General features: G+C 63.0%; 116 protein-coding genes and 3 pseudogenes (1 of these 119 cut by a window edge). 66 read left to right on the forward strand and 53 right to left on the reverse strand.

Annotation, left to right across the window (positions count from 1 at the left end; all coding sequences use genetic code 11):
* Positions 1–72: 72 nt before the first annotated feature.
* The 6 genes from FHR21_RS13185 to FHR21_RS13210 form a co-directional block, all read right to left on the reverse strand.
* Positions 73–282 carry a hypothetical protein gene (locus tag FHR21_RS13185; protein WP_184099065.1) on the reverse strand — a complete coding sequence of 70 codons (210 nt, stop codon included), beginning with the start codon at positions 280–282 and terminating at the stop codon, positions 73–75.
* A gap of 21 nt (positions 283–303) precedes the next feature.
* Positions 304–798, reverse strand: coding sequence for a hemerythrin domain-containing protein (locus FHR21_RS13190; protein ID WP_184099067.1), 495 nt, complete (start codon positions 796–798; stop codon positions 304–306).
* A 201-nt stretch (positions 799–999) separates the two neighbouring features.
* Positions 1,000–1,737 carry an RNA polymerase sigma factor gene (locus tag FHR21_RS13195; RefSeq protein WP_221235169.1) on the reverse strand — a complete coding sequence of 246 codons (738 nt, stop codon included), beginning with the start codon at positions 1,735–1,737 and terminating at the stop codon, positions 1,000–1,002.
* Between the two features lie 2 nt (positions 1,738–1,739).
* Entirely contained in the window at positions 1,740–2,453 is a 714-nt protein-coding gene (gene folE / locus FHR21_RS13200) for a GTP cyclohydrolase I (protein WP_338113154.1), read from the reverse strand.
* An 89-nt stretch (positions 2,454–2,542) separates the two neighbouring features.
* Positions 2,543–2,962, reverse strand: a complete 420-nt coding sequence (locus tag FHR21_RS21065) for a DUF2231 domain-containing protein (RefSeq protein ID WP_276569274.1) — start codon at positions 2,960–2,962, stop codon at positions 2,543–2,545.
* A 4-nt stretch (positions 2,963–2,966) separates the two neighbouring features.
* Positions 2,967–3,305 (reverse strand): hypothetical protein, encoded by a 339-nt coding sequence (locus tag FHR21_RS13210; protein WP_184099071.1) that lies wholly within the window; start codon positions 3,303–3,305, stop codon positions 2,967–2,969.
* Between the two features lie 270 nt (positions 3,306–3,575).
* Between FHR21_RS13210 and FHR21_RS13215 the strand changes: the two genes are divergently transcribed.
* Together FHR21_RS13215 and FHR21_RS13220 are read left to right on the forward strand one after the other, a co-directional pair.
* Positions 3,576–4,052, forward strand: a complete 477-nt coding sequence (locus FHR21_RS13215) for a nuclear transport factor 2 family protein (RefSeq protein ID WP_184099073.1) — start codon at positions 3,576–3,578, stop codon at positions 4,050–4,052.
* Complete coding sequence (locus tag FHR21_RS13220) at positions 4,053–4,655, forward strand: LmrA/YxaF family transcription factor (protein WP_184099075.1); 603 nt, start codon at positions 4,053–4,055, stop codon at positions 4,653–4,655.
* Between the two features lie 131 nt (positions 4,656–4,786).
* Here the strand turns inward: FHR21_RS13220 and FHR21_RS13225 are convergent, their stop codons facing one another.
* Together FHR21_RS13225 and FHR21_RS13230 are read right to left on the reverse strand one after the other, a co-directional pair.
* The gene (locus tag FHR21_RS13225) at positions 4,787–5,389 is read right to left on the reverse strand and encodes a DNA-3-methyladenine glycosylase I (protein WP_184099077.1); all 603 of its coding nucleotides are present in this window, start codon (positions 5,387–5,389) and stop codon (positions 4,787–4,789) included.
* A 367-nt stretch (positions 5,390–5,756) separates the two neighbouring features.
* Positions 5,757–6,155 carry a MerR family transcriptional regulator gene (locus tag FHR21_RS13230; protein ID WP_184099079.1) on the reverse strand — a complete coding sequence of 133 codons (399 nt, stop codon included), beginning with the start codon at positions 6,153–6,155 and terminating at the stop codon, positions 5,757–5,759.
* A 67-nt stretch (positions 6,156–6,222) separates the two neighbouring features.
* On the opposite strand from FHR21_RS13230, the gene FHR21_RS13235 reads away from it, so the two are divergent.
* The 25 genes from FHR21_RS13235 (at position 6,223) to FHR21_RS13355 (ending at position 26,492) form a co-directional block, all read left to right on the forward strand.
* Entirely contained in the window at positions 6,223–6,843 is a 621-nt protein-coding gene (locus tag FHR21_RS13235) for a cation efflux transmembrane domain-containing protein (protein ID WP_184099081.1), read from the forward strand.
* Positions 6,836–7,198, forward strand: a complete 363-nt coding sequence (locus FHR21_RS13240; RefSeq protein ID WP_184099083.1) for a DUF3703 domain-containing protein — start codon at positions 6,836–6,838, stop codon at positions 7,196–7,198. The genes FHR21_RS13235 and FHR21_RS13240 overlap by 8 nt, the downstream gene beginning before the upstream one ends.
* 41 nt (positions 7,199–7,239) lie before the next feature.
* On the forward strand, positions 7,240–9,237 hold the full coding sequence (locus tag FHR21_RS13245) for a TonB-dependent receptor plug domain-containing protein (RefSeq protein ID WP_338113155.1): 1,998 nt from the start codon (positions 7,240–7,242) through the stop codon (positions 9,235–9,237).
* Between the two features lie 334 nt (positions 9,238–9,571).
* Positions 9,572–10,540 carry a DUF7146 domain-containing protein gene (locus FHR21_RS13250; protein ID WP_184099085.1) on the forward strand — a complete coding sequence of 323 codons (969 nt, stop codon included), beginning with the start codon at positions 9,572–9,574 and terminating at the stop codon, positions 10,538–10,540.
* Complete coding sequence (locus FHR21_RS13255) at positions 10,521–11,057, forward strand: hypothetical protein (protein WP_184099087.1); 537 nt, start codon at positions 10,521–10,523, stop codon at positions 11,055–11,057. The genes FHR21_RS13250 and FHR21_RS13255 overlap by 20 nt, the downstream gene beginning before the upstream one ends.
* 71 nt (positions 11,058–11,128) lie before the next feature.
* Positions 11,129–11,476: a DUF2958 domain-containing protein gene (locus tag FHR21_RS13260; RefSeq protein ID WP_184099089.1), complete on the forward strand. Its 348-nt coding sequence runs from the start codon at positions 11,129–11,131 to the stop codon at positions 11,474–11,476.
* A 102-nt stretch (positions 11,477–11,578) separates the two neighbouring features.
* Positions 11,579–12,130 carry a hypothetical protein gene (locus FHR21_RS13265; RefSeq protein ID WP_184099091.1) on the forward strand — a complete coding sequence of 184 codons (552 nt, stop codon included), beginning with the start codon at positions 11,579–11,581 and terminating at the stop codon, positions 12,128–12,130.
* A gap of 336 nt (positions 12,131–12,466) precedes the next feature.
* Positions 12,467–13,978 (forward strand): hypothetical protein, encoded by a 1,512-nt coding sequence (locus FHR21_RS13270; RefSeq protein ID WP_184099093.1) that lies wholly within the window; start codon positions 12,467–12,469, stop codon positions 13,976–13,978.
* Between the two features lie 3 nt (positions 13,979–13,981).
* Complete coding sequence (locus FHR21_RS13275; protein WP_184099095.1) at positions 13,982–14,956, forward strand: M28 family peptidase; 975 nt, start codon at positions 13,982–13,984, stop codon at positions 14,954–14,956.
* A 259-nt stretch (positions 14,957–15,215) separates the two neighbouring features.
* Positions 15,216–16,808 (forward strand): PRTRC system ParB family protein, encoded by a 1,593-nt coding sequence (locus FHR21_RS13280; protein WP_184099097.1) that lies wholly within the window; start codon positions 15,216–15,218, stop codon positions 16,806–16,808.
* Positions 16,809–16,845: 37 nt separating this feature from the next.
* Positions 16,846–17,271, forward strand: a complete 426-nt coding sequence (locus FHR21_RS13285; RefSeq protein ID WP_184099099.1) for a PRTRC system protein E — start codon at positions 16,846–16,848, stop codon at positions 17,269–17,271.
* A gap of 39 nt (positions 17,272–17,310) precedes the next feature.
* A complete protein-coding gene (locus FHR21_RS13290) occupies positions 17,311–17,517 on the forward strand; it encodes a PRTRC system protein C (protein ID WP_184099101.1) in 207 nt (68 codons plus the stop codon).
* Positions 17,518–17,587: 70 nt separating this feature from the next.
* Positions 17,588–18,685, forward strand: a complete 1,098-nt coding sequence (locus tag FHR21_RS13295; RefSeq protein WP_246427219.1) for a hypothetical protein — start codon at positions 17,588–17,590, stop codon at positions 18,683–18,685.
* Positions 18,686–18,692: 7 nt separating this feature from the next.
* Positions 18,693–19,511: a PRTRC system protein B gene (locus tag FHR21_RS13300; RefSeq protein WP_184099103.1), complete on the forward strand. Its 819-nt coding sequence runs from the start codon at positions 18,693–18,695 to the stop codon at positions 19,509–19,511.
* Positions 19,508–20,263 (forward strand): PRTRC system protein A, encoded by a 756-nt coding sequence (locus FHR21_RS13305; RefSeq protein WP_184099104.1) that lies wholly within the window; start codon positions 19,508–19,510, stop codon positions 20,261–20,263. Before FHR21_RS13300 ends, FHR21_RS13305 begins: the two co-directional genes overlap by 4 nt.
* Entirely contained in the window at positions 20,158–20,916 is a 759-nt protein-coding gene (locus FHR21_RS13310; RefSeq protein ID WP_184099106.1) for a PRTRC system ThiF family protein, read from the forward strand. The genes FHR21_RS13305 and FHR21_RS13310 overlap by 106 nt, the downstream gene beginning before the upstream one ends.
* A gap of 61 nt (positions 20,917–20,977) precedes the next feature.
* Entirely contained in the window at positions 20,978–21,244 is a 267-nt protein-coding gene (locus tag FHR21_RS13315; RefSeq protein ID WP_184099108.1) for an antitoxin, read from the forward strand.
* A 2-nt stretch (positions 21,245–21,246) separates the two neighbouring features.
* Positions 21,247–21,648, forward strand: coding sequence for a type II toxin-antitoxin system VapC family toxin (locus FHR21_RS13320; protein WP_184099366.1), 402 nt, complete (start codon positions 21,247–21,249; stop codon positions 21,646–21,648).
* A gap of 389 nt (positions 21,649–22,037) precedes the next feature.
* Positions 22,038–22,829, forward strand: coding sequence for an N-6 DNA methylase (locus FHR21_RS13325; protein WP_184099110.1), 792 nt, complete (start codon positions 22,038–22,040; stop codon positions 22,827–22,829).
* 76 nt (positions 22,830–22,905) lie between these two features.
* Positions 22,906–23,163 (forward strand): type II toxin-antitoxin system Phd/YefM family antitoxin, encoded by a 258-nt coding sequence (locus tag FHR21_RS13330; RefSeq protein WP_184099112.1) that lies wholly within the window; start codon positions 22,906–22,908, stop codon positions 23,161–23,163.
* Positions 23,164–23,166: 3 nt separating this feature from the next.
* Positions 23,167–23,574: a type II toxin-antitoxin system VapC family toxin gene (locus FHR21_RS13335; protein ID WP_184099114.1), complete on the forward strand. Its 408-nt coding sequence runs from the start codon at positions 23,167–23,169 to the stop codon at positions 23,572–23,574.
* A 22-nt stretch (positions 23,575–23,596) separates the two neighbouring features.
* Positions 23,597–23,749: a hypothetical protein gene (locus FHR21_RS13340; RefSeq protein WP_184099116.1), complete on the forward strand. Its 153-nt coding sequence runs from the start codon at positions 23,597–23,599 to the stop codon at positions 23,747–23,749.
* 721 nt (positions 23,750–24,470) lie between these two features.
* A complete protein-coding gene (locus FHR21_RS13345) occupies positions 24,471–25,022 on the forward strand; it encodes a DUF736 family protein (protein WP_184099118.1) in 552 nt (183 codons plus the stop codon).
* A gap of 205 nt (positions 25,023–25,227) precedes the next feature.
* Positions 25,228–26,238: an SLOG family protein gene (locus FHR21_RS13350; RefSeq protein ID WP_184099368.1), complete on the forward strand. Its 1,011-nt coding sequence runs from the start codon at positions 25,228–25,230 to the stop codon at positions 26,236–26,238.
* Positions 26,239–26,288: 50 nt separating this feature from the next.
* Positions 26,289–26,492 (forward strand): hypothetical protein, encoded by a 204-nt coding sequence (locus FHR21_RS13355; protein WP_184099120.1) that lies wholly within the window; start codon positions 26,289–26,291, stop codon positions 26,490–26,492.
* 196 nt (positions 26,493–26,688) lie between these two features.
* Here FHR21_RS13355 and FHR21_RS13360 read toward each other — a convergent pair whose 3' ends face one another.
* The gene (locus FHR21_RS13360; protein ID WP_184099122.1) at positions 26,689–26,925 is read right to left on the reverse strand and encodes a hypothetical protein; all 237 of its coding nucleotides are present in this window, start codon (positions 26,923–26,925) and stop codon (positions 26,689–26,691) included.
* 387 nt (positions 26,926–27,312) lie between these two features.
* Between FHR21_RS13360 and FHR21_RS13365 the strand changes: the two genes are divergently transcribed.
* Genes FHR21_RS13365 through FHR21_RS13375 form a run of 3 tightly spaced genes read left to right on the forward strand, consistent with a single transcriptional unit; the run spans position 27,313 to position 30,181 of the window.
* Positions 27,313–27,642 (forward strand): HigA family addiction module antitoxin, encoded by a 330-nt coding sequence (locus FHR21_RS13365; RefSeq protein ID WP_184099124.1) that lies wholly within the window; start codon positions 27,313–27,315, stop codon positions 27,640–27,642.
* An 11-nt stretch (positions 27,643–27,653) separates the two neighbouring features.
* Positions 27,654–29,270, forward strand: coding sequence for an Eco57I restriction-modification methylase domain-containing protein (locus FHR21_RS13370; RefSeq protein ID WP_184099126.1), 1,617 nt, complete (start codon positions 27,654–27,656; stop codon positions 29,268–29,270).
* A complete protein-coding gene (locus tag FHR21_RS13375; RefSeq protein WP_221235171.1) occupies positions 29,267–30,181 on the forward strand; it encodes a XamI family restriction endonuclease in 915 nt (304 codons plus the stop codon). Before FHR21_RS13370 ends, FHR21_RS13375 begins: the two co-directional genes overlap by 4 nt.
* A 23-nt stretch (positions 30,182–30,204) precedes the next feature.
* On the opposite strand, the gene FHR21_RS13380 is transcribed toward FHR21_RS13375, so the two are convergent.
* Genes FHR21_RS13380 through FHR21_RS13395 form a run of 4 tightly spaced genes read right to left on the reverse strand, consistent with a single transcriptional unit; the run spans position 30,205 to position 33,881 of the window.
* A complete protein-coding gene (locus FHR21_RS13380) occupies positions 30,205–31,134 on the reverse strand; it encodes a nucleotidyltransferase and HEPN domain-containing protein (RefSeq protein ID WP_184099372.1) in 930 nt (309 codons plus the stop codon).
* A 51-nt stretch (positions 31,135–31,185) separates the two neighbouring features.
* Positions 31,186–31,425, reverse strand: coding sequence for a sigma-70 region 4 domain-containing protein (locus FHR21_RS13385; protein ID WP_221235172.1), 240 nt, complete (start codon positions 31,423–31,425; stop codon positions 31,186–31,188).
* A gap of 55 nt (positions 31,426–31,480) precedes the next feature.
* On the reverse strand, positions 31,481–32,704 hold the full coding sequence (locus FHR21_RS13390) for a site-specific integrase (protein ID WP_184099130.1): 1,224 nt from the start codon (positions 32,702–32,704) through the stop codon (positions 31,481–31,483).
* Positions 32,697–33,881: a tyrosine-type recombinase/integrase gene (locus FHR21_RS13395; protein ID WP_184099132.1), complete on the reverse strand. Its 1,185-nt coding sequence runs from the start codon at positions 33,879–33,881 to the stop codon at positions 32,697–32,699. The genes FHR21_RS13390 and FHR21_RS13395 overlap by 8 nt, the downstream gene beginning before the upstream one ends.
* Positions 33,882–34,418: 537 nt before the next feature.
* Here FHR21_RS13395 and FHR21_RS13400 point away from each other — a divergent pair.
* From FHR21_RS13400 to FHR21_RS21180, 4 genes are read left to right on the forward strand one after another with little or no spacing between them, the layout of a single operon-like run.
* The gene (locus FHR21_RS13400; protein WP_184099134.1) at positions 34,419–34,742 is read left to right on the forward strand and encodes a hypothetical protein; all 324 of its coding nucleotides are present in this window, start codon (positions 34,419–34,421) and stop codon (positions 34,740–34,742) included.
* Positions 34,739–36,769 carry a type IV secretion system DNA-binding domain-containing protein gene (locus FHR21_RS13405; RefSeq protein WP_184099136.1) on the forward strand — a complete coding sequence of 677 codons (2,031 nt, stop codon included), beginning with the start codon at positions 34,739–34,741 and terminating at the stop codon, positions 36,767–36,769. The genes FHR21_RS13400 and FHR21_RS13405 overlap by 4 nt, the downstream gene beginning before the upstream one ends.
* Complete coding sequence (gene mobF / locus FHR21_RS13410) at positions 36,766–39,720, forward strand: MobF family relaxase (protein WP_184099138.1); 2,955 nt, start codon at positions 36,766–36,768, stop codon at positions 39,718–39,720. The genes FHR21_RS13405 and mobF overlap by 4 nt, the downstream gene beginning before the upstream one ends.
* The gene (locus tag FHR21_RS21180) at positions 39,717–40,778 is read left to right on the forward strand and encodes a restriction endonuclease (RefSeq protein WP_338113156.1); all 1,062 of its coding nucleotides are present in this window, start codon (positions 39,717–39,719) and stop codon (positions 40,776–40,778) included. The genes mobF and FHR21_RS21180 overlap by 4 nt, the downstream gene beginning before the upstream one ends.
* Before the next feature lie 24 nt (positions 40,779–40,802).
* Here the strand turns inward: FHR21_RS21180 and FHR21_RS13425 are convergent, their stop codons facing one another.
* The 5 genes from FHR21_RS13425 to FHR21_RS13445 form a co-directional block, all read right to left on the reverse strand.
* Complete coding sequence (locus FHR21_RS13425; RefSeq protein ID WP_184099140.1) at positions 40,803–41,564, reverse strand: DNA -binding domain-containing protein; 762 nt, start codon at positions 41,562–41,564, stop codon at positions 40,803–40,805.
* Positions 41,565–41,784: 220 nt separating this feature from the next.
* Positions 41,785–42,627 carry a JAB domain-containing protein gene (locus FHR21_RS13430; protein WP_184099142.1) on the reverse strand — a complete coding sequence of 281 codons (843 nt, stop codon included), beginning with the start codon at positions 42,625–42,627 and terminating at the stop codon, positions 41,785–41,787.
* Positions 42,628–42,719: 92 nt separating this feature from the next.
* Positions 42,720–43,193, reverse strand: a complete 474-nt coding sequence (locus FHR21_RS13435) for a hypothetical protein (protein WP_184099144.1) — start codon at positions 43,191–43,193, stop codon at positions 42,720–42,722.
* A 38-nt stretch (positions 43,194–43,231) separates the two neighbouring features.
* Entirely contained in the window at positions 43,232–43,564 is a 333-nt protein-coding gene (locus tag FHR21_RS13440; RefSeq protein WP_184099146.1) for a hypothetical protein, read from the reverse strand.
* Positions 43,565–43,623: 59 nt separating this feature from the next.
* The gene (locus FHR21_RS13445) at positions 43,624–44,238 is read right to left on the reverse strand and encodes a sigma factor-like helix-turn-helix DNA-binding protein (RefSeq protein WP_246427221.1); all 615 of its coding nucleotides are present in this window, start codon (positions 44,236–44,238) and stop codon (positions 43,624–43,626) included.
* A 257-nt stretch (positions 44,239–44,495) separates the two neighbouring features.
* Here FHR21_RS13445 and FHR21_RS13450 point away from each other — a divergent pair, with 257 nt between their 5' ends.
* The 8 genes from FHR21_RS13450 (at position 44,496) to FHR21_RS13475 (ending at position 50,297) form a co-directional block, all read left to right on the forward strand.
* Positions 44,496–45,239 (forward strand): LuxR family transcriptional regulator, encoded by a 744-nt coding sequence (locus tag FHR21_RS13450; RefSeq protein WP_184099148.1) that lies wholly within the window; start codon positions 44,496–44,498, stop codon positions 45,237–45,239.
* A 15-nt stretch (positions 45,240–45,254) separates the two neighbouring features.
* On the forward strand, positions 45,255–45,932 hold the full coding sequence (locus tag FHR21_RS13455) for an acyl-homoserine-lactone synthase (RefSeq protein ID WP_420825286.1): 678 nt from the start codon (positions 45,255–45,257) through the stop codon (positions 45,930–45,932).
* Positions 45,933–45,942: 10 nt separating this feature from the next.
* A complete protein-coding gene (locus FHR21_RS13460) occupies positions 45,943–46,857 on the forward strand; it encodes a phytanoyl-CoA dioxygenase family protein (RefSeq protein ID WP_420825287.1) in 915 nt (304 codons plus the stop codon).
* Between the two features lie 14 nt (positions 46,858–46,871).
* On the forward strand, positions 46,872–47,477 hold the full coding sequence (locus FHR21_RS13465; RefSeq protein ID WP_184099150.1) for a GntR family transcriptional regulator: 606 nt from the start codon (positions 46,872–46,874) through the stop codon (positions 47,475–47,477).
* Positions 47,478–47,571: 94 nt separating this feature from the next.
* Positions 47,572–47,694, forward strand: coding sequence for a hypothetical protein (locus tag FHR21_RS21070; RefSeq protein WP_276569275.1), 123 nt, complete (start codon positions 47,572–47,574; stop codon positions 47,692–47,694).
* Positions 47,695–47,765: 71 nt separating this feature from the next.
* The gene (locus FHR21_RS21075; RefSeq protein WP_276569276.1) at positions 47,766–47,888 is read left to right on the forward strand and encodes a hypothetical protein; all 123 of its coding nucleotides are present in this window, start codon (positions 47,766–47,768) and stop codon (positions 47,886–47,888) included.
* Positions 47,889–47,937: 49 nt separating this feature from the next.
* Complete coding sequence (locus FHR21_RS13470; RefSeq protein ID WP_184099152.1) at positions 47,938–48,597, forward strand: lasso peptide biosynthesis B2 protein; 660 nt, start codon at positions 47,938–47,940, stop codon at positions 48,595–48,597.
* The gene (locus FHR21_RS13475) at positions 48,594–50,297 is read left to right on the forward strand and encodes an asparagine synthase-related protein (RefSeq protein WP_184099154.1); all 1,704 of its coding nucleotides are present in this window, start codon (positions 48,594–48,596) and stop codon (positions 50,295–50,297) included. The genes FHR21_RS13470 and FHR21_RS13475 overlap by 4 nt, the downstream gene beginning before the upstream one ends.
* On the opposite strand, the gene FHR21_RS13480 is transcribed toward FHR21_RS13475, so the two are convergent.
* The 4 genes from FHR21_RS13480 to FHR21_RS13495 form a co-directional block, all read right to left on the reverse strand.
* Complete coding sequence (locus FHR21_RS13480; protein ID WP_184099156.1) at positions 50,198–52,186, reverse strand: Atxe2 family lasso peptide isopeptidase; 1,989 nt, start codon at positions 52,184–52,186, stop codon at positions 50,198–50,200. The two genes, FHR21_RS13475 and FHR21_RS13480, sit on opposite strands and share 100 nt — an antisense overlap.
* Positions 52,180–55,131, reverse strand: a complete 2,952-nt coding sequence (locus tag FHR21_RS13485; RefSeq protein WP_184099158.1) for a TonB-dependent receptor — start codon at positions 55,129–55,131, stop codon at positions 52,180–52,182. Before FHR21_RS13485 ends, FHR21_RS13480 begins: the two co-directional genes overlap by 7 nt.
* Positions 55,132–55,205: 74 nt before the next feature.
* Positions 55,206–56,156 (reverse strand): FecR family protein, encoded by a 951-nt coding sequence (locus FHR21_RS13490; RefSeq protein ID WP_184099160.1) that lies wholly within the window; start codon positions 56,154–56,156, stop codon positions 55,206–55,208.
* Entirely contained in the window at positions 56,156–56,851 is a 696-nt protein-coding gene (locus FHR21_RS13495; RefSeq protein ID WP_184099162.1) for a sigma-70 family RNA polymerase sigma factor, read from the reverse strand. Before FHR21_RS13495 ends, FHR21_RS13490 begins: the two co-directional genes overlap by 1 nt.
* Before the next feature lie 319 nt (positions 56,852–57,170).
* Here FHR21_RS13495 and FHR21_RS13500 point away from each other — a divergent pair, with 319 nt between their 5' ends.
* The 3 genes from FHR21_RS13500 (at position 57,171) to FHR21_RS13510 (ending at position 58,969) form a co-directional block, all read left to right on the forward strand.
* Positions 57,171–57,416, forward strand: a complete 246-nt coding sequence (locus FHR21_RS13500; RefSeq protein WP_184099163.1) for a sigma factor-like helix-turn-helix DNA-binding protein — start codon at positions 57,171–57,173, stop codon at positions 57,414–57,416.
* 101 nt (positions 57,417–57,517) lie between these two features.
* Entirely contained in the window at positions 57,518–58,441 is a 924-nt protein-coding gene (locus FHR21_RS13505) for a HEPN domain-containing protein (RefSeq protein WP_184099164.1), read from the forward strand.
* A 78-nt stretch (positions 58,442–58,519) separates the two neighbouring features.
* Positions 58,520–58,969, forward strand: coding sequence for a Ros/MucR family transcriptional regulator (locus FHR21_RS13510; RefSeq protein WP_184099166.1), 450 nt, complete (start codon positions 58,520–58,522; stop codon positions 58,967–58,969).
* Between the two features lie 37 nt (positions 58,970–59,006).
* Here the strand turns inward: FHR21_RS13510 and FHR21_RS13515 are convergent, their stop codons facing one another.
* Positions 59,007–59,681, reverse strand: coding sequence for a nucleotidyl transferase AbiEii/AbiGii toxin family protein (locus FHR21_RS13515; protein ID WP_184099168.1), 675 nt, complete (start codon positions 59,679–59,681; stop codon positions 59,007–59,009).
* Positions 59,682–59,921 (reverse strand): hypothetical protein, encoded by a 240-nt coding sequence (locus FHR21_RS13520; protein WP_246427222.1) that lies wholly within the window; start codon positions 59,919–59,921, stop codon positions 59,682–59,684. It abuts the gene before it with no gap.
* A 249-nt stretch (positions 59,922–60,170) separates the two neighbouring features.
* Between FHR21_RS13520 and FHR21_RS13525 the strand changes: the two genes are divergently transcribed.
* Together FHR21_RS13525 and FHR21_RS13530 are read left to right on the forward strand one after the other, a co-directional pair.
* The gene (locus FHR21_RS13525) at positions 60,171–60,569 is read left to right on the forward strand and encodes a MarR family winged helix-turn-helix transcriptional regulator (protein ID WP_184099170.1); all 399 of its coding nucleotides are present in this window, start codon (positions 60,171–60,173) and stop codon (positions 60,567–60,569) included.
* Positions 60,570–60,639: 70 nt separating this feature from the next.
* Positions 60,640–61,158: a hypothetical protein gene (locus FHR21_RS13530; RefSeq protein WP_246427223.1), complete on the forward strand. Its 519-nt coding sequence runs from the start codon at positions 60,640–60,642 to the stop codon at positions 61,156–61,158.
* On the opposite strand, the gene FHR21_RS13535 is transcribed toward FHR21_RS13530, so the two are convergent.
* The gene (locus FHR21_RS13535) at positions 61,155–64,892 is read right to left on the reverse strand and encodes a conjugal transfer protein TraG N-terminal domain-containing protein (RefSeq protein ID WP_184099172.1); all 3,738 of its coding nucleotides are present in this window, start codon (positions 64,890–64,892) and stop codon (positions 61,155–61,157) included. The two genes, FHR21_RS13530 and FHR21_RS13535, sit on opposite strands and share 4 nt — an antisense overlap.
* 2 nt (positions 64,893–64,894) lie before the next feature.
* On the reverse strand, positions 64,895–66,319 hold the full coding sequence (locus FHR21_RS13540; RefSeq protein ID WP_184099174.1) for a conjugal transfer protein TraH: 1,425 nt from the start codon (positions 66,317–66,319) through the stop codon (positions 64,895–64,897).
* Positions 66,320–66,663: 344 nt separating this feature from the next.
* On the opposite strand from FHR21_RS13540, the gene FHR21_RS13545 reads away from it, so the two are divergent.
* Together FHR21_RS13545 and vapC are read left to right on the forward strand one after the other, a co-directional pair.
* Entirely contained in the window at positions 66,664–66,858 is a 195-nt protein-coding gene (locus FHR21_RS13545) for a type II toxin-antitoxin system VapB family antitoxin (protein WP_184099176.1), read from the forward strand.
* The gene (vapC, locus tag FHR21_RS13550) at positions 66,855–67,256 is read left to right on the forward strand and encodes a type II toxin-antitoxin system VapC family toxin (RefSeq protein ID WP_184099178.1); all 402 of its coding nucleotides are present in this window, start codon (positions 66,855–66,857) and stop codon (positions 67,254–67,256) included. Before FHR21_RS13545 ends, vapC begins: the two co-directional genes overlap by 4 nt.
* A gap of 106 nt (positions 67,257–67,362) precedes the next feature.
* On the opposite strand, the gene FHR21_RS13555 is transcribed toward vapC, so the two are convergent.
* Positions 67,363–67,824, reverse strand: coding sequence for a hypothetical protein (locus FHR21_RS13555; protein ID WP_420825288.1), 462 nt, complete (start codon positions 67,822–67,824; stop codon positions 67,363–67,365).
* A gap of 187 nt (positions 67,825–68,011) precedes the next feature.
* Here FHR21_RS13555 and FHR21_RS13560 point away from each other — a divergent pair, with 187 nt between their 5' ends.
* Together FHR21_RS13560 and FHR21_RS13565 are read left to right on the forward strand one after the other, a co-directional pair.
* The gene (locus FHR21_RS13560) at positions 68,012–68,263 is read left to right on the forward strand and encodes an AbrB/MazE/SpoVT family DNA-binding domain-containing protein (RefSeq protein ID WP_184099180.1); all 252 of its coding nucleotides are present in this window, start codon (positions 68,012–68,014) and stop codon (positions 68,261–68,263) included.
* The gene (locus FHR21_RS13565; RefSeq protein WP_184099182.1) at positions 68,260–68,658 is read left to right on the forward strand and encodes a PIN domain-containing protein; all 399 of its coding nucleotides are present in this window, start codon (positions 68,260–68,262) and stop codon (positions 68,656–68,658) included. The genes FHR21_RS13560 and FHR21_RS13565 overlap by 4 nt, the downstream gene beginning before the upstream one ends.
* 47 nt (positions 68,659–68,705) lie before the next feature.
* On the opposite strand, the gene FHR21_RS13570 is transcribed toward FHR21_RS13565, so the two are convergent.
* From FHR21_RS13570 to FHR21_RS13595, 6 genes are all read right to left on the reverse strand, one after another.
* Positions 68,706–69,590 (reverse strand): conjugal transfer protein TraF, encoded by an 885-nt coding sequence (locus tag FHR21_RS13570; RefSeq protein ID WP_184099184.1) that lies wholly within the window; start codon positions 69,588–69,590, stop codon positions 68,706–68,708.
* Positions 69,590–70,189 carry a S26 family signal peptidase gene (locus FHR21_RS13575; RefSeq protein ID WP_184099186.1) on the reverse strand — a complete coding sequence of 200 codons (600 nt, stop codon included), beginning with the start codon at positions 70,187–70,189 and terminating at the stop codon, positions 69,590–69,592. Before FHR21_RS13575 ends, FHR21_RS13570 begins: the two co-directional genes overlap by 1 nt.
* Complete coding sequence (locus tag FHR21_RS13580; RefSeq protein ID WP_420825289.1) at positions 70,161–71,063, reverse strand: type-F conjugative transfer system pilin assembly protein TrbC; 903 nt, start codon at positions 71,061–71,063, stop codon at positions 70,161–70,163. Before FHR21_RS13580 ends, FHR21_RS13575 begins: the two co-directional genes overlap by 29 nt.
* The gene (gene traN / locus FHR21_RS13585; protein ID WP_184099188.1) at positions 71,035–72,150 is read right to left on the reverse strand and encodes a conjugal transfer protein TraN; all 1,116 of its coding nucleotides are present in this window, start codon (positions 72,148–72,150) and stop codon (positions 71,035–71,037) included. Before traN ends, FHR21_RS13580 begins: the two co-directional genes overlap by 29 nt.
* Positions 72,147–74,090, reverse strand: coding sequence for a hypothetical protein (locus tag FHR21_RS13590; protein ID WP_184099190.1), 1,944 nt, complete (start codon positions 74,088–74,090; stop codon positions 72,147–72,149). The genes traN and FHR21_RS13590 overlap by 4 nt, the downstream gene beginning before the upstream one ends.
* 342 nt (positions 74,091–74,432) lie before the next feature.
* Positions 74,433–75,518 carry a TraU family protein gene (locus tag FHR21_RS13595; protein ID WP_184099192.1) on the reverse strand — a complete coding sequence of 362 codons (1,086 nt, stop codon included), beginning with the start codon at positions 75,516–75,518 and terminating at the stop codon, positions 74,433–74,435.
* 284 nt (positions 75,519–75,802) lie between these two features.
* Here FHR21_RS13595 and FHR21_RS13600 point away from each other — a divergent pair, with 284 nt between their 5' ends.
* On the forward strand, positions 75,803–76,267 hold the full coding sequence (locus FHR21_RS13600; RefSeq protein ID WP_184099194.1) for an SRPBCC domain-containing protein: 465 nt from the start codon (positions 75,803–75,805) through the stop codon (positions 76,265–76,267).
* A gap of 207 nt (positions 76,268–76,474) precedes the next feature.
* On the opposite strand, the gene FHR21_RS13605 is transcribed toward FHR21_RS13600, so the two are convergent.
* From FHR21_RS13605 to FHR21_RS13640, 8 genes and pseudogenes are all read right to left on the reverse strand, one after another.
* Entirely contained in the window at positions 76,475–77,125 is a 651-nt protein-coding gene (locus FHR21_RS13605; RefSeq protein WP_420825290.1) for a conjugal transfer protein TraW, read from the reverse strand.
* A complete protein-coding gene (locus FHR21_RS13610; RefSeq protein ID WP_184099196.1) occupies positions 77,122–77,352 on the reverse strand; it encodes a hypothetical protein in 231 nt (76 codons plus the stop codon). Before FHR21_RS13610 ends, FHR21_RS13605 begins: the two co-directional genes overlap by 4 nt.
* Entirely contained in the window at positions 77,349–77,678 is a 330-nt protein-coding gene (locus FHR21_RS13615) for a hypothetical protein (RefSeq protein WP_338113157.1), read from the reverse strand. Before FHR21_RS13615 ends, FHR21_RS13610 begins: the two co-directional genes overlap by 4 nt.
* On the reverse strand, positions 77,675–80,209 hold the full coding sequence (locus FHR21_RS13620) for a TraC family protein (RefSeq protein ID WP_184099198.1): 2,535 nt from the start codon (positions 80,207–80,209) through the stop codon (positions 77,675–77,677). The genes FHR21_RS13615 and FHR21_RS13620 overlap by 4 nt, the downstream gene beginning before the upstream one ends.
* The gene (locus FHR21_RS13625) at positions 80,206–80,754 is read right to left on the reverse strand and encodes a TraV family lipoprotein (RefSeq protein WP_246427225.1); all 549 of its coding nucleotides are present in this window, start codon (positions 80,752–80,754) and stop codon (positions 80,206–80,208) included. Before FHR21_RS13625 ends, FHR21_RS13620 begins: the two co-directional genes overlap by 4 nt.
* Before the next feature lie 494 nt (positions 80,755–81,248).
* The gene (locus FHR21_RS13630) at positions 81,249–81,833 is read right to left on the reverse strand and encodes a DNA methyltransferase (protein WP_221235173.1); all 585 of its coding nucleotides are present in this window, start codon (positions 81,831–81,833) and stop codon (positions 81,249–81,251) included.
* A 144-nt stretch (positions 81,834–81,977) separates the two neighbouring features.
* Positions 81,978–82,300, reverse strand: a pseudogene (locus FHR21_RS13635) (TrbI/VirB10 family protein); the annotation flags it as partial.
* 17 nt (positions 82,301–82,317) lie between these two features.
* Positions 82,318–83,069: pseudogene (locus tag FHR21_RS13640) on the reverse strand (IS5 family transposase).
* Between the two features lie 189 nt (positions 83,070–83,258).
* Here FHR21_RS13640 and FHR21_RS20895 point away from each other — a divergent pair.
* A pseudogene (locus FHR21_RS20895) lies at positions 83,259–83,351 on the forward strand (antirestriction protein ArdC); the annotation flags it as partial.
* 136 nt (positions 83,352–83,487) lie between these two features.
* Here FHR21_RS20895 and FHR21_RS13650 read toward each other — a convergent pair.
* Positions 83,488–84,918, reverse strand: a complete 1,431-nt coding sequence (locus FHR21_RS13650) for an MFS transporter (protein WP_184099202.1) — start codon at positions 84,916–84,918, stop codon at positions 83,488–83,490.
* A 687-nt stretch (positions 84,919–85,605) separates the two neighbouring features.
* Between FHR21_RS13650 and FHR21_RS13655 the strand changes: the two genes are divergently transcribed.
* From FHR21_RS13655 to FHR21_RS13690, 8 genes are all read left to right on the forward strand, one after another.
* Entirely contained in the window at positions 85,606–86,964 is a 1,359-nt protein-coding gene (locus FHR21_RS13655; RefSeq protein WP_221235174.1) for an amidohydrolase family protein, read from the forward strand.
* Between the two features lie 168 nt (positions 86,965–87,132).
* Positions 87,133–88,026, forward strand: coding sequence for an SDR family NAD(P)-dependent oxidoreductase (locus FHR21_RS13660; protein ID WP_221235175.1), 894 nt, complete (start codon positions 87,133–87,135; stop codon positions 88,024–88,026).
* A 12-nt stretch (positions 88,027–88,038) separates the two neighbouring features.
* Entirely contained in the window at positions 88,039–88,518 is a 480-nt protein-coding gene (locus FHR21_RS13665; protein WP_184099206.1) for a nuclear transport factor 2 family protein, read from the forward strand.
* A gap of 41 nt (positions 88,519–88,559) precedes the next feature.
* The gene (locus FHR21_RS13670) at positions 88,560–89,399 is read left to right on the forward strand and encodes an alpha/beta fold hydrolase (protein ID WP_184099208.1); all 840 of its coding nucleotides are present in this window, start codon (positions 88,560–88,562) and stop codon (positions 89,397–89,399) included.
* On the forward strand, positions 89,396–90,751 hold the full coding sequence (locus FHR21_RS13675; RefSeq protein ID WP_184099210.1) for an MmgE/PrpD family protein: 1,356 nt from the start codon (positions 89,396–89,398) through the stop codon (positions 90,749–90,751). The genes FHR21_RS13670 and FHR21_RS13675 overlap by 4 nt, the downstream gene beginning before the upstream one ends.
* 21 nt (positions 90,752–90,772) lie before the next feature.
* On the forward strand, positions 90,773–92,332 hold the full coding sequence (locus tag FHR21_RS13680; protein WP_338113163.1) for a class I adenylate-forming enzyme family protein: 1,560 nt from the start codon (positions 90,773–90,775) through the stop codon (positions 92,330–92,332).
* 71 nt (positions 92,333–92,403) lie between these two features.
* A complete protein-coding gene (locus tag FHR21_RS13685; protein ID WP_184099215.1) occupies positions 92,404–93,798 on the forward strand; it encodes an MFS transporter in 1,395 nt (464 codons plus the stop codon).
* Between the two features lie 46 nt (positions 93,799–93,844).
* The gene (locus FHR21_RS13690; protein ID WP_184099217.1) at positions 93,845–94,645 is read left to right on the forward strand and encodes a crotonase/enoyl-CoA hydratase family protein; all 801 of its coding nucleotides are present in this window, start codon (positions 93,845–93,847) and stop codon (positions 94,643–94,645) included.
* A 69-nt stretch (positions 94,646–94,714) separates the two neighbouring features.
* Here FHR21_RS13690 and FHR21_RS13695 read toward each other — a convergent pair whose 3' ends face one another.
* The 9 genes from FHR21_RS13695 to FHR21_RS13735 all read right to left on the reverse strand — a co-directional run bounded on the left by FHR21_RS13695 (position 94,715) and on the right by FHR21_RS13735 (position 105,066).
* A complete protein-coding gene (locus FHR21_RS13695; RefSeq protein ID WP_184099219.1) occupies positions 94,715–95,518 on the reverse strand; it encodes an SDR family NAD(P)-dependent oxidoreductase in 804 nt (267 codons plus the stop codon).
* A 139-nt stretch (positions 95,519–95,657) separates the two neighbouring features.
* A complete protein-coding gene (locus FHR21_RS13700) occupies positions 95,658–96,470 on the reverse strand; it encodes an SDR family NAD(P)-dependent oxidoreductase (RefSeq protein ID WP_338113158.1) in 813 nt (270 codons plus the stop codon).
* Positions 96,467–97,771: an acyl-CoA dehydrogenase family protein gene (locus tag FHR21_RS13705; protein ID WP_184099221.1), complete on the reverse strand. Its 1,305-nt coding sequence runs from the start codon at positions 97,769–97,771 to the stop codon at positions 96,467–96,469. Before FHR21_RS13705 ends, FHR21_RS13700 begins: the two co-directional genes overlap by 4 nt.
* Before the next feature lie 31 nt (positions 97,772–97,802).
* On the reverse strand, positions 97,803–98,837 hold the full coding sequence (locus tag FHR21_RS13710; protein ID WP_184099223.1) for a phosphotransferase family protein: 1,035 nt from the start codon (positions 98,835–98,837) through the stop codon (positions 97,803–97,805).
* Between the two features lie 133 nt (positions 98,838–98,970).
* Positions 98,971–100,431 (reverse strand): aldehyde dehydrogenase family protein, encoded by a 1,461-nt coding sequence (locus FHR21_RS13715; RefSeq protein ID WP_184099225.1) that lies wholly within the window; start codon positions 100,429–100,431, stop codon positions 98,971–98,973.
* A gap of 39 nt (positions 100,432–100,470) precedes the next feature.
* Complete coding sequence (locus FHR21_RS13720) at positions 100,471–101,265, reverse strand: SDR family oxidoreductase (RefSeq protein WP_184099227.1); 795 nt, start codon at positions 101,263–101,265, stop codon at positions 100,471–100,473.
* Positions 101,265–103,484 (reverse strand): CoA transferase, encoded by a 2,220-nt coding sequence (locus tag FHR21_RS13725; RefSeq protein ID WP_184099229.1) that lies wholly within the window; start codon positions 103,482–103,484, stop codon positions 101,265–101,267. Before FHR21_RS13725 ends, FHR21_RS13720 begins: the two co-directional genes overlap by 1 nt.
* Positions 103,469–104,287: an enoyl-CoA hydratase-related protein gene (locus FHR21_RS13730; protein ID WP_184099231.1), complete on the reverse strand. Its 819-nt coding sequence runs from the start codon at positions 104,285–104,287 to the stop codon at positions 103,469–103,471. Before FHR21_RS13730 ends, FHR21_RS13725 begins: the two co-directional genes overlap by 16 nt.
* Positions 104,284–105,066: an enoyl-CoA hydratase-related protein gene (locus FHR21_RS13735; protein WP_221235176.1), complete on the reverse strand. Its 783-nt coding sequence runs from the start codon at positions 105,064–105,066 to the stop codon at positions 104,284–104,286. The genes FHR21_RS13730 and FHR21_RS13735 overlap by 4 nt, the downstream gene beginning before the upstream one ends.
* Before the next feature lie 187 nt (positions 105,067–105,253).
* Between FHR21_RS13735 and FHR21_RS13740 the strand changes: the two genes are divergently transcribed.
* Positions 105,254–106,273 carry an NADPH:quinone oxidoreductase family protein gene (locus FHR21_RS13740; RefSeq protein WP_221235177.1) on the forward strand — a complete coding sequence of 340 codons (1,020 nt, stop codon included), beginning with the start codon at positions 105,254–105,256 and terminating at the stop codon, positions 106,271–106,273.
* A 22-nt stretch (positions 106,274–106,295) separates the two neighbouring features.
* Here the strand turns inward: FHR21_RS13740 and FHR21_RS13745 are convergent, their stop codons facing one another.
* Positions 106,296–107,486 (reverse strand): thiolase family protein, encoded by a 1,191-nt coding sequence (locus FHR21_RS13745; RefSeq protein WP_184099233.1) that lies wholly within the window; start codon positions 107,484–107,486, stop codon positions 106,296–106,298.
* A gap of 74 nt (positions 107,487–107,560) precedes the next feature.
* Here FHR21_RS13745 and FHR21_RS21080 point away from each other — a divergent pair, with 74 nt between their 5' ends.
* Genes FHR21_RS21080 through FHR21_RS13760 form a run of 4 tightly spaced genes read left to right on the forward strand, consistent with a single transcriptional unit; the run spans position 107,561 to position 109,811 of the window.
* Positions 107,561–107,686: a hypothetical protein gene (locus FHR21_RS21080; protein ID WP_276569278.1), complete on the forward strand. Its 126-nt coding sequence runs from the start codon at positions 107,561–107,563 to the stop codon at positions 107,684–107,686.
* A 20-nt stretch (positions 107,687–107,706) separates the two neighbouring features.
* Positions 107,707–108,144 carry a Zn-ribbon domain-containing OB-fold protein gene (locus tag FHR21_RS13750; RefSeq protein ID WP_184099236.1) on the forward strand — a complete coding sequence of 146 codons (438 nt, stop codon included), beginning with the start codon at positions 107,707–107,709 and terminating at the stop codon, positions 108,142–108,144.
* A gap of 60 nt (positions 108,145–108,204) precedes the next feature.
* Positions 108,205–109,002 carry an enoyl-CoA hydratase/isomerase family protein gene (locus FHR21_RS13755; RefSeq protein ID WP_184099238.1) on the forward strand — a complete coding sequence of 266 codons (798 nt, stop codon included), beginning with the start codon at positions 108,205–108,207 and terminating at the stop codon, positions 109,000–109,002.
* A gap of 20 nt (positions 109,003–109,022) precedes the next feature.
* The gene (locus FHR21_RS13760; protein ID WP_246427226.1) at positions 109,023–109,811 is read left to right on the forward strand and encodes an enoyl-CoA hydratase-related protein; all 789 of its coding nucleotides are present in this window, start codon (positions 109,023–109,025) and stop codon (positions 109,809–109,811) included.
* A 165-nt stretch (positions 109,812–109,976) separates the two neighbouring features.
* Here FHR21_RS13760 and FHR21_RS13765 read toward each other — a convergent pair whose 3' ends face one another.
* A protein-coding gene (locus tag FHR21_RS13765) for a LysR family transcriptional regulator (RefSeq protein ID WP_184099242.1) crosses the window boundary here: on the reverse strand, positions 109,977–110,635 show its 3' portion. Its footprint extends 265 nt past the window's final position; the window shows 659 of its 924 coding nt (coding positions 266–924); its start codon lies off the right edge, out of view; its stop codon occupies positions 109,977–109,979.

Below are 110,635 nucleotides of genomic sequence, written 5' to 3' on the forward strand. Positions count from 1 at the left end.
CGCTCCTCGGGGCTTCGCCCCTCGTCCCGACAGACACACCGCCGCCATTCTCATCCTGATTGTCGGCAATTCTCACCCTGATTGTCGCGCAGCAGGCGCTGGCACCGTCTTGATGATCGCCAGCAGCCGCACCTCGGCACGATCCCGTCCGGCACGTGCGCAGGCGCGCGCAATGCGATTCTCGACCGCGGTCAGATTGGCACGGAAGGTTGCCAGCGGATCCGCCCCGAACCGGGCGATATCTTCCGGCGAAAGCGCGATGTCGTCAGACAATGTCGCCATAGGGTGTCTCGCCCTGCGCTCTCACGCAGCGTCTGCCATGAAGCGAGGGAACAGGACATCGTTCTCGATATGGATATGCTCGACCAGATCGTCGGCAAATTTGGTGAGCCCGGCATAGAGCCCGCGCCATGTCGAGCATCCGTCTTCGGGGATGGTCAGGTCGTTGGTGAGCGACCGGATCGCGTCCAGATGCGCGCCATGCTCCTGATGCTCAGCCATCATTTTGGTGATGGGGAAGAGCAGTGGCATCTGGGCGCCTTTGTTCATCTGGGGAAAGAGGACGATCTCTTCCTTCTGCATATGCAGAGTGAGTTCGCCGAGCATCTGTTGCAACAGGGCGGCGAGACCCGCAGGGACTGCCGGATGTTCCTTGTGCACCGCCTCGACGCGCCGGGCCTGCTCGATGAGTTCGGGGAGTTCCTTGCTGTGCACGCGATGGAAGCGTGTCACGATGGCGTCCGTCAGCGTTCCGGTGTCCAGGCCATCCGGTTCGGCAAGAAGCTCGTCCGGCGTCATGATCGTCTCCTTATCTCCCGAGTCGAACCCGAGTCCGGCCCATAACCGGTATTTTCTATACCACTTTTATTGGCACCCTGATTGCGGGGGCGCAAAAATTTCCCGGCTCCCTGTTCCGCTCCTTGCTCGACCGGTGGGCATCGGCGAGTAACTCCGATCCCGCGAACGACCGCTCTGTTGGCGGAATCGTCCGACGCGGCTTCATTCCTCGCCGCAGAGGCCCTCTGCCCGGCCGCGCGCCATGACGTTCGAGACGATACGATCGCAGCGCTCGCCCGCGAAGCTGAAGACATCGCCGATCGCGATATCGATCTCCTGCGCAAGACCTTCGCGTAGTAACGCGCGCGCGCGGAAATATCGCGTCCGCACGGTGACGGCAGGAATGTCCAGGGCTTCGGCCACCTCGTCGACGCTCATCTCTTCGACCGCGCGCAGCATGAAAACACTGCGGAAGATTTCGGGCAGCAGATCGATACGTGTCTCGATGAGGGTGCGGATCTCCGACCGAGCGGCCGATTGCTCCGGGCCACGATTCGGGGCCTCGGTGAGCGCCGACCGGGTATCGTTATCGGTCGACATCATGGCTGCCTCCAGAGGGATGATTTGGGCGCTCTTGCGACGCAACCGTCCGAGCGCTTCGTTTACCGTAATGCGAACCAGCCAGGTGGACAGTTTACTTTCGGCGCGAAAGCCGGAAAGCGCCCGCCAGGCTTGCATCCAGGCTTGCTGCACGACGTCCTCGGCCTCTTCATCGCTTCGGACCATGCCGCGTGCCGTCCGAAATAGGAGCTGGTTATAGCGCCGCATGATCGCCTCAAAGGCTGCGCCTCCTCCTCGCGTCGCGATGCCGACCAGTTGGGCATCGGGAATATCCCCGGCGAATGGCGGCCGAACCGAATATTCGGAGTGTTGCATTTCTTCTTCCCGTTGGAGCACCATAACTACGCTCCATTCCTCAGTTCGAGAAAATCGCGCCGCAGGGCCTCGTCTTTCAGGAAGGCGCCCCGCATGATCGAACTGGTCATAACCGGCTGCTCATCCTTGACCCCGCGCCAGCGCATGCAAAAATGGTCTGCCTCCATCACGATCGCCAATCCATCGGGCCTGATGCGCCGTTCGAGTTCATCTGCCAGCATGGTGACGGCTTCCTCCTGAATCTGCGGCCGGCTCATGATCCAGTCGCAGAGACGCGCATATTTCGACAGCCCGATCAGGTTTGCGTCCGTGTTCGGCAGGATGCCGATCCACAGCTTTCCCATGATCGGACACAGATGATGCGAACACGCGCTGCGGAAGCGGATCGGGCCAACGATCATCAATTCGTTGAGCCGCGAAACGTTGGGAAAGCTGGTGACGGGCGGGGCGGCGCGATATCGCCCGGCAAACACTTCGTCGATGAACATCTTTGCCACGCGGCGAGCGGTGCCCGCGCTATTGTGATCGTTGTCCGTATCGATCACCAGAGCACCCAGCACCTCCTTCATCCGGTGTTCGACCTCCGAACGCAGTTCATCCAACTCGCCATCGTCGATGAGATCGGCGATGTTGTCGTTGGCCCGGAACATCCGCCCCGCCTTCCTGAGGCGCGCGCGGATCCGGTCCGATGCTGACTCCTCATTGAAGGGAGAGGCTGGTGCGGGCAGCGTATTCAACACGGTCAAACTCCTCATCGGCGCCCGAGGAGCAGCCAACATATTGTCAGGGATTGATGCCGGCCGAGACGCCGGTCGTTGAAGCATATTCGTCATTCGGGCGCGTCCCGGCCGACGCCGTGGCCGTAGACGAGCCGCCCCCCGAACCACCCGCCGACAACAAGGGCGACGCTCCCCCCGGCATCGAGCATCAGCGATGCCGTGTCCGGTGCGAGCGCCTGCCAATGGTCGAGCCGCAAGAACAACCGGGCGGTGAAGAATGTGAACGCAGTCAGCATCCCGCCCATATGAAGCCAGGCGTCCGTCATCGGCGCTCCTTCGGGCACACGCGGCAGTTCGATCATACCGGCAAGCATGGCGATGGGCGCCATTGCGCAACCGACGGCGAGCAACCCTCCCGACCAGCCCCAGGCTGCCTCACCCAGCCAGAGGCCGGTCACATCGGCGGCGACCGCGAGCGACCAGCCAGCGACCGGAAAGTGCACAAGCGCGGGGTGTAATGGGTGCCGCATCGCGTCAGAGCACCTGGGACAGTATGGTCAGGAACCCGGTCACGGCGGCGCCTGCATGAACCACGACGATGCCCTTGGGCGGCAGGCGCTTGCGCACATGAAACGACGCGAGAAAAAATCCGCCAAGCGCAGCAATCGCCAATATTCCAAAGCCGACCACGACGGGTTGGGAACCGGCCCCCTGGGCCAGCGCCACGATCAGCAGGACGAGCCCCAATGCGCCGAGACCGGCATGGAGGAGTGAGACTGTCCAGGGAGCGAACTTGTCGCGCAACACATGCGCGGCAAGGAAAAGACCTCCGAGGGCAGCGATTGCGAAGACGGTAACTGCGTAGACGATCATATCGGTTCCCTTCCGGTTGAGGCACCTCGTGGTCGAAAGCTGAGGAAACCCTCGAAACTGTGCCCCGTCAGACCATTGGATGCGACCATCCGGTCCTGCGTTCCCCGACACGGAAAGTCCGGGTGGAATGGTGCCTCGACGGAAACCGCGCCCGCGGCCTGCCACGGAGTCGATGCGCCTGGTCGAACGATGGCGACAGCCGCCTTGCTCACCCGATGAAACGGCGATATTGTATCAATCGGTACAGAGTTTAATGATGGGTCAAATCACATGCAATCTTCTGAATCCCGTCCGCCACATCCTCCGTTCACGGCCGAGTCCGCAGCGCTGAAAGTACGGTTAGCCGAAGACGCGTGGAACAGTCGGAACCCGGAGAAAGTGTCGCTCGGATATGCCGAGGACAGCAAATGGCGGAACCGTGCGGAGTTCGTGACCGGGCGGTCTCAGATCGTCGCCTTTCTGACGCGCAAATGGGCGAAAGAACTGGATTACAGACTTATCAAGAGCGTCTGGGCTTTTGGCGACGATCGGATTGCTGTGCGATATGCCTATGAATGGCATGACGACAGCGGCAACTGGTTCCGGTCCTATGGCAACGAAAACTGGGAGTTCGATGGCGACGGCCTTATGAAATCGCGCCATGCCTGTATCAACGATCTGCCGATCGACGAATCGGAGCGCAAGTTCCACTGGCCGCTCGGTCGGCGACCGGATGGCCATCCCGGCCTGACCGAACTGGGGCTCTAGGTGCCGCGTTTCATCGCCGAAAAAGCCGACATCATACCCGTGCTCGCGGATGTGTTCCGCGAACACGGCTATGAAGGGGCGACGCTTTCACGCATCCACGAACGCACGGGGCTCGGCCGCGGCAGCCTCTACCACTTCTTTCCGGGCGGAAAGGAAGAGATGGCCGCCAGCGTGCTCACCGATATCGACGCGTGGTTTGCGCAGTATGTTTTCGAACCACTCCGCCGGGAAGACGGCACCGGCAAATCCATCGACCAGATGTTGGATGCAGTCACACGCTATTTCGGATCGGGCAACCGGATCTGCCTGGTCGGAGCTTTCGCATTGACCGACGCGCGTGACCGCTTCGGCACGGCGGTCGCCCAGTATTTTACCCGCTGGATCGACGCTTTGTCGGCGGCGTTGCGCCGGATGGGCGCCTCAGGCTCCATTGCAATCGCCGTCTCCGAGGACATCGTGACGGCTATACAGGGCGCTATCGTGGTGTCGCGCTCGCTTGATGATCCGGCCGTGTTCGAGCGCACGATGAGCCGTCTACGGGCTAAATTCCCGCTGGTCGCGCACGATGATGCTTTGACGTCGTCCGAACGGACCGCGATTTGAATGTTTCGGCCCCCCGGTTTTCCCGGGAGCCGGTTCACCCATATGAACGACCGGCAGGTATCAACGAGTCTCACTGATCCTGCGAATGACGGCTATGTTGGCGCGAATGGCGCAATGCAGGATATTGGCTTTCAACCCAGCGGCGGTTGAAATTCGGCCCGCGCTTTTTCCGCCTGCATGCGGATCGCGCAGCCTTTAGCGTGGTCGTTGATCAGTCCCATCGCCTGCATGAAGGCATGGACCGTGGTGGGGCCCACGAATTTCCAGCCACGCTTCTTGAGATCCTTTGACATCGCGGTCGACGCAGGTGAGGTGGAGGCGAGATAGGGGATATCGCCTTCGGGCTCGAAGCTCCAGACATAGGCTGCGAGCGAGCCTCTCTCACCCACCAGTTCCTGTGCGCGGCGCGCATTGTTGATAACCGCTTCGATCTTGCCACGGTGACGGACGATCCCGGCATCCTGCAACAGCCGCTCGACATTCGTTTCGTCGAAATCGGCGACGCGAACGAAATCGAAGCCGCGAAATGCTGCACGGAAATTTTCACGTTTGGTGAGAATCGTGCGCCAACTGAGGCCTGCCTGAAAGCCTTCGAGACTCAACTTCTCGAACAAGCGCCGATCGTCGGAGACCGGGAAGCCCCATTCATCGTCATGATAGGCGACATAATCTTCCGACGCCGCGCACCAGCTGCACCGGATCACGCCATCGGGCGCCGAATAAAGCCCCACCATATTCCATTCCCTGCCATACAGAAGGCGGCCCGGCGCGATGGTACAGGGAAGCCCATCGGCTTCTCCCTCAAGGCACCTATTCGTCCGTCGGACTATCCTGCCTTGCGCCTCAACGCCAGCGCCTGCCATGAACGGCTTCCCGCGCGCGCTTTCAGATGGCCGAAGAAGCACCAACAAGACCGCGGTAATCATCCACGCGATCTGAACCTACGGCATCTTTGGTCAAACTGATTTCCACCTGTGAACGTCCATTATGCCGGCGGCTCCGGTCAACTTGTCCGCTGAGTTCAACGTCGGCTCAGCGGACCGTTGATTCCGAAGAGGCCAGTTCGAATTCTCGTGAGAGCGGCCACCTTTTTCGATTGGCTCAGCCACGCCTCGCGCGGTTCAGGGTCTCGATAATCCGGCAGTCGCCGATCCGTTCACCGAGGCAGGATCGCAGCATCTGGCCCAGTTCCTCGCGCAGCAAGGTCAGATCCGCGATCTTGCGGTCGATCTCCCCGAGTTGCTCCTGCACCAGCCGATCGACATTCTCGCAGGGTTTGTCGTCATGATCCGACAGCGCGAGCAGTTGCCGAACCTGAGCCATGCCGAAACCGAGTTCGCGCGCTCGCCGCACGAAGGTAAGCGCAGCGAGATGATCGTCTGAATATTCGCGGTAGTTGCTGTCGGTACGATCGGCGGCGGGTAGGATGCCCTCGCGCTCGTAGTAGCGGATCGTTTCCGCCTTCGTGCCGGTGGCTCTTGCCAGTTCGCCGATACGCATCGCTTGACCTTGTAGTTGCTACAAGGTGCATATCTCCTCGCGACTCGAACGTTGCAAGGAGAGCGGCATGGGTAAATCCTGCTGCCAGCCCCCCGAACCGGACCAGACCTCCCACAATGATCCGGGTTGGCGTCTGATCCTGTGGATCGCCCTGATTGCCAATGCGGCGATGTTCCTGGTCGAAATCGTTGCGGGCCTCGCGGCCGATTCCCGCGCGCTTCAGGCGGATGCGCTCGATTTCTTCGGCGACGCCGCCAACTATGCGATCAGCCTCGGCGTCGCCGGAATGGCATTGGCGTGGCGCGCAAAAGCCGCGTTGTTCAAGGCCGCGACCATGCTGACCTTCGGCCTGTGGGTGATCGGTTACACGGTCTACGGTCTCGCTGCCGGTTCCAACCCCGAGCCGCAAACGATGAGTCTGATCGGCACGCTGGCCTTGCTGGTCAACCTTGCCGTCGCGCTGCTTCTGTTCCGCTACCGTGAAGGCGATGCAAACATGCGCTCGGTATGGATTTGTTCGCGCAACGACGCGATCGGAAACCTTACCGTTCTCGCCGCCGCGCGTGGCGTGTTCGGGACCAGGAAGGCGTGGCCCGACCTGTTGGTCGCCAGCATCATGGCAGGCCTGGCGATCTGGGGCAGCGCCGAAGTGTTTGCCCAGGCGCGCCGGGAACTGGCCCATGGGTGACGATAAGGCATCGGCCGTTCTCACCTTCCTTACCGCCGAGTATCACGCGTTCGAAAGCGCGGCGCGTGCCGGACACATCGAGCAGGCGTGGCGTCATCTGGAGCGCGCCCACATCGTCGCCCAAGCAAGACTCTGGCCGCATTGCCGCTCCCACTGGAAGATGCTGATATTCGCGATCGGTCTGCGGGACTGGCGCGAGGCTGGCGGCCAAATGGTCCGGCTCCTGTTGGCTCCGGCCGGCAATCTTACTGGCCGGCTCCCTGTCGGAAACAGTGGCCGCGCAAATATCAGCGCGTTCGCCCGCGCGGAAATCCCACCAGATTTGCTGGCGTTCGTTGATCCAGGCTCCCATTGAGCCGCTCGTAAATTCCGGTTTCACCAACAGAAAGTCGCTCCGTGATCCTTCGCTACCGCGCGTCCCTCTTTCTTGGCGCTCTCTACGCGTTGCCCATCGCGCACCCTGCATCGGCGCAGGATGCGCAAGGGTACGACACCCCCTCCACCGCTGAGACGGATGCCCACGAGGAAGCGGGTGAAGAGGACGAGATTATCATCGTCCAGGGCACTCGGCTTGGCCGCCGGCTCCAGGACGAGCCAATGCGCGTCGAGGTGATTGCCGGCGAAGAGATCGAGGAAAAGGCGATCATGCGGCCGGGCAACATCGCGATGCTCGTCAATGAGACGGGCGGCGTACGGGTGCAGGTGACTTCGCCCGCCTTGGGCTCTGCGAACATCCGTATCCAAGGACTCGAGGGGCGCTACACCCAACTTCTTGCCGATAATCTGCCGCTCTACGGCGGACAGGCCGGATCGCTCGGCCTGTTGCAGATTCCTCCGACCGACCTCGCGCAGGTCGAAGTTATCAAGGGGTCGGTGTCGGCACTCTACGGTGCCTCGGCGCTCGGCGGCGTGATCAATCTGATCTCCAAGCGGCCGGGAGACGAGTTCGAGGCCGAGCTCCTCGCCAATGCCACGACGCGTAACGGTCAGGACCTGACTGCCTATGCAGCAGGGCCGGTCAGTGCGAATGCCGGCGTATCGCTGACCGCCGGGGCACATCGACAAAGCGGACAGGATCTCGACGGCGATGGCTGGTACGACATGCCCGCATACGACCGCCTTAGCGTGCGTCCCCGCTTCCAATGGAACGGCGCCGACGGCTCTTCCATCTATCTTACGCTCGGCGCGATGACCGAAGACCGCGCCGGTGGAACGCTGCCTGGGCGAACCGCGCCCGATGGCACAGTGTTCGCCCAATTGCAGGACACCGACCGCTATGACGCGGGACTGGTCGCGGAAACGCCGATCGACGGGTTGGGGACTCTCAACCTGCGCGCCTCGGCAATGCGTCAGGATCACCTGCATCGCTACGGAGCGGTGGTGGAGGATGATCGTCATACCAACCTGTTTGCGGAGGCTTCTCTGGCAGGTGCCAGCGGCGCGACCTCATGGGTCGGCGGCGTGGCGTTCCAGTCGGACGGGTTTCGATCGGACACATTCCCGGCGTTCGACTACACCTACGACGTCCCCGGCATCTTTGCGCAGATCGAGCATGAAACAACCTCCGACCTGACGCTCGCTGTCAGTTCGCGCATCGATTTTCACGACGCATTCGGCACACAACTCAGCCCGCGCATCTCCGCTCTCTACCGGCCCGACAACTGGACGATCCGCGGATCGTTCGGCGGCGGCTTCTTTGCGCCGACGCCGTTCGTGGACGATATCGAGGCCGCCGGACTGTCGCGGCTCGAGCCGCTGGGCGATCTGGAAGCGGAAACCGCCAGAACCGCCTCGCTGGATATCGGCTACGCCGAGGGTCCGTGGGAGGCCAACGTCACGCTGTTCGGCGCGAACATCAACAACGCGACCCGCCTGGACGAGATCGGGCCTGACCGAGTCCAGCTCGTCAACATCGACGGCACCACGCGGGTGCGCGGCTCCGAACTGCTCCTCCGCTTCAAGCAGGACGGATTCACGGTGACCGGGAGCTATGTCTTCGTCGATGCCAGCGAACCTGATCCTTCGGGCCTGGGCCGCAGGCAAGTGCCGCTGAGCCCGAAGCACACGGCCGGGCTCGTCGGAATGTGGGAAGAACACGGCAAGGGCCGGATCGGCATCGAAGCCTACTATACGGGCGGCCAGGCTCTCGATGACAATCCTTACCGCAGCCGCTCGCGCCCTTACCTTCACCTCGGTATCCTGGGCGAGATCGTCCTTGGCAATGTGAGCCTGTTCGCCAACGCCGAAAACCTTCTGAACGTGCGCCAGACGCATCACGATCCGCTGCTGCTTCCGCAGCGTGCCGCGAGCGGGCGGTGGACTGTCGATGCATGGGCGCCGCTCGAAGGGTTCATCCTGAACGGTGGAGTGCGTCTGCGGTTCGGAGGGCACTGATCCTATCGCTATCAATGACTTTCAGGTGCCTGCACCCGATGGCCATTCCCTCGCTTTCTGCGCGATTGGCGGATAGCGCGAAAATGGCCAATCGCCGTCTTTGGCTGGCATGAACGTAGGGCAGCTTTCGGTGAGCTAATCGCAGCCGGGAATGGCGGCTCTGTTGGCGAAGACGGCTAAAAGGATCGCCTTCTCGTCGCTGTTTAAAGATGTCTCATCTCAGACTTTGCCATGTGCATTATCCCTGCCCAACTGATGGCCTCGCCATCCTCAAAACCTCGGATGGAGCGGAGGGGGAGGGATTATGGGAACGCAAGCAAGCATGGAGGCTGCGATGTCGTTTCCACTCCAAATCAATCGAAATCTTTCCCTCGGAGCAGCCGGCGCCGACCTGGTCCGGCAACTCGGGGGCGTCTGGCACGGCGCGTCCGGCATGTGCCGCTGTCCCGCACACGACGACCGATCGCCGAGCCTCTCGGTTCGCGTCGGCCATACCAGCCTCCTCTTCAAATGCTTCGCCGGCTGCGAGACACTCGACGTACTCCGCGCAATCCGCCGCTTCAGCCCCGCCGCTCTCGAAGCCGTCGGGACCGGCGAGCCCGTAAACACGGATCTTGACGATTGGCTTCATGGGCGCGCGCGCGACTTGTGGAGCAACGGCCGCCCCTTGAACGGCACGCTCGCAGAACGTTACTTGCGGAACCGCGGCATTGACATCATTCCACCCGGACTTCGCTTCTGTTCGCGTACGCCGCTTGGGAGAGGCGCATCGGCGACCTTCAGGCCTGCCCTCCTTGCCGCCGTAACGGATGATTCCGGATTGCTCGCCGTTCAGCGCACCTTCCTCGACGAACATGCCCGCCGCGCTCGCGATCTCGACAATCCGCGGCGGATGCTGGCTCGCCCCAAGGCGGGCGCGGTGCGCCTGGCCGCGGCAACCGATGAGCTCGGCATCGCCGAGGGCATCGAGACGGCGATCTCGGCGTTGATCCTGCTCGGCATTCCCATCTGGGCGGCGCTGGGAAACGAACGCTTTCCCCATCTGGCAATTCCGCGCTCCGTCAGGCGCCTCGTCCTGCTCCCCGATAACGATCCCGCCGGACACCTCGCCCTTTCCCGCGCCCACGAGGCGCTGGCCGGCGACGGGCGCCTGATCGAGACGATTTGGCCGTGGCGCAGCCTCAACGACTGGAACGACGTGCTCCGACTGGAGGGGAGGGAGACCGGGTTCCGGTGTAGCGAGCAGTCTGACGGTCAGGCTGATCCGCATCAGGAGCACCATCATGCAGACCCAACCTCTTGAGCCGGGACGGCTCTATCTCAGTCTCTTCCATGGGCGGAAATCGATCGACGAGCAACTCGACGATTGGGGTTTCGACGGGCCGACGATCGGGCCGCTCGAATATGTCCAGGTCACTTACATGGGTTCCTTCAGATTCTCGTGCGGGCCCGCGGTGATGGACTACTTCTTCCCCGAAGCCATGGCCGACTGGCGGAGGCACGGATTCTCGAATGCCAATGGGCCGCTCTGCGACTGGCAGTTCGATATCGCAGAAGACCTCATCCACTATCGGGACGCCTATTACGGCGACTGGTCGGTGTTCCTTGCCGGTCCCGAGCCCGATCACGGCGCAAACGCCGACGTTAGGCTCGCGTCTGCGTCATCCATCACCGCTCCCTCCGCAAACGGCGATCACGGCCCGGTCGAACGCGGGGATCCCATGTCGCTGCGACATCTTCGAGCGCTCGCTGCCAATGCGCTTCCCTTTCGGCTGCCGCCGATCGTCCCGATTAGCTGCGGCGCCATGCGAGTCGACTGAAGGGGAGAGGGGCCGGGGAAGATGCCGGTCGGGATTGGCTCGGACCGGCCATCTACCATCTGGAGACTATCATGGACCTCATTCCGGACGACATCCGCAAAGTGTTGCTTGCCAATACCGACCGCCTCTCGGCCGACAGCAGCTACGATCCGGTTCCGGTCGTCAAGCTCTTCACGCCCGACGCCGACGCGACCTGGCTGATGACGCGGGCCGAGCCTTATGGCGGCGACCTTATGCTCTATGGCCTCAGCGATCTCGGGCTCGGCTGCCCGGAGTTCGGGCCGACGCTCCTTTCCGAGCTCACCGAATATCGCGGCGTCCTCGGCCTCCCCGTCGAGCGCGACCCGTTCTTCGTGCCGCGACAGCCCATTGGCCAGTATATCCGCCAAGCGATCGCCGCCGGCTACATCCAGACCTGACCCTCGCCAATCGGAAGCCAGCGCCGTGGGGCCCGTGCGCCCGTCGTGCCGCACCGGCCCCACAGCATCCGTGCGCCATCAGAAATTCAAGGAATCCCGAACATGAAAACCCACGCAATGCTGCGCGGCCTCCGGGTCACGCTCACCAAGACGGAGTTGCAAGCCCTGTTGAACCTGACGCGATACGGCGCCGGGCAGATCGCGAGCAACAGCAGCTTCAATTATCTGCCCAAGCGCCAGGAAGGCGTCGCCGACGACGTCATCAACGGACTCGAGCTCGGGTTGGCTTCGCTCCGCGCCAAGCAAGCCGAAGCGAGGTTCAGGCGCGAGCAACCGAAACGCGAGGCCGAGCAGCGTGCCGCCCGCACGCATCACGCCGAAATCGACGGCTACTATGTTATCGGTTTTCTCGGCGACTGGACTGACATCTCCGAAGATCCCGACCAACGTCAGTGGGCCGATCTCCTACATGAGGACACGGTTCCGCGCGAGCAAGGCGAGGTTCGACGCGGCGTCTGGCGGATATTCCTCAGCCGAGGCAGTTCCGCCTCCGACGACCTCGACGTCCTGCCCAGCGATTGCACCGAGACCGCCGAACGCGAGGAAATCGAGGAGCTGGCACGGCGGATCATCGCCCGACACGGCAAGCAATAATCAACACGACAACGCGCGGCCCCGCGCCGGGCTTTTTTGTTTCGGAAGACCCATCCGCATCGACAAAGCGACCTATCCTCCATGCTTGGAGGGAAGGGGGATTTGAGGCGGCGGGCCGTGGGGATTTTGGCCTGCCGCCAGTCCGGCCGCAGACCCCGACCCTCGCGCCCGCATCTCACCTCAAATGCGGAGACACCATCATGGCAGCACAAGCTCCGACCTAACCCCAGCATGAGCCGGGTGCCGCGCGCTGCGCCGCCTCCCGGCTGATCCCCCCATCCTCACCATCAATCCAGCCCGCGCCGACGTTGCGCGCGGCTGCGTGGAGTCACGTCCATGGCACAGTTCCAAATCTCCATCCCGCATCCGGACGGCGAATGGCGTCCGATCACCAACGAATTCGTTTATGCGCCGAGCGGCGACCAGCAATATCTCTGGCCGACCTTCGAAGACGCCGAGGCCGCGCGGCAGCGGCTTCTTGTCCGCGCGCCCCTCGCCCAGATGCGCATCACGCTTGCCGGCGCCGACATTGGCGACCTCGATTGGGAAACCCGCGAGAAGCTGCGGTTCGCCGACGGCACTTACACGCCGACGCCCTGGCATGATGAGCCCTGGTATCAAGCAAAGCATACTGAGCATTTCTGCCATGTCTCGACTGAACAGGCGGGCAAGATCGCTTTCACCGAGAATGCCGCCAAGGGTCAGGTCGACCGGCAACTCGTAATGTCGCCCGGCCGCTATCTCCACCGCCACTTCTCCGAGCATCTCGATAATAATGCGATCGAGGGCTGGTGTGCACGGCTTTCGGTGCAACTCCAGGAGCATGCACTGAAGATCACGCAGGATGCCGATGAGATCGAAGACGTCTATGTCGGCGGTCCGTCGAGTTGCATGGCTCATGATGCGAGCGACTTCGAAAGCTGCTGTCATCCGGTGCGGGTCTATGCCGGCCCCGATACCGCGGTCGCCTATATCGGGTCGCGCGAGGATGCCTCGGCGCGCAGCGTCGTCTGGCCCGAGCGCAAAATCTATACGAGCATCTACGGCGACGTCTCGCGCCTGCGGTTGCTTCTCGAAGAGGCCGGCTACAAGGAAGGCGGTCTCAACGGGGCTCGGGTCCGGCGCATCGAGGACGGCAACGACCTCGTCGTCCCCTATATCGATGCCGGGGACTATCTCGGCGATGACGGCCAATATCTGATCATCGGTCGTGGCAGCATCTGTTCCGATAATACCAACGGACTGTCGCGCGTCACTTGGTATTGCTCGCGCTGCGAGAATGATGACGAGAGCCATGAAACGGTCTATTTCGTGGGCGGTGGCGAAGAAGAGTGGTGTTCCCACTGCCATCAGGATCACACGATCTTCTGCGAGTATAACGAGCGGAGCTACAGCGAAGACGAGACTTTCGTCACCGTTTATTCCCATGGCTCCGAATATACAGTGCTCGAAGACGACGCCTGCAACTTCGGTGCCGTCTTTCTCGATGATCGCGGCGAATGGTGGAAGCGCGATTGTTGCCGTCAGTGCGACGCCAGCGGCGACTGGTTCCACCGCGACGATCTCACTGAATATGAAGGTGAATGGCTGTCGGACGAGCATCTCCCCGAGCCCTTCGACGATGATGATCCCGAACTCGCCAACGCGCATGTCCTCGCCCGGCGGCGGCATCTCGAGGCGATCGCCGCGGTGCAGAATGACGGTCCCGCTGAGGGGCCGATGCCGGCGCGCTTCGCACTGCCGGACGGCGACGAGCCCGAGTTCGCTCGCGAGGCCGAGAATGCCCTTCCCACCCTTGCGATGATCCCGCCGACCCCGGCGGTGACCACCGCACAGCCGGGGGCTTGACCGATGACCTGTGATGTTGCGGGCCGCACCGGCCTTCTCGAAATTCTATCTTGGGCGCGGCCCCACGACAGCAGCGTCGAAATCGCCTTCTGCCGGGAATTCCTCGACAAGATTCCCGGCATGATGAGCGACCCTTTCGGCAACCGCATGCTCACGATCGGCGATGACCCGCGTATCGCCTGGAGCTGCCATGTCGACACCGTCGCCAGGCGCGGCGGGTATCAGGAGGTCACGATCGACAGGGACGGCATCGCCCACCTCGCGAAGGGCAAAGCCGGAATGTCGCTTGGCGCCGACGACGGGGTCGGCGTCTGGATCATGCTCAACATGATCGCGGCGCAGCGCCCCGGCCTCTACCTCTTCCACCGCGGCGAGGAACAGGGCTGCCTCGGCTCGAGCTGGCTCCAGAAGCATAATGTCGCGGTGCTCGAAAATATCGACGCGGCGATCGCCTTCGATCGCGCCGGCTACTCCGACGTCATCACGCATCAGAGCTTCGGGCGAACCTGTTCGGATGCCTTCGCCCAAAGCCTCGCGTTCGCGCTGAATCGGCTCGACCATGATTTTCGGTACGAGCCCGACGACACCGGCGTCTTCACCGACACCAATGAATATGCGGGGATCGTTCCCGAATGTACCAACCTGTCGGTCGGATATCACAACCAGCATGGGCCGCGCGAAACGCTTGACATCGCGCATTGCGAGAAGCTGCTCGCCGCGATGCTGAAGCTCGATGCGTCGACACTCGTGATCGAGCGCGACCCCTCGATCCACGAAGACGATCGCTGGGGCTCGTTCGGCGGCCCTCGCAGTTACCGGAGCTACCACGACGAATATACCGATGCCGTGTCCGAATATCCGCACCTCGCCGCGCGCATCCTGGAAGAGCTCGGGTTCCCGCTGGACGATTTCCGAATGGCCATGTGGGAAGAGGATATGCACGGCGACGGTCCCTATCGCCCTCTCATGCTGTCCTGATCCGCCACGCGAACGGGGCGCTTCACTCCCGACCCGTTCGCCCACCGACATTCCAACCGGCTGCTCCGCCTGGTCCGCTCCGCGCGAATCCTGTGCGCGCTTTGCGCCCGTCCACTCAGCCCATCCGAACGTGGCCGACCCTCCCACAAAACTCCGGGTCACGGGAGGGAAGGGGGAGGGGTGAGGTGAGCAGGCGGCTCGGGGACGGCGGGTGCACGTCCGCGAAGACCAGCCTGCGGCCTTCACAAGGAGACGAACCATGGACGAAACCCAATCCATCTATCCGAGCTCGCTGCCGCTGAACATGATCGTGCAGGGCGATAATCCGCGCCGCTATTTCGACAAGAGCAAACACGACGAACTCGTCGTCTCGTTCGGCATCCGCGGCATCCTTCAGCCGATCCTGCTTCGTCCGAAGGGCGATGTCTTCGCCATCGTTGCCGGTGAACGCCGGTGGCGGGCCGCTCTCGAAGCCTTCAGTCCCGAAACGCATGTGCCCGTTTTCATCCGCGAGATGACCGATCAGGAAGCATGGGACGCCGCGATCGACGAGAATGACAAGCGCGACGACGCCTCCGAGACCGAACAGGCCGATGCGGCCGTCCGGACCCTCATGGCATGCCGGAACGACCGCGCCGAAGCCGCGCGCCGTCTCGGCTGGTCCCGTGACAAGTTCGATCGCCGCATGGCGCTCGCCGAGCTTTCCGATGCCGTCAAGACCGCGCTCGATGAACGCCGCATCAAGGTCGGGCACGCCGAACTCCTCGCCGCCGTTCCCGGCGACAAGCAGGACACGGCCCTCGAGACGATCCTCGGTAATGGCCTCGACGTGAACAAGACGCGCGAGGCGCTCATGCGCGTCACGCAGAATCTCGGCAGCGCCTGCTTCGACAAGGGCGAATGCACGACCTGCCCGTTCAACTCGGCAACCCAGCGCGCCCTGTTCGAGACCCATGTCGACGACGGGCACTGCACGAACCGCGAATGCTTCGAGCTCAAGACCGATGCGCATGAAACGGCCGGGCGCGAAGAACAGAAACGCATCGCGGCCGCGGCGAACGCCGCTGCTCATCCCGCTGCCGATGATGCCGAAAGCGACGATGATACCGCCCGCGAAACGGAGCTTTCGCTTGCCGAGGCGCCCCCCGGCGAACCTGCGGTGCCTGCGACCTCGGCCAAGTCGACGAGCACGTCGTCCCGTACACAGAAAGCGGCCGTCACCGCCGAATCGATCGCCCGCCGCACCAAGGATCTTCGCGAGGAATCGTGGCGAACCGCAGTGGCCCGCGCGCTCGCGCGCAATACCGAAAATGCACAGATTGCGATCCTCGTCGCGGCGATGTCCGGCACGCTGTCGCAGATCAAGGCCGACACGCTGACTTCGCGCGCCGGCCTGCTGGTCGGTGACGGCTTTGCGGACCTCGACTACAGCGCCAGGATCGCGGAAATTCGCGCGCTGCCGACGCCGCGGGCCGCAAACGTGCTCGCCGTCGTCGGCGCGGCATACGCCAAGGACGCGCAAAGCTTCAGCCACGTCGCCGACCTCGCGCGCGCGTTCGACATCGATCTGCGCTGCACATGGCAGGTCGATCAGGCGTTCCTTGAGCAGTTCACCAAGGATGAGCTCCGGCTCATCGCCCAGGAATGCGGCCTCGTCGCGCACATGGGCGAGAAAGGGTTCGCCAGGCTGCTCGGCTCGAAAAAGCCCGACCTCGTTGCGGGCATGCTCAATCGAACCGGCTTCGATTGGGCGGGACGCTTGCCGAGCGCGATGACGCTCGACGGCGCCTACGGCCCGCCTCCCGACGCGGCTCCGATCGCCGAAGCCCCGGCCGCAGGCATCGCCGCCTGATCCCTTTCCCCGAAATTCCAGATGAAGGATTTGCGCCATGCTGATTGAAACTCTGCTCCCGCTGCTCGCGGACTATTCGCTCACACTCGATCTCGTAGCTGCGCCTGACGGCACCGTCACCCTGACCGTCATTCCCCGCAAAGCCGAGGGGGCGACTGCCAAGCTCGAAACAGGCGAGACGCAGCCGATCTCGATCATCGCGGCCGCCCCCGAGATCGATGCCGAACTCGCCAAGGGGGCCGATGGCGCTCTCGGGCAGCTCATCGCGGCGCGAAAGACACTCGCCGAGCAACTCGCCGCGCAGCGCCAGGCAGCCGAAGACGCACGGACCGCCGCGGCTGAGGCGGCGAAGGTCAAGGCCGCTGCGGCGAAAAATACTGTGCCCGCCAGCCCCGCGAAGACGCCGGCGAAGGACGGCCCGCCCGCCGACGCGAAGGCCGACAAACCGGCGACGCTCTTCTGACGGCTTCGCCCGATCCTCTCATCAGCCCGGAGAAATCCCATGCAGATCCATCACCTCACCCGCACCTATCGCTACGACGGTATCGACCTGCCGATCCCGCCGCATCTCGCCGACGACCCGGAAGCCCTGCGCGCCTATCATGCCACCCTCTATCCCGCGATCCTCAACGCCGAGATGGTCGATGCCGGCGTCACGGGCGGCTTCCACGCCACCGAATATCGCCGCGCGGTCGGTACTAAGGGCTGACCGATGCCGCGCCGCAAGCCAGCGATCGTTCCGCCCGCGCCCCGCATGACCCTCAGTCAATGGATCGAGCATGATGATGGCAACGCATCCCGCCTCGCCCGGCCTGCCTGCAACGAACAGGCCGAGGCGCTCCACGCGCAAATCGCCTGCGTCCCGCGTGACTCCGGAAACGGTGCCGCCGACGCGCTACCGCCGCCGCCCGGTATCGGGCTCGCGCCCCTCGGCTGACCTTGCCGGGCGAACGGTCGCCTTGTCGAGCGATATCCCCGCCACCTTCGATCAGCCGCTGGCCGCGCACCACAAGCTGATCGGCGGTTGGGCAATCTCGCGTGACACGGTTGCAGGAAAATGCACCCGCCCCGAAGCCCGGCGGCGTATCGAAGGCATCTTCGAAGCCGCCATCATCGAGATCCTGCGTTCGATCGAACTCGTCGACTTCCGGCTCGCCGTTCTCCACGGCGAAGGTGTCGGCCCGCCCGCGATCGCGGTCATCTGTGACAGCATGGGTCAACTCGACCTTGGTTGGATCGAGACGAGCGATGCCCCGATTCCCTGGCGGGCCGCCGCATATCACGCACTCGAGCAGGCCCTCGCCATTGCCCTCCCGGTATTCGGCTACGACGACCTCTTCGAAGACATCTCGATGTATTATTGGGAAGGCGAGACCGACGACGAGGCCGCGCGGGAATGCCTGATTTCGCATCACGGTGTCGATCCTGACGAACTCGACGAGATGTCGCTGCCGTCGACGATGAACGCGCGCCGGCCCGAATGGATGATCGGCGCGAACGCCGCTCCGACAGCCAGGCTTCCGAAGCGCCTTCGCGAAAAACTGGTCAGGCTCGCGAAAGCGCACCGAGCGCTTCGGGAGCTCGGCTGCGAGGGCAACGCCTGGCACTTCGATCGAGACATGATCTCCGACTATCTTCCCGGCACCGACGAATGCGCGACCCTGCCGCCGCTGACGCTCGTACCCTTCGAGCAGTTCGCGCGCGAGCTCGACGATGTCGGGCGTCACGGCATGGAGATGGGCTTCATGGACGTCGCCGGGATTTGCCCGCTGCCGGATGCCAGCCGGATCGACGACTGGCTCGCGAGCCTTCGCCTCGGCGCTGAACTCCTGATCGCCGCGCAGGAACTGATCCGGCTCGACCCTACCAGATTGTGAGGTTTCCATGTCCAACCACAGTAGCGTCTTCGAGACGACCGCTGGCGGTATGGCGCTGACCAGCGCCATTCTCCTTTACCGCACCGAACGGGCCTACGGAGCCGAGTCCTACGGGGCCGCCCGCGATGCCGCGGCGTTCGCCAGCATCCATGCCGTCGAACAGGATGCCGATGGCCGGCCCGTGATCGCCGCGGGGACCCCGCTATCGCGCGCGCACCTGCGGCAATGGGCCGAAGCGCTCGGGCGGACAGTCGTTCCTGAAATCCTTCCCGCCAACATACTGGTGGCTCACCCGGATATCCTCGCCTGGTGGGTTCCGGCACAGGTGCGCCCGGCTTACTTCGCCCTGTCGACGCCGCCCAAGGGTCTCGAAATTCTCTCGGCCCGCACGATCGTGCCGGTTCCCTATCCCGCGCACCTCTTCGTTGCGACCCGATCGGGCCTCGGCGTCTATGCGCTGCCGGTGAACCGGCGCCCGATGGCCGATACGCGGCTGCTGCACTCCCCGATCCTCAACGTCTTCGTCGAGGGACAGCTTTGCTGGGGCAACATCCCGCGGCCGCGCGCACTTGCCGTGGCGTCGATCCCCGACTTCGAGCGCGCGGTGTTCGACAGCTGGTCAACCCACCCCAATCCCGGTCAGGAATTCACCGTTACCGGAAGAGGTGGCCTCGTCAGGCTTTGGGACGACCTTGCCGCGCGCCGTGCGCGCCGCTTTCCTGTCAGACGCCTCAAATCATTCGATCCCGGCATTCGGCGGCAAGGGCGGAGAACCTCCGCCGAGCCGATGACGTTCGGCAAGCTCATCGAAAGGACAATGCGATGATCGATCTCGCCGATGATCCGACAGCAGCCGCGCTGCTTGCTGTCGTTCCCTGCCATCCGGTCCCGGTGAGCGGAACGTCGCCAGCGCTCGATGCGCTGCGCGCTGCCCGCGCGGGCCACGGCCTCGCTGTTGGCCATGATGGCGTCATGCTCATCCTGCGCCGGCCTTGGCTCGCCGTCGATGTCCCGGTGACGATGCCGATCGCCGTCGATCTTCCCTATGGCAGCATCGGCGAGCCAGGGGCAGTCCTGCGCTGCGGGCTCATCCCCGGCGACTATTTCGGCGATATCCTCGAGCACTTCCGCGCCGCGCTGCCCAATGAAGAGGCTGCGTTCATACTCTGGAATGAAGAAACCGGCGCGTTCGCGCTGCACTTCCCCGTTATCGACGAGGCGACGCCCTCGCGGCTCGTTTACCGCACGCCGGTCCTCGATCATGGCTGGCATGTCGTCTGCGATATCCATAGCCACGGCTCGGGCGCCGCCTTCTTCAGCGCCACCGACGATGCCGACGACGCGCACGTGACGAAGATATCGCTCGTCATCGGTCGGCTCGGCCACCCGGAGGGTCCGCTGATGGCCTCGCGCCTCTGCGCCGGCGGCCTGTTCCTGCCCTTGCCGCGCAGTCCATTCTCGGGAGATATCCAATGCAGACCGATCCCAATCCTCGACACTATCTTCCCGGCACCCTCAACGATCGCTCGATCAGGATACTGCTCGTCGGTTGTGGAGGCAACGGCGCCCAGATGCTGATGGGGCTCGCCTCGCTCGACACCGCGCTCCGCGCGATCTCATCGCGGTCGCTCGACGTCGCGGTAGTCGACGACGATATCGTCACCGAGGCGAACCTCGGCCGTCAGCCCTTCTACCGCTGCGATATCGGCAATTCGAAGGCGCGCACGCTCACCGAGCGGATCAACCTCGCGCACGGGCTCGGCTGGAAAGCGGTTCATGGCCGCGCTCCGGAAGCGATCAGCCTTGAAGGCGCTGATATCCTCGTCAGCTGCGTCGATACGGCCTCAACCCGCCGCGCCCTCGGGGCGGCGCTGGGCGAAGCGCGGTACAAGCCTGCCTACTGGATGGATCTCGGGAACCGCGCGAGCGACGGGCAATATCTCATCGGCTGCCCGGCTCCCGGTGCGGGCAAGGATCATGGCCGCCTTCCGACCGTCCTCGAATATTTTCCCGAACTCGCCGACGATGGCATCCCCGACGACGACGCGCCATCCTGCTCGGTCGCCGAGGCACTCGAGCGCCAGTCACTGTTTATCAACCGAATCGTCGCGAGCCACGCGCTTGCGCTGCTGTTCGATCTTCTCGGGCGCGGCTCGATCGGTCATGCTGGCGCCTTCATCAATCTCGCCAGCGGTCAGGTAGTGCCGATTCCGCTGCCACGCGGCGATTGATGAGGACATTGATCGCGCTGCCGATTTGGCATATGCAATGGCATATACAAGGAGGCCCGTGATGCCCCAGCCATCGTCCCCAGCCGGCGCCAAGGAGGCGAGGCTGTTTCGCAACAACCGCAGCCAGGCGGTTCGTATCCCCGTCGAGTTCGAGCTCCCCGGAGAAAAAGTGCTGATTCACCGCGAGGGCAATCGCCTGGTGATCGAACCGGTGCCGAGCAGGAAACTGCTCGATATCCTTCGCGGTCTTAAACCACTCGGAGCCGAGGATGCCTTCCCGGACGATATCGATACCGGCCTGCTCCCACTGAAGGACGTCGAACTGTGACGATGGCCCGTTACATGCTCGACACCAACATCGTCGCGGATCTGGTTCGAAATCCGCAAGGTGTCGTCTTCGAGCGGATTGCCGAGGTCGGAGGCGATTCCGTCTGCATCAGCATCATCACCGCCGCCGAACTGCGCTACGACTGCGCCAAGCGCGGCTCGTCGAAGCTGCTCAGCCAGGTTGAGGCGATCATGGAAGGTCTCGACATCCTGCCGTTCGATGTCCCCGCCGACGGCGAATATGGCGGCATCCGCGCCGAACTCGAAGCCGCCGACAAACCGATAGGCCCCAACGATCTCCTGATCGCCGCACATGCCTATGCGCTCGGTTGCATCCTGGTCACGGCGAACGTCGCCGAGTTCACCCGCATCCGCGGCCTCCAAGTCGAGAACTGGCTCGTCTGACTGCCTGACTGAAAAGGGCGTCCGCGCGGAGGTCTGATCCCCGGCGCGACCCACCCATCCACTTGCCATCGGTCAGGCTCATCCGGCCGCGCTGCCGCGCGGCGCCGTCCCGCGATGGGCCGCCCCCGGTTCATTGTCCGCACCGGCGATCCGCTCCAGCCGTTCCGCCCCCATCGTGCCGTGATCGCCTGGTCGAAGACACCCTCACGCCGATCAACCTCCTGAAATACGCTCGCCCCGAAGGAGGGGAGAGGGGCGCGAGAATGGGATCGGTTCGATCCGCTTCGGCGGCGACCGCTCGGCATCACCTCAACGCCGGTCGCCGCGCACCCCACATTCCTCCTGAATGAGGAGGCTTTCGCGCGCGTCCGCCACCCGGGACATGCACGATGACCCCTCACCACGAACACATCCGGACGATCTGCAAGCTGCTGCGCTCCTGCACCTATCGCTACGACCTCCACGCCCTGTTCTCCGATTGCATGGAGGCCGCCGCCATCGCGATGTCCAACGCCATCGACCTTGCCAATCGGGACGCCCGCGAGAAGCGCTATCTCGATATCGTCGGCCGCTACGAGCGCGATGTCGTTGATGTCTTCACTAAGGTTCTCGCTGAAATCGTCCTCGCGCTCGAGGCGGGGCCCGGCGACGTGCTGGGCGTGGCGTTCGCGGAGCTCGGACTCGGTAACGCGGCCCGCGGGCAGTTCTTTACCCCATACCCCATATGTCAGCTCATGGCAGGCACCCTCGGCGCAGCCGACCAGCTTGCCGGGATCATCGAAAAGAGCGGCTTCGTGCGCGCGCTCGAACCGGCCTGCGGCGCGGGCGCGATGATCATCGCGCTGGCTGAAATCATGCGCGCGCAGGACCTCAATTATCAGCAGCAACTCCACGTCACCGCCATCGACATCGATCCCCGCGCCGTCCACATGGCTTATATCCAGTTCACGCTGATGCACATTCCCGCGGTGGTGATCGTCGGGAACTCGCTCTCCATGGAGATGCGCGAGCATTGGTATACGCCCGCGCATATTCTGGGTGGATGGTCCGCGAAGCTTGCGCGCCGCGATGCCGAGGAGACCGCCCGCCAATTGATCGATCCCGCGCCGGGACGGGATGCGCCTGTGGCAGCGCCATGGCCGGACGATGGGACGGAGCCGCGCCAGTTGCGCCTCTTCTGACCGTCCGTCGGTTCGCTTGAAACGCCCGCATGAACTGACTATATATCTGACTAGTTTTTACGAAAGGTCCAACCCGATGAATATCTGGCCCGTTCAGGACGCCAAGGCGCGTTTCAGCGAGTTGCTCGCCACCTGCTTGCGCGACGGGCCGCAACTCGTCACGCGGCGCGGTAGCGAGGCCGCCGTCCTCATCCCGATGAGCGAATGGCGCCGCCTCCAGAAATCCGCTACGCCGATGTTGAAAGAGCTTCTCCTGTCCGATGAGGCACGTGCCGACTTGCAGATCCCGGCGCGCGGGCGTTTGCGGCGCCGTCCGTCAGCGGATATTTCCTGACCCATGTTCCTCCTCGACACTAACATCGTCTCGGAATTGCGTCGGCAGCGTCCCCACGGTGCTGTGCTCGCGTGGCTCGAGAATATGGCGGATCAGGACCTGCACCTCAGCGCGGTGACCCTCGCCGAGATTCAGGCCGGGATCGAAATTACGCGCGAGCGGGATGCGGACAAGGCGGCCGAGATCGAGGGCTGGCTCGATCAGGTCTCGAGCACATACAACATCCTCGCTGCCGACGCCGTGATATTCCGGCAATGGGCAAAGCTCATGCACCGCCAGCAGGAGCATCTGATCGAGGACGCGCTGATCGCCGCCACTGCCCTGGTTCACGGCCTGACCATCGTGACGCGCAATGTCGCTGATTTCGAGGGCTTCGGTGTCGGCTTGCTCAATCCGTTTTCACCTGTTTGATCAATATCCGGCGAAGGCTTTGATGTGGCAACGGATCTACGTCGTCGTCGCCATGCAACTGCTCGTGTTCGTGCGCATTCATTTCGCGACGTTCCGGATGGCTCTGCGCGAGTGGCCGGTCGCGGTTGCGGGCAAACAGGGTTCCCACGTTCTTGATCCTGAATTCCCGGGTTAGACCCGGGCGCGGACAGAGGCGGGGAGAGGCGCGCGCGCCGTGGGAGGTGCGGATGCCCGCTGCGCGGGCACCGGGCTCTATCTCCGCTTCGCTCCGACCAAGCCCCTTCGGGTCTTGGCGGCTTCGCCGTAACGATCCCTTCCGCCGGGCAGGCTGCACCTGCCCGTGTGCAGGCGGTCCTGTGGACCGCGCGTTTTTCTTTGAGGCGGGCCGCGTCGGGGACGCCGCGGCCCGCATCGCCTCCCGACAAGGGTCGATCATCGCACACAGAGCCGCCTTCGCCAGTATCGCTGGCATGCCGGAGCTGGAGCGGGGGCACGAAGGCTGCCTCCGCAAGCTTCGCTAGGTGAAAATCGGCCCGCCGACGGGATCGTCATGACCCAAATGGGTCGGCAGGCCGATTTTCACCAAGCTCCGCATAGCGCAGCGAAACGTCCTTCGTGCCCCCGCTCCACCCCCGCCACTGGCGCTCCAGGCGAAGGCGGCTCCGTGCGCGATGAACGACGAGCCCAGCCGCGTCGTCCGGCGATCAGGATGGCAGATTGCCCTTCGGGCAATGCGTTTCCCGTGAGCCGCTGACGCGGCCGTGTCGGCTCAGGCTCACCATGCACGATGAAAAACTGTCAAGAAAACAATGGGCTACAAGTAATTTAGGGAAGGGGGTAAAGTATTTGTGCAGTCGGGGATTGGCCCCGAAGGCGCATTGTTTGGAGTAAGTGACATGGCGAATGGCAATCAGATCACCGTTGGCGGGTTCAAAGACACCGGCGGCCTCGTTACAGGCTGGGTCAGCACCGCGCAGATCAACGCCCAATATGTCGAATTGCGCCCCGTCGAGCGTCGCAGCGAGCGGAGCCCTTCCTACGAGGCATGGGCGCGCGGCAGAGAAGGCAATCTCTATCATCTGGGAACGCTGTGGCCGCGCCAGATGCGGCGCGATGGTTCGTGGTTTCATGGCGGTTTCATCACCGATCGCGGCAAGGGTGTCTCGATGGACGTCGCTGTCTTTGGCGACTTCGCGGTCGGCGCTGACATGGTATCGAAGGAAGATGGCGACGATTATGTCTCCGGTCGCGCCCAATCGTCGGGCGGCAGCGATCAGCGGCAGGGCAATGGCGGCTTTTCGGGCGGTAGCACCGCAGGACCGAACGGCGAATATGTCGGCGATCACGGCGGCGGCGCGAACGGCTTTCAGGACTATTCTGGCGGCATGACGGGCGGCGCCCCGATGAACGGCGGCGATAAGGAACTGGACGATGACGTCCCGTTCTAAGCCGTGAAGCAAGGCGGGTCAGGGGGGCGCTGGAACGCTCCCCCGACCCTAAGCCGTCAACCCGTTCAACGGAGTAGCACCCATGACCAAGTTTGCAGCCTTCCGCTCGGTTAGCAGCTTTGCCGAGCTTCCGAAACTTCTGGCGGCGCTTGTCGCCACCCGTCCCGACGATGGCGACGAGCGTTTCAGCCCCGAAATCGAGCATATGCAGGACGATGACGGCGCGGAGCGGTTCACGCGCGGCGACCTTAGCGGCCACTATGCCGAGACGCTGGAGGCCGACCCGTTCGAGGCTTCTTTCGGCGACCCGCTTCCGCTGACCATCATCGAACCCGGCGAGGAACCGGACGAGCATTATATGCCAACGCCGTTCGAGGCGCAGGCCGAATGCGGCGGCATCATCGCCACCATCTTCGACCTGTTCACCGATACGCGGCTCGACCCGCTCGCCCCCGAAATCGCATGGGGTTTCGTCAACAGCTTCCATTTCGTCGCGGGCAAACTCGCGAACCGCGAGGATGGACTGGAGCGGGTCATTCTCGACATGGCGCGGCGGATGGACGCGAGCGAGGTATTCAATAGCGAACTCGAACAGAAACAGCTTGAATGTCAGTCGGTCGCCGAGCAGCGCGCCGCCATCGAGGCGATGCGCGACTATGCGGCGGCGATGTATCGGGCCTGTTCGGGTCGCGCATGGACACCGGCCAAGGGATCGAAAGCCTCGCACGTCACCAGCGCCAGCCAGATCGCCGCGCTCGACTTCCTGCGCGCTCGCGCCGAAAAGCGTCGCGACCGCTACGACCCGCAGGGGCCGACCGTGGTCATTTCGGGGCCACCCGACTGGCACGACTGGCAAATCATCTATGACCAGCTTTCGGCCATCAGGGCGCGCATCCCGAACATGGTGCTCGTGTCCATCGGGGGGCGTAAGGGGGTTCCCGCCATCGCCGCCGCATGGGCTGCGCGGGAGCAAGTCCCCTGCGTCGTTTTCGGCCTCTATGGGCGGGGCAAGTCGGCGGCGTTCGACCGCAACCGGCAGGTGAACAAGACCCAGCCCGTCGAGGCCGTCATCTGCGAAGGGTCGGGCATCCAGTCGCACCTTTACGACCTGTTCAACCCGCAGGACGGGGGACGGCGCGTCCCGACACACGTCATCATGCGCGCCGATCAGGCACCTTGTCCCCCGCTTCCCAAGTCGCGGCGTCTTGCCGCGTGATCCCCTGCGGCTCGCCCATGCGGCGGGCCGCTTCCATCGGGATAATTATCATGGTCAGAGGCTACGGCAGTTGCATCGAATCCGGCGGCATGGAACTCGACGACGAACGATTTGAGGCACCTTGCCCGTCATGCGGCGAACTCGCGCGGCACCACTATTTCCAGCAACTCGACGGTGGCTCTATCAACGCCTATCGCACCATCGACTACGATCATTGCGGCCACAGCAGCGGTTACGACTTCTTTCCCGACTGATTAGCGACATTGCAGCAATTCCATGAAGGGTCGGCGCGGCAATCCCGCGCGCGGCCTCTTTTCGTGCGCTTCGCGCACGGCGGGGGAAACCCGAACGGTTTTCCCCACGCCGCTCCTTTTGTCGGGCCTGGCGGCCCTCCAACGTCGCTCCCCTTTCCGCTAAGGAAGGCGGTGGCTCAGGGCGCGGGCGTCGCGCTCAGGACGGAGGTCGCAGCGCCTTGAGAGCCGTCAGCGCGGCGTTCCCGCCAACACGCAGGACCTGCCCCAGCACATCGCGAAAATCGCGCTCCGTGAGGTCCTCGATCGGCATATCCGCGACGATGCGCGCATATCGCGCTCGCACCTGCGCCCGCGCCGCTTCGATTTCCTCACCGACCTTTTTTTGGCGCTCGACCAAGTCGGCTAACCGGTCGCGTTCCGATTTTTTCGGCATGACCATTTCTCCTGAATATGGTCTGCCCGCCTGCCCGAGAGCCTTGCGCGTCCATCGGCGCGATGCAACCCCACCCACATCAGAATCATGGCCCCGCCCGCCTTTGCTATGCGGACGGCACAGCGAGCAAGTCGCTGCGGGGGGCGAACGCACGCCCTGCGGGCGATCAATGCACCCTACGCACCCGTGCTGCTCATAAATGGTGTTATTTCAACAGCTTGTTCGCGTTTTGACCAAGCTGTCAGGACACATTCTGAATCAATTCTTCCAAGAGATCAAGCTTTTCGTATTGCCTCTTGACTGTGGAACAAAAGTAGAACAAAACATGTCTTGTAATCTGTGGCGTTACAGGGCACATTGAACATGAGAGAAGCTTTTGGGGGTTTCATGGCTAAGGACGGCTTGTCAGAACCGGCGGGACATCCCGGCGGCTTTGTGAAGAGCCAGATCGTCGACGGCCTAGGCTTGTCGGTTACTGATGCGGCTCAAGCGTTGGGGGTGACGCGCCCCGCGCTTTCGAAGTTTCTCAATCAACGCGCTGACCTTTCCTCAGAGATGGCTCTGAGAATTGAGAAGGCTTTTGGCGTGTCAATGGATGCCCTGATGCGGATGCAGAATGCGTTCGACATTGCCGAGGCCCGAAAGCGCGAACGGGAGATAAAAGTTCGCCCCTTTCGGCCTCGCAAACCGGCAATGGCTGGCAAACCAGTAAACTAAGGGGCCGAAACATGACGAAGCATATCGTTCAGTTCGATAATGAAAACGAACTGGCCTCAGCGGCAATAGCATTGGGCGCGCTCAATGCGGGCGGGGAGTTGTCCGGCGCTGAAATGCAACTCGCCGATGCGGCCGTTTCGCGTAAGGTGTCAAAGGCACAGGCATCGCATTTGCGCGATGCGATCCTGAATGGGGAAGACCCGTTGGGCGACAGTTTTTCGTTGCTTCGGTCCCCCGAACTTCGCCGCGAAAATGGAGCCACCTACACACCTGCGCCAATTGTGCAGACAATGATTCAGTGGGCTATGTCTAACTGCACTCCAGCGCGTGTCATCGATCCGGGTGTTGGCTCGGCCAGATTCCTTGCAGCCGCAGGGGCCGCATTTCCCAAGGCTGAGCTCGTCGGCATAGATGTTGATCCTCTTGCTACGTTGATGGCTCGGGCTAATCTTGCCGTTTCTGGCATGGGGGAACGGTCCCGCGTCATTTTGGGCGACTTTCGGGATTTTGATGAAAAGATTGCGGGAAAAACGCTCTACATCGGCAATCCGCCTTATGTTCGGCATCACCAAATTGAAGCCAAATGGAAAAGCTGGCTCGCCGACAAAGCCGGCGAGTTGAGGTTATCCGCAAGCAAATTGGCAGGTTTGCACGTCTATTTCTTTCTTGCGACGGCGGCCAATGCGAAGCCGAATGATGTGGGTGCTTTCATCACTGCGGCGGAATGGCTCGACGTAAACTACGGGTCGCTTGTTCGTTCGCTCGTGCTTGGCGACCTTGGCGGCAAAAGCGTCACCGTTATTGAACCGACCGCCCAGCCCTTTCCTGATGCGGCCACCACGGCTGCCATCACGACCTTTGAGGTTGGCGCGTCACCGACCTCAGTCAATTTTCGTCGCGTCGACAGCCTCGTTAAACTTGGAGATATTGCTAAGGGACGCAAAGTGCATCGAGATCGGTTGGCAACTGAAAGCCGCTGGTCGCACCTTACGCGCGTGTCCGAACGCCCCCCCGAAGGCTTCGTAGAACTGGGAGAAATCTGCCGGGTCCACCGCGGGACGGTAACGGGAGCAAATGGGGTCTGGATTGCGGGTCAGCATAGCATGGGACTGCCTGATTCAGTGCTCTTCCCAACTGTAACGCGGGCTCGCGAAGTGCTCGATGCGGATGGCCTGCTTACCGACGCAGGGAAATTGCGGCAGGTTATCGATTTACCCGCTGACCTTGATGAACTCGATACCGTAGAGCGCAATGCTGTGCTGAAATTTTTGAAGGTCGCGCGTGAGATGGGTGCGAATGCTGGCTACGTCGCTCAGAATAGGAAAGCTTGGTGGTCCGTAGGTCTTCGCGCTGCCGCCCCGATCATCTCGACTTATATGGCGAGACGCCCTCCGGGGTTTGTGATCAATAAGGCTGACGCTCGGCACATCAACGTCGCACATGGTCTTTATCCGCGCGACACTATGAATGAGACGGTGAAAAAAGCACTAGTCGCATATCTCCAAGTCAATGTATCTCAGCGTTCGGGGCGCACTTATGCTGGTGGGCTTACAAAATTTGAACCACGAGAAATGGAGAGGCTGATTGTTCCTAGCCCCTCCATGTTGGCAAACGGGGTAACAGCGTGATCGATCCGCCAGTTTGGGAAGATGCCCAACTCGAGAGTGATTTACACGAAGCCAAGACTGCATTCTCCAAGGAACGGCTTGAAGAGCCGCTTGAAGATTATCTTGACGCGTTCGACGAGTATCAAAGTTATGTCGAAGAGATACTTGAAGCTACCGTTGATCTCTCTCAGATCGAACAAGTCGCGCTGGACGTTCTCGGCGACGCACGTTTGCTTGAAGCGTTTCGCTATTTAGCGGGGCCACCGATTTCGCAGGATGATTTGAAGGTTCTGGCAGAGGCTAGTTCACTTACGCTGGCGTCACTGCAAGCGTCCCCCGAACTCGTCCAGCGCCTGATAGCGGTTGTGCGTCAAGTGTTAGACCGACGACGTTTCGCTTGGGTGGTTGAAGAGCGCGAGCCCACCGAGGCAGAACGAAACGCGGCAGTTATGGCTTCTGCGGCGCTTATGGCGGCCAGTCGCGCGCAAACGAAGCGCCGGACCTTGGGCAAGGAGACGCAGGAAGGACTTGTTAAACAGGCACTTCGAGACCTTGGGTTTGTCGAAGTTCCATCGCGAAAAATCCCCAATATCTCCTTGGCGCCAGAGCCGGGTCAGTTTTGTGGCGAGAGTATGCTGGGCAATCGTAAGGCCGACATTGTACTCCGCCTTTGGGATCATCGGGCTATGCCGATCGAGTGTAAAGTTTCCAATTCGTCGACAAATTCGGTCAAGCGATTGAACAATGATGCGGCGGTGAAGGCAACGAGTTGGAAAACCGATTTCGGCCTTCGACAAGTTGTGCCCAGCGCCGTATTAAGTGGCGTTTACAAACTCCACAATTTGAAGGATGCGCAAGAGCGTGGGCTGACAATCTTCTGGGCGCATAATCTTCAGGCGCTGACCGATTGGATCATCCAAACGAAGAATTAATACGGTACGATTTACCTGAACTTTTAGCCCGCATCGGCGGCCGTTCTTTCGAGCATCTCAATACGTTCCAAACACACCGCTTCGACGATGCGCGCCAATTCTTCGACGCGCTCGCCAAGCCATGCGAGTTCGTCGGCGTCGATCCGATAGTGCTTCGAGTATCGGGCCTTCACATAGGCGTCTTTCAGCTTCTCGAAGCGCGCCCGGTCGGCGCGCCCCTCTCGCGGCCATGCGTCGATCAGGCGCGGGTCGATCCGTTCGGCCTGCGTCCGCAGGAACGTCAAATTATGAACGTGCGGCGTGTAGAAGGTGCAGACCAATAGCGCGCAATGGTAGAATCGTTCGGAGGCCTGATGCAGTTGAAATGCTGCGTTATTGAGCCAGCCTTCGCTCAACGCGCTGCGATAATGATGCAGGAATTGTAAACCGGTGGGAAACCACTCGTCGAAATATTCCCGTGCCATGTCGAGCGCGGCATGGGGTGTCTTGGGTTTCGGCTCGGAAAATTCGCTGTCGTCGGACTGGTAGAGACCGATGCCGTCGCGGGCTACGTCCATGAAGAAATAACGGCCTTCGGCAAGGCCGTTGTTCACTTCGCCGACGCTATGGACGATGAAATTCACCGGCGTCCGCAGCGTCTTGGTCACCGATAGTTCGCGGATCAGCCGGTCATCGAGCTTCGACCAATATTCGATGCGATCGGTCAGCCGCTGATCGCTGACGACGATGAGCAGATCATAATCGGACTGGTAGCCCTTGGCGGTATGAGGTTCATCGACCCAGCCGCCGCGCGCATAGCTGCCGTAGAGGATGATCTTGGTAATCCGGCCCTTCTTCTTCCAGCCTTGGGTCGCGAGCGCCAGAGCATCCTCGAACTCCTCGAAGATGATTTGCACGACGCGTTCCAATTCGCGCTGCTTATGCGGGGGAAGATGGTCGAGGCCTGTTCGCATGTCGCCGTCACCCTGTAGGGGCGCTTGCCGAATGGCAAGCGCCAACCACAGTCATCGCCGCCAGAATTGCCACCGGCGCGGACGCCCCACCAGCAAGATTCTGGTCATTAGACGAGCGATGGCCTTCTCCACGCGCTTGGCGCTGATGCCATGTCGTTCGGCCAGTTCCTCATAGCTCGCATTGTCGAACCGAACCGCGAGGAATATATCGCGGCCGGGGGGCTTTGCGCGCGCGATGACGTCTTCTATCTGGCGCATTAGCGCGTCGGGCTGTTTTTCGATCAGGTTCATCAAATCTTCTCCTGTTGAATCGTCATCGCCCTCCATTGGGCGGACGACAGGCGGGTTATCGGACGGACGGAACGGAAAGCGGGCCATTTTCGTGCCTTTCTTGCAGATGCTGATAGGTGTTTCGCGGGTGGGCGTGGTGGCTCGCCCAAATCCAAGCCCCGATTTTCTCAGCCGCAGCGAGTAGCGCGGCGTCGGCGAGGTGGGCGTAGCGGGCCGTCATCTGCACCCGCCGATGACCGAGCAGCCGCGAGGTCGAGAACAGCGTCTCGCCCGACATGACCGCGTGGCTGGCGAAACTATGGCGCAGGTCATGGATACGCAGCGCCGATGGCAATCCCGCCTCCCGCCGGATCGAGAGCCACGCGGCGCGAACGGTCTCCGTATGCTGCCGCCTCGCGAGCGGGAACACCGGCGCTGAGGGCGCGCGGGACGGGGAGCGGGCGCGGTGGGATTTCAGGAAGCGGCGGACGGGGACGCCGAGCGGCACGTCGCGCGGCCCGGTCTTGCTGTCGCGCAGCCGCAGCCGATCCGGCAGCACGTCGCGCCATTCCAGATCGACCGCTTCGCCGACCCGGCAACCGGTGAGGGTGAGGAAGCGCAGCAGCGCCGCCGCCGTGCAGCCGGTCGCCATGCGGGCATCCAGCACCACGCCGAGCCGTCCCATCTGGCGCTCGCTCAGAAAGGTGCCGACGACCTTGCGCCGGTTCATCCTGACACCCGTTACCGGGTTCAGCCAACCATCGGGCAGATGGCCCCACGCCTTCGCCGCGCCGAGCATCTGGCCGAGGATGCCGAGGGCGCGATTGGCCCCGCCGGGACGGCGGGCGCTATACCCCTCGAACCAGCGCATCACGTCCGGGCGGGTAATCGTGTCGAGCCGCTTGCCGCCGAAGGCGGGCAGCAATTCGCAGCGGACATAGGTCTGATAGGTTTTGAGCCCCGCCGCCTTGTAGAGCGCGGCCCATCGTCGCTCATGTTCCGTCTGGAATATCTCGAACAGGGGAGCGGTCGACAGCGTGGGCGGCGGCGCGGCATCGGCGGACAGCAGAGCGGCGGCGATTTGCCGCGCGTCCTTTACCGGGATGGCCGGGAATGCGCCGAGCGAATGCCGCACGGGCTTTCCGTTCACCCGCGCGCGCATGATCCAGCTTCGCGCACCGCATGGCTGGACGCGCAGGGCAAGCCCCGGCTGGCGCAGATCGCGCAGGGCATATTCGCGCGGCTCGGGCTTCGCTCGCGCGCAGAGGGAGTCCGTCAGGGACAGGCGCAGGTTAGGCATGACGCGCCTCCCCGGCCTTGCCGCGCAGGGCGCGGTCGATGATGCCCGATACCCGGGTTGCCGACCTTGCCAGCGCGGCGGTCGAGAGGTGGGCATAACCAAGGGTGCTGTCCAGATCGTGATGACCGAGCAATTGCCCGACGAGCCGCAGGTCGATCCCGTTCGACACCGCGACCGACGCGAAATGATGGCGTAGGTCATGGACCCGCAGCGACCCTAAATCGGCCGCCGTGCGGATCGCGGTCCAAGCCCGGTCAAGGTTCCTGACAGGACCGGCCCCGTTCGGAGCGGGAAACACCAGCGGCCCGGTCGCCGCTGTCTTGCGAGCATCGAGGATCGCCCGCGCGGGGGCGTTGAGCCAGATCGTGCGCGGTCCGGTCTTGGAGTCTTCCAGCGCCGCGCGCGGTCCCGCGATGCGGTCCCATTCCAGCCCCAATATCTCGCTCCGGCGCGCACCGGTTAGCAGCAGCAGGCGCAGCGCGTCACAGGCATCGGGAAAACGGGCTTGCACGGCGTCGAGCGTCGCCCACAGCCGTTTGACCGTCGCGGCGGGAAGCAACTGCCCTCGGTGTCCGCGCTGCTTCTTGCGAAGCCCTCGGCAGGGGTTCGAGCCGGGTTCGCGCAGGCCGTGATCCTCGGCATAGAGCATCAACCCCGACAGGGTGGAAAGCGCCATGCGCGCGGCGGTGCTTTGCGCCGACACGTCGAGGTGCCAGCGCGTCACCTCTTCGGGGGTAATATCGCGCACCCGTCGCCGTCCCAAGGCGGGGAGGATATGCGTATCGGCAGCGGCGCGCATGATGCCGAGGGTCGAAGGCTTCCACCGCCCCTTTGTTCCCGACGCGAGGAAGCGCGGCAGCATGTCCGCAACGCGCGTGTCGCATCCGAACAGCGGCGCGGAGGAGGTAGGGGCGGACAGGGTGGGCGAGGAAGCAGGGTGCATCCCGGCCATCCGCCGAGCCGCATCGAGCGGGATCAGCGCGGCGCTGCCGAGGGTGCGGCGCGTGGTCCGTCCGCTGGTCCTTTCGAGCAGCACCCACGAGCGCGCGCCGGAGGCGCGAAGGCGCAGGGCAAGCCCCGGCGTCTTCGCGTCATGCAGCAGGCGCTCGCCCGTCGCGGGCAGGTCGTAGGACGCAATATCGATGGCGGCGAGGTTAATCGGTTTAACGCGTGGCATGGCGTCATCACTCCATAAATCCCGGCCCCGTGGGGCCGGAGGGAGCGCGTCTTGGGGTTGTTCCCCAGGACACGCGGGGATTTATGAGCGGGACGGGTTTGGAAGGGTGCTCGACCGGCCTTCGGCCGATCATCGCCGATCTTTCGGGGTGGAAATTTCCCTATCCAGATCAGCTATTTGTTGCCCGCCGGGAAGCGATTCGGTGCGCGCACTCGCAAGCTCATGCGGTGGCCGGACTCACTCCCGATGGTCGTAATTTGTAATGCACCCTACGCACGGGTGCTGCGGAGAGTATTCGCAAGCTATATCAATGTATTATGCCCGTATTTCTCCCATTTGGGGGTGGCGCCAAATGTCCGACATGACAGACAAATGCGTCGGCACTTGTCGGACACGATCCCTAAGCCACTGATCGGCCTCGTCATCTTTTGTCTGACACGTCAGACGCAAGAGACCGTTGGAATATCGTCGATTTCCGGCTATAGTCGGCCTGCTTCATGACCCCGTGCTCAAAGGCTCCAACCAGGAGCTTTTTGCATGGCGCGCTTTTCTCTGCGTCTCGACGATGCCCTCTACGACCGCTTGCTGATAGCGGCCGACGCGGCGGACACGACTCCATCGGCCTATGTCCGGGACCTGCTCGAACGTCTCGACGGCGCCGACCCGTTCGGCTTCCATGCCCACATCAACGAACTCCATTCGACCGTCATCCAAATGCTCGCGATCCTCGCGACCGATGTCGGTCGCCGCGATCCTGAAAGCCTGGCCAAGGGGATGGAGGACACTCGCCGCCTGCTCCTCGAGCGGGGGCTGATCACGCCCGAAGACCTTCCCGGTGCGGGGGGAGGGACGGGCGCATGAGCATCTTCCGCAACGATACGCTCGGGAGCTGGACACGCGGTGGCCAGGCGATCGTCCACAATGTCCGCATGACCACCCAGGTCTTCTATCAGACCTGTCTCGCAGGGCTCGCGATCTGGGTGATCGGCGCCGTCTGGTACGCCTTCGAGAAGTCGACCGAATATCAGCGCTTCGTCCTGACGAAGCTGGTCGAAGCCACCTTCAAGGCCGATGCCGCTCCGGGAACCAACGACCCCGTTCTCTTCCGCACGCCGGCGGGTAAGGAATATTGGACCTCGGCCGACTGGCTGCTGGAATCCGCGATCGCAAAAGAGGCGCTGAAGAAACTTGAAGGCGACCTCCTTACCGGCGCCGTGCTCGCCGGCCTGTTCGCCCTCGCGGCGCTCGTCATCGCCTGGTTCGCTTTCACCCGAACGGGGAGGGGGCTCGGGTCCAACGAATATCTGCGCGGCGCGCGCTTCGGCACACTGCGGCAGGTCCGCCGGGCGCTGCGGGGCGAGCGCAAAGGGAGCTTCGCGATCGGCGGGATCAACGTGCCGCATGCGTTCGAACCGGAACATGTCCTGATCTGCGGCGCTCCCGGCACGGGCAAGACCAACATGACCGTCAAGATGCTCGACGGCATCCGCGCCGAGGGCAAGCGGGCGATCGTCTATGATACCGCCGGCACCTTCGTCGAGAAGTTCTACCGCAAGGGTAAGGACATCCTCCTCAACCCCCTCGACGAGCGCACCGCGGTCTGGTCGCCGTGGGTCGATGTGCCGCGCGACTATCATTACGACCAGATCGCGGAATCGACGATCCCCGACAAGCATGGCGACCCCTTCTGGCCGAAAGCGGCGCGCGGCACGCTGGTCGCCGTGCTGCGCAAGCTGGCGGCGCAGGGGCGGACCTATGTGTCGGTCCTGCTCCACACCGTGCTGCGCTCCCCGCTCAAGGATCTCGCCGCTTTCGCCGCAGGGACCGATGCGGCCGCGTTCATCAGCCCCGAAGGCGAACGCACCTCGGCGGGCATCCAGGCTGAACTTGCGTCGGTCATGCGCAGCTTCGCCTATCTCGACGATACCGAGGATGGGCTTTCGATCCGCGACTGGGTGACGACGGAAGGGGACGACAGCTGGCTCTTCATCACCGTGAAGGCCGACCAGCTTCCCTCGCTTCGCCCCCTCATCACCGTATGGCTCGATATCGCGATCAGCGCCATCATGAGCCTCGCTCCCGATCGCGAACGGCGTCTCTATTGCGTCATCGACGAGCTCCCCTCGCTGCAGAAACTGCCGTCGCTGTCCGACTTCCTCGCCCGCGCGCGCAAATATGGTGGCTGCGGCATATTGGGGTTCCAGAGCTACCCGCAACTCGAAGCGACATACGGCATCCAGGATGCCGCGGCGATCACCGGCTATTGCTCGACCTGGGTGGCGCTCCGCGCCAACGACACCCCCACGGCGAAGCATGTCAGCGAGAATCTCGGCCAGGTCGAACAGGTCGAGGCGAACGAGGGCATGAGCTATGGCGTCAACGACATGCGCGACGGGGTCAATCTCTCTCGCGTCCAGGTGACGCGGCCGCTCGTCATGCACACCGAGGTCACCAATCTCGCGAACCTGTCGGGCTATTTGCGGTTCGGCCGCGACCTGCCGGTGATCCGCTTTGCGGACAGATATAATGAAGTGCTGTCGATCTGCGACGCCTTCATCGAGCGCAAGGAGACACCATTCCGATTTGAGCCGCCGCCCGCTTTGCCGTCTCCACCCGCAACAGTTCCAGCGAAGGCGACAGCCCCCCGCAAACGGACGAGGAAGCAGATGCCGGACCGCTCGAATCCAGAACTGCCTCTCGAACCGACTGCCGCGCCGACACCGGATCCGTCGAGCTGGGATCGTGACGGCGAGGTTCGGCAGCCGTCCGAAGGCGACACGCCCGAACGCCCGCCTGCGTCGTTCGAGATTGTGGTCCCGCCATGGAACCATGTTCTGCGCCAGCACGGCCGTCCCGGCGGGCGCCGCAAACCCGCGAAGCCGGCATGATTCATCCGACGCGGCTTTACGGTAAACCCGGTAATATCGCAGGCTATTATGGGGTCGGCGACTATTATACGAAGGATGGCGACCAGGAGCCAAGCGAGTGGGGCGGCAAACTCGCCGCCGATCTCGGGCTCGATGGCCCTGTCGACACCAAGGTCTTCGAGACCCTGCTTGCCGGCAAAGTGGGCGATCAGCAGCTTGGCCGCCACCGCAAGGACGGCCAGATCCACCATCACCCCGGCTGGGACTTTCCGGTCAATGCGCCCAAGTCCGTGTCCATCATGGCGCTGGTCGGAGGAGACGAGCGCATCATCGCCGCACACGAGCGCGCGGTCGGGACCGCGATCGGCTGGCTCGAGGATCATGCCCAGACGCGCCGCCGTATCGACGGCAAGGTAACCTATGAGACAACCGGGCGGCTTGCCTATGCGCGCTTCACCGAATTCTCGTCGCGCGCGCTCGATCCCCACCTCCACACCCATATCGTCATACTCAACATGACCAATCGCGAGGGCGAGAGGCACATGGTGAGCCTCGAATCGCTGGCGATGTATGCCGAATATATGACGGCGGGGCAGATTTACCGAAACGACCTCGCGCATCGTCTTCGCGAGCTTGGTTATGACATCGACTATGATCCACGCAGTGGGCTGTTCGAGATCAGGGGCGTCCCGAAGGCGCTCATCGCCGACATGTCGCAGCGCGCCGAACAGATCGATACGCATGCGAGGGAACATGGGCGCGAGGGGCAGGCGGCCCGCAAGGGTTCCTTCTATGCGACGCGGCCAGCCAAGCAGACCATCGACCTCGAAAGCCTTCGCGATCAGTGGGCGACGCGCATGCGGCCCTATGCGCAGGACCTCGAAGCCCTGCGGGCAACGAGCGACGAGCGCGGCGTGAAGGCGATCGATACCGAACCCGCCGCCGCGCGCCGCGCGACGCTATTCGGTCTCCGCCAATCCGAAGCCCGGGAGGCGGTCAATAATTTGGGGCGGCTCGTGCGAACCGGGCTCGCGTCGCATGTCGGCGAGGTTCGATTGAGCGATGTGCTTCCGCTGCTTCGCGAGCATGAGGCACGATGGAAACTGCTCAGGACCACCGAGCCGACGGGTGACCAGATCCTGACGCGGGGTCGGACCTCGCGCAAAACGGCACGGCTCGAAATTGCCTTGTCGACCCAACTGTCGCTGAGCCTGGACGACACCGTGCCGCTCGCGGGTCGCGACCGCATCCTCGCGGTCCTCGACGGATCGATCCTGAATGGGGATCAGCGCGATGTGCTGGCCCATCTCGCGCAGTCGAACGATCGCGCTGTCGGTGTCGACGGGGTTGCGGGCTCGGGCAAGTCCACGCTCGTCAAAGTGCTGAAGGATGCGGCCGAGCCCGGCTGGACCTTCATCGGCCTGGCTCCCACCTCGACCGCCGCCGGGAAGCTCGGCCATGATGCCGGGATCGAGTCCCGGACAGTCGCGATGCTCCTCGCCACCGGCGGACGCGACATTACCGACCGCCATGTCCTCGTCGTCGACGAGGCGGGGCAGCTTGGCAACCGGCAGGCACTGCGGCTGCTTCAGGTCAGCCACGATACCGGCGCTCGCATCCTCTTTCTCGGCGACGACAAGCAGACCGGCGCGATCGAGCAGGGCAAGGCTTTCTGGCTGATGCAGCAGCTCGGGCTTCCGACGAGCGCCCTCAGCCAGGCCATTCGCCAGGAAACCGGCATGATGAAGGCGGCGGTCGCGGCGGCGCGGGTCGGTGATTATGCCCGCTCGCTGCGCCATCTCGGTGCCGTCACCAGCGGAGGCGACAGCAAGGAACTGGCCAGGAGTCTCGTCGCCGACTGGACCCGTTTGGACCCGGAGAGCCGGTCGAAAACAAATATCCTCGTTCTCGACAATGAAACCCGCCAGCTTGTCAACCTGATGGTCCGCGAGGTGCTGCAGAAGGAGGGCAGGGTCGCGCCCGAGGAGACGCCACTCGAATTGCTCCGGCCTGCCGGAATGACCGACCAGGAAAAGCGGCTCGCGCGCTTTTATTCGGGCGGGCAGGTGGTGATCTTTTCGCGCGACGATGCGGGCCTCGGTATCTCGCGCGGCGCGGAATATCGCGTCGAGGGCGTCGAGAAGGACGCGCGCGGGCGGCAGCTCGTTCGGCTGGTCGATGAAAATGGCCGCACGATCCTCTGGAATCCGCGTGTCGGGCGGGCCGCGCAGGTCAATGTGTTCGTCGCTGACAAGCGTAACCTTGCCGCGGGCGATCGCATCCAATGGCGCCTTGCGGCGAAGGATCTCGATCTCAAGAACGCGGAACGGGGGACGATTGAAAATCTCGACGGCACGCGTGCGACGATCCGCTGGGACCGCAAGAGCGACCCGCAGGTCGTCGACCTCGCGAAACACAAGACATGGGATCATGGCTATGCCGAGACCGTCTATTCGTCGCAGTCGAAGACCTATGACCGCGTTTATGTGCTGGCGCCGCTGAATTCCGGGTTGGTCAACGGCCAGAATTACTACACGGCGATCACGCGCGCGCGGTTCGGCGTGAAGCTCTGGACCCAGAATGGCGAGAAACTCGCCGAGAAGCTCGAGGCGCATTCCGGTGAGAAGACCTCGGCGCTCGAGGGGCTGGGCCGCCTATGGCGCGATAGCATCCGGGCTCGCGGAGAACGACATGGCGATCTGCTTGGGCAGGCGCGTGAGGACATGCTGCGGCAGCGCGCCGAACGGGCCGAGCGGCGGGCCGCGCGCGAGCGGGACTGGGAGCAGGTCTTGCGCCCTACGAGCCTCGCCGAGCGCCTGGCGGGCCGCGCGCACCAGGCCGCTCATCGGTTCGATGATTATCTGCGCGGCGTGCTTGCCGATGGCCCGCCTATTGCGCCCGAGCGGGCGCCCGACCGAACGCCCGAGCCAGCGCGAGACCACGCCCCCTCCCATAAAGGACATGATCGATGAAAGACACGATATGGATCGCGGCCGCGGCGGTCGCGGTCGCCATTCTCGTTTTCGGGCTGGCGAAACGATGGCGTGGGAAGGCGACGCATCGCTGGCGACGGCGGCAGGCGCTCGCGATGTGCGACCAACTCCAGGGGGACGACCGCGATCAGCCGCGGGGGCTCATCTATGCCCGGCGTCGCGCCATGGACGCGCTGGCTTTCGAGGAACTGGTCATCGAGGCGTTCGAGTGGCGCGGGAACCGGGTGGTTCGGAGCCGGCGATACAGCGGCGACGGCGGCGTAGACGGCGAAGTGATCATCGGTGGAAAGCGCGTTCTGCTCCAGATGAAACGCTATCGCAGAGCCATTCGACCCGAGCATGTCCGTGCCTTTGTCGATCTTTGCGCCAGACGGCGGGCGCGGGGATTGTTCATCCATGCAGGTCGCACCGGTGAGGCGAGCCGGGCGGCGGTCGATGCATCGCAGCATGTGGACATTGTGTCGGGCGACCGGCTGATCGACTTGCTGACGGGAAGGCCCTGTGCGGGAGCGAAAATGCCCGACCGGACCAGAAGGCCGAAGCGAGGCTCTGCGTATCTCCTGCTCCTCGTTATCGCCATTTCGCTCGCGTTCTTCGGGGGCGATGGAAAAGCTTGGGCGAAATCGGGAAGTTCCTTGCACGAGGCAAAGGTCTCGGCCTGCATTCGAAAAGCTGCACATGGGAAGCTGTGGCTCGAACGCACGCTTTGGGCGCTGCGCGATCAGGAAGGCGGGTGGATCGGCGCGGCGGTTGCCAACACCAATGGCACACATGATCTCGGGCCGCTGCAGGTGAACAGCTGGTGGGTGCCCAGGATCGCTGGGCTCGTGAAACGGCCAGAGACCCATGTGCGATACTGGCTCCAGAATGACGCCTGTTTCAATGTCGAGGCCGCGCGCTGGATATTCCTGTCCGGTCTTGCCGCCACGGGCGATTATTGGAAGGCTATCGGCGTTTATCATAGTCCAACGGCCTGGCGGCAGGCGCGCTATGCGAAGGCTGTCGCGTTTCATTTGCGGCGCCGTTTTGGTCGATAGACGGTGGTTCGTGCAATCGGCATATCACCGGAACCATGGCCCGCTGAATGGGTCCGCGAGATAGCGCTGCGCGGTCTTGACGAGGCGTTGAACGCGCGACCGATAGGACGCGTTTTCTACCCGCCAGCGGCAGGGTGTCACTGTCTTCCCAAAAAGTCCTTGCGCAATCATCTTCTGAGACGCTCCGGCTGCAAGAGCATCCGCCGTTCGCAACTCGAGTATCCAGCGCGCCGCGCGCGTTTCTCGTGGATGAAGCGATGCCGGCATTTCGCCGTGCTCCGCCAGGGCAACCAATTGCCGCAATGCTGCGATTTTCGGAACCGCGGAATTCAGGCCGCTGATCTCGTGCTCGAGAATGGCGGACCTTCCAAGCAACGTCCCATCACGGTGCATCAATCTTATCAGCCAGCGACCGTCCGAAAAGAGCCAATGTTCGGCATGCGCTTCGTCGATCGCAACGGACAAATAGTCCGCGAGTGCAAGGATATCGACAGTGTCTCCTGGAGCATTCTTCTGGCTTCCCGCCCGTGTGCGGAGCACCTTCGGATCGGTAGCCGGGGTCCAGATTGGACGGGCCTCAGGGGCGGTTGTCGACGGGTCTATCCACGTGAGCAGGCCGACGCGGGTCGGAGCATGGGCCGGGAGACGATCCCGGATTGCCCAAAGGCGGCGATATCTGGTTGTTCGTCGCAGCCATTCCCAGGCGAAGGCGCGGCGATCGCAGTGCATCAGCGCGGAATATTCGTCGGCCACCTGCCAATCGGCCTCAGGTGGATCGCGGTTCATGCAATATAGCCGGAATATAGTCGGAATATTTGCATGAAGCGTCGCCCCGGTCCTTCCGCATTGCCGTCAAATTCAGAAAATCGTTCGGCGCGTCTGGCCGAATGACGCCGCATCCTTTCGCGAGGCTCGAAAGTGCCGGTGCGGGGGTGGGCGACGATGGGATTGGGGGGCTGACGATCGCCCGGCGCCTTCATGCGGTGCCGGGGGCAGGGTTAGCCGATTATTCGGCACCTTCCGCGAAATAGGCGCGCAGTCGGTGCGCGACCTCGCGCTCGATCGTGACGATGCTCCGCCTCCCATCGAACAGGTCGGGGGTCCGCCGCAGGATGCCCGCGTCGCACAGCTTCTGCGCGAGCCGCAGAGCGCTGGTCATCGGGATGCCGGAGGCGATGCACATGGGGTAGAGATAGAGGGATTTGCCTTCGCACTCGTGGATAAACAGGTCGAGCAGCATGTCCCACGCTGGTTCGATGAAAAGCTCCGGTGCCCCGACAAGTTGCCGGCGAAGGAAGCGCCTGCGCTGCGCCGTGCGCGCATTGGCCACGATGCGTTCCGTTCGATCACGCCGATCCGAGCTGGTTTCCGGACTCCGCAGGATGAACGAGAACAGACCGCTGCGACGCGGTTTAGCGCCATCCATGACGCGATTGGTGTCACTTGCGGTCACCACGATATGATCAACCAGGCGGATGTCGAGCGAGCGGGCAATCTCCTCAAGGCGCCGCGTCGCGCCAATGTCCTCGTCACTGGGATTGGGATCGCCGCTCGGATGATTGTGCACAAGAATGATCGCGGCTGCATTGTGCTCGAGCGCCCGACGAAAAATGACCCGAGGGTAGAGTGCCAGATAGGACAGGGTGCCGCTTTGCAGATGCTCATCCGCAATGAGGTGCCGCGACGCATCCAGGAATAGAATGCGAAGATGTTCATCGGCGAGCGAGCCCATTGAGGCGATGAGGTATTCGCGAAGATTTGCGTCGGCGGGGTCGATCCGCCTCGAATGCAGCTTGGCTCGCATCGATTCGACCATGGCGTGCCGCGCGCTTTGAAGCAGTTCGATCACCGATCGGCGGTCGCCGAGAATGCGGCGAAGCGCCTCGGGGGTCTGGACCCAAATTCGGTCCAGGCTTCGAAACTCGCCGAGGAGCGCGCCAGCTAATTCTTCGCTGTCGTTCGGGGAAATCGCTGCGATGAGATGTGCCAGGACGGATCGTTGCCGGTCGTACGAAGCCGCCGGTGGTGTCGCCAGGTTGCGAGTAGAAGGAGGGGCGGAACGAGCCAGGAGGCCGCCACCTGCATGATCATGTACGCTGCAGGATCCATCTGGAGATTGAAGACGCGGCTGAAATGGGCCAGCAACGGCAGAATATGGAGCACCGCGGCCATCATCGGCCAGAAGCGATGGGCGAAAAGGGCGAGCAGCAAGGTCGCTGATGCGCCGAATCCATCGATGAGCAAATGCCCGAAGTCGAGAACGGCATATTCGGGCGCAACGAACCTGTGCAGCAGAAAGTCGGCGCCGACCATTGTCGATGCAATCCCCGCCATCACCCGTTCCGGGCCGCCACCACGCCAGGCGGCGTAGCCGAGAGCCGCGAGCAAGAGCAGGGCGAAAATGGCGACACGCATTCCGCTCCTGTTTCACGCGCGCGACTCCCGGTCAAATTCTAAGCTGCCACGGCGTGCAGCCGATAGACGGCCGAGCGTTGTGGACATTCCTCATGCAGATCATATCCGGCTGTCTCCCGGCCGATCGCCACGAGCTCTCCATGGACACGCAGGACGTCACCACCTGCATCGATCAGCGCCATCTGGGCTTTGGCGAGGCGCTGGATCGTGGCTTGTCCCTTCGCGGCCGGCACGCCCTCGGTGTCGCGCCGTGCCGTCACGACGCTCGCCATGAGGGAGGAAACGGCGATCAGCGCGTCGTCGATGCGAATCTCGGCCGACGGTACTTGCTGCTGCAATTGCACGGCGAGTGATGTGAGTTGTTCAGACATGACTTCTCCTTTGCCGGGGCGCAGGCCCCGACCCTTGGTGCTTCGAGAGTTGAGGGAGTTCAGCCGGAGATGAGCCGCGTCAGCGCCTCGGCAATACCCAGCCCGCCAAGCAGGGAGATCACCACCACCATAAGCATTGCTGCGGTGATCATGAACCTTGCCGTCAGAACATGGTCGTGCCTCCAGATCGTCCCGGACGACAGGCTTCCGCCCAATAATCCAGCCATCAATTTCTGTCTGTCGTGGACATCGAGATATTGAGGTGGATCATCGTCCGGGAAATCGGATGGCGCAAAGGAAGGCTGGATGGGAAGCTCCACCGGATCGTATGCGATCCGATCGCATATGCTTTTCAGCTGTGCATAGCGGATGGCGGCGTCGTCTCGATTGGCGGCTGCGAGGATTTTTCGCGCGGCCGCGATCCGCTGATCGACAGTATATCTGGAGATCCCGAGTTCGCGTGCAATCTGTTTCGACGTCTTGCGCTCAAGCACAAGGTCGAGACAGGCACGCTGCTTCTCGGTCAATAGCGCCCATTGCCTTTGATCAGCCGCGCCAGGATTCCGCGCCCCTTCCATGGAGAGGCAGTTTCGTGACATTCGATCGCAAGACAAGAAATAATTGCCTTCCAGATTCCTCTTCGAGACTGGTTCCCGAACAAATGTTTCCTGCATGGACGGATCAAGCCCTCTATGCCTGCTGAAGGCTCTGGCCCGGAAACAATCCCCAATCTGGTTCTAACTTGCGAATATGTTTGAAATATATTTGCCCATAAATAGCCTCTCTCCTCGTTCCGGCGCTGCCGATTGACCAACGGTGGGCGTCACAGCCGGGCCGCAGCCTGCTTGAGAGGGTTGCCGCCCGGCATCGAACGGGGGTCATGTCGTGCGGTCAGGCTTGAGGACGCCGCCGACGTTGGCAATGGGTCGGAATGCCTACGATCGAAGCCGCGAGGCAGCTCGAGCGCGACGTCATGGCCGTCGATACCGAGGACGCGCTGATCGATATTCTTCAGGAAATATGCGCAAGGCTGGGCTGTGCCTGGTTCGCGCTGAGCCATCATATCGACTTTCTCGGCGCCCCTGACAGGGGCGTTCGGGTTCATAATTATCCGGAAGGCTTTGCGCACTGGTTCGATCAGAATCGTCTTGGCATCTCGGATCCCGTCCATCGATACAGCCATCGAAAGGCGGCAGGGTTTCTTTGGCGAGATATGATCATGGCCCATCGGCCGCGACCCGAAGATACCGAGGTACTGGAACGCGCGCGATGTCACGGAATTAGCGACGGGCTGACGATACCGGTGCATCTGCCCGGGGAGGCACACGGTTCCGTATCGTTCGCGTGGACGGATCCCGATACCATGCCTCTCGAATCTCTCGCATTCGCGCAAAGCATCGGAGCCTTCGTCTTCGAGGCCGCGCGGCGGCTCGCCGATCCGGTATTGCCGGAGGATCGTCCACGCCTTACCGACCGGCAGATCGAGTGCTTGATGTGGGCGGCCCGCGGCAAATCCAATTCGGTGATCGCCCAGCTTCTCGATCTCAGCGAGGACACCGTGCGGGAGCATTTGCGCAATGCACGCGCGGCCTATGATGCGCCGACCCGAATAGTGCTCGCCATTCGCGCCTTGTTCGACAGCACGATCTGCTTCGGAGATGTCGCCAGGCGCTGACCCCCCCTTTGTGTTATGGCGCCGCCGCCTTTCCCGGTTCAATTGGCTTGTCTCTTGTCAACAAGGAGACAGTCCATGCTTCTCACCGTAGGACAGAATAGCCGCGATCGCGAACATGTCGCGCTTCGCTCGATGTTCGCTGCTCGCAAGCGCGTCTTTGTCGATCTTCTGAAATGGGACCTTCCGGTTCTGGCGGGTCAATATGAAGTCGATCATTTCGACGACGTCCACGCAACCTATCTGATTGTCACCGACGATGCGGGCGAACATCTCGCCTCGGCGCGCCTGTTGCCGACCACGCGGCCGGCCCTTCTCGACAGTCTTTTTCCGTTTCTCGTCGCCGGGCCAGTACCGCAGGGCGAGCGGATCGCCGAGATCACGCGCTTTTGCCTGTCGCGCGATGCAAGCGCTCGGGAACGACGCGTCGCCCGAGACACGCTGTTGGTCGGACTCGTCGAGCATGCCCTTGCCAACGGGGTCGATACATACACGGGCGTCGCTGAACTTTCCTGGTTTCGCCAGATCCAGACTTTCGGATGGCGCTGCCGACAGCTTGGCGAAGCGTGTGAACATGATGGCCGGCTCCTCGTCGGGCTTCGGATCGATATCGATAACCGAACCGCCGCGCTGCTCGCGTCCGCCGGCATCCGCGCCGCTTCGAATGCGGTGCCCGCGGCGGCACAAGCTGCCTGAGCAGGGGGATATGATCATGATCGACCTAACTAGCGACGTCCTCCAATTTGAGGCCACAACCACTACCGATGGGCTGATGGATGACGGCTACACCATCATCCACAGCGCCGTGTCTCGCGAATTGCTCGAGGCGATCGACGCGGAACTCGACGAGCGATTTAGAAGCACGCCCTTTTGTGAAGGCGGCTTTTACGGGGAAAGGACGAAGCGCTTCGGCAGATTGCTGATCCGGTCGGATCACGTCGCACAGCTCGTCATGCATCCGACTATAAGGGCGCTCGCGGAAACAGCGCTCGGGCCATGGTGCGATCGAATTCAGCTCAACCTCACGCAGGCAATCGAGCTTCATCCCGGCGCATTGCCGCAATTCCCGCACCGCGACCAGGACATGTGGGCTGGGGACATCGGACAGCGCGAATATCTGATCAATGCCATGTGGCCGTTGACGTCGTTCACTGAGGAAAATGGGGCCACGCTGCTCTGGCCCGGAAGCCATGGACGGCGAGCTTTGACCGACGCCGGCGAAGGTCCGATGATCGTCGCGGAAGCCGAACCCGGCGATGCGATCGTCTTTCTGGGTTCCACGCTCCACGGCGCCGGCGGCAACGACAGCGCGGATGTGAGACGCGGGATCATCGTCAGCTATAGCCTCGGATGGCTCAAGCCATATGAAAACCAGTGGCTGGCCTATCCGCCGCATATCGCGCGCGGGTTCCCTCGCGAGTTGTCTGAACTGATCGGTTACGCGCAGCACCGGCCTAACCTCGGAAACTTCGAGGGACGATGTCCTTCAGTCCTCTTCGACGGCGACCCGGATGCAGCCTTGGCCGCAGTCGATGCTCTCCGTCCCGACCAAGCGGAGATGCTTGCCGACTATGTTGCCGCTCAGCGGCCGGCGAGCACGGCGGAAGGCAGAAGGTCATGAGTCCCGGGGCCACGATGGAGCGCGTCTATCTCGAGCTCAAGGCACGTATTATTGGCGGCGCTTATCCTCCCGGCACGCGCCTCGATCCATTCCATCTAGCGAAGCGGCTGGCTGTGAGCCCGACGCCTGTTCGCGAGGCGCTCCATCGTTTGTCGGGCGAGCGCATCGTCGACAGCTGGCACCAGGAGGGCTTTAGGCAGCCGATCTTCGCCGAGGCGGATCTTTGCGATCTCTATCACTTAGGAAGCGGACTCATAGGACTTGCGCTTCGCGATCCAGCGCTCCAGCTTTCGAAACCGGGCGCATCGCTCGCGGTGATAGAGATCGAAGATTATCCGGGCCGAGTCGCGAGGCTGTTTCGCGCGATCGCTCTTCTCAACGGAAATCGCGAACTTGGCTACGCAATCATCAATGTGGTCGAGCGAAGCGAGTTCTTCCGAACCGCTGAGGTACGTACTGACCCGATGGCCGGGGAGCTTCTCGCATCGATGGAGGCAGCCTTTCGGAATGCAGACTGGGACGAGCTGCGTCGGAAAAGCGGTCTTTTCCATCGAAGAAGGGTCGCGCACGCTGGAAGGGTCGCTGCCGAATTGCGACCGCGTTCGCAGACAATCGAATGATATTTTACCGATCCGGAAAGTACATAAACTCTATTTTTTCAAGAGGCGTAGCTTCTTCGGTGCCGCAATTCCGCGGTATTTGGAGAAAACGATCATGGATCGCGAAACCAACGAACTGATCGAACTCGGCAGCGTCACGACCGACACCGCCGGCGACGATCCGCTGGGCATCGAAGGTGCCGGCAAGTTCAAGGTCACCGGGCTCACCCAGGACTGACCATGGCGCCGGGGGTCGGGTCAGCCGGCCCCCGGTTTCGAGGACTCCCTGATCGCGGAAAGGAAGAGACGATGAAACGCGAACCCAAGGATCTCGTCGAGCTCGGCTCGGTCAGCAACGACACCGCCGGCGACGACGGCCTGCCGATCGAGTCGGGCGGCCGCATGCTGCGCCCCGGCCTCACCGAAGACTGAAGGCGTTCGGGAACCCGGCCCGAACCGGGTTCCTGCGCGTCCGTTCGGCATGACGACTGGCTGGCAGCTTTCGGCGGGAACAGGATTTTGCGAAGTCGGCACCGACCTCGTCTTTCTCGATCTCGCGCGTGACAAATATCTGGCCCTTGGGGGAGCGGATCGCGCAGCGTTCGACAGGTTCCGGCGGCGCGAAGTCAATGACTCCGATGCGATCGGCCGCCTCGTGAGCACGGGGCTTATCGCCCGTTCCGATCAGCCGACGGAGATCGCGCCGACAAGGGTCGACGTTCCGTCGGCCGACCTCGTTCATCTCGGCGAGGGCCGACTCGACCCGCGCATGGCGATCTCGGCAGCGTTCGCGCTTCGTTGGGCGCGCCGGGCGATGCGGCCCGACCGGATCGCCGCTACCGTCGCGGAGCTGGCTGCGAAGAAGCGGGTGCTGGGCGTGCCGGGGGCGGAGGATGCGGCGACGCGGCACGCCGCAGCCTACGCCGCGTGCCGCTGGCTCAATCCGATCCCGCCGCGCTGCCTCATCGATGCGCTGGCCCTCGACCGGATATTGCTTGGTCGCGGTCTCGCGGTGAGCCTCGTCTTCGGCGTGCGAACCTCGCCATTCAACGCCCATTGCTGGCTACAGACGCCGGAGACGATCCTGACGGGATCCGCTGCCGAAGCGCGAAACTTCACGCCGATTCTGGTCGTCGGATGAGGCGCGGCGTCCTGGCCTTTCTCGGTGCTCCCGAACAGGCCACCAAGGTCGCACTGGCGGCCGAGAGATGCGGCCTGACTGCAGTGGCGGTGGAGCCGGATCTCATCATTTGGGCGGGCGAAGCGCTCGATGCACGGCGGCTGCCGGGCGGCGCTCTGGTGCTCGGAGACATTTTCTCGCGGAGCGGTGCGACGGTACAGGAGCCGAGCGACGGGTGGGGCAGCTTCATTGCCATTGCGCGCTGGGGAGATACCGTCTCGGTCGAGCGAGCAGCATTAACCGGGATGCCAATTTACTGGACCCCGCATTCGGGCGGCATCCTCTGCGCGAGCCATCTCGACCTGATCGCCGATTTGCTGCCCGGTCAGGCGATCGACTGGGACTTCATCGGCCAGGCGCTCGTCTACAGCAACTTGCGCACCGATCGCACCGGGCTTGGTTCGATCCGCGAATTGCTCGGCGGCTGCCGCCTTGCCTTTGACGGAAGACGTGCCGAGGTCGAATGCCTCTGGTCCCCTTGGCCGCATGTCGCGGCGCGCAATGACGAGGGTGTATCGGAACTCGCGTGCATGCTGGAGCGGCGGATCGATGCTTGCATCCGGGCGTGGAGCCAGGGCCGGGACGGGATTGTTCTCGAACTCTCCGGCGGCCTCGACTCCTCGATCGTGGCGGCGTCGCTTGCCGGCACGGGCGCCGGTTTCTCGGCGATCAATTTCGTGACGCCGGGCGCCGATGGCGATGAACGGCACTTTGCGTGCGCGGTCGCCGCGCGCTGCGGGACGGAGCTGGTCGAGGCGATGAATGATGAAGGTCGGATCGATCTTCTCGCGCCGCCCGTTCATCTTCATCCGCGCCCCGCCGCCTATGGCGTCCTCGGCGGTATCGATGCGGCCTTTGCCGATGCCGTGGCTGGCGGAGACCGTCCGATCATCGGCGGGATCGGCGGCGACAATGTCTTTGGCTTCGACAGCTCGATCGGACCGGCCGTCGACGCCTTCGCGGAATTTGGCTTCTCGCGGCGCACCATCCACGCCCTTCGCGATGTGGCGCGTGCCGGCGGGGCGACGATCTGGGAGGCGGCTCGCTTACTGTATCGTGCGCAGAGGGCTGGGCCCCGACAAGCTTGGCCGCGCGAGACCAGCTTCTGTGATGCGGTCGCGATGCCCACAATGCCGTTCGAACACCCCTGGGATGCAGGCGCCGCTGAGGCTTCCCGTGCCAAGCGGAAGCATGTCGAAGCGATCCGCCGCATCCTCGACTTCGCCGACCGGCCCGACCGCTGGTACGGCCGCGACGTCATCGCACCGCTGCTGTCGCAGCCCGTCGTTGAACTCTGCCTCTCGATCCCGAGCTGGTCCTGGTTTGCGGGAGGCCGAGACCGCGCGATCGCGCGCGCGGCCTTTGCGAAGCGGCTGCCGGCGGAAGTCGTCTGGCGCCGCGACAAGGGGCGGCTTGAATCGCTCTGCACCGCCGCCTTCCTGCGTCAGCGCGCCGGTCTCCGCGAACTGCTGCTCGGCGGTCGGCTGGCGGAGCGGGGATTGCTCAATCGCGCTGCGATCGCGGCCTACATCGACGCCGCCGATGTCGTCGATAACTTCGACTATTTCCGGCTGCTCGAGATCGCCGATGTCGAGCGCTGGGTGCGCGCGGTTGAGACTTCCTCCTTCTTCGGTCCCAGCTCCGACCAGCGTCGATGCTGATCTGCCTTCACGGGATCGGAATCGATCTCGCCCTTCAACCAGAAGCGAAACCAGTCGAGGTTGCGCTGATAGGCGGCAAACTTTTGTCGAGGTTCGACCTTGATATGGGGGGCGAAGGGAAAGATGTGGAGTTCGGCAAGGCGTGCCGTCGCGAGCTTGCTGAACAACTCGAGCGACAGCCGTGCCTCATGCTCGGGCAGCTGCATCAGCAGCGGGGCGTGGATGCTCTGCGTATCGAGCGCCGCCGAAATGCGCTTCCATCCCTCGGGCGATTCCTCCGGCGACCCGATCTTCCAGACCTGGTGCACATTGTCGGTGAAGGTGTCGCGACCCGGACGCGCATTGAACCAGTAATAGCTGGGCTCAAGCTGGACCGAGGCGATCGACGCGGCCTTGAGGAGGCTGCTGTGTCGGAGCGTCCACATCGTCACTTCGCTGCCGAAGCTGAGTCCGCCCATGCCAACACGCGCTGGATCGATGAGCTCGCGCTTCGCGAGAAGGTCGATCGCTCCGCGGACGGCTTCCTGGCCTTGCGCATAGCGCGCTTCGCCGGTCTCGGCATTCGGCATCGCATTGATGCAGAGCGCCGCGATGCCGTTCGCCGCCAGCGCGCGCAGCGGCCACTCGTCGCCGACGCCGCCGCGCAGCCACCCGTTGCAGCGATAATAGGTGATGAAGAGCGGCAGCCGCCCGGGGATCTTCGGGCGTATGAGCACGCCCGACGCACGGCTGCCGCTCACCTGCCATGCGATGGTTTCGGCAAGGAGCCCTTCGCGGTCAGGATCGGGATTGGGGGAAGCGATGATCGTCATACGACCGTCGCGGTCGATGCGGACGAGTCGCGGCGGAATGTCGGCAGCGGCTTCGACGCAGAAGACGTTCCCCATCGTCTCGGAACAAGGGAGGTAATAGGCGCGGCCGCCCGAGAGCTGGCCAGGAGAGGCTGCTAGTGGCAGCAATTTGCCGTCGCGCGCCGACCAGACATATAGAGATTGGCGGAAGTCGCTGTCGTGGAGTGCGACAATCGCCTTGCCGTCGCCCTTCCGGATCCACCACGACAGGCGAGCGGCATTCGGGTCACAGCCCTCGCCCGGCTCGCAGACCCCTCGTGCCTTCAGGGCTGCGCCAATCGGCGCCGGGAGATCGGCGACTTTCAGGAGGGCAGGGCGTGGCGGTGCGAGCAGGACCTTGTCCGCGTCACTCACGCTGCCGGCGTTCGATACCCCCGCGATGCGGATATGAAAATTCCGCGGTTGCGACGCGAGAAGAGGTGCGCGGTCGAACCAGTCGCCGATGAACCGCTGCGAGGCGGGCCGGCCATTGATGAGAGCGCCGTGATAGAGAGGTTGGGCGAGGTCGGTGCTGCCGTCGACGAGGATCCCGGTCTCGCGTTCCCGGTCTTCGGCGCGCGCGATCGCGTCGCGCGACGGCCCCTCCTGTATGACCAAGGCGCCGTCGGCACGGAACGCGAAGGCCTCGACATCGCCGTCGCTATCTGCGAGCAGTTGAAACCCCGAGCCGTTGACCGGGCTCGCCCAAAGCGCGATCCGGCCATCGACGAGCCCCCGGACGACAAGCGTATGGCTGTCGGGTGACCATTGGGCCTCGCCGGGGACGATGCTGCCGGCATCATCGGACATCGCGGTGCCGAGGCGCCCGAGCGCGCGGGGCGCCCCACCGCCGTCGGCTGGCGCCAGATACCAGTCGACATCGATCCGGTTGGTCACAATCGACGGCCGCTCGATGCGGTAGGCAACCCATCGCCCATCGGGTGAGGCCGCGAGCCCGGAAATGTCTGCTGTTTCGGTGATGTCGCGCACTGTCGACTGGCTGGCCGCGGGCGATGCCGCGGCCAGCAGGGCGAGTGCAAGCGCTGCCCGTCCTACCACCGGATGACGGCCTGCACCGAAATCATCCGCCCGATGGGACTCGCCTTCTCGGGATCGTAGCCCGTCGCGGAGGTCGCGCTCCGGTTCAGGACATAGGGCGGGTCCTTGTCGAACAAGTTGGAGACTGAGAGACCAAGCTGGAGGCCGCGGCCATCTTCGCCTCCCCGTCCGCCGATCCGCTGCGACAGGGTGAGGTCGACGGTGGTCCACGGCGAGACGGGTTCCGCCGGCACGGCGGTCTGGTTCACATAGCCATCGGTGTAATTGACGAAGGCGTTGGCCGAGAAGCCACCCTTCGACCAGCCGGCGCGGCCGCGTAGACGCCACTTCACTGGGCTCGCATAGAGGCCCACGACATTGGTACTCGGCGCGCCCGGCGTAAGCTGGCGCTTGATCGAGAAGATGTGCGTGCCGGCGATCCCGAGATCAAGCGTGCCGCCCGCGACCGGTGGCGCATAACCGAGATCGAAGTCGATTCCGCGCTGCCGCTCCGCGGAGAGGTTGCGGGTCTGACCATCGAGGATGGCAACGATGTCGGTCGGTGCAGCTCCCAGCGGATTAAAGAAGGTCGGCTGGTTGAAATAGAAATTGACGAGGTCGAGCGGCGGATTGTCAGTGATCACCCCGCCGAAGACGTCGCGGTTCGACAGGAAGCGGAGATAATCCTCGGTCACCGTGCCGATCCGGTCGCGATAATCGACATCATAATAGGTGAGCGATGCCCGGAGACCCGGCAGCGAGGGCGACGCGATGTCGAACCCCGCGGTCCAGGTCGTCGCCTTCTCGGGCTGGATATTCGGCGCATAGCCGAACAGTGCGAGGACGGTCGACTGGCCGGTCGGCGAGGCGGGGTTCGGAACATTCTCGACCGAATAGAGCGAGAGCGCCGGCCCGATCAGCTCGTCGAACAGAGGGGCCCGGAACGAGGTGCCGTAGGAGCCGCGCAGCGAAATCCCTTCGACGGGTTCCCAGCGGACGCTGGCCTTCGGGTTTTCGGTGCGCCCGAACTGGTTGTAATCCTCGATCCGGCCCGCGACCGAAATCTCGAGGCGCCAGAAACCCGGAACCGCATTGTCGGGACCGACAATCGGGACGTTGAGCTCGGCATAGACTGACTTTACGTGCCGGGGTCCGGGGAGGCCCGGGTAAGGGGCATTGTCCGGTGTCGCGGCACTTACGTCATTCTTGACGAAATAATCATAGGCCTCGCGCCGATATTCGGCGCCGACGGCGATACGGACGTTGCCAGCGGGTAGCGCGAACAGCGGGCCGTCGGCGCGGAGTGCGCCCGACCAGTTCGAATAATCGTCAATCGTCCCGTAGCTGCCGCGGATGCGGTCGATCGTCGCGGGATTGTTGGCTCTGCCATCACCGAACACATTGAGTGCGGTCGCCGGATTGGTGTCGGCGAGCGCAGCGGTCAGCCGCCCATTGTTGACGAGATTGGTATAGTCCGCCGTGCCTCGCTGGCGGCCATAAGCCCCCCCGAGCGAAATGCTCCAAGGACCGAGCCGCTGTTCGAAGCCTCCCGAGACGTTAATCGCACGCACGCGGCCCGAACGGATCTCGCGGCCCATGTCGTTGGCGAAACTATAGGTGACCTGCACCGGCTGATTGGTCCCGATCGGGTCGACATAAAAGGGGTTGGTGACCGGCACGCGCGAGACACGGAGAAAGTCGCCCTTGGCGATGCGGCGGAAATCGCGCTGTGCCGCAAGGACATTGGCGCGCAGTGTCAAACCGTCAGTGATCGCGAGTTCGCCGCCACCATAAAGGCTGTGAACGCGTTGCCGCGGCAGGATGTCGCTTTCGGCGCGGCCATCGCGCTGGTTTTGGACGCCGGGCAGCAGCTGTGCGGCGGTGAGCGCGGTGCCGTCTTGGCCCGCCGGGATGCCGAAGATCTGGTCGTTGGCGGCGCGGATCGTACCCGGGACGCTGGTGGTTGATCGGAAGTCGGGGCCCCCGAACGGGCGCAGGTCCTCGCGAAAATAATCGCGCTTTGCGCCCGCCAGAGCGCTGCGGTTCGAAAATTGATAGGCGAGGACGACATGGCCGCTGCTCCAGCGCTTGCCGAGCAACTGGCTGAACTGCACTTCGGACATGTCGCCGTCGGCGGTCCCAGCGCGCAGCATCGTCTCAGCACCCTCGAACCTGTTGCGGAGCCGAACGTTGACGACACCTGCAACGGCATCCGCGCCATAAATCGCCGACGCCCCATCGGTGAGCACTTCGATCCGTTCGACAGCGCCCATCGGGATCAACGAAATGTCAGCGAACAGCCCGCCGACGCCGCCGAGCGCGGGGCGCGAACCGTCGATCAATACAAGCGTCGACGACGTGCCGAGACCGCGGAGGTTGATGCTCGAACCGAGCGTTGCATCGTTGCCAGTGCCATTACGCGTCGTCGCACCGGTCGTGGCCTCATTCGAACCGCCGCCAAAGGCTTGCGGCAGCGACTGGAGTAGCTGTTGGACCGAGCCATAGCCGCTCTTCTCGATCGCTTGGCGGTCAAGCGTGACGACCGGCGAGCCGGTCGGTCCGGCACCCCGGATGCGCGAACCCGTCACGATGATTTCGCTACTAGCAATGTTGTCAGTCGAGCCGCCGGTCGAGCCGTTGGCAGCGACATCGCCGTTTCCCTCGCGCAGCACGAGCGTTCCATCGACAAGCTCGGGAATCAGTCCGGTCCCCGAAAGAAGACGGGACAGGGCAGCGTCGGGCGACAGGCGGCCCCGCACCTTGCGATTGCGCTTGCCTTCGAGCAGACTGGACGACGCAATGACGTCTCGCCCCGAAACCTGGGAATACTCGCGAAGAGCACCCGCCAGACGCTGCGGCGCGATGTCATAGCTCTGCTGATCAGCCTGCGCATAAGCGACGGGCGCGTGAAGTGCGATCGGCGCGGTGCTCGCCGCAAGAACAGCGGCCAGGAAATTCCTTCTCATCTTACCCTCCCGAGCGGCCTGGATGGCCGTCTGGAGGTGCAAGACGGGATTTGGAAAATTACTCCCCCCGGTTTTTATTCCTTGGTCAGGACGATCCCGCCACCAGTCTGCACCGCTTTCAGTCCGAAAGTTGCGCTGAGCTTGCGCGCCAGCGAAGCACTGTCGGATACGTCAAACCGGCCCGTCACCTTGAGCACGCTCAAAGCGGGATCGGCGAGGTGGATCTGCTGACCGTTCACTCGATTGGCATGATCGAGAACTTCGCTGAGCGATAGATTATCGGCTACGACACGGGATGTGGGCGCTGCCACTGGTACCGGTGCTGTCATCGGAGGCGAAGAAGCTTCCGGCTTCAAATCGGAAGATGCGACGCGGCGAGGCTCATCGCCTCGAACCTCGGCGGCTTCGCCAGGTTTCAACCTGACGGCTTGCCCGCCTTGCTTCGTCGATCGCACGTCCACCGATCCGCTGATCAGCCGGACTAGTGGAGCCGGACGTGTCAAGTCGATCTCGAATACGGTGCCCAGCGCCACGACCTCGGAATCGCCGATGATGACGCGGAACGGACGCGAGGCATCATGAGCGACGGTGAAGCGCGCACGCCCACCGGTCATGACAACTTGCCTTTCACGATCCGAGAAATGCGTTTCCACCGTCGTGCCGTCGAGAATCTCGACCACCGTTCCATCGGCCAACCGAACATTGCCCCTATCCGTCGATGGCGTCGCAATTATCGTCACGGTCCGCGCTTGACCTATGTACCAGGCGAGACCGAATGTGAGCGCGATAGCGACGGCCAACGCTGTCGCCCGCCGCAGCTTCGACGGAGCGGGAGAGGCTGGCGTGTTCGCGAGAACCCGATCGGCTGAACTGCCTTCGAGAATCGTCCAAAGCCTTTCCGCTTCTGCATAGGCCGCAGCGTTTGCCGGATCGGCGATCCATTTATCGAACTCCGCACAGTGCTGCTCGGCATCACGCGTCCGCATACGCGCGAACCATTTGCCAGCTTGCGTCTCGCGGCTCATCAGCGGGATGCCTTGATGCGCAAGAGCGCGGTCATTGCCTTCGCGATCTGCTTCTCCACGCCCTTCTCGCTCATCCCTGTTTTTGCTGCGATTTCCTCATAGCTCATACCGTCGAACCTGTGCATCAGGAAGATGTCACGCGTTTTCGGCTTGAGGCGCGAAAGACGCTCCTCGACGCGCCGCATCATGTCGCGCGCTTCGAGCGCGTTGTGCGGGTCAGGGCCGGAAAATTCCTCGTCCTCGTAAACATGGTGCCTGGCCTTTGCGCCGAGCTTCATCACACGGCTTCGATCCGCGAAAATGTTGCGCGCAGCGCGCACGAGGTAAGCTCCCGGTTTTTCTATCTTGGCGACGACTTCGTCCTTGCTGGCGACGAGACGGAGGAAGCAGTCCTGAACGAGATCCCCGATATCCTGAGGATCGGCCCGCCGTCGTAGGAAACTGACCAACTGCGGCCTGTGCGCCGTGTAGATCGCCTCGATCGCGGCTTCCCGGCTACGATGGGTCGTTTCATCGCCCTGCGAATAACCTTCGCCGTTTACGCGCTGCCGAACGCCGTCCGCTCTATGTTCAGAATCCATCGAATTCGCCTTCCAGACGGACGGGAGGGCGGTCGAAATGCCGGGTGTTGAGAACATACTTGAGGCATGCGCCGCCGCCTTTAGCCCGAAGGCTTGTACATGCGCGACGGCCACCCGGACTCGAATGGCGAACAGGTTGGTCTCAAAGGGTTCTCAAGCCCCGGCATCGCGCCGCCTGCCAGCCCGATGCCCGTTCAGCATAGCCGCTCACTGGGCAAGGGCAAGACATATGCGGAACATGGCCCATTATGGACGGAAATCCGTCCATTTCGGACATCGCTGCCGGTAGGATGCTCTGCACCGCGGGTCCGAATGCGACGCCTTTTGCACCTGAAGAATGGAGGGGAGGGGGGAAGAAGGTGGTGTGCCGGACGGCGGTTGAAGGCGGCGTTCAGGCACCCGCGATCTGCGGCCTTTTCGCAGGAGACGAATTATGACCGAACCCCCGCTCGACACGCAAAGCCTGCGCGGCGCACAACGCGCCCTTCGGCGGATGAAACCGCTGGAGCGCGAGATATTCATCGCGATCCGGTTCGAGGATGCGACCTATGAGGATCTTGCTGCACGGCTCGCCATCCCCGTCGCCGATGTCGAAAATCATTTTGCATCCGGGATCGTCACGCTTGTTCAGGCGATGCGGGCCGAAAAGCGGCCATGGTGGAAATTCTGGGGGCGTTAGAAAATTGCGGATGCCCGGAAGGCCGTATCGGCAGTATAGCTGGCGCCGCGCTTCGACCGACTTGCCAGCACTCGGAATGTCGGCCAGATTCCGGAACGGACATGAAAATAGAAATCGATCATCTTCCAGCAAAGCGGCAGGGCGAACTCGAACGCATCAAGACGGTGCTGATGGAGGAGTTCGCGCGGTCGATCGAGCGAGCGACGCAGCCTGGCAAGCGCAACGGCAAGATCCTCAAGATCATCCTGTTCGGCAGCTACGCCCGTGACGATTGGGTGGACGAGCCAGATAACGGCTATCAGTCGGACTTCGATCTGCTCATCATCGTCAGCCACGAAGACCTGACCGACATCGCCGACTACTGGTATATCGCGGAAGACAAGATTCTGCGCGACCGGTCGATTGGGCGGACGGTGAACATCATCGTCCATACGCTGGCCGAGGTAAATCGGGCACTGACCCGCGGCGAGTATTTCTGGGTCGATATCATTCGGGACGGTATTCTGCTGTACGATCTGCCCAACCATGCACTGGCGACGCCGAAGCCACTTACAGCGGCTGATGCCTACGAGATGGCAAAGGAATACTTTGATGAAGGATATGCGGAGGCGGGTCGTCGATTGGAAGCTTTTGCTTTTGAATTTGATAAAGCAAAAGGCGATAAGGGATGGTTGAAAGGAGCGGCCTTCGCCCTTCATCAAGCTGTAGAACGGCTCTACGGTTGTTATCTCCTGACAACGACCTTCTATTTTCCTCGTTCCCACAATATAAAATTTTTGCGTTCACTGGCTGAAGGGCAGGAGTCTCGGCTGATCCAAGCTTGGCTGCGGAACACCAAGATTGACCGACGGCGCTTCGAATTATTGAAACGTGCTTATGTCGAGGCTCGTTATTCGCCTAACTACGAGATAAGCGCAGATGATCTTGAAGCGTTGGCGGCTTCGGCCTGTAATTTACGCGACATCGTGCAGACGATTTGCATGGATCGAATAGAGCAGCTTCGTGTAGAATCGAAGAAATCCTGAAGATTTGCAGTTTTACATTGCTTTTTTATCAAACTCGCGCCAGACTGTACTGACTATGCAAATAGGAGTGCCGAGTCCATGTCGGAAATGAACGAAACGCTGGTTACATTGACCGCAGATATTGTTGCAGCGCACGTCAGCCATAATAATGTCACGGTGTCTGATCTACCAATGTTGATCCAAAACGTCCACTCCGCGCTCGCCGGATTGGATAAGGACGCCGAACCGGAGGCGCCGAAACAAGAGCCCGCCGTCTCGATTCGCTCATCGGTCAAGCCCGACTACATCGTCTGCCTTGAGGACGGAAAGAAGCTGAAAATGCTCAGGCGTTATTTGATGACGAACTTCGGCATGACGCCTGATGAGTATCGCGCGAAGTGGGGACTGCCCAAGGACTACCCGATGGTCGCGCCCAGCTATGCCGAAAAGCGGCGCACCCTGGCGAAGGAAATCGGCTTGGGCCGCCTGGATGGAGGACGCAAGAAAGGCGTTCCAGCACGGAAGGGGCGTAAACCGGCAGGCCAATAAGGTCGGCGGCGCTGAGCTTCTGCCTATTTGGCTGCCTTTATCCTGCGAGAACTTCCTTTAGCACGCGGGCTGTGACGGACTGCGCCGTCGAGACCAAGTGCGCCCTATTGTCGCGAAGCATCAAATTTCCGATAATCTTGCGAACGAATTCCGGGTCGACCTTCTCGACGACGGCCAATGCTGCGGAGCATCGGTCCTGGCCGCATTGTTTCATCGCAGCGACGACATAATCCGTGCCGAAATGATCGGCGACCGCCGCGAGGTCGAACATGTCTCGCGGTTGCAGGCTGCTACCTCGATAATAGATTTTCTTCGCGATAATCTCGTCCGGGCGATCCATCGTCACTTGGTGGCCGTTCACTTCGCGAGACGAGGTTGGATATGCAAGAATATGCGAGCAGCATATGAAGTCGATCTCGCCCAGATCCTGATAGGCCAGACGCAATGTTCGCGTTCCGTCGGTGGAGTAGCTGCTCGGCTTCGATGCGATCCGATATCTCTGCGTCTCCGGGTTCAGATACGGTAGCAGCTGAGGGTCATCGATGAAGATGTCGATATCGTAGCTTTCGCGATGATCGATTTCGAGCATCAGCGCGGTGCCCCCGCCAAAACTCCATTGCGGTTTGAAGCCGATGGCCTCTTCGGTTTTGCTGATAATTTCTACGGCGCAGGTAAACAGCTCCGCCCAGTGGCTTGGATGGGCGGCCCCCATTTATGCCGCCAGCGGCAGACTATAACCGGAAACCTTTTCGAAGGCGCCTGCGACCCTGCCGACGGCGGCTGCGTCGAGACCCATGTGCTTGACGAACGTCTTTTGCAGGGTGGGCGCGACTTCGGAGAAAAACGCGAACGCGGACGCATTGAATGTCTTGGCGCTATTCGGGTCGATAATCAGCGCCGCAAGCTGATGCGCGGACAGGTTCGCGCCATAAGGCGCGTTCACCGTCGTCATCACCTGAATCTCTACACCAGTCATCGTCATCTCGATATTCCGGCTTTATGCCGCCGCATCTATATATGACTTCGGGATTACCAAAACAAGAAAGCCAGTCAGCCGGCTCCTGAGCGACGGGGGGCTCGTTTTTCGCCATGCGGCTTTTCGAGCCTCTGCACGCTGTCTTCTCGCCAGCACCATCCCCGCGACGTGACCGAACCGACCGGTTCGCTCGCGCCAAGCTGAAACAAGCCACGGGCAGAGGGCATGGCGGTCGGGGATGGCAATGCGGACGATGGGGGCTTCGACGTCGAGGAACGTCGGACTCGCTTCTGCCGCCTGATGCTCGCCGAACGCCATATCATCGCCCGCTATCTCAAGCAGAATGACTGGAACCATGCGGGCTTCATCATGCTGCTCGAACTCTATGTCGCCACCGGACCGCTTTCCGTTTCGAGCCTCGGATATGCGAGCGGCGCATCGCTGGCGACCGCGGGACGGCTCGCTGCCGATCTCGAGATCCGGCACCTTATAACCCGCAGCAAGGACCCTCACGATGCGCGCCGAACCCATATCACCATGGCCCCGCGCGGCTACGCGGCGATGCGATGCATCATCGACGACTGCGGGGCTGCGCGCGGGAGGTTGCAGCCTCTCGAGATATAGCGCGGAGTGGGGCGAGTGCGGGCGGCAGAGCGGGAAGCGGAGGGGTGTGGTATTGGAACGAGAGGGGAGGATGTCCTTCTTTTTGGCGCAAAAACGCGATTCCTTTCTGATGCTGTCCATGATATGTTCTGCGGCGAGCAAAGTCATGGCCGATAGTCTATCTTCACCAGCATCCGAAGCCGCCATCCCGCAGCCCAAGGCTGCCGATTGGCTTTGGCGGCCGTGGTACGCCAAGCTCTGGTGGACAGCGATTCCGCTCTATTGGGGCGCTGCGATCGCCTCGCTCAAGGTTCCGGCGATGTCGCCGTTTTTCGATAGGGCTTTCGCGGGCTATCTGAACATGCTGTTCTTTCCGTTCACGGCGCTGCTCGTGCTGGGTTTCGGATTTGTCCACGCATGGCTTGACAGGCCGCTCGTGGGTGATCCGCGCTCGGATGAAGAGTTCGAAGAACTCGAATGTATGAACACCGAGGACGAGGAGTGGGAGCGTCTTGGCCCTCATTGGTCCGTGGATATCTATGACCCTCGCTCGGGTGGTCTCTACATCGGCAACCCCAACAGCCTTCAACATCCGGGGCGTCGATATTAGCGTTTCTTATTGTTATCGCCATCGAATGGGCCGTTCGCCAAATCCGTAGAAAATCTTCCCTTGCTGAGGATCGTCGATTGTTCGAGCGAAGTCATAGGTCCAGTGATGTCGGCTGTACCGCGGGCGGAATCAGCTTGGTCGAGATAGCGATTCCTCAGCCCTTCCTGTCCGAGAACTTGCCGGTGCAATTCGCGGGTAAAGGTGGCTTCTGGGGTGGCCGAGCGCGCAGCGGCGCGCTCGGCTGCAGAAATTGCGCCTCGGACATCGTAGTTGACGATATCGAGCGATGCTTGGGCAGTTTCGTTGCTTATGCCAATGTCGGTGCTGTTGAAACCTATGCCACCGGAAACGCGACCTTTTGACGACTTGGATGTCCGCGGGCGCCCCTTTGGCCCGCCGCTGTGAGAAGCGTAGTCGCCGCTTTCCGCGCTTGCCCCTAAGTTTCCGTCCACAGACGTACCCATAGACACGTTATCTTGCGCCGTTCGCACTATCGCGCGCTGCCACCCTGTCTGTGCGATGACCGCCGACACGTCGCGCTGCAGAGTGTCGGCAACCTGCGGATTAAGCCGCCACTCGCCCTTGCGATCCATCTCGAACCCGCCCTTGAGCCAGTTCGCCATCATCGCCTGGCCCTCGGGGCCGCTGCTCAGCATATGCTCGATCGTATCGGGTCCCGCCTGTTTGCCGGCCTCATATTTGGTGCTGGTATCGCTGCGCGCCGATTGCGCGAACCCCGTGCTGCTCGACACCAGCAGGTCATTGTCTGCGAAGCTGAACCGCGCGCGGCCGCCCCCGGCAATTGCCCCATATTGACTGTCATTGATGAGCCCGGCGCGATGAAGCTGTTCCGCAACTTCCGACGAAACATTGAGATTGAGGTCGCCATTCTGCGCTATCGCGAGCTGGCGTTTCGTCATAGTGATGCCTTCGGCGCGCAGCAGTCCCTGCATACGCGATAGCCGTTCATTCTCCACCACCCGTGTCAGCCGTTCGTTGCGCGCGCGATCGGCGATGCCCGCCGCGCCGCCCTCGGCCATTTCGACCTGATTGCCCGCCGTGCGGTTGAGCGCTCCGATGAAGGCATCGAGCCGCGCGGCCTCGCGGGTCGATACGCCCGCCGCCGCCGCGCCTTCCGCAAACCCGAAATTGTCGCTCTGCCGCCGCTGCTCGCCGATCCGCGCGGCGCTGCGAACGCCGCCATGGCCGACCTCGCGCTGCGCATCGAGCTTGCCCGACCGCTCGGCGAAGTCGTAGCCCGCTGCTTCGCGCGTACGGCCATAGACGCTCGCGCCTTCGTGCCCGGCCTCGGCGGTTGCGCCGTCGGCGGTGCCGAGCTGGACCGAGGCGTTGTACATTTCGAGAGCGCGCATGACCTGCCCCTCGTTGCGGCCCGTCGAGCGCGAAAGCGAGGAAATCGCCGTCGAACGGGCCTCGCCTGACAGGGTATTGATGAATCCGATGCGGCGCGAGGTTTCGTCGACGGAGAGGCCGAGCATCGCCGCCGCATTCCGCTGACCTTCATTATTGCCGGTGCGCCATGCCTGTTCGGTCGCGACATTGCGCCGCTCGATGCCTGCGACATTATCGCCGGCGTAATCGCGGCGGCCTTCCATCGCGCCGACCTGGATCCGTGCGCCTGTCAGGTCGTTTCGCAGCATCTGTTCCTGCTCGTAGCTGTTGGCGATGAGCTTGGCGAAGGTCGGGTCGGCCGACGCCTGCGCGATTACCGTCGAGGCCTTGAGATCGGCATCCTTGCCTTCATAGCCGTTTCGCTCGAAGTGCCGCCGCGCGCCCAGGAACATCATGTCATAGGCGCGCGTGTCCCCGAAAGCCTTCCATTGCACCATGTTCTGCGTGAAAGCCGCGAAGGCACGCTCGCCCGATTGTCCCTCCCCGAAATAGCTCGTGCCGAGGGCGCGGAGCGCGTCCTTCTCGGCAAAATTGTGAATCGCCGAGGTGGTCGCGTTGGCGCGCACGGCGGCGGCGGTTGCGGGATGCGAGAGGTCGCGGCCGACGAGAGCAGGGGCAAGACCACCAAGTTCACGCGCGGCATCGGTCGCGCCGAGTGCGAAACCCGTCGTTCCCGCCGCACCGGGCGTGCGGTCGGCCAGATATCCGCCGGCCGCACCGAACGCCCGGTTGCTGCCGAGCGTCGACCGCTCCCCGAAATCCCCAAAGCTCGACACCGCGCTGCGCCGCGCCATCGTGCCGGTCGCGGAGGCCTGCGCTTCGAGCGCCTGCGCCCGGCCTTCGTTCGTCACGATCGGCGTCGCTGCCACAGTTCCCTGGCCCTGCGCGCCGAGCGCGCCGCTGGTGAACGAGGTGAAGACATTGCCCGAGAAGCGGAAAACAGTGAAGACGAAGGCGCCGGCGAGACCCGCTGCCGCGGTGCGGAAGCTGCCGAAGATCGCGAGCGCCTTCATCGCCGAAGAAGGCGCCAGCATCCAGGCATTGGCGGCGACATGGTTCGAGCGCATCTCCGCGAGCACATCCATCGCGCGCCCGAGCGTGAGCTGGTAGATGCCGGCGTCGATCACGCCCCACATGGCGACGAACACGAACAGACCAAGCGCGAAGGAGGCGACGCGCAGGTTGATCGGGGTCAGGATGAAGAGCAGCGCGATCGGCATCATGAACAGCATGATGCCGAACACCGTCGCGCGGATCGTCGGCATCCATTCGTTGGCGGTCGACATGGTCGCAAGCCCACTCGATACGACCGCGCGGTTCGCCATGACGCGCGCGGCTGTGGCCGGACTGTCCTCGAACAGCACGTCGCCGACGGCGTTTCCGAGATTGATGTTGGTCATGAGTTGCTGGAGCGTCAGTGGCGTCGCGAGCATCGTGTCGCCGAGCGCGCCGAGGTTCGACCGACAGCGCTGAAGCTGGCTCGTGTTGGCCACATCATAGCCGGTGCGTTCGCAAACCTGCCGACTATAGTCCTCGAACAGCGCCGGATCGGACAGTCGATCCGAGATATAGGTCCAGGCTTCGGTGCAACTTACGGTGGTGCCGCCCTTGTCGGTCGCGGTGAAGACGGTCGAGAAGGTCGCAGGCCCCGCCATCGCCGCGAAGGCGGCGGGGAGGTCCGTCGTCGTGCGGAACAATTGATCGTCATCGACGCCATAGGCCGGTGACACCCGCGCAACCGGATAGCATTGGCGCACATAATCCTTGATCGTCGCATCGAGAAAGCTGTCGGTCATGGGACCGCGTGGGCTAACGGCGTTGAGGAACAGGTCGAAGCTGTGCCCGCCCGCGCCGAACTCGAGCTTGGCATTGGGGTCGAGCGTGTTGTCGTCGATCGTCTCGGCGATCGCGCGCTCCATCATGTTGGTGACGCCCGCGACCAGCACGATCAGGTTCGGCACGTCGCCGACGGGTTGATAGGCGTTGCGGACCCGGTCGTAGACATGGACCGTGCCCGTCGTCGCGACGAGGCCGACGAAAAGGCCGACGCCGACGAGCGTCTGGAACCCGAAGGCCACGATCCCCATGCCGTTGCCGCGCACACTCGCGATAAGCGCGCCGAGCGCGATCCCGGCGACCGCGATGATGACGACCAGCGTTTCGTACCGCGGATCGGCAAAGATCATCGAGACGAGACGGAAAGCATCGACCGTCTCGTTGAACCCGTTATAGGTGTGGAAGCTGGTTTCGAGGGCGAACGCGGCCGTCGGTGTGGCAGCGGCAAGAGCAGCTAGGAGTGCTGAGAAGGAGCGGGCGCGCATGGTCAGCGATTGCGGTTGGCGGCGGCACCGGCGGCGTCGCGCGCGTCGCGGTCGCGCTGGCGGACGAGACCGGCGTAGTTGGCAGAGAGGTTGGTCTGCTCGAGCGCCGCCATATAGGATTGGCGCATCTGCGCACGCTGGCGCAGCACCTCGTCGCGGAGGCCCTGCAACTGCTCGATCCCCTTGCTGAGGATACGGGTCTGGCAGACATTCGCATTGCCGGCATCGGCAGCGCCTGCTACCGTTGCCCCGCGCTCGGCGTTCGACAGCGCATAGTCGATGCTGCGGGTGAGATCATTGAGCATCTGGTAGGCGAGGGTGAGGGCGACAAGTTCGTCGGTGTCGCCGATCACGCTGTCCTCGACGCCCTCGCGGACGCCCCATTCGAGTATCCGGTAGACGGGAAGCGTTTTCACATTGGCGACGAACTGGCGTTCCTCTGCCGTCAACGCGGAGCGCGTGCGGATCTTGGTGGCGATCGCCTGCATCCGTTCGCGCGCGAGGATGAGCGCGCCGCGGCCCGGCCCGTCGACCTGGCAGTCGGCGCCGGTCGGTGGGACGTTGAGCGCGCGTGACTGGACGCGGCCGGTCAGGAAATCGTCGACCCCCTCGGTGTCCTGCCGCGGGCACGCCGGGATCGCCGAGAAGAGCGGCACCTTGTCGGTCGCATCCCAGCGCATATAGACGTCGCCGACGCGGGCGCGCATGACGCCGGTCCATTCGCCCGCGCCGACGCGCGCGGCGGCATGGGCGAGCAGCGAGCCGGTGCGGAAGATGTCGGTGACCTCGCGCGGGCAGTTGGCGAGCGCGTCGCGCAGATCCTCGGTCGGGTTGTTCTGGTTCGCCTGGATCTTCTCGCGGCTCTGCTGATAGCTTTTCGCATAGCCTTCCTTGATCGACTTGTAGCCGGTCATTTCTTCGATGATGCCCGACATATTGTCGTCGCCCTTGGCGATCTGGACCATGCGGTTGGCGAGACGGCAGTCATTGACCTGGATCGAGTTCAGAAAATTGGTCGCCGCCTCCATCTTTGAGATGATGTTGCCCATCTTCTCATCGAGCGTCTCGAGAAGATATTGGAACGCCACCGCCGGCGCGGCTTGCAGGATGCTCTCCAACTTCTGGACGAGGTAATCCGGGTCGAGGAAGGACATGCCGCCGAGGAACATGTCGATGCCGCCGCAGCCCGCCTTCACCTTCGGGAGGGTCAGGCTCATCAGATAATCATTGTGGACATCGACGCGGCCCGAGAAGCCGCCCGCGGTCACATAGCCACGCGCCTGGTCCTCGAAGCTGCCGGGCGAGGTATAGGTGACATTGTCGAACCAATGCTCGGCCCAGTTCTGCGCGGCAGCCGGGGGCGATGCAGCGGCAGCGATGAGAAGCGCCAAGATGACCTGACGGGGGCGACAGAGGGGATTGGTCATGGCCGGTCTTCCAAAAAGGGGATCGTGGCGGCGCGGGCGTGTGCTGCTTTTGGATTTTGGAAATCCGGCAAAATTAATTTGCGGGCGCGCCGCACTGAACCGTGCCGAAGCTGTCCGAACGTGCGTCCCCACTATTTTGGGTCTCCTCCGAGCGGAGGGCCGATCTGGCAGGACGCTTCCGCAGCTTGTGCATGGAATGGGCGCTTCGTATCGCGCTCACAACGGGAGGGGCACGCTCGCGCCTATGGAAGGCAGGGACGTGCTGCTTTCTCTATGTTGGCGCGACGGATTGCAATGCTCCCCGGATCGCATTATGTGTATAGATATAGATAAGGATACACATCATGCGGACAAACATTGTCATCGACGATAAGCTTATGGACGAGGCTCTGCGTGCGACTGGACTCAAGACGAAGCGAGAAGCCGTCGAGCTCGGTTTGCGTACGCTTCTCAGGCTTCGCAATCAGCAGAACATTCGCAAGTTTCGGGGTAAGCTTGCATGGTCCGGGGATCTCGAAGCCATGAGAACCGATGGATGATCCTTGTCGATTCAAGCGTCTGGATAGATTATTTTCAAGGCAACCCTACGCCGGAAGCCGAGCGGCTCGATATGTTGCTCGGCAGCGAGCCATTGCTCATAGGCGACATAATTTTGGCCGAAGTGCTACAGGGCTTCAGCAAAGACCGCGATTTCAACACCGGATTGCGGTTGATGGGATCGCTTGAGCTGATTGAAATCGGCGGTCGCGAGATCGCAGTCCAGGCGGCACGTAACTTCAGGCACTTGCGCGCCAAAGGCATCACGATTCGCAAAACGATCGATACGCTCATTGCTACGCGTTGCATCGAAGATGGCATATCGCTGCTACACCGCGATCGTGACTTCGATCCATTCGTGGAGCATCTCGGTCTTGCCTCTGCCATGCCGGACGAGTGAGCTAATATTGCAAATATGGACTCAAGCTCCAGCGATGAGAGGTTAATTGAGCGGCGGGTATCTCACTGCTGCGGTCCGATGACGCCTGGATGCCCCAAACACTCCTCTATGGTCTGGCTCTCGACCGACTTTGCTCCGTCGGTGTAACTCCCACAATCCCGGTGAACTTAGAAAGCGCGCGGACGCCGACGGCAGGGCGAACCCCGGTGAGCATCTTGGCGGCGAGGTAAAGGTTGCGCGCGAGGTTAGGCGCATGGTCCGTCCCGATCGCGACGGGTACGATACGGTTCTGGTCGGCCGCCGGGCGCGCCCATACGACCGGATGACCGATCCACGGCAGCCCGAGACGACCCGAGTGCAGCATCGCTTCCTGCTCACCGATTGCGCGAACCTCCCAGCCGTAGTGGGAGCGAAGGCTGCCGAGCTTCGTCCAGAGGTCGGCGCAGGGGACGCATCCGGGCGCCGTGCTCACCTCGATGACGAAGATGCCGCGCTGACCTCGCAATGTCTCGCCGAGGTCCGGAGGAAAGGCCCGCGTGACTGGCACCCGGTCGAGCCAGCTGTTCATCTCGGTTATTGTCGCGACCGGGTGGATCGCAGCGCGTGCAGCTACCTCGCGGCCGACCATTTGGGCGCCCGCAGGCGAACCGAATATAACTGCCGCACATGCCAGCGTAAGGATATTGGCTCGCCTAAATCCATCTTGCAGGTAAGGGCATTTTTCCTTACATCGGATAACGGAAAGGATATTCCGTATGAACGCCGTTACGATCACGACAAAGGGACAGATCACACTGAGAAAGGAGTTGCTCAGGCATCTCGGCGTCCATCCCGGCGACAAGATCAGCTTCGACAAACTTCCTGGCGGAGAGATCAAAATCCGGGCGATCAGACCGTCAGGAAAGATTGAGAATTTCTTCGGATCTTTGAAGCGAGAAGGCCAACGGCCGATCTCGATCGAAGAGATGAAAGAGGCGATTGAAAAGGGCTGGGCGGGCCAGCTGTGAAGATTACGGCGGACACCAACATCCTCGTTCGAGCAGCAACGTTGGACGATCCCGTTCAGGGAGCCGTCGCGCAGAAGCTCATGAAGCAGGCCGAAACTGTCGCTGTGACGCTTCCGGCATTGTGCGAGTTCTGCTGGGTGCTCGGGAGAGTGTACCGATATGAATCGGCGAGAGTCGCTGCATCTATCCGATTTCTTATTGACGCGGAAAACATCGCAGTCGACCGGCAAGCTGTCGAGGCAGGGCTTGCCGTGTTGGACGAGGGTGGGGACTTTGCCGATGGCCTCATCGCCCACGAAGGCCAATGGCTCGGCGGCGAGACATTCGTCAGCTTCGACCGCGAAGCTGTCGGTCTGCTGAAGAAGCAAGGGCACGACGCGCTTATTCCCAAATGAACCCGATGCTGCATTGGCAGTATTGTGCAGCTTCGCCATTGTCCCTGTCATCGCTGTGGTCCCAGGCCGACCCCGACGTGGTCGCCCACGAGCACGCGCGGATCGGTCGCCGACACTGGCCCATTCGACAGCGCATCGAAGAAGCCGTCTTCCTCGCCCGCGCCGGTCAGGAACTGCTCGGGCCTGATGTCGCCGAGCAACAGCCGCACTGCCTGATAGGTGGTCTGCGCGAGATTGGGATAGGATTCGACGCCGCTCGCGATCACCATGCGCTGCGCGCCGCCGCGGCGGATCACCATCGTCGTCGGCGTGATCTCGACCCCAAAGCGCTGTCCGAGTTCAGGCCGCTGGTCGATGTCCATCTGAGTGACCTGCCAGCCTGTTTCCTCGCGGAACCGCTCAAGGATCGGCCATTGCACGCGGCAATAGCCGCAAGAGGCGCGCGAGAACATGACCAGCGCGAACTGCCCCGCATGGGCGCGCAGATAGTGGCGCCGGATCGCGTCCTTCTCGGCGCTCATCGCCGAACGTGCGTCGCCGACCATCGGGTTCGCCGACTTGGCGCTGATCTCGGGGTTTTGCAGCAGCGCGAGCTGCGTGACGCCGGCGAAGGCGCGGGCTTTCCTTCGCGCAAAATCCTGCAACCGCCAGAAATCCGCGACCGCATCGACCGTCAGCACGGTGGCGGCATAGTCGCGTTGCTGTTCGATCAGCTTGCGGATTTTGGGCGGCGTCCAGGTCGCAAGCTCCGCCATCGGCGGGATAGCAGGTCTCAGGAGCGCGTCGCGTTCGGGCTCGCTCGGCTCCGGCGGCGGTGCCTGATACCACCAATAACCCTGTTTCGGCTCGGGCGCGCGAGCGGAGGAAGCGCTTTGCGCCGTCGCGGCGGTCGTCGCCGAGAGGGCGAGGCCGGACAGAAGCGCCAGGCGCATCACAGCAGCTTCTCCACGCGCGTGAGGCGCGCGATCGGCACCGGGCCGTAATAGCGGCTGTCGAACCCGCTCATGTGCTGCGATCCGACGAAGACGGTGCCGGGCTCGATCAGCCCGTTGGCCGGACGCCAGTAATCGAGCTTTTGCCCGTGCCTTCCATATGGCTTAGTCACTCCGAGCAGTTCGCCTTCGCAATAATACCAGCCTTCCATATGATCGGGGATGATGGTCGACGGCTTCTCGATCAGCGAAATCCGCTCGCCCGGCATGCAGAGCGCGCGTTTGGTCACATTGACCGGGTCAGGGCCAGCGAGCGGATGCGACAGCTTGAACATGACGAGATCGCCCTTGGCGATCGGACCGGGGCTCACGCGCACCACCAAGGCGTCGACCGACGGCGACATCACGAGCGTTCCTTGCGGGATGGCCCAAAAGGTGAGCAATCCGAGCGGGATCACGATCGCGCAGGCTCTCCAGAGCCGGTCGGGACGAGCAGGCTCTCCGAGCCCTTCGGCGCCGAGCGCGACGGCCGCGCGGCACGGCAGATTCTTGAGACCGATGGCCAGATGCTTACCGGCCTTCCAGACGAGACTGAGCATCGCGCACTTCCTCCTTTCCACCAAGACGGGCGATTTCTTCGAGTAGGCCAGAAAGAGCCGCGTCGCCGTAAACAACCTGCGCGGCGCGGGGGCTTTCGTCCTCGCGCTCGCAATAGGGGAGAGCCGGATCGCCGGGGATCATTGCGAGCGCGGGAACGCGCGTGACGCCGTGCTGGCGGAAGACGAGCGGATCGACGATGAGCTGGACGTCGCGCATCGCGCAGGCGGGACCTTCGCATCCGGGATCGAGGCGGAGGATCTCGGCGGTCAGCTTCGCCATCGGCGCGACCTTGGTCATCCCGCCCGGCATGCCGCGAAAGGCGATCACGCCGCGCGCCTTCTCGAGCTGCGCGGCATAGGTGCGCAGTGTCGCCGTCGGCATCGAGGAGGAGGCGAAGAGCACCGGGACCCACCCCTTCGCCGCTGGCGTGGGGCCGGCATCGGCGACGGCTTTCATGTCGGGCGCCTCGAGGCCCAGCGCCTGTTCGAGCCGCTTTGCCATCGCCGCGCGCTCGGTCGCGAAACGGTCCTTGCCGGCTTCCAGCGCCTCGACCGCGCGGGCTTTCATGGCGGGGGAGGGCGTATGGCTCCGCATCGCCTCGAAGGCGCGGCGGCGCTCGGCTTCGCTCGGCTCCGGCATTACTGTTGGGCCAGTCTGCGGTTCCGCCTTGCGCCGCGCGATGGCGCCGCGCAGTCGCTCCATCGTGGCATCGCCTTCGGCTTCAATGTCGGCGCGCCCAGACGAAGGGGATTCTTCGTCCGGTGCTCCCGGCGATATCTGTCCGGCGGCAAGGCTTGCGAAGCCGACCGCGCCGCCGAGCGACAGCGCGATCGCGAAGCGCAGGTCAGCGGCCGATGGCCTGGTAATAGGCATCGATACGATCCTTCATGTCGATCTGGATGTCGGCCTGCGCGCGGGCCTCGATCTCGGAATAATATTCGGACAGGTCCATTTTGCTGAAATCGAGCGCCTGGAACTCTTCGGGCGTGAAACCTCGGCAATTCGGGGTCTTCACCGGGCCCCAGCCGTCCGGAAACGACTTCAATTGCGGGCGCCCCTGTTCCTGGATGATTCGGCCGAGCTTGGTGTTGAAGCAGCAATGGCTCTTCGACTTCTGGACGCAGATGCCGAGAATCTTCGAGCTGCAATAGCTGCCGACCTCGACGCACATGCCCGACCCATTGAGCATGCCGACCTCCATGTCTTGCTGGTCACACGAAGTGAGCAGGAACTCGATCATCACGTTGATCGCGAGGCTGATCGCGATCGAGGTCGGATCGAATCCGATCACAAGCGCATTGGCGCCCGCGCTCGCCGCCTGGCTCGCGGTCGCGCCCGCCTGGAAGGCGGCGTAGGCGGCCTTGGCCCCGGTGAACACGCCCTTGGCGATCGCGATCTTGGTCTGGGTCGACGCGATCGAAGACCCCATGCCGTCCTTGACGATCTTGCCCTTGTCCTTGCAGCAGTTCGAGAACGTCGTCTTGAGACCCGCGGGGCGGCAGCGCAGCGCGCGGCCGCCAAAGATTTCGATGTTGCCGAGGCAATTGCCTTCGGCGTCGATGGGACCATCGGCGGGTGCGCCCGGATCGTCGATCACCGGCTCGTCTTCGATCGGGGTCGCGGCCGCATCGATGCAGGCATTGGGCGTACACGCGGGGACGCCGCCACTCGCGGGCGTCTGGCACGCATATTGCGCTCCGAGCGGGCACGACCAGGCGCCGCCGGGTTCGGGCGCACACCATGTGCGCTCGAGCGGGCATTGCCAGCCGCCGCTCGTCGTGCCGACGCAGCTCGCCGTCTCGCCGGGGCCGTCGGCGTCGCCGCTGCCGTCGAGATCGACCGCGCACAACTGCTGGGCCTGCGCCGGGGTCGCGGCGAAGGCACTGCCGATCAGGATACCCGCGATCACCAGCGCAATCAGCAACACGCGGTGCGGCCAGAGAAGATCGCGCCAGATCATCGCGCCGTTGCCGTGCAGGCAAGATCGGCACCGGCGAGCCGCACCGTCTGCATCATCACCACCGCTTCGGGGAAATCGTCGAGGCAGCCGCAGGCCGAGACGATCTGTTCGCCGGGTCCCGCCGGACAGACATTGTCACTGGCGCAGGCGTGGTAGAAGGTATCCCAGCCGGTCGGGTTCGTTTGCTTCGCGCCGACGATGCCATCCGGCGCGGCATCGCTGTTCACCTTGGGGGCTCGGGTTTTGCAGATGGCCTCGCAGCGCGGAACCGAGCCGCGGTCGGGGAGCGCGAAGGGGCGGGTCGAGGCGACTGTTCCGCCATCGGTGGTCCGCACGCGATCGGCGAGCATCGTCTCGGTCGAATGGTCGATGATATAGGCGCCGCGCGACAGGTCCGGCTCGGGCAGCACGCCATTGTCGACAACGCATTTGTACGTCCGCTCGCGCCGGAAGAAATCGCGGGTAAGCTGGATGGTGCAGGAGTCGGTGCCGAAAAGGCGCGTTTGCGGCAGCGGCCTGAGGCCGGTGCCGACGCCATTATGGAAGGTCTGGACCGTGTCGACACTCTCGCTGTCGAGGCGGCACTTGGGATCGGCGCCATAGCCCGAGCAAAGATCGACCAGCCGCTCGCGCGGCTCGCAACCGGGCGAGACGCGGATATCGACGTCGACGAGCCCCCATTGGGTGGTCAGAGGTGCACCACCACCTCCGCCCCGGACGCGCGCTGACACGCTTGTCGGACCTGCTCTCAGATCGGCGGTGAAATCATAGGACGTGTAATTGCGCGCCGCGCCGCCGTCGGTGCGACAGTCGCCAGAGGGTAAGCCGATTGTCAGCCACGGTCGCGGCCCAGCTGAGCCGACGATACGGCCATTGATGCGGCCTTGGACCCAGTCGTCGGCGCCCATTTCAACAATCCGCGCCGAGACCAGCTTCGCGGGGTCGCTCACTGCAAAACTCGCGGTGAAGATCGGCGGCGAGCCGCTGCAATTGCCGTCGCCGATGATGCGATAGCGGCGGCAACCCTCGCCGCAGTCACGCACGGAATAGATCGCCCCCGAAGCCGAGACGATGTCGTCATAGGTCAGCGGCAGAAAGCTGATCTCGCGCTCGATCGTGCAGGCGCGGACCTGCTCGGCTCGCCCCGTGCCCGCAGGCGAGCCGGCCAGCGACTGGAATAGACTGTTTGCCTCGGACGCGGCAAAGGCATCGCCCTGGATCGTAGTGGGATTGGCGCGATAGGCCGTCTGGGGCAGGGCGGGGTCGGGGCTGCATGCCGTCGACTGCGCGCCGACATATTGGATGAGCGGACCGTTGACGCGCGCGTCGGCGACACCGATGCGCGGATCGTGGGTCGAGAGGGCGCCGATCGCGCCGCCGCCAAGATCCTTCAGGACCGAGGGCAGATTGCCCATGACGAGGTTCGCGCCGCAGCTGTTGTTGATGCAGTAGCAGCCGGCAAGCTCGGGCATCTCGACTTCGGAGAGCTTCAGGTCGCCGCCGCTGTCGACATCCCATTGGAAAGTGCGGCAGCCAGTCCAGCTTCCGGGCTGGCACGAGATTACGCCGTTGGCGCAGATGCCCGACACTGGGACCGGTAGCGTCGAGACGCTGTCGAAAGTGCCGTCGATGTCCTTGTCGCGAGCGATGCGAACCGTCGTGATGTCGCCGCCCGCGCCGGGCTGGACCAGGAGTTCGAGGAAGTTCGCGGTCTTCTGGCAGGCGAGGTTCGGCGTGAAGGTCCGGCTCTTGTCGACGGTGGCTATAGGCTGTCCGCTGAGGCCCGGGTTGATGTAATTCTCGAGGATCGCTTCGCTGTCGCCGCTCTTCGCGCGCGCGGCTTCGGCCGCGGCGCGCGCACGATCCTCGACCGTCTGGGCAGAAGCCAGGCAGGGCAAGGCCGCAGACACGGACAACAGGACGAGGCACCGCGATTTCATAGCCGACCCCGGCCCATGGTCCGCGAACCATATGGGAGACGGAACAGGTCTCCCGCCCGGAATGGATCGCATCCGGGCGGGAGGAGCCGATAGGCGGCCTGGCCTTCGAAGACGGTCAGCACGGCCTTTGCCCGGGGACGCAGCGGGGTCTGGTCGTGTTGGTCCGCCGGCGAAGGAGCGTCAGCCGCCTCGGCTGGCGTTGGAGCGGCGCCCAAGGAGAGGGGGCTGGGCGCCGCTCCCGCCCCGCGCGCCTGCCGGCAGCCACCGGGGCTGTGGCGGGCAGACCGGGCCGATTCCCGGCTGCGCGTGGGGCGATCGGAGTGCGCCGGAACCGGCGCCGGGTCAGGGCGTCTGGATTCCGGCACAGCAAATCGCTTTCTCGAAGAGCATGAACTCGGCGTTGTCTTTGCCGGGCGCATGTTTGCCGGAGGTCCAGAGCGCGCCCGGACGGCCGATGTTGACGCACTTGCCGCCCTTCACCGGCTCCATCAGCTGGAGCTTGTATCGGCTCTTGGTCCAGATCGGCTGGGGTTTGAGCGAGCAGCCGTCCGCCGAGTGGATGGTGAGCGCGCCGAGGCGGCCCATCATGAAGGTTCCGCGCGCGGCGAGCCCGGCCCAGGCCTCGACGCGGTCGCCCATGTGGATGTCGCCGGCGATCGGATAGGTCGAGCCCCAGCTTCCCATGCACCAGAAGAGCGGATCGACGACTTTGCCCGCGGCCGCAGCAGCGCTGTCTGCCATGCAGGCGAGCCCTGCGGCGGGATTGCCGAAGAGGATCCCCTCGGGCTGGATGATCGCGCCGAGCGTTCCCGATTGCCAGGTTGGCAGCAACTCGGTCATCATCGCGACGTCGAAACCCTCGTCCTCGAAGCACGGCAGGTCGGTGAACATGTCGAGCATCTGCCAGACGGGGGCTTTGTAATAGTGCATCTGGGCGAAGAGCTTGGTCGTGTTGGTGCCGTCCGCGATCGAGGACTGGCTGCCTTGCAGGCGGCCGCCGGCCGGCATGATGTCGGCGCCGAGCGCCATCATGCACCCGGGCTCGGTCACGACGTCGACCATTCGGTTGGGCGTCCAGAAGCTCACCTTTACGCCAAACCAGAAGGTGACGCCCTTGCGGCAGGCGCAGAGCGGCTTCGAGACCGACTGTGCATCGAGCGCCTTGTCGAGCTTGTCATGGCTCCCGACCCGCACGCCGCCGATCGTGATCGGGAAGATGCAGTTCCAGCGTACCTTGGTTATGGGATTGAAAATCGTGTCGGTGGGACACTTGGAAGCGTGGGCTGGTTCAGCTGGAAACGCGAGGCTTGCGAGTAGCGCAAGAGCTGGGAGCGCTACCCTTGACCGCAACCACCGCTGGCGCTTCGCGCGCTCGCCCGGTGTGCCCGGGAAATAGCGCAAAACAGAAGGCGGGCGGCGAGCAGGCATAGCATCTCCGTTGCGCCGCGGGCGGACGCCGAGGGTTCGTCAAGGGTGGAAGAGTGGCGCTCGAACCCGCGGTTTGCTGGGAGTCGCTGCCTCGTCCGCAGACTGAGTTGCAATATGAGCCGGTGGGCGAGCAACGGGTGAGGAACGGCCATGCCGCTGGAGGGCATCGATGTTCCGCCAAAGCTGAGCCGGTTACTGGGAAACGGGTTGAAATTTGGGTGACGGTGACATTTTTTGCCAGAGACTCTTGTTGATCGGCGGCTCTTCGACCTAGCAGGGCGCCCATGAATTTAGCCGCGACTCACACGACCAGCCGCACCATATTGGCCACGCCGCGTGCGATTTTTCGCACTTTGCTCGATCCGGAGACGATACCGTCGTGGCGGCCGCCGAGGGGAATGGCGGGGCGTATCGAGCAATTCGATCCTCGGCCCGGCGGCGCGTATCGTATGATATTCCAATATCCACATGATGATGCCGCGCGCGACAAATGCGCTTCCGGTGCGGTCATCATCGACGGCCAGTTTATCGAGATCCTCCCCGACGAGCGGCTCGTCGAAGTCGTGCGTTTCGACACCGATGATTGCCGGTTCCAGGGAGCCATCACCGTCACGACCATGCTCGAGCCGGTAAAGGATGGAACGAAGGTGACCTTGTCCGCACAGGACGTTCCACCGGGTCTCGGCGAAGCGGATCACCGCGCAGGCATGGACGCGATGCTCAAAAATCTCGCCAATTTTGTAGAATGAAGGTTCAGTCAAAAAGACACCCGTCCGGCCGAAACCGAACGGGTGTCAAGATGAAGAACTCGATCTTCGTTGCCGAGGGAAAGCTCCTCTGGGTCGCGCGGCTCAATTAGACGCGCAACTCGATCCGCGATTGGACGGAAACGCCAAAAGCTGCGGGGAGAAATATTCCGACGCAAGCGGGTGTGATTTGGGCGCCCCTGTCCAAGACTATTTTGCAGACTGTTGGGGTTCTATGGCAAATTCGCTCAATTCGAGCTTCTGACCGACCTGCTCGACGATGACGGGTGCGACAGCGAGCCCCAGTCGTTCCTTGACCCGCTCCTCGAGAATGAACAGCGGCCGTCCGATCTTCTCGCCGAGCGCGATCGGGTCAGTGGTCGTGTGCGTGCCGCCCGCCAGTAATATCCAGTCGATCGGCCGAGCCCTGGCGAGCGCCCAACTCAGATCGCGCGGATGGACCACCACCAGGCGCTGCGGCAGTGTGACATAGGCGAGGGGATTGAAGGTATAGCCCTTCGGGTAGAGGAGCTTGCCGTCGTGCAGGCGGATTTCGAAGTCGAGCGTGTGGAACGGAACGACCGTACGCTTGCGGTCAGTACGCGCGACCGCGAGGCTCGCCGATTGCATTGCACTCCACCCTTGTTGTGGACCGAACCGCTCAGCAATATTCGGTGGCTGCTGGGCTGCGCGCGCTTCGATCTCAGATAGGGCATCCGGTTCGGCAATCGGCCAGGTTCGGCCGATGGTCGCGGTCTCGCCGCGCGCCGTCGCTGCGACGAAGACGGATGTGATGATCAGACCCATCGTCGTGCCGAACTGCCAGGCGGCAAGGCCGATGCGGTGTGCGTCATGGCTCATGGCGTCTTTCCCGTTGAGGGCTGTGGACCGACGCGTCTGTCGCCAAGGATCGCTCCTGCGAGGGATCCGACCGTCAGCAGGCCAAGCACGACGATCAGCGGCCTCGGCGCTGGCATCTCTCGGGGCGCCGCGAGCAGGATCGCGGCCTGCACGACCCCGAACAAGAGTCCGGCCACGAGAAGCCGGATGACATGAGGAGACGGTGAACCGGAGAAGATGCCGTTCATGACCGCCGTCCTCGACGCAAGCGGATCATCAGGGCGCTGGTAACGCTCGATAGCCAGATAAGGAGCAGGCCGCTCGCGAAGCAGGCGACGCCAACCGTCACCGATGCCCTGGCCACGATCGTGACAGGCTGGTCGACGAGACGTCCGGCAACCAGCACGAGACCGGCCATCATCACCGATTCGATGCCCACGAGACGGAAGCGCCAACGGAACGCGCGCCGCTCGGCTTCGGTGGCAACGGCGGCTTCGAAGCCGGCTCGGTCGAGCGGGAACATTAAATCGAGATCCAGCCGATCGCGATCGGGTTCGATGGCACGCTGTTTCACGAGATTGGCTCCCTAATCGCAGGTGAGGGCGCCCGCTCGCCGAGAATGTCCCGGGGATCGACGCCAGCCAGTTCGCAGACGGCTTCGAGCGGTGAGCGACCGGCGCGGATCAGGGCTTCGAAGGCCGCCACCTCGCTCGGCGCGCTGGTGTTGATCCAATAGCTGAACGGATCGACGACAAGCCGCGCGATGCCGAGCCCGAGCGGCGAGTCGATGAATACCTCGCTATAATTGGGCTTGTTGTTGCGGACCGACTTGAGCAGGTCGAGGACGAACCCCGAATAATCGAGGATCTTGTTCTCGACCGCCCGGTCATAGGTCGAACCCTGGAGTAGAAAGCGCGTCGCGGCATTTTCCAGGATCACCTGCCCGGTGCCGCCGAACAGGGTGAGGTCGTTCATCGACTGGAGGACGATGCCGAAACTGCCCTGATATTTGCGGGCGCGCCGATAGCCCTGCGCGAACGCCTCGGCGAGGCGCGAGAGGTCCTGCCCGTCGCTCTTGGTCATGAACTGCGCGGCCTCGTCGCAGAGCACGAAGCGCGGGCGGTCACGCGCGGAGAGATAGAGTTCCTGCGTGACTGCGTTCACCACCACCATGACGATGACGTTGAACAGGTCGGGCATGGATTTCAGGCGTTCGAGTTCGAGCACGACAAACTCGTCGTTCGAGATGTCGAAGGTCGACGGCCCGTTGAAGAAATGACCATAGGCGCCGTCTGACCCGAAATCGCGCAGGTTGAACGCGAGTTCGCGTGCCACGGGCTTCAGATGGTCAACGCGATCGAGATCATGCGCGGCAAATTGCGGATAGGCGCCGAGCCATGCCCGGACCGAGTCGATGCCTTCGTCGGCATGGCCCTCATCGATTGTCCATTGGACAGCCGATTTCAGGAGGTTCCATTCCGATGTTGAGACACCCTTGCGGGTAGCGGCATTGGCCATCTCGGCGACGATCGCGACGGCCATGGCGATAGCGGACTGCTGGTCCTCGCCGTCGAGTGCGAGCCCGAGGTCGAACGGGTTGAGAACGAGCCGTTCCTCGCCGATGTCGATATAGCGGCCCGAACACAGCGTGCAGAGCTTCCTGTACGAGCCGCCGATATCGATGATGCGGATCAGGGCATTCTGGGCATAATATTGGCGGCAGAGATCATTGAGCAGGAAGCTCTTGCCCGCGCCGCTCTCGGCCGCGACGATGAAATTATAATTGTTGATGCGCGGGTCGAAGAGGTCGAGCGTGATGAGCTGCCCCTTGCGCCCGGCATAGAGGAGGGCAGGGCGCCCGCCGCCGCGAAAATCGGTCTGGATCGGCGCCATCAGCGCGGTCGCCTTCACCGGCATCTTGAAATCGCGCTCGAGCATCTTGATCGTGCGGCGTTCGGGATAAAGGCCGAAGGGCAGGCTCGCGGTGAGCAGGATGGGATTGAGGTAGGATTCTTCCTGCACCATCCAGGGCAGCGGTTCGCTCTCCCACAGTCGTTTCGCGCGCGCGGCCATCTCGCGGGCCTGGTGCTGGTCGCGGCCAAACACCCACACCATCGGCATTACCGTGACGAAGCGGCTGTTGCCCGCCTCGTCGAGCACCCAGCCGATCTCCTCGATCTGCTTGCCGACCTCGACGGCGAAGCTGCCCGCGGCTTTCTGCGCCGAGAGTATCTGCGCGCGCTTGTGGATCTCGAACTGCGAATGGTCGAAGAGGACATTCAGGCAATAGAGGAACGGACCGCCGATCTGGTCGCTATCCTCGGCGCTGCCGCGCATCCCGCCCATCAGGCGATTGGCGCGCTCGGCCGTTACCCGCCGCGCCGGTGCCTTGGGGGTCAGGCAGCGCGCAACCTGGTTGCCGAGGAAGACTTCTGGGCCTTCGAACATCAAGGAGGGGCCGGCATCGATGATTTGCTTGCGCAGCGGCGGAGCCGATTGGCGGGCGTCACCGCTTGCGAACACGCCGGGGGCCGGATCGAAGACGCCGTTGAAGATACGGCGGTAGAAGGCCATCATCTCGTGCGCCTCGATCCGGCGGATGCCGAGTTTGGCAAGCTGCTCCTCGATCTGGCGTTTGAGATCGCTGTGCATCGGCTGCCGCGTCTTCACGGCGAGAAAGGTCCGGAAATTGCGCACCGGGATGCCGTGCAGCGCGGCGAGGCCGCCCCGCCCTTCGTCGAGATAGGCGTGCGTCCGCCGCGCCGAGGCCTGGATCAGCGGATCGGGCCGGGTCTTGAGGTCGAGATAATGGTCGAGTGCCGGCGCGATCAGCGGATCGGCAAAGCTGATCAGCTGGAGAACGCTGTTTTCGGGGAACTGGATGTTGAACAGCCCGAGCAAAGCCTGGTGGACATGCGCGAACATATAGGCCGTCGGCGTCAGCTCCCACGCATAGCCCCAGCCATCGTCGATGCAGAGGAAAGCTTCCTCCTCCTCGACCCAGGTGACGAGCGGCAGATAGTTCGAATAGCGGTCGCGCGCGATGCTGCGATGGAGATCGGCGAAGGTGAGCCCGCCGCCCGTTCGGGTTCCGGGCGCCTTCACGGACGCGGCTCCGCGGATGGGGCAGGCTCTCGTCCCGGTATCTCGCGGACCTGTTCCAGCACCGGCGCGCGCGAAGCGGGTGATACCGGCGGAACGAGGTAGCCGCCGACAACCCAGGAGGGCGTGTCCAGCACCGAATAGACATAGCGGGGCATGTAGAGCCGATCGGGACGGTTGCGATCTGCATAGGGCAGGATCAGCGTGCGCACCGCCCGCGTGGGGCGCAGCATCGGGGTTTCCGGGGCTTCGATCAGCTCCTGAAGCTCGCGATAGACGCTGTCTCGATAGGTGCCATAGGCATCGGCGGAAGCGCTCTTTCCGCGCTTCGTGGCGGGCAGGGTGCGCTGACCATGCTGCCTGAGCAGTTTCTTGTCGTTCGTGACCGCGGGATCGGAACGCGATGCGACGCCTTGGGCGGCATCCTCATAGGCTTTCTCGGGATGGATGCATTGCCCGTGATCGTCGTTCTTGCAGCTGAACTTCTCACTGTAGGGCGACATCGCCGAACCCAGCGAGGCACAACCCGAGAACAGGAGCGAGCCCATACATAAGGCTGCTGCGCCTCCTCCGCGGAGACGCCGGCCGTTTCGAAGCAAATGGATCATCTCTTTCTCCGTGATAGTCGTGCACGGTCAAAATGCCTGCGCGTGGCGCAGGAAAGGGCGATTGGTTCAGCCCTTGAATCCAGGGGCATTGATGCAGGGATGGCTCTCGTGCCGGTGCCCGGACAAGGGCTGGGGCATGATCGTGCCGCTCGGAGGTAGGCATGTTCCGGCCCTGTTTGCGGCTGTTTCAGTACAATGGGTCGGGAAGACAGCACAAAGATTTGAGCCGTGTGGCGTAAGCCGTTCGGTCGAAGATCAATTCCTCGAAATATCCCTGTTCGCACTTGCAGCATGATCAGGAGATTCCCATATTCAGCATGCCTTTCAGGCATCCTCTCCCAAAACTTCAAAGGGCCAGCGCAAGCTGGCCCATTTTTTGGTTTCAGCACGATGATCGAGAGAGTCCGGCGGACGACTGAAACGGGGTCACCAGGCTATTGCGGCAAGACGCTCGCGCGCTCTTGCGGCCATGCTCGGGTCAATCTCGCAGCCCGTGTAGCGCCCCCGGTGGCCGCTGCCGCTTCGCCGGCTGCGGCCGAGCCGGCGAAGAAGTCGCCAACCAGACCGTCCGGTGGACAGGATGTCCGGATGAGAATTGCCAGCAGCGATACCGGTTTCTCCGTTGCATGAAGACCGCCTCGCACACTGTTCATTTCTATCACTGATTTTGCGATCCTTGTGCCGTCGTCACGATAGCCAGCTGCTCCGATTGCCCCGGTGTGCCGCGGCTTTGTTCGCTGCACCTGCAGCGTCTTGTTTCGCGTTGACGCCGGAACGCGCTGGACCTCGTTATAGACGCCACGCCAACGCGCAGCACGGCGATAATATTGCACGACGATTTCGTGAACTCGCTTGAAGTGATCGGCCGCAAACCCGGTACCGTTCGCCTTGCGCCAGATGATGTCCTGGGCGTAGCGTAGGCCTGCCGCCCCAAAACGGTCGGCGTCGGCGAGCAGGTAACGTAGCGACCCGAAAACCCAGAGCGACCCCGAGGGCTTGAGGCACGCGGCGGCAGCCACGCTGAGCCAATCGCCGACGCGCCTCCGTCCTACCGGAGGTTCGTAACGCCGTAAGGCGGGTCAGCGATAATCAGGTCATAGGGGCCATGTGTCGCCATGATCTCACGGCAATCGCTGCAATGAGCAGCGAGGCGCGGCGGCAAGTCAGAACTTGCTTCCGGCCATCGGTTTGATTTCGAGCGTGACGCCCTCCTGGATTACGACGATGACATCCTTCGCCGCGCCCACCTCGACGATGGGCCTGCCTGGCGCGCGAGATCGAGATAGAAGTCAGTGAGCCTGTCGGACGACTTCGACAGGCCGCCGGCGATTCCGGCCTTGGCCGCGTCGCCGGCGTCGAGCGTCCGCACCGAGCCGAGCGCGGATGTCGAGACGTCACCGATTGTATTCTCGACCGTCTGGTTGATGCCGCTGATCGTGCCGGCGATAAAAGCCCGTGCGAGGCTCGCGCCCGCGCGCGTCACCACCTAGGGGTTGTGGGGATTCATCGTGAGTTGATGATGGCGGCGGCGAGATAGATCATTGCGGAGAAGCTTTGGTCGGTTTTGCAGGCGCGCATGGCGATGCGCTTGAACTCTTTGAGTTTACAGAAGAAGTTTTCGACCAAGTGGCGCCATTTGTACATTTCGGCGTCGATCTTGAGCTTTTGGGCGCGGCCGGGATGCTGCGAGATGACGACCTTGGCCCCGCGCTAGTCGAGTTCCTCGACGATCCAATTGGCGTCATAGGCCTTGTCACCCAGCAGCGCGCCAAAGTCGATGCCCTCGATCAGCGGTGCAACGCCGATGGTGTCGAAGCGGTGTCCCGGCAGGAGTTCGAAGCGAACAAGGTTGCCCAAGGCATCGGTCAGCGCCAGAATCTTGGTGGTCATGCCGCCTTTTGAGCGACCGATGGCCTGGCTCTGAGTCCCCCTTTTGCGCCCTGGCCGTGCCGGTGAACCTTGACGATGGTGGCATCGACCATCGCGTATTCCATGTCGGGTTCCTCTGACAAGGCGTCGAAAATCCGCTTGAAAACATCGGCTTCGCGCCAATCTCTGAACCGACGAAAGGCCGTGCTCCAGTTGCCGAACAGCGCAGGCAGGTCGCGCCATGGACTGCCCGTGCGGACAATCCAAAGCACTGCCTCCACAAACAAACGGTTGTTCCTGCCGCTTCGACCTGGGTCCGTCGGCTTGCCCAGACAGTGCGGCTCAATCTTCGCCCACTGGGCGTCGGTCAGTACAAAGCGTTCCATCCGAAGTGTGAATCACATCTCCGGTCAAATGGGAATCCTAATTCCCCACAACCCCTAGCCGCTCAATCCCTTCTTGCCATCGGTGTCGACGAAAAAGCCTTTGATCAGTTGATCGACTGCCGAGCGTTCGTCGAAATCGACGCAGGAAAGCGATACCAGTTGGACCTCGACCCGCTCCTTGGCAAGGTCGGCGAGGACGCCCGCGCCGTGCCCTTCCTTAAGCGCTTCACTCTGTTCAACATCGCGCAATGCGAAGGCTGGCGCCCCGGCCTCGCTGCCGATGCGCTCGATCGTTCCGCGCCGTGCACGATCTGCCTCCTTCCGCCACAGTGGGGGCGGGCTCCCCCCCCTGTTGTGGCACACCTTCGTGGCCCAAACGGACAGCAAAGTCATGAGGCAAGCGCTTCAGCACGGCAGTTCAGGCGGCGGCTGCAAGATCGGCCTTGTCGGCTTCCGAGCGTGGAAGGCGCATCATGAGAAATAGGCTCCAAAGGCTGAGCAGCGCGCAAACGGCAAAAACGATGAGATAGGCCGAGGAACCGGGGAAGGTCGTGCCATCGGGGCGGGCGACCTGCGCGCTGGCCAAGCCGAGGGCTATAATCTGCAGTCCGACCGCCTTTCCGAAGGCTCGTACGACCTGCGTCAGTCCGGTGGCCTCGCTGGTCCGCTCCTCCGGAACCGCGTCCATGACGAGTTGCGGGGTCAACACCAGCAGCACCGATCCGCTCGGTACGATCAGCAGCACGATCATAATGACGCTCGGCCAGAAATAACCGGACAGCGTGGCGAGTCCCGCCCATCCGGCGATACTGGCTGCAGCGCTTATGATCATCAACGTTCGCACCGGAATGCGCTTTGTCAGCGCGCCGCTGCCGAGCGCGGCGACGCTCGCCAGGATATTGGCGGGGATCTTGACGATCGCGGCCATCGTCGCGGTGATGCCGAAACCGATCCCGGTCCAGGCCGGCTGCTGCAGGAATGGCAAATAGATCGCGGGCCCTAGCAGCGGGCCGAGCGAAATGGCAAGGATGTTGAGGTTCGCGAGCCGCACCTGTCTGCGGCCGAGCAGCCGGATGTCGATCAGCGGATTAGGGTGGCGCAATTCATACCACGCCCAGCCCGCCATCAACGCCAAACCTCCAACGATGAGGGCGATGGTCGAACCGGTCCAGCCGTCACTCGCACCCTCCACGAGGCCGAAAAGCATCATTGCGACAGCGGGCGCGAACAATATGCCGCCCACAATGTCGAGCCCGCTGCGGTCGGTCGAGGGCTCCGAGCGCGGGACCGCGAACAGCACGAAGATGATGGCGAAAATTGCCAGCCCTGCGCTGATGTGGAAGAGCCCCTGCCAATGCCAGTTGTCGACGACCACGCCGCCGATGATCACGCCGATACCGCCGCCCACAGTATAGGTTGCGCCGATGATGCTGACGCCCAGGCCTAGGTGCCTCTCGTCGACATTCTCGCGAAGGATACCGAAGCCGAGCGGCAGGATTGCCATCGATACGCCCTGGATCGCGCGCCCCGCGATGATCCAGTCGAGATCGGGATGCGTTGCGCTGAGCAGAGACCCGGAAAATGCGATCGCAAGCATCCACAGCATGACGCGCCGCCGACCGTACAAATCGCCCAGTCGGCCCGCTACCGCTGCGCTTGCTGCAGCCGTAAGGGTAAAGGCGGTGAGCAGCCATCCGACTGCGACGGGATCGCCATATTGTTCGTAAAGGCCGGAAATCGCTACGTAGATCATGCCCGATTCGAGTGAGCAGACAAGTTCAGCTGACACGAGGGCAGCGTACAGCCACCATACCCTCGTCGGTCGATCGGATAATGGCTTGGTCGTCATACTGTCTGCTCTCCGCCAGTTTGGCCCGCGTGCAATGTTATGCCGCGATCGATCGGGCACTTGCTAGGCGGTGGGCGTGCTGCGGGGCAATACGAATTGCGCGCCTAACCGGTGATAAGCCCTTAATGCGGTAGCGCACACGAACCCCAGATCATGGTGAGGGCTGGGCGAGCCCGGGTTCGCCGGCTCTCGAGCGGTGCAATTGGGAAGTTGCCAATCGTGAGAGTGTCCGCCAGAAATCACACGGATTACTGGACGCGCGCATCAACTGGGCATTTTACGATCACGGCCTCGAGATCTTGATATTCGGCAAGAATCTGGCCAACGAGCGCTATCTGCAGGTCGCCACCAATTTCGAAGCGTCGGGTTATAATATCGGCTTCCCGGTAACCCCCGGGTGTTCGACATCCAGCTACGCAAGAACTTCTGATGCTTCGGACAGGGAGGGATCCCGACGGGCGGCGCCATGGCGCCGCCGCAGCGGACTTTTCTCAAGAGCCTTCTTGGCGACCGCGCCGTTTGGCTGTCTCGGTGCCGAGAAAATATTCCAGTGTTTTCAGTGGGATAACCGAATTTGGATAGTCACTTGCAAATAACTGACGAATCGTTATTTATGATGCTGGATGACCGGAGTCCCCCTCACGGGAAGGTGTCAAGGACGTCAGCAGATTCGGAAGAGAGGATAATATGACCATGAATATGGAAGACATGATCATCGCGAGCGTTGACGATCACGTCATCGAACCGCCGACGATGTTTGATCAGCACCTGCCCAAGGAATTACGCAAGCTTGCCCCGCAATATGTGACCGACGAACTTGGCAATGCATCGTGGTACTGGGAGCATGAGGACAAGCGCACCTTTGCCGTCGGTCTCAATGCTGTGGTGGGCCGTCCCAAGGAAGAATATGGGATGGAGCCGATGAACATCGACCAGATGCGCAAGGGCGTCTGGGACGCCGAAGCGCATATCGACGACATGAACGCAATGGGTCAGATGACCGCGTTGATGTTTCCCACGTTCGCCGGGTTCGACGGCGGCTGGTTCTGGGATGCGAAAGACAAGAACAATTGCAAGCGCGTCATGAGCGCATATAACGATTGGCACATTGATGAATGGTGCGGTCCGTACAAGGGCCGCTATTTCCGCGGCGCTATCCTCCCGCTGTGGGATATGGAGGCCGCTATCGACGAGGCCCGGCGGGTGATCAAGAAGGGTGTCGAGACATTCTTCTTTCCTGCCAACCCGGCTGCGCGCAATCGCCTGCCCTCGGTTCATGACGAATATTTCGAGCCGCTCTGGAAGCTGTGCGACGAATATGCGATCCCGCTTTCCTGCCACATCGGTACCGGCGCTGCTCCGGAGGCAAATTCCGACCAATCGCCGATTTCGGCATGGATCACGTCGATGCCGATCGCGATCGCGACCGATGCAGCCGACCTGCTTCATCTCAATGCGCTTCAGCGCTATCCCAACCTGAAGATTGCCTTGTCCGAAGGGGGGATCGGCTGGGTGCCCTATATGCTCGAGCGCGCGGACTTCACGCACAAGCACCATGGCCCTTGGGTCCGCATGGACTTCGGCGGCAAGCTTCCGTCCGAGGTTTTCCGCGAGCATTTCCTGACCTGTTTCATCGACGACCGCTTCGGCTGCGACAATTATGAAGCGGTCGGCGAGGACATCATCTCCTACGAATGCGACTATCCGCATTCCGACTGTACCTGGCCCTTCGTTCCGGAGGACCTGTGGGACAATGTCAAGGATATGCCGACTCATGTGATCGACAAGGTCACCCATCAGAATGCCTATCGCTTCTATAACATGGACCCGGTGGCCGAGTTCGGCCGCGCCAACTGCACCGTCGGCGCCCTTCGCGCCAAGGCGATTCATGTCGACGTCGGCGCCGTATCGCTGGGCGGTAAGGATGCGCGCGAACATGGCGAAGACGGGCGCGCCATCACGTCGGGCCAGGTTGCCAAGACCTTCGTCCCGCGCACGGCCGGCGAAGTCAACGAAAGCCGCCGCAAGCGCAAGGGTCTGGTCTGATCAGAGCGGCGTTAGATACCGAAAAAAGCGGAAAGGCTCCCGGTTTGTACGGGGAGCCTTTTTGCGTTGCGATCGGATTTCCTGCTTCTCGCGGCACGACCCTCATGCGCCGAGGCGGTTCTGGAGGACTGATGCAGGCGATCGCTGCGATTGAGGCAGCTTTGGTAGATGCCGCCTCAATCGCGGCAATGCGGTAATTGCGCGGCTTCGTGCCGATGTGCAACTCGGAAGAAATGTAAAGGGAGAAGGGCAATGACAGGCCAGACCTCGCGGGTCGAGCCGGGGAGCGTCGCTTTCGTGACCGGTGCAAGTCAGGGTATTGGCGAGGCGATCGGCCGCCGTCTTGCGCGCGATGGCTGGCATGTCGTGCTGTCCGCAAGGCGCCGGGAAAAGCTCGACGCCGCCGTTTCCAGAATCGAGGAGGAGGGCGGCAGTGCCGAAGCCGTCGTGCTCGACATACGTGACGCCGATGCAATCCACGAAACCGTGTCGGATGTCGGGAAACGGCTCGGTCGGCTCGACGGCTTGGTCAACAACGCCGGGCGCTTCGCGGGACGCGATATCCTCAATACCTCCATCGAGGAGTTCCGCCTCAACTTCATCATGAACCTCGAGGCGCCCTTCCTGACGATGAAGGCTGCGCTGCCCTTCATGATCGAGCGCGGCAAGGGCGCGATCGTCAATATCGGCTCGGTGTCGGGCTTGCGGGCGACGGAGAATACCGCAGGCTACGGCTCCTCGAAGGCGGGTTTGTTCCACTTCGGCGCGATCGCTGCGATGGAGGTGGGCAAGCATGGCATCCGCGTGAATACGGTTACTCCCGGTAGTACCTGGTCGCCCAGTTTTGCCAAATCCGTCGATGGCAAGAGCGAGGAAGAGGTGGAGGCGATGCAGAAGTCGGGCACGATCCTTGGCAGGTTCGGCATGCCCGATGAGATCGGCGATGCGGTCGCCTTCCTCCTGTCGGACGAGGGCCGTTTCATCACGGGAGTCAATCTGCCGGTGGATGGCGGCGCCTTCTGGTTTCGCGGCGGCAATCGCATGATAGGCAAACGGGTCTGAGGAGGCTGAGACATGGCCGGAAAGTTCGAAGACGAGATGGAAATCCGTGCGCTCGCATCCGCCTATGCGGATGCGACAAATCGCCGCGACGCGGACGGCATGGCCGCGGTGATGGCACCCGACGGCCGGATCGAAAAGCCCGGCTATGGCGATCCGGTGCAGGGGCGCGAGAAGATCCTCAAACGCTATCGCCGACTCCAGCGCGAGCGAGACTTTCTCTGCCAGCAGATCCACAGCGGCGTCGTGCACGTCGCCGGCGACGTCGCCACCGCGCGCTGGTGGTTTTCGGAAACCAAGTTGGCTGTGGGCAGCGAGGACTGGCTGGCTATGATTGGTGTCTATCAGGACGAATGTGTGCGCCTTCCCGAAGGCTGGCGCTTCTCGCGAAGGGTGCAGACCACGATCATGGAGCGTGTGCTTCCCGGCGGCACGCAGGTGACCCGTCACGAACTGCCCGATTTCTTCGCGATCCCGGGGTTGCCCGAATTGTGAACCGGCAGTCCGCAAATCCGCCCGAATGGTTTGCCCGGGCCATGGCGCACCAGCCGGACAGGGGCCTTGTCACTGTCGCGGACGGCGACGTCGAATGGGCCGCATGGGGCGAGCGGGGGAAGTCAGGCCTTTTGCTGCTCATCGGCAACGGTGCGCATATTGGCTGGTATCGCCATATCGCGCCGATGCTTGCCGATGACTATCGCGTGGCCACGTTCAACTGGTCCGGCATGGGAGGTTCCGCTCGCCGAGAGCAATATTCGGTGGAGACGTTGATCGCTGAGGCGATGGCGGTGGCAGAGGCTGCCGGATTGTACGAGGCGGACCGGCCACCCTTCATGGCCGCGCACAGCTTCGGCGGCTTCATGGGTCTGCATATCCTGGTGCGCAACGGCGAACGCTTCGCGGGAGGGGTGCTCGTGGATTCTCGTCTCCGTGTCCGACAGGCCTGGGGGGACGACGCCGAGGAGGTGGGACCGTTCCACGTCCATGCCACGCGCGAACAGGCGATCGCGCGTTTTCGTCTCAAGCCGGAGCAGCCGGAGATCAATCCGTTCATCTTCGACATGCTCGCCGGGGAAGCGGTGGAGCAGGTCGCAACCGGATGGCGCTTCCGGCAGGATCCAGACATGCGCCGCAAGACGCCTGTGGGGAACGACCTCATGCCGCTGATCGCGCAGGCCAAGTGCCCGCTTGCCTTCATGCGCGGTTCCTGTTCGAAAAGTGTGATCGACGAAATCTGGGCCGAGCAAAAGTCGATGGCTGCCGACGGCACGCTTTTCGTCGAGATACCCGACGCGCATCATCACCTCATGCTCGACCAGCCCATAGCCTTCATCGCGGCGCTGCGCGCGATTCTGCAGGCGTTTCCGCGCACATGAAGCCGGTTGCACTACGGCTCGGTGAATGGATCACCGCTCTCGATTATGAGGCCATTCCGTCGGAGGTCGTCGCGCGCGCCAAGGATTGCCTGCTGGATCAGATTGGATGCCAGATAGCGGGCGTGGGTCTGCCTCATCTTGCTCCCGTGCTGCGCCACGTCCGATCGCTGGGCGGAAGGGCGGAGAGTTCGATCGTGCTCCGCGGCGACAGAACCACCGCCATCTATGCCGCTTATGCCAACGCATCGTGCGGGCACGGAATGGAGTTCGACGATAGTCACGTCATTTGCGGGCATCCCGGCGCCGTCGTGATCCCGGCCAGCCTTGCAATCGCGGAACGCGACGGACTTTCGGGCAAGGATCTCCTGACGGGCATCGTTGCGGGCTACCAGGCGATGGCCCTGGGCGGCGGACAGGTGCACAAGGCGGCGCGCAGGCGGGGTTGGCATCCGATGAAATTCCAGGGCCCGTTCGGAGCGGCGGGTGCGGTGGCAAGGCTGCTACGACTGGATGCACTCCGCATCATGAACGCGCTCGCGATCGCCGGATCGGAAGCATCAGGCACGATGGAATATGACCAGTCGGGCGGCGAGGTGAAACGAGTCCATGCGGGATCCGCCAGTCGGTCGGGTGCCCAGGCGGCGCTGCTCGCGGCAGAGGGGCTGACCGGCCCCGCGACGATCTTCGAGGGCAAGCGCGGCATCTTCAACGTGTTCGCAGACGAACTGGACGGCGATCCGGAAGCATTGTGGAATCGCGACTTCCATTTGCGTGACACCATGTTCAAGCTCTCGCCCGCCGTCTTCACGCTGCATGGCGCGATACAGGCAGCCCAGGCGATCCGAGACGCGCGTTCCCTCGATCCCGCGCGCATCAAATCGGTCGAGGCGGAGGTGTCCGAGCTCACCATGCTGCACGGGGCGGGGATCGTGCACCCTGCCGACATGATTAGCGCGCAGTTTTCTCTCGCCTTCGCGGTCAGCTGTGTGCTCGTCCGGGGGCGTGCGACGCTCGAAGATTTCGCCGATGCGTCGGCATGGTGCGATCCCGCCATTTCCGCGCTGTCGGACCGCATCTCCGTCGTTCGCCGCGACACGTCGGGCGGGTCGGAGCTTGGCGGGAAGGTCACGGTCGTCCTCGACGACGGAACCCGCCTTTCGGAGGATCGGCCCGTCCCGCGCGGCCATCATGACAATCCGGCGTCGAGCGCCGACATTACCGAGAAATTCCGTACCCTCATGCGAGGACGCATCACCGATGATCGCGCAGAAAGGATCGCGCAATGCGTCGCCACCCTTGAAACGCAGCGAAGCTGCGTGGCACTCGCCGAACTGATCGGCGCACCGACCTAGGGAAGATAGACTTTGATCGCCGTGCTTCGTGATTGGACGCGGGTGCGCAGCTCGTCCAGAATGGCGTACATGACAGAAAACACTAAAGAAACGCTCGCTCAACGCATCGAGGCCGTGCTCAAGCTCGATCCCGCCGCGACGGCCGTCGAATATCAGGGCCACTCGATCAGTTGGTCCGAGCTGGAAGTCGCCGCGGCCGAGGTGGAACGCCTCTTGGACGAAGCGGGCGTGGAGCGCGAGGCGCCGGTCGGCTGGGCAGCACGCAACCGGCCCGCGGCCGTCGCGTCCTTCATCGCGCTGGTACGCGGCGGACGCATGGTGGCGCCGCTGCGCCCCGCCTACAATGTGGCCAGTTTCCGCGACGATATCAGTGCGCAGGGCCTGAAGGCGGTAGTCGGCGACCCCGACGACTGGGCTGGCGAGGGGGTGATCAAAGCGGCGACGGCGGCTGGCAGCGTCGGCATCGAGGTGTCGCATTATCCCTTCAGGGTAAGACTGGTGCCGGGACTGGAAAAGCCTGGGGCAGGAGCGCATCGTGCGCCGATGTCCGATTATGTTCTGGAACGTCTGACCAGCGGTACGACCGGCGCGCCCAAGCGCATCCCCGTGAAGCAGGACATTCTGATGCCGTCGCTCAATGCGGGCGACCCGAAGAAATCGGATGACGGAGGGGTGCTGGCACTGAAGACATCGCCCGCACTTCTGTTCAAGCCCTTCAGCCATGCGGGCGGATTGTTCGGCCTGTTGCTCGCGCTTTACCAGGCCCGCCCCATCGTGCTGTTCGAAAAGTTCAACGTTCCCGAATGGGTCGATGCCGTGGCGCAGTACAAGCCGAAGGCGGCGAGCCTCGTGCCAGCCATGATACGCATGGTGCTCGACGCCGATGTTGCCCCTGAAAAGCTCGAAAGCCTGATCGCGATCCGGTCTGGTACCGCGCCGCTTGAGACCGACGTGCAGGAGCGCTTTGAAGAGCGTTTCGACTGCGCGATACTCGTGGATTATGGCGCGGCGGAATTCATCGGCGGCTTGGCCGGCTGGACATTGAAGGATCATCGCGAGTTCGCGAAGGAAAAGCGCGGCAGCGTGGGGCGCGCGAAGCGCGACGTGAGCATTCGTGTCGTTGACCAGGAAAGCTTCGAACCCTGCCCGGCGAACGAGACGGGAATCGTCGAGGTCAAGTCCGACCGTTATGGTCCGGACTGGATACGGACCAATGATCTGGCGTTCATCGACGCCGACGGGTTCATCTTCCTAGCTGGACGCGCCGATGATGCGATCAACCGCGGAGGCTTCAAGATTCTTCCGGAGGAAGTGGCGCAGGTTCTGCGCAGGCATCCCGGCATCAACGATGCCGCCGTCATCGGCGTGAAGGACGACCGCCTCGGCCAGGTGCCGATCGCTGCGATCGAACTATCCGACGGACATCGAGAGGCCCCGGACAAACAGGAGCTGGACGCGTTCCTCAAGGAGACGCTACCCTCCTATATGGTGCCCGTCGAATATCGCGTTGTGGCCGAGTTGCCGCGCACCATCTCGATGAAGGTCAGCCGTCCGGAACTGAAGTCGCTGCTCGGTATCTGACGACAATGTCGGACAGGGGCGGTGCCGAGGACAGGAATTGGCGCCATGAGCAGCCGGCACGGGAGATAGCCGTGGAGGAGCGACGCGGACTGTTTTCGCGCAACAGGTTGATCCCCATCGTCATCGCCAGCGCCCTGTTCATGGACCTCATGGATACGGCCTCGTTGGCGCTTGCGCTGCCGACCATTGCTCGGGACTTCGGTATTCCGACCCCGGATTTGAGGATCGCGCTAACGATCTACGCCATGACGGTCGCGGTGCTGGTCCCCGCGTCCGCGTGGATGGCGGGGCGCTTCGGCGCACGGCGCGTGTTCGTTTGTGCCATGTGCGTGTTCGTCGCGGGATCGCTGATGTGCGGGCTTTCGCAAAACCTCGAGCAGATGGTGGCTGCGCGTGTGCTTCAGGGCGCCGGGGGAGCGATGATGACGCCGGTCGGGCGCGCCATCATGGTGGGAGCGATCGATCGCTCGGCCATGGTGCGAGCAATGGCCTGGTACACGATGCCCGCCATTCTAGCGCCCATGCTCGGTCCTCCCGTGGCCGGAGCATTGATCGAGACGGCGAGTTGGCGCTGGATTTTCTTCATCAACCTCCCGGTAGGCATTCTCGGCATCATCGCCGTGCTGCGCTTCGTGCCGAACGTCGATCGCGAGCCCAGGCGTCGTTTCGACATCGCCGGGTTCCTGTTGTGCGCGGGAAGCATATTTGCGGTGCTGGGCGTACTCGAAAGCGGGCTCTTGGCAGGGCAAACGCTTCCGGTCCGCATCTCGGGTTCGTTCGGCGCTGTCGCGCTGGTGGCTCTCTACATACGTCAAGCTCTCCGGTCGCCACACCCATTGGTCGACCTGCGGGTCTTGCGGCACAAGACTCTCAAGCTCAACCTGGCGTCGGGCGGGCTGCAGCGCGTCGGTATCGGGGCGATCACGATCATGCTTCCGATGCAGCTTCAGGTCGCGCTCGGCTTCTCGCCGCTCGCTGCGAGTCAGGTGCCGGCAGCAGGCGCGATCGGCTCGCTCATTTCCCGTTTTGCCTGTCCGCTCGCGCTGCGCGCGACCGGTTTTCGTCCGATGATGGTCACGAGCGCGCTTGTGCTGGGCGGATTGACGCTGGTGCCCATCGGATTCCGGTCCGACACACCGTTGCTCGCGATGTCCGCCTTCATGATCTGCTTCGCGCTGATCCGGGCCTCCTTCTTCATGTCCGGAAACGCATTGACCTATGCCGATGTCGAGGGGCCGGAAATCGGCCACGCTTCGGTCCTGTTCTCGATCGCACAGCAAGTGACGCTCGGGCTGGGTTATACCGTTGGCGCCGGCCTCGTCGCCGGTGCCGGCGGAGCGGCCTCGCTCGGCTCCTATGGCGTCGCCTATTCGGCGATCGCGGGTATTTCGATCGTTTCCGCGATCATCGTGATGCGGCTTCCCCCCGATGTCGGCGACGAGATGCGCAAGGAGGCCTCGGCCTGACCCTTCGAAATACAGATGATCACACTTTCTGACCCAGGAGAAACAAATGTCCGAACTGATCAAGCTCGAGAAGGAGGGGCCGATCGCGATCCTGACCCTCAGCCGTCCCGATACGATGAATGCCCTCGGCGAGGAGGGCGATGGTGAGTCGGTGGCCCGGACCTGCTCGGTGCTTGCAGCCGACCGCAACATCCGCGCCGCGATCTTAACGGGCGAGGGCAGGGCGTTTTCTGCCGGGGGCAATCTCAAGGCGATGCTAGCGGGCGAAGGCAATTTTGCGGGGAATCCGGCGATGGTGCGCGAAGGCTATCGCGGCAATATCCACATGGCCCTGCGCGCGCTTCACGCGCTCGATGTCCCGCTGATCGCAGCGGTGAACGGGCCCGCCATCGGGCTTGGCTGCGACATTGCCTGCCTCGCCGACATCCGTATCGCGTCGACCGCTGCGGCTTTTGGCGTGACCTTTCTGAAGGTCGGGCTGGTTCCGGGCGATGGTGGCACATGGATTCTGCCGCGGATTATCGGCATGAGCCGTGCCGCCGAACTATTCTACACCGGCGAGGTCATAAAGCCCGCGCAGGCGATGGAATGGGGTCTCGTCTCGCGGGTGGTCGATCCCGGCGCGCTCATGACAGAGGCCTGCGCGCTGGCGATGAAAATTGCGGCACAGCCACCCTATCATCTTCGCGCCACCAAGGCGATGCTGCGCCAGGGGCAATCGACGACCTATGACACCGCCTTGGAGATTGCGGCCTCGACCCAGGGGCTGATGCATCACACATTAGATCACAAGGAAGGGGCGCGCTCGGTTCTCGATAAGCGGCCGGCGAATTTTACCGGCGAATGACCTCGCGCTGCGGCGATCGAGGATACTCTGATCCGGTGGGCACCGCGGCCTGCGTTTTCCGGCGGGCGATCAGACCGGCGGGATCATGCGATATCCGCCGCTGGCCTCGATCCATTGCCCGGTCACCCAGTCCGCCTCGGGCGACGCGAGGTAACAGGCGAGGCTGGCAACGTCCTCGGGACTGCCAAGCCTCTTCATCGCGGTCAATTCGGTGACCCTCGCCGCGAATTCTGGAACGGAGAGCATATGGGCCGTATTGTCCGTGCGCGTGTAGCCGGGCGAGACGACGTTGGCGGTAATGCCATGCTGGCCGAGTTCTACCGCCAGTGACCGGGTCATGGCGAGGAGGGCGGCCTTCGACATACCGTAAGCGCCGTTCAGCGCACCGGGGCGATCGGCCGCCCCCGACCCGATCGTGACGATGCGGCCGCCTTCGCGCATCCGCTTTGCCCCCTCCGCCGATACGAACAGAGCAGCCTTGGCGTTGATCGCCATCACCCGGTCATAAGCATGTTCGAAGATTTCGGTCAACGGGGCGGCGGAGGTGACACCGGCATTGTTGATCAGCACATCAAGCTGATTGTCGCCAAGCAATTGCTCGCTGGTGGCGTCCCAGGCTTGCCACATGGCTTCGATTTCGGAGGTCTTTTCTAGGTCTGCCTGGATCGTGAAGGCGATGCCGTTGTTGTTCGCGATCTCGCTTGCGACTTCCTCGGCATCGTGGCTGCGGGTGCGGTACACGATGCCCACGGCCGCGCCCTCTTTTCCGAGCCGACTTGCAATGGCAGCTCCGATGCCGCGGCCGCCGCCGGTCACAAGCGCACGTTTTCCCGCGAAGCGGCCCGGAATGATGGCAGGGGAAATATCGTTCATCCAGAGTCTCCGATCTTGCGCATCGGTCTAGCGCGTCGGAACCGGATTGAGCCCATACGCACCCATCGCGATCCGGCCTCGTATCACCGAAATGCCGAGCCGACATGAGCGCGCTGCCGTTCGGGCGACGTCGGCAGGACTACAGGCGGCCGCCGTCGACCCTGAGATTCGCCCCGGTGGTGAAAGCGGAGAAATTGCTGGCGTAATAGAGAACTGCGGTTACGATCTCGCGCGGGTCGGCCACACGGCCCATGGCGGCGCGTTTGCGTACCTTTTCAGGGTCGGCCCAATGGCGTGCGATGTCGGTTGCGAAGGCTCCTGGCGCTATGACGTTCACCCGCACGCCGCGATCCGCATATTCCATGGCGATTCCCACGCTAGCGGCGTTCAACGCAGCCTTCGCTCCGCCATAGGCGGAGACCGAAGGTTGCGGGCGTATAGCCGAGAGGCTCGAGATATTGATGATGCTACCGCCTCCGGCACTGGCCATTCGCTCTGCGATGAGCGCTGTCAACCGGAAGGGGCCCTTGAAATTGACATCGACGACCTTGTCGAACAATTCCTCCCCGACATCGGCGGAGCAGGGGGATGCAGGCGACATGCCCGCATTGTTGACCAGCACATCGACGCGTCCGAACTCGACGTAGACGGCGTCAATCATGGCGGCGATATCGTCCCACTTCCCGACATGGCAGGCAATCGGCAGCGCACGGCGACCCATCTCGCGGATCAGCCGCGCCACTTCTTCGCAAGCCTCGATCTTCCGGCTGGCGACAACTACATCGGCGCCCGCCCGGGCGAAGGCGAGGCTGATGGCGCGGCCCATGCCGCGGCTCCCGCCGGTTACCAGCGCGACCTTGCCGCTCATGTCGAAGAGTTCGGCAGGCGTCGGCAAGTCATCCGCAGCCCGTGCGGCAAAACCATTGTCGTCGGTGTAGATCGATGTGCTCACGCCAATTCCTCCTCGCTTAACTCGAGGAAGCGCCGCAGCTTTTCTACGGCTGCCGCCTTTCGGCCGGGAATATGCTCGCTCGGGAAAAGGCCGTCGACCGGTCGTACATTCTTCAGCAGCCGTTTCGCGAGCTTCACCTCGTGGATTTCGGTGGGACCATCGACCAGTCCCTGTGCTGCCGCCTTGATCCAATATTGTCCTAGTGGCAGTTCGTTTGAGATGCCGAGCGAGCCGTGCAGTTGGATCGCACGTCCGATGATGTCGCGCAGGATTTTGGGGCTCATGATCTTGGCGCTGCCGATACCGATCTGGCCGCCTTCCTTGTCGCCCTGATCGATCGTCCAGGCGGCGTGCAGGATCAGTAGGCGGAATTGCAGCAACTCCACATAGGTGTTGGCAATATATTGCATGGTGGATTGCTTGTGTCCCAGCAGCGTGCCTTGCGTATGGCGGCTGACCGCGCGTTCCTTCATCATCTCATACGCCTTGGTCGCAGCACCGAGTGTGCGCATCGCATGATGGATCCGTCCGCCGCCGAGGCGCACCTGCGAAACCTCGAAAGCCCTTCCTTCCTCGCCGAGCATGTTTTCAGCCGGAACGCGGACATTGTCGTAATGGATGAAGGCGTGCGCGCCGTCTTCCGGACTTTCTCCGACCAATCCGGTGTTGCGCACGATATTGAAACCCGGCGTCCCTTGTGGCACGAGGAACATCGAGAAGCGGTCTGACACGGGCGCCGTGGGATCGGTCACCGCCATGACGATCGTGAAGGACGCCCAGCGCGCCTGCGAGCTATACCATTTATAGCCGTTGATGAGCCAGTCGTTGCCGTCCCTGATCGCGGTGGTTTCGAATACGCGCGGATCCGACCCGCCCTGTGGTTCGGTCATCGAATAGCAGGATGTGATGTCCCCTTGAAGCAGCGGCCGTAGATACTTGGCTTTCTGATCCTCGCTTCCGAAGTGGGCGAGGATTTCGGCATTGCCGCTGTCGGGCGCCTGGCAGCCGAAAACGCGCGGCCCCCAATTCGTGCCGCCAAGGATCTCGTTCATCAGGGCAAGCTTGACCTGGCCATAGCCCTGGCCGCCAAGATCTGGCGTGAGGTGACAGGCCCAAAGACCCTTTTCCTTCACTTGCTGCTGGAGCGGGCGGACGGCAGCCATCGCGCGCTTATCGGTGACATTATGGTGGTGCCCCGGCTGGTCGAACACGAGGTCGAGCGGCTCGACCTCATTGATGACGAACTGCTTCATCCAGTCGAGTTTCGCCTGAAATTCCGGTTCGGTCGAAAAATCCCACATCCTCGGGAGCCTTTCTCTTGCTTGTTTCGATTCAGCCTTCGTGATCGATCAGCCGCACTGCCTGGGCCAGGATAGTGGGCACACGCGTTTCGAAGACGGCGTGTCTCGGATTGTCGGACTGGCCACGCCGGTAGCGCGCGTAGCTACCCTCGAGAATCACGGCGAGACGGAAGAGTGCCAGCGCCATGTAGAATGGCAGTGCGCTGACATCCCTCCCGCACCCGAGGGAGTAGCGCTCAGCCGCTTCGGCGCGGCTTCGCATCGCCGTCCAATCGACATAATAGGCCCAGGTCGGACCACTGCTCGCATCCTCCCAACTCGACAGAAGGTGGCCGAGATCCAGCAGCGGATCGCCGATCGTCGCCAATTCCCAATCGATGATGGCGGCAATGCGGGCAGGCGCATCGCGCGCGACCATGACGTTGGCAAAGCTGTAGTCGCCATGCATCAGGCCTGGTGATGTGTTCGACGGTGCGTTGGTGCGCAGCCATGTCACCACCTGATCAAGCTCGGAAAGGTTGCGGACCTGGTTGCGCTGGAATTGCGACAGCCACCGGTCGACTTGCCGGTCGAGGAACCCGTCGGGTTTCCCGAAATCGCCCAGTCCTACGCCCTGCCAGTCAACCAGGGCTATCTTTGCGAGCGCGTCGATCACCGCATCGCCGAGGGCGCGGCGATTGCCGCGGTCATCGGCAAAGCAGCCCGGCATCGGATCGCGCGGAGTGAAACCGTCGACCCACTCCATGACGAGAAACGGTCCGCCGATCACGTCCGTCGCGGTTGTGCCTTCGACCAGCCTCGCGCAAGGAACGTCGGTTTGGGCAAGCGCCCGCATCAGCTTGAGTTCGCGCGCAAGATCGTGCGACGTTCGATCATTGGAAACCGCCGGCGGACGGCGCAAAGCGAATTGCTGGTCGCCACGGGTCACACGCAGCAGGCTGTTGCTGGCCCCGCCGATGATCTTCTCGATCGTCAGGGCGCGCGATCCGCCGCCAAGCTGGCAGTCGAACCAGTGGCGCAGCGGAGCGGGATCCGCAATCAATTGCTCGTCGCTCAGGCGCAGCATGGCACGATCGCAATCATCCTGATCTCGATTTGCAATCTCGGGCGCCTTGTCCAGGGCGGCGGGGGGCAGGATAGTTTTTCTCGCTGCCGATCGCCCGGCCGTCACGGCCTTGCTCGATGCGGATCACCATGCTTCACGCCGCGCGGAACGAAATGGCGTTCGCGTTGGTGAATTCGAGCAGGCCCTCGATCCCGTTCTCGCGCCCGAACCCGGAACGAAGATTGCCGCCAAACGGCTCGTCCGAAAGCTGGGTGCCCGCGCCGCCGTTGATGGCACAGCGGCCGGTGTTGATCTGCAGCGCCATTTCATAGGCCTTGGCCACGTCCCCGGAGTGGAAATAGCAAGCCAGCGCAAATTCGCTGTCATTCGCGATGTCGATTGCTTCCTCATCGGTATCGTAACCGATGACGCATGCGATGGGGCCGAAAATCTCTTCCTGCGCGATGCGTGATTTATTGTCGACTTCGTCGAAGAAGGTCGGTTCGAAATAGAAGCCCTTGTCGAGATGGTCGGGCCGCTTGCCCCCGGTCATCAGCTTCGCGCCGGAATCGATCCCGATCTGGGTATATTTCTCGGCCCGCTCCTGCGCGACCTTGCGAATCAGGGGCCCCATCTCCGTCGATGGATCGGCGGGATTGCCCAGCTTGATTTTCGCTGCGGCGTCCCGGAGCCGTGCCACATATTCCCCGCGGATCGAGTTGTGGACCAGATGGCGGGTGTTGAGCGCGCAGCCCTGTCCGGAGTGCGAGGAAAAGCCCCGCAATCCCTGGCTTACAGCCGCATCCAGATTTGCGTCGGGACGCACGATCATCGCGGACTTGCCGCCGAGTTCGAGGATCAGTCGCTTCAGCGTGGGGGCGGCCTGCTCCATGATAGCGGCGCCCACCATGTCCGACCCGGTAAAGGTGACGAGCCGGACACGCTTGTCCGATGTCAGGAACCGGCTGACGTCGAGGCCGCCCGTCATCACATTGAAGACGCCATCGGGGAGACCTGCGTCACGAGCGATATCGCCGAAAACCGTCGCTGCGAACGGCGTGTAGGGGGACGGTTTGAGGACGACGGTATTGCCCATCAACAGCGCGGGCACCGATTTCACCAGGTTCAGCATGAAGGGATAGTTGTACGGTGTGATGACGCTGACCACGCCCACCGGATCGTAGCGGACGACGCTGGTTCCCAGCACCGATCCGGTCACTTCGGGGCGGCTCATCTTGCCGAAATCCTCCGCCGCGCGTTCCATATAATAGCGGAAATGCTTCATGCCGGTCGCCCATTGCGCTCCGTTCGCGAGCGACAGGGTCGCGCCGGCCTCGGCGATCAAGAGGGGAATGATCTCCGCCTTGCGTGCTTCGAGCGCGGCATAAAATTTCTTCATATATTCGATGCGCTCGAAGCGGCTGAGCTTTGGCCAGGGGCCCTTGCGAAATGCCTCGTCCGCAGCCGCGACGGCCGCCTCGGCATCGTCGAGAGAACCCACCGGGGCGATACCGATCACCTGCTCGGTCGCCGGATTGATGACTTCTTCGCCGCCCGCGCCGCCATCCACGAACTGTCCGCCGATGTAGAGCTTGGTCTGGAGTTTGAGTGTCATGGAGTATGTCCTTTTCGATGTCTCTGGCGGTCCGCTTCGTCAGACTTTTGAAGGGTCCGCCGCCATACGCGTCGCGATCGTCTTGCTGGTGGGTTGCGCGCCGCGCAGTTCGATCAGGTCTATCTGCGCCTCACGCGGGAGCGTGACGATGGTGAGGATGGTTTCTGCGGGAATTTCCGGTTCGATCTGTGCGCCCGATTTGCCATAGAAGCCGGCATCGCGCGCTGCGGCGCGGGCGCGCGTTCGCGCCTCGTCCGACCACCCGCGGCTGAACGTGCCGCGCACATTGCCCGAGCGATAGGTGGTAACCCGTATGTGATCATCGGCAAGTTCGGTCCGCAGCACCACCGACAGTGTCTCCAGAGCCGATTTCGTGGCAGCATACAGGCCCAGATGGGGATAGGGATGGTTGACCGATTCCGAACTGATATTCACGATATCGCCCCCGCCCCGTGCGCGCATGAGCGGGATCGCCTCGCGGCTGCAGTAGAGTGGGCCGAGCAGGTTGACCGCCACCTCCTTCTGAACGTCGGCATCCACTGCCTCGGCAATCGGATTGGGTGTGGCGAGGGCGGCATTGTTGACGAGAATGTCGAGGCCGCCGAACTTCTCGCCGAGCTCGCCGAAAATCCGGCGCACCGATTCGGGATCGCCGATGTCTGCGGGGCAGGGCAGCGTCCGTTCGCCGATCTCGGCTGCGGCCCGCTCCAGTTCTTCGTGGCCGCGTGCCAGCATGGCGACATATGCGCCCTCGTCTGCGAAGCGTTTCGCGATGGCGCGGCCTATGCCGCGCGATGCGCCGGTTACGAGCGCAACCTTGCCTTCTAGTCTCATTACGTCCTCATTCCCTCGGATGCGCCGACGATGCCGGCCTTCTCGAACCGTGCAATGTCTGTTGGCGAAAAGCCGATCTCGGCCAGAATTTCCTCCCGGTGCTGATCAAGCACGGGCGGCGCGCGGCGCGGACTGACCGGGGTCGCCTCCATCGACCAAAAGGCCCCCGGGTGCCGCAATTCGCCATAGACCGGATGGGAATAGCGCGCGACGAGGCCGCGCTTCTCGAGCGCGGCGTCATGCAGGAATGCCTTGCCAGCCTCCTCGGGAATGCGGATCGCTGCATAGCCTCTGGCGCCGAGCGCGGACAATGCCTCGTCGCAGCGGTAGCTTGCGAACGATTGCGGCGCGGGCGCGCGTTGGTCGGGACCGGCATAGGCAATCCATCCATCCACGCATTTGGCCAGCCCCCGACCATCGATTGGCCCCGTCTGGTCGGCGTCGAGGGCCGGTAAACTGTTCGTCAGCGAACCATCGGCACGCATGGCGGTGCCGGACATCGTCAGAACTGCGGCGCCGAGGAGCGAGGCTGCGACCGGGCTGCCCCTGCCGGTTCGTTCGCGCCGATACAGGGCTGCCATCATGCCGAAGGCAAGGGACGCCGCGCACATGTGATCCATCATACCGAAACGCAACCAAGCCGGACGATTGCCCTCGCCGGCGTGCGCCCATTCCCAGCCGGTACAGGCTTGAAAAAGCTGGTCGTAGCCCGGCCAGTGCCGACGGACGCCTTCGGGCCCATAAGCACTGACATGGCCGAAAATGGCGCGCGGGTTCGTGACCGACACATCCTCCCAAGCCAGCCCGAACTTGCGGGCGGTCGGAAGCCGGATATTATGGTGGACGATGTCCGCGCCCTCTACCAGGCGATCGATGATTTCCCGCGCTTCCGGCCTGCGCAGATCGAGAGCGAGCGAACGCTTGCCGCGTTGGCAGCCGAGAAAAGCCGACTCGTTTGCACGCATCGGATCGCCCGCGGGAGGCTCAACCTTGATCACATCGGCTCCAAGGTCAGCGAGCAGCATCGTGGCGAGCGGACCGGCGAGGTAATTGCCGAAATCGACGACCCTGACGCCGGCGAGCAGGCGGGAATCGGCCGAGCCTGACAAGGCGGGGAAAGCTGCGGGCTTTCGCAAGGCAAGCACTGCATCGCGATCCGCTCCGATCTTGGAAACGGGTCGACCCGCATCGGCGGCGGGGTTGATCGTGACCGGAGCGCCCGGCACGCGGATCCTGCCCATCTCGTGATCCTCGATCTCGACGACATAGCGGTTCGCCACTGCCTGCGCGTCGGCGTAAAGTTCACCGGGCAGCATCGCCGGCTGCACCGGAATGTCAGCCGCCCACAGGTCCTCGAGCCATTCGGCGCTGGGACGGCTCCGGAAAGCGCGCACATTGGCGCCCCAATTTTTGTAGCGGAAATGGGCCGGCCATTTCGCATTTTCGGACGCTACCGCCTCCGGCCCCATTTCGTCGAGCAGTTGCTTCATCAGCGGCGTGTCATCGGCATTCTTCATGATATGCAGCCAGATGCCGTCGGCGCATTCGAAAATCGAGGGAAGCATGCGCTTGTCGATCCGGCCGACCAGGGCCTCCGTGGGTCTCTCAGCGTCGCGCCACAACATCATCGCGGGAAGCAGTGCGCCTTGCATGATCGACGTATCGGCAGGCCCTGGCGGCGCGCCCCGCATGCGCGCGAACAGGCGTGCGCCGATCCCGGTGGCGGCGAGCCATGCCGCGCAATAGCTGCCGAAGGGAAGCCGGACAAAGGCGGGCCCGTCGCGGCGCGTGGCAGGCTGTTCGTCGAGCAGGCCGATTGCCGCCATGACGAGGAAATCGTCGGCAGGCAGGTCGTCATGACCGATGCCCGGCGGCGCCGACGAAATGCAACTGGTCACCAGATGGGGCGCGGTCGCCAGAAAGGGCTCGGGGAGGCCGGGTTCATGAATAAGGACGTCCGCGCCGGCCAGAAGCGCGACGAAATTTCCGCCGTCGGTTTCGAGGTCCAGCACGATACTGCGCTTTCCTTGCTGCCGCGCGGCAAAACCTGCGCTGCCTCGCTGCTTCGATCCGCCCGTTGGCTCGACCTTGACGACTTCGGCGCCCATCTGGCCGAGCATCATCGCGGCAACGGACCCGGCAATGCCCTCGGCGCAATCGATGACGCGAAGGCCAGCGAACGGCAGGCTGTCAGAAGCTGCGTTCACGATATCGTCCACGCCGGTTTGCGTTTCTGCGTGAAGGCGCTGGCGCCCTCGCGGCCTTCGTCGCTGGCGCGCCAGCGTGTGAAACTCTGCGCGTCTTCCTGCCGCGCAAGTGCATCCTGCAGGGACGGGAAGTCCAACGTATCCTTGACAATCTGCAGCGTCGCTGCGGTTGCACCTGGCCCGCAGCGCAGTACGGACGCAGAAAGCTCACGCACGGCTGCGTCCAATGCTCCGGCGCCGACCACCCGGTTGACGATGCCCATCTCAAACGCTTCGGCCGCCGACAGGAAACGCGCGGTCAACGCAATGTCCATGGCTCGCTTCGCACCCACCGCGCGGACAAGCCGATGCGGACCGCCGCCGATCGCAACCATGCCGAAACGGGGCTCCGGCAGCGCGAAACGGGCATTTTCGGCCGCGACAATCAGGTCGCAGGCGAGTGCCAGTTCGAAGCCGCCGCCGATCGCATCACCGTTTACGGCTGCGATCACCGGTTTGGTTCGGCCGAAGCGGACCGCGATGCCGCCATAGCCGCCGGCCGGAAGCACCAGCGCGCCTTCGCCGCGCGAGCGGCGCTCCGCCGCAGCCTTGAGGTCGGAACCGACGCAGAAGGCGCGGCCGTGTGCCATCAGGATCGCAATCCGGAGCCTGTCGTCGACATCGAACCGGTCAAAGGCCCGGTTCAGGGCAAAGTGCATTTCGGGCGTGAGCGCGTTCAGCCGATCTGGCCTGGAAAGGGTGACGGTCAAAACCGGCCCGTCGATCGAAACTTCAATTCCGGCGTCGTCGGCCTGCCCGCCCGAAGCGGCGCTCATTTGCCTTTCCACAACGGCCTGCGCTTTTCGGCAAAGGCTCGCGGGCCTTCGAGGAAATCTTCAGACGCTCGCAGTGCATCGCGGCCCGGAAACGAATGGTCGATCACCTCGCTGAGGGGCCGGGCGAGGCCGCACATTGCGGTTTCCTTCGTGGCGCGTACGGCAAGCGGAGAATTGTCCGCTATCTCGTTCGCCCAGCGAAGGGCTGTGGACATCAGGGCAGCATGCGGGACAACCTCGTTGACGAAGCCATAGTCGGCGGCTTCCCCGGCCGTGATGCTGCGGCCGGTGAGCAGGAGTCCCATGGCCTTCTGCCACGGGAGCGCGCGCGGGACGCGATGCGCTCCGCCCGCACCGGCGAGCTGGCCGAATTTCACCTCGGGGAGGCCGAACATCGCATGATCGGCTGCGATCACGATGTCGCAGGCGAGCAGAATCTCGAAACCTCCGCCCAATGCGGAGCCATTTGCGGCACATATCACCGGTTTGAACAGATCGTGCCGCTTGGCCAGTCCGCCAAATCCGCCCGACCATTTCTCCTGGGTCAACTGCTCGCCGCGGGCACGGGCCTTCATGTCGTTCCCGGCGCAGAAAGCCTTCTCGCCGTCGCCGGTTATGATGGCGACCCAGGCCTCATCGTCTGCGGCAAAATGATCGAAGGCTCGGCCCAGTTCGATATTGGCGAGGTTGTCGAGCGCGTTGCGCGCCTCGGCGCGCCGGATTGTCACAATCGCGACACGCCCTGCCATTTCGTAACTGATGCGCTCGAAACCAAACATCGATTCCACTCTCCCTTGCCGCCACACTATTCTGAACTGACGGTTCGTCAACTGGTCGCCCGGACTGAATGAACCGCCGTCGGTACAGCGAAAACCACGCGAAATCGGGCTTTCTGGGGCGGCTAAGGTATCTGCTCACTTAGTGGGACTTATCCCGAATGAGGTGCAATGAGCCTGCGCCGCTAGCTTGACCGGGCTTAACGAGGGCCAGGAGCGGGCATTGCAGGGACGCAGTATCACCACCACGACCGTGCGTGCGATCGACGCTTATGAAATTACCGCGCGCGATATTCCGGAGCCGGCCGAGGGCGAGGTGCGGCTGCGGATCAAGGCGTGCGGTGTCGGCCATGTCGACGCGCTTCATGCCACCGGGCGATATCAGATGGCAGCGACAGTTCCCTTCACCCCGGGCGTGGAAGTGGCGGGAATCGTCGATGCGCTGGGGCGGGGCGTCGATAATGTGTCGGTCGGGGACCGGGTGCTGTCGCTCGTGACGGTGAAAGACGGGTTTTCCGATTATACGCTGGCGCCGGCGAGGCATCTGGTGACGCTGCCGGATGACATGGACTTCGCTGCTGCGGCCAGCATCCGGGTCAATGCGCTGACTGCACTCTACGCGCTGACCGGCCGGGGAGGCGTGCAAGAGGGCGAGACCATATTGGTCTTCGGCGCGGCAGGGGGCGTCGGCAGCGCGGCAGTGACGATCGCGCAGATCCTCGGTGCGCGGGTGATCGCCGCGGCCTCGACGGCCGAAAGGCGTGACTATGCCTTGCGGCTGGGCGCGGCTGCAGCCGTCGACACCGATCCCGATGGCTGGCGCGATCGCCTGGCCGATGCGGTCGGCGGCGGTCAAATCGACGTGGTGTTCGACCCGGTCTGCGGTCCGCTCTTCGATCCCGCGTTCCGCTCGCTGGCCTGGAATGGACGGCATCTGGTGATCGGCTTCGTTGGCGGCGAGATCCCGGGCCTCAAGGCCAATCTGCCGCTCCTCAAAGGGGCATCGCTGGTCGGAGTCGACGTCCGCAATTTCAACCTGCGCGAGCCGGAAAAGGCAGAAGCCAATCGCAACCTGCTGCGCAAGTGGATCGCGGACGGGGTGTTTCCGCCGCCGCCCGTGCAGATATTTCCGCTCGCTCGCTTTCGCGATGCATTGGAGCGCGCCGGTTCTGGCAAGGCGCTCGGGAAGGTCGTGCTTGTGATGGACTGACGACGTGGTCCAAACGAATCTGTCAGTCGCGGCGGAGGAGGATGGAGCCCGCGAGTGGTCCACCGCCCGCAGCGGCGACACCGACATTCACATCGCCGGGCACTTGGCGATCGCCGCCTTCGCCCCACATCTGGATGCACGTCTCCCAAAGCAGGCCGTAGCCGTGCATCCGCCCGCCCGATAACTGCCCGCCGCCGGTGTTCAAGGGAAGCTCCCCGTCGAGCGCGATACGATGCCCGCCATCGACGAACGCACCGCTTTCGCCATGTCCGCAGAAGCCCAGCGCCTCGAGCCAGATCAGGGTCTGCGGACTGAACCCGTCATAGAGGTTGGCGACCCGCACATCCTTTGGCTTGAAATCGGTCCGCGTCCACAGATGGGGGCCGTTTTCCAACGCCATCATCCCCCATTTCGGTTCGAACTGATCCCAGCTGTAATGATTGCCGACCCTGCCGGAGAAGCTTTCGATGACCAGCGGTTTCTTGCGGAGGTCCTTTGCCGCGTCGAGCCGCGAAACGATCACCACAGTCGAGCTGTCCAGAAGTGCGTCGCAATCATAGAGACCGAGCGGATCGCAGATCATCCGCGCGCCCAGATAGTCGTCCATGGTCATGGGATCCCGGTAGATAGCGCGGGGATTCCGTGCCGCGTTCCTCCTTGTATTGAGTACGAGATGTCCGAGCTGTTCCCTCGTCGTACCGAATTCGTGCATGTGGCGGCGGAACATCATCGCGGTGCAGGCCACCGGCGACACGACGTTGAATGGCCGGTGATACATCCATTTTCCGGTCACCCGTTCATAGCCATCCGAAGGCTTGCGAGGGTTGGCGCGGTCCTCGAGCTGCTGCGTATATTGGGCGAGTGTCCGGTAGCACAGAACGTGGCGCGCTTGCCCAGACATGACCGCACCCACGGCGTCGAAGATCGACGTGAATTGTGCCGGGCCCTCTACGCCGCCCGAAAAGAAATTGAGGTCGATACCGAGCGTTTCCTTAAGCTCGGTAACATCGATCGGGGAGTCGTTCTTGTAGGAAGCACGGAGAGGAAATGTCGCGATACCGTCGATGTCCTGCAGCGTGAGCCCCGCATCCTGCAAGGCCTCATCGATCGCATCGAGCATCACTTCCATGATCGGGCGAACATTGTCGCGGCCAGGCGCGCACAGCCCGACGCCGGTGATTGCCGCCTGTATGCTGCCGTTCGTGATGGGCATTTAGATTTCCTCGTCGAGCCTGTATCTGCCTGGTTCCTCCTTTCAGATATGGTGCGGCAAGGACCATATGTAATGTGCCCGATATCGGCGCTTTTCTCCATTTCCTCCGCCAAGCCGACGCTTTTGCGCGCAATATCGAGGAAAGCGTGCGCGGCGTTCCGGTTGCGTTGCCCCGCGCGATGGCGCTAGCACCCCTGTGAAGAACACAGGATTTTTAGCTATGAACCAGACTCTGCGCAACGCACCACCACGTCGATATCTTCCCGTTATAGAAAGCGGCGCCAAGGGTGAGTTCTGGCGATCGGGGGCCGATGGCGTCCTCCGCATAAGTCGATGCCAGTCGTGCCGGCACTATATTCATCCGCATCGCGACGCTTGCCCCAAGTGCCATTCGCGCGACGTTCGGCCGGAAGCGGTGTCGGGAAAGGGAATGCTCGAGACCTGGACAATCAACCGCCAGAAATGGTTTCGCGGTCTCGACGAGGCTTTTTCCGTGGGGCTTGTCACCCTGGATGAGCAGGAGGGGCTCAACCTCACGACAAATATCGTCAACTGCGATCCGGGCGATCTTCACATCGGAATGAAGGTGCGCGTCATATTCGAAAATATCGAGGACACCTGGCTTGCGCTGTTCGAGCCGGATCAGTCCCCGCAATAGTTCCTGAATGGACATGATCGCATAATAGTGTCAGCCGCCTTTGGTGATAGGTCAACATTGATGTTTGATCAAAGCGACTATACCAATATCCTCGTCCACCTGGCCGATGGCGTGCTGACCGTGACGTTGAATCGTCCCGAGAAGGCCAACAGTTTCAATATCGATACCATTCGCGACTTCGAGCGGCTCTGGAACGAGGCACGGCGGGCCGAAGCTGTACGCTGCGTCGTGTTGCGCGCCGCGGCGGGAAAGGCGTTTTGCACCGGGGTGGATATACGCACCGGCTGGCGTGCCGAAGACGACATGCCTTCTCCCTTCGACTATGACGATCCGGGTGACTGGCTTGGCCCCAAAACGAACAGGGTGTGGAAACCCTTCGTCGTGGCCGTACATGGCATGGCCGCCGGAGGCGCCTTCTACTGGCTCAACGAAGCGGACATCGCAATCTGTTCGGAAGACGCGACCTTTTTCGATCCGCATCTCAAATTCGGCAAGCTGTCCTCGGTCGAGCCGATCGGCATGCTCGGCCGGATCCCATATCAGGAAATCAGCCGCATGGTGCTGATGGCGGACGACGAGCGCATAAGTGCACAGACCGCGATGCGGATGAGCCTGGTGACGGAAGTCGTGAAGCGCGAGGAATTGTGGGATCGCGCGCAGGAAATCGCGCAGAGCATTGCCGCGCGCGATCCGGTTCCGACCCAGGGCAGTGTCAAGGCGCTATGGGTCGCGCAGAGCCTCCCGCGCGATCAGGCCATCGCAGGCGCGGTGCAGTATGTGCAGGTCAGCAAGGGGGCTGTCGGAGTGACCAAGCCAGGCAAATCCATTGCGCAGTCCAAGCCATGGAAACTGAGATGAGCAAAGACAGCGAAAGCGAATTGCTGGTCCGCGACGAGGGACGGCTGCGGATCATCACGCTGAACCGCCCCGACCGGATGAACGCGCTGACGGCGGACTTGCATCATCGTCTGCAGGCGGCCGTCGCGGCGGCAGGCAATGATCCCGACGTCGGTGCCGTGGCGCTCACGGGCGCGGGCCGGGCCTTCTGCTCGGGTGGCGACGTGCGCAAGAGCAGAGAGGATGCCGCCAGCGCCTCCCGGCCCGAAACGATCGAGGAGCGAGCCGATGCGATTATTGCGCATGGCCGCACCGCCGTGGTGCTGCACCGGATGGGAAAGCCGACAATTGCGCTGGTCAACGGCGCCGCGGCGGGATCGGGCATGGCGCTGGCGCTGGCGTGCGACTTGCGCGTGATGGCCGACGATGCAGTGATGCGTACGGCCTATGCCCGTATCGGCCTCAGCGGCGATCTCGGGCTAAGCTATTTCCTGAACCGGCTTGCCGGCCCTTCGCGCGCCGCGGAATTGCTGATGCTCAACGAGAAGCTCGATGCCGTCCGATGCAGCGAACTCGGTCTCGTCAACCGGGTACTGCCTTCCGAAGGGTTCGCCGAGGCGGCAGAGCGATTTGCTGCGGGCCTGGCGGCGGGGCCGAGCGTGGCGTTCCGCTGCATGAAGCAGAATCTGCGGGCGGCGTCGGGCAGCTCACTCGAAACGACGATCGAGCGCGAGGCGTTTAACACGGCGCGCTGTGTGCGGACGAAGGATGTGAAGGAAGCCAGCCTGGCTTTCCGGGAAAAGCGAAACCCGATTTTTACCGGCACATGAATCGCAAGGGCGCGGGGCAGGCGGTGCGCGATGCGCGCGCGAAATGTCATGGTCTTGACGCGCTGCGCCGGCGAAGCGCGCGGCCGCTGCCTTCTTGTTGGTCAATGCGTCGCGGCGATGGCGCCCGCGTCATGGCACTGCGCGCGGGAAGTGGTCCTTCGGACATCAAGCGGAGCGCCGCCGTTCGAACATCCTTTGCGCCAGGTTCCAGAACCGGTTGATCGTGCCGCGATCGTCCCTTTGCGTCCGCGCCAGAACGAAATCCACCGGTTGTGCCCGGGCGAGGGGACGACGCACGAAGCCCTCGGGCGCGGGGCTTTCGTGGGGGCGAAGACTGATCATGGCCAGCCGATCGGCAACCGCGTGGAAGACGACGGCCGCGGCGCCTTCGCTGACGACTGTGATATCGGCCGAATTGGCGAGCACTGCGCCAAATACGGCATCGAAATCCTGGCGGTCACGACTCGGACGAAAGGTTGCGGTGCGAATGCTGCTCATCATCTCGTCCGTGACGACGGATTCCGACGCGACCGGATGTTCGGCGGGAAGTACCAGATGCGGCGTCACCTGCATGGCGGGAATCCTTTCATAGCTGTCAGGAAGGAGGCTTTTCAGCGCCAGCGCAGCATCCAGCAGGCCGAGGTCGAGTTTGCCGAGGCTGCGCATGCTGGTCCCGCTGCTGGTTTCGACCGTGCCGCGCCCTTCGTCGCAGAATGCTTTCAACAGCGCGCGTATCTCTGACGACCAATAAACGAACGGATGCATGCCAAAGCGTAGGCGCGCACCATTTTCGCGCCTGAGCAGGCGGATACGCGCCTGTGCGG

It is taken from the genome of Sphingopyxis panaciterrulae, from assembly GCF_014199295.1.
Lineage (GTDB): Bacteria > Pseudomonadota > Alphaproteobacteria > Sphingomonadales > Sphingomonadaceae > Sphingopyxis > Sphingopyxis panaciterrulae.

Excerpts from the sequence above, each read along its gene's own strand:
- FHR21_RS13185 (WP_184099065.1), bottom strand. The coding sequence starts at position 282 with ATGGCGACATTGTCTGACGACATCGCGCTTTCGCCGGAAGATATCGCC.
- FHR21_RS13190 (WP_184099067.1), bottom strand. The coding sequence starts at position 798 with ATGACGCCGGACGAGCTTCTTGCCGAACCGGATGGCCTGGACACCGGA.
- FHR21_RS13195 (WP_221235169.1), bottom strand. The coding sequence starts at position 1,737 with ATGGTGCTCCAACGGGAAGAAGAAATGCAACACTCCGAATATTCGGTT.
- FHR21_RS21065 (WP_276569274.1), bottom strand. The coding sequence starts at position 2,962 with ATGCGGCACCCATTACACCCCGCGCTTGTGCACTTTCCGGTCGCTGGC.
- FHR21_RS13210 (WP_184099071.1), bottom strand. The coding sequence starts at position 3,305 with ATGATCGTCTACGCAGTTACCGTCTTCGCAATCGCTGCCCTCGGAGGT.
- FHR21_RS13215 (WP_184099073.1), top strand. The coding sequence starts at position 3,576 with ATGCAATCTTCTGAATCCCGTCCGCCACATCCTCCGTTCACGGCCGAG.
- FHR21_RS13225 (WP_184099077.1), bottom strand. The coding sequence starts at position 5,389 with ATGGTGGGGCTTTATTCGGCGCCCGATGGCGTGATCCGGTGCAGCTGG.
- FHR21_RS13230 (WP_184099079.1), bottom strand. The coding sequence starts at position 6,155 with ATGCGTATCGGCGAACTGGCAAGAGCCACCGGCACGAAGGCGGAAACG.
- FHR21_RS13235 (WP_184099081.1), top strand. The coding sequence starts at position 6,223 with ATGGGTAAATCCTGCTGCCAGCCCCCCGAACCGGACCAGACCTCCCAC.
- FHR21_RS13240 (WP_184099083.1), top strand. The coding sequence starts at position 6,836 with ATGGGTGACGATAAGGCATCGGCCGTTCTCACCTTCCTTACCGCCGAG.
- FHR21_RS13250 (WP_184099085.1), top strand. The coding sequence starts at position 9,572 with ATGTCGTTTCCACTCCAAATCAATCGAAATCTTTCCCTCGGAGCAGCC.
- FHR21_RS13255 (WP_184099087.1), top strand. The coding sequence starts at position 10,521 with ATGCAGACCCAACCTCTTGAGCCGGGACGGCTCTATCTCAGTCTCTTC.
- FHR21_RS13260 (WP_184099089.1), top strand. The coding sequence starts at position 11,129 with ATGGACCTCATTCCGGACGACATCCGCAAAGTGTTGCTTGCCAATACC.
- FHR21_RS13265 (WP_184099091.1), top strand. The coding sequence starts at position 11,579 with ATGAAAACCCACGCAATGCTGCGCGGCCTCCGGGTCACGCTCACCAAG.
- FHR21_RS13270 (WP_184099093.1), top strand. The coding sequence starts at position 12,467 with ATGGCACAGTTCCAAATCTCCATCCCGCATCCGGACGGCGAATGGCGT.
- FHR21_RS13275 (WP_184099095.1), top strand. The coding sequence starts at position 13,982 with ATGACCTGTGATGTTGCGGGCCGCACCGGCCTTCTCGAAATTCTATCT.
- FHR21_RS13280 (WP_184099097.1), top strand. The coding sequence starts at position 15,216 with ATGGACGAAACCCAATCCATCTATCCGAGCTCGCTGCCGCTGAACATG.
- FHR21_RS13285 (WP_184099099.1), top strand. The coding sequence starts at position 16,846 with ATGCTGATTGAAACTCTGCTCCCGCTGCTCGCGGACTATTCGCTCACA.
- FHR21_RS13290 (WP_184099101.1), top strand. The coding sequence starts at position 17,311 with ATGCAGATCCATCACCTCACCCGCACCTATCGCTACGACGGTATCGAC.
- FHR21_RS13295 (WP_246427219.1), top strand. The coding sequence starts at position 17,588 with ATGATGATGGCAACGCATCCCGCCTCGCCCGGCCTGCCTGCAACGAAC.
- FHR21_RS13300 (WP_184099103.1), top strand. The coding sequence starts at position 18,693 with ATGTCCAACCACAGTAGCGTCTTCGAGACGACCGCTGGCGGTATGGCG.
- FHR21_RS13305 (WP_184099104.1), top strand. The coding sequence starts at position 19,508 with ATGATCGATCTCGCCGATGATCCGACAGCAGCCGCGCTGCTTGCTGTC.
- FHR21_RS13310 (WP_184099106.1), top strand. The coding sequence starts at position 20,158 with ATGCAGACCGATCCCAATCCTCGACACTATCTTCCCGGCACCCTCAAC.
- FHR21_RS13315 (WP_184099108.1), top strand. The coding sequence starts at position 20,978 with ATGCCCCAGCCATCGTCCCCAGCCGGCGCCAAGGAGGCGAGGCTGTTT.
- FHR21_RS13320 (WP_184099366.1), top strand. The coding sequence starts at position 21,247 with ATGGCCCGTTACATGCTCGACACCAACATCGTCGCGGATCTGGTTCGA.
- FHR21_RS13325 (WP_184099110.1), top strand. The coding sequence starts at position 22,038 with ATGACCCCTCACCACGAACACATCCGGACGATCTGCAAGCTGCTGCGC.
- FHR21_RS13330 (WP_184099112.1), top strand. The coding sequence starts at position 22,906 with ATGAATATCTGGCCCGTTCAGGACGCCAAGGCGCGTTTCAGCGAGTTG.
- FHR21_RS13335 (WP_184099114.1), top strand. The coding sequence starts at position 23,167 with ATGTTCCTCCTCGACACTAACATCGTCTCGGAATTGCGTCGGCAGCGT.
- FHR21_RS13340 (WP_184099116.1), top strand. The coding sequence starts at position 23,597 with ATGTGGCAACGGATCTACGTCGTCGTCGCCATGCAACTGCTCGTGTTC.
- FHR21_RS13345 (WP_184099118.1), top strand. The coding sequence starts at position 24,471 with ATGGCGAATGGCAATCAGATCACCGTTGGCGGGTTCAAAGACACCGGC.
- FHR21_RS13350 (WP_184099368.1), top strand. The coding sequence starts at position 25,228 with ATGCAGGACGATGACGGCGCGGAGCGGTTCACGCGCGGCGACCTTAGC.
- FHR21_RS13355 (WP_184099120.1), top strand. The coding sequence starts at position 26,289 with ATGGTCAGAGGCTACGGCAGTTGCATCGAATCCGGCGGCATGGAACTC.
- FHR21_RS13360 (WP_184099122.1), bottom strand. The coding sequence starts at position 26,925 with ATGCCGAAAAAATCGGAACGCGACCGGTTAGCCGACTTGGTCGAGCGC.
- FHR21_RS13365 (WP_184099124.1), top strand. The coding sequence starts at position 27,313 with ATGGCTAAGGACGGCTTGTCAGAACCGGCGGGACATCCCGGCGGCTTT.
- FHR21_RS13370 (WP_184099126.1), top strand. The coding sequence starts at position 27,654 with ATGACGAAGCATATCGTTCAGTTCGATAATGAAAACGAACTGGCCTCA.
- FHR21_RS13380 (WP_184099372.1), bottom strand. The coding sequence starts at position 31,134 with ATGCGAACAGGCCTCGACCATCTTCCCCCGCATAAGCAGCGCGAATTG.
- FHR21_RS13385 (WP_221235172.1), bottom strand. The coding sequence starts at position 31,425 with ATGAACCTGATCGAAAAACAGCCCGACGCGCTAATGCGCCAGATAGAA.
- FHR21_RS13390 (WP_184099130.1), bottom strand. The coding sequence starts at position 32,704 with ATGCCTAACCTGCGCCTGTCCCTGACGGACTCCCTCTGCGCGCGAGCG.
- FHR21_RS13395 (WP_184099132.1), bottom strand. The coding sequence starts at position 33,881 with ATGCCACGCGTTAAACCGATTAACCTCGCCGCCATCGATATTGCGTCC.
- FHR21_RS13400 (WP_184099134.1), top strand. The coding sequence starts at position 34,419 with ATGGCGCGCTTTTCTCTGCGTCTCGACGATGCCCTCTACGACCGCTTG.
- FHR21_RS13405 (WP_184099136.1), top strand. The coding sequence starts at position 34,739 with ATGAGCATCTTCCGCAACGATACGCTCGGGAGCTGGACACGCGGTGGC.
- mobF (WP_184099138.1), top strand. The coding sequence starts at position 36,766 with ATGATTCATCCGACGCGGCTTTACGGTAAACCCGGTAATATCGCAGGC.
- FHR21_RS21180 (WP_338113156.1), top strand. The coding sequence starts at position 39,717 with ATGAAAGACACGATATGGATCGCGGCCGCGGCGGTCGCGGTCGCCATT.
- FHR21_RS13425 (WP_184099140.1), bottom strand. The coding sequence starts at position 41,564 with ATGAACCGCGATCCACCTGAGGCCGATTGGCAGGTGGCCGACGAATAT.
- FHR21_RS13435 (WP_184099144.1), bottom strand. The coding sequence starts at position 43,193 with ATGCGTGTCGCCATTTTCGCCCTGCTCTTGCTCGCGGCTCTCGGCTAC.
- FHR21_RS13440 (WP_184099146.1), bottom strand. The coding sequence starts at position 43,564 with ATGTCTGAACAACTCACATCACTCGCCGTGCAATTGCAGCAGCAAGTA.
- FHR21_RS13445 (WP_246427221.1), bottom strand. The coding sequence starts at position 44,238 with ATGCAGGAAACATTTGTTCGGGAACCAGTCTCGAAGAGGAATCTGGAA.
- FHR21_RS13450 (WP_184099148.1), top strand. The coding sequence starts at position 44,496 with ATGCCTACGATCGAAGCCGCGAGGCAGCTCGAGCGCGACGTCATGGCC.
- FHR21_RS13455 (WP_420825286.1), top strand. The coding sequence starts at position 45,255 with ATGGCGCCGCCGCCTTTCCCGGTTCAATTGGCTTGTCTCTTGTCAACA.
- FHR21_RS13460 (WP_420825287.1), top strand. The coding sequence starts at position 45,943 with ATGATCATGATCGACCTAACTAGCGACGTCCTCCAATTTGAGGCCACA.
- FHR21_RS13465 (WP_184099150.1), top strand. The coding sequence starts at position 46,872 with ATGGAGCGCGTCTATCTCGAGCTCAAGGCACGTATTATTGGCGGCGCT.
- FHR21_RS21070 (WP_276569275.1), top strand. The coding sequence starts at position 47,572 with ATGGATCGCGAAACCAACGAACTGATCGAACTCGGCAGCGTCACGACC.
- FHR21_RS21075 (WP_276569276.1), top strand. The coding sequence starts at position 47,766 with ATGAAACGCGAACCCAAGGATCTCGTCGAGCTCGGCTCGGTCAGCAAC.
- FHR21_RS13470 (WP_184099152.1), top strand. The coding sequence starts at position 47,938 with ATGACGACTGGCTGGCAGCTTTCGGCGGGAACAGGATTTTGCGAAGTC.
- FHR21_RS13475 (WP_184099154.1), top strand. The coding sequence starts at position 48,594 with ATGAGGCGCGGCGTCCTGGCCTTTCTCGGTGCTCCCGAACAGGCCACC.
- FHR21_RS13485 (WP_184099158.1), bottom strand. The coding sequence starts at position 55,131 with ATGAGAAGGAATTTCCTGGCCGCTGTTCTTGCGGCGAGCACCGCGCCG.
- FHR21_RS13490 (WP_184099160.1), bottom strand. The coding sequence starts at position 56,156 with ATGAGCCGCGAGACGCAAGCTGGCAAATGGTTCGCGCGTATGCGGACG.
- FHR21_RS13500 (WP_184099163.1), top strand. The coding sequence starts at position 57,171 with ATGACCGAACCCCCGCTCGACACGCAAAGCCTGCGCGGCGCACAACGC.
- FHR21_RS13505 (WP_184099164.1), top strand. The coding sequence starts at position 57,518 with ATGAAAATAGAAATCGATCATCTTCCAGCAAAGCGGCAGGGCGAACTC.
- FHR21_RS13510 (WP_184099166.1), top strand. The coding sequence starts at position 58,520 with ATGTCGGAAATGAACGAAACGCTGGTTACATTGACCGCAGATATTGTT.
- FHR21_RS13515 (WP_184099168.1), bottom strand. The coding sequence starts at position 59,681 with ATGGGGGCCGCCCATCCAAGCCACTGGGCGGAGCTGTTTACCTGCGCC.
- FHR21_RS13520 (WP_246427222.1), bottom strand. The coding sequence starts at position 59,921 with ATGACGACGGTGAACGCGCCTTATGGCGCGAACCTGTCCGCGCATCAG.
- FHR21_RS13525 (WP_184099170.1), top strand. The coding sequence starts at position 60,171 with ATGGCGGTCGGGGATGGCAATGCGGACGATGGGGGCTTCGACGTCGAG.
- FHR21_RS13530 (WP_246427223.1), top strand. The coding sequence starts at position 60,640 with ATGTCCTTCTTTTTGGCGCAAAAACGCGATTCCTTTCTGATGCTGTCC.
- FHR21_RS13535 (WP_184099172.1), bottom strand. The coding sequence starts at position 64,892 with ATGCGCGCCCGCTCCTTCTCAGCACTCCTAGCTGCTCTTGCCGCTGCC.
- FHR21_RS13540 (WP_184099174.1), bottom strand. The coding sequence starts at position 66,319 with ATGACCAATCCCCTCTGTCGCCCCCGTCAGGTCATCTTGGCGCTTCTC.
- FHR21_RS13545 (WP_184099176.1), top strand. The coding sequence starts at position 66,664 with ATGCGGACAAACATTGTCATCGACGATAAGCTTATGGACGAGGCTCTG.
- vapC (WP_184099178.1), top strand. The coding sequence starts at position 66,855 with ATGATCCTTGTCGATTCAAGCGTCTGGATAGATTATTTTCAAGGCAAC.
- FHR21_RS13555 (WP_420825288.1), bottom strand. The coding sequence starts at position 67,824 with ATGAACAGCTGGCTCGACCGGGTGCCAGTCACGCGGGCCTTTCCTCCG.
- FHR21_RS13560 (WP_184099180.1), top strand. The coding sequence starts at position 68,012 with ATGAACGCCGTTACGATCACGACAAAGGGACAGATCACACTGAGAAAG.
- FHR21_RS13570 (WP_184099184.1), bottom strand. The coding sequence starts at position 69,590 with ATGCGCCTGGCGCTTCTGTCCGGCCTCGCCCTCTCGGCGACGACCGCC.
- FHR21_RS13575 (WP_184099186.1), bottom strand. The coding sequence starts at position 70,189 with ATGCTCAGTCTCGTCTGGAAGGCCGGTAAGCATCTGGCCATCGGTCTC.
- FHR21_RS13580 (WP_420825289.1), bottom strand. The coding sequence starts at position 71,063 with ATGCCTATTACCAGGCCATCGGCCGCTGACCTGCGCTTCGCGATCGCG.
- traN (WP_184099188.1), bottom strand. The coding sequence starts at position 72,150 with ATGATCTGGCGCGATCTTCTCTGGCCGCACCGCGTGTTGCTGATTGCG.
- FHR21_RS13590 (WP_184099190.1), bottom strand. The coding sequence starts at position 74,090 with ATGAAATCGCGGTGCCTCGTCCTGTTGTCCGTGTCTGCGGCCTTGCCC.
- FHR21_RS13595 (WP_184099192.1), bottom strand. The coding sequence starts at position 75,518 with ATGCCTGCTCGCCGCCCGCCTTCTGTTTTGCGCTATTTCCCGGGCACA.
- FHR21_RS13600 (WP_184099194.1), top strand. The coding sequence starts at position 75,803 with ATGAATTTAGCCGCGACTCACACGACCAGCCGCACCATATTGGCCACG.
- FHR21_RS13605 (WP_420825290.1), bottom strand. The coding sequence starts at position 77,125 with ATGAGCCATGACGCACACCGCATCGGCCTTGCCGCCTGGCAGTTCGGC.
- FHR21_RS13610 (WP_184099196.1), bottom strand. The coding sequence starts at position 77,352 with ATGAACGGCATCTTCTCCGGTTCACCGTCTCCTCATGTCATCCGGCTT.
- FHR21_RS13625 (WP_246427225.1), bottom strand. The coding sequence starts at position 80,754 with ATGGGCTCGCTCCTGTTCTCGGGTTGTGCCTCGCTGGGTTCGGCGATG.
- FHR21_RS13650 (WP_184099202.1), bottom strand. The coding sequence starts at position 84,918 with ATGACGACCAAGCCATTATCCGATCGACCGACGAGGGTATGGTGGCTG.
- FHR21_RS13655 (WP_221235174.1), top strand. The coding sequence starts at position 85,606 with ATGACCATGAATATGGAAGACATGATCATCGCGAGCGTTGACGATCAC.
- FHR21_RS13660 (WP_221235175.1), top strand. The coding sequence starts at position 87,133 with ATGCCGCCTCAATCGCGGCAATGCGGTAATTGCGCGGCTTCGTGCCGA.
- FHR21_RS13665 (WP_184099206.1), top strand. The coding sequence starts at position 88,039 with ATGGCCGGAAAGTTCGAAGACGAGATGGAAATCCGTGCGCTCGCATCC.
- FHR21_RS13670 (WP_184099208.1), top strand. The coding sequence starts at position 88,560 with ATGGCGCACCAGCCGGACAGGGGCCTTGTCACTGTCGCGGACGGCGAC.
- FHR21_RS13675 (WP_184099210.1), top strand. The coding sequence starts at position 89,396 with ATGAAGCCGGTTGCACTACGGCTCGGTGAATGGATCACCGCTCTCGAT.
- FHR21_RS13690 (WP_184099217.1), top strand. The coding sequence starts at position 93,845 with ATGTCCGAACTGATCAAGCTCGAGAAGGAGGGGCCGATCGCGATCCTG.
- FHR21_RS13695 (WP_184099219.1), bottom strand. The coding sequence starts at position 95,518 with ATGAACGATATTTCCCCTGCCATCATTCCGGGCCGCTTCGCGGGAAAA.
- FHR21_RS13705 (WP_184099221.1), bottom strand. The coding sequence starts at position 97,771 with ATGTGGGATTTTTCGACCGAACCGGAATTTCAGGCGAAACTCGACTGG.
- FHR21_RS13710 (WP_184099223.1), bottom strand. The coding sequence starts at position 98,837 with ATGCTGCGCCTGAGCGACGAGCAATTGATTGCGGATCCCGCTCCGCTG.
- FHR21_RS13715 (WP_184099225.1), bottom strand. The coding sequence starts at position 100,431 with ATGACACTCAAACTCCAGACCAAGCTCTACATCGGCGGACAGTTCGTG.
- FHR21_RS13720 (WP_184099227.1), bottom strand. The coding sequence starts at position 101,265 with ATGAGACTAGAAGGCAAGGTTGCGCTCGTAACCGGCGCATCGCGCGGC.
- FHR21_RS13730 (WP_184099231.1), bottom strand. The coding sequence starts at position 104,287 with ATGAGCGCCGCTTCGGGCGGGCAGGCCGACGACGCCGGAATTGAAGTT.
- FHR21_RS13735 (WP_221235176.1), bottom strand. The coding sequence starts at position 105,066 with ATGTTTGGTTTCGAGCGCATCAGTTACGAAATGGCAGGGCGTGTCGCG.
- FHR21_RS13745 (WP_184099233.1), bottom strand. The coding sequence starts at position 107,486 with ATGCCCATCACGAACGGCAGCATACAGGCGGCAATCACCGGCGTCGGG.
- FHR21_RS13750 (WP_184099236.1), top strand. The coding sequence starts at position 107,707 with ATGAACCAGACTCTGCGCAACGCACCACCACGTCGATATCTTCCCGTT.
- FHR21_RS13755 (WP_184099238.1), top strand. The coding sequence starts at position 108,205 with ATGTTTGATCAAAGCGACTATACCAATATCCTCGTCCACCTGGCCGAT.